This window comes from Cupriavidus sp. H39 (assembly GCF_050271075.1).
Lineage (GTDB): Bacteria > Pseudomonadota > Gammaproteobacteria > Burkholderiales > Burkholderiaceae > Cupriavidus > Cupriavidus necator_B.
On sequence record NZ_CP189846.1, the window covers coordinates 2,088,308 to 2,202,201 of the forward strand.

Here is a 113,894-nt window from a genome sequence, read left to right on the forward strand (position 1 = left end):
CCGCCAGCAAGGAACTGCAGAGCAAGGACTGGGTGCTCAATGTCGCCGCGCGCGATGACCTGACCCTGGAAGGCAGCCCCGAGCAGATCCAGAAGACGCTGGTCACGATGTACAAGACCGAATACGCGCGCGAATGGCAGCGCTTCATGCAGGGAGTGACCATCCAGGACTTCGGCAGCTTCGAGCAGGCCGTGGCCAGCATGAACCTGCTGGGTGACCCGGCCAACTCGCCGATCCGCAAGGTGCTGGACACCGCGTATGAGCAAACCTCATGGGACAACCCCTCGCTGCTCAATGCGGGGCTGAAGCAGGCCAAGTCCGGCATGCTCGACTGGTTCAAGCGCCTGATCTCGCGCGGCACGCCCTCGCAGGTCAGCGTCAATGTCGATGTCAGCGGCGCCAACAGCGCGGCCGGCGCGATCCCGATGGGCCCGGTCGGCAAGGAGTTCTCGGGCCTGGCGCGCATTGTCGTCATGCATGACAACAACTCGATGCTGCGCGGCTATATGGAGTCGCTGTCCAAGGTACGCACGCGCTTCAACCAGCTCAAGAACCAGGGTGACCCGGGTCCCGGCGCACGCCAGCTGATGCAGCAGACGCTGGACGGCAATGGTTCGGAGCTGGCCGATGCGCTCAAGTATGTCGACGAGCAGATGATGACCGGCCTCACCGACAGCCAGCGCCAGGCACTGCGGCCGCTGCTGGTGCGGCCGCTGCTGCAGTCGTATGCCGTGGTGATCCGCCCCGCCAGCGTCGAGATCAACAAGGTCTGGAACGCACAGGTGTACCAGCCGTTCAGCCAGACCCTGGCCACCAAGTATCCGTTCGCCTCGGATGCCAAGATCGAAGCCAGCGCGGCCGAGATCGGCCAGATCTTCGGGCCGGAGGGCGCCATCGCCAAGTTCACCACTGCCACCGTCGGCCCGCTGTCGGTGCGCCGCGGCGACATGCTGGCCGCGCGCACCTGGGGTGACCTGGGCCTGACGCTGGCGCCGGAGTTCACCACCAACTTCACGCGCTGGGTCGCGCCGCTGACAGGGGGTGCCGCGGGCGGCAGTGGCGGCGCCACGGCCGCGGCGGCCCAGCAGACCGTGTTCCAGATCCTGCCGACGCCTGCGACCGGCACCACCGAGTACACCGTCGAGATCGACGGCCAGCAGCTGCGCTATCGCAATACGCCGGCGCAATGGGCCAACTTTGTCTGGCCTAACCCGCAGGGTTCGCCCGGCGCCAGGATCACGGCGACGACTTTCGACGGCCGCTCCGTCGAACTGCTCAACGAACCGGGCCGCTTCGGCCTGGAACGCCTGATCGCAACCGCTGCGCGCAAGCGCCGGCCGGATGGCGCCTTCGACCTGACCTGGAGCCGCGACAACATCGCGGTCAGCGTGGCACTGCGCATCATCAGCAGCCCGCAGACGGCAGGCAATGCCAGCGCTTCGGATTCGCCGCAGAGTCAGGGCCTGCGCGGCCTGCGCCTGCCGACCGCGATCGCCGACGCCAATGCGCCGCTCAATACCGCGACGCCGCCGGCCGCTTCGCCGTCGACTTCCCCCGCGGTGCCTACGTCAGCCCCCCCTGCCCCGAACCCGCAGGCCAGCGCGCAGGCCTCGGCCCAAGTCAACCAAGGAGGTACGGCGCAATGAGCCAGCCGACCCAACTGCAGCTGTCCTATTTCGGCAAGATTCCCTCCCGGGGCGACTTCGTCAAAAGTGCCAACAACACCCAGCTGCTCGATACGCTGGACCGCTGGCTCGCGCAGGGCATGGAACTGCTGGCCGAGGATCCGGCCTGGAAGGCTTGCTATGACGCCTGGAAGCCCATGCACTTCGCGTTCCTCGGCTCGCAAAGCAAGCTCGCCATTGCGGGTGCGCTGATGGCCAGCAGCGACTTGTCTTCGCGCCGTTTTCCGTTCCTGACGGCAGCGGCGATGGAGGTCGAACGCCCCCTGCAGTTCATCGCCCGCAGCCCGCTGGCCCTGGCCCGCCTGTGGACACGCGCCGGGCAACAGATGCATGCCTTGGCTCAGGCGTCCGATGCGACCGAAGGCCTGCAGCAGCTGAGCCAGGCCCAACTGGGCGTGGAAACCGGCGCCGGCGCCCAGACGCACGACGCAAGCTTTGCCGACTTCATCGACTTCCAGACCGTGGCCGGCCTGGAGCACATGTTGGCCGGCCAGGGCCAGCACGTACGCTTGCGCCGCACGCTGCTGGCGCTCGGCATCCTGCTGCAGCCGCTGATGTCGTCTGGTTCCTCGCACCTGGAAAAAGGGCTGACCCTGCCGCTGCCCGCCGACCCGCTCTACCGCAGCCTGGTGGCGAGCTTCTGGCTGGAGCTGGTGTCGCGCTTCCTGCACCGGGCCGATTTCGAACTATCGATTTTCCTCGGGCAGATCGGCGGCAACGAACGGCTGGTGATCGGCTTCAACGGCGCCTCGTCACGTACGCTGCACGGCGTGATTTCGCCGCTGGCCTATGCCGAGCAGAACATCAATATCGATGACCCGGAATGGGTCGAGCAGCACGTCAACGGAGACTACGGCATGGCCAAGTTCGTCAGCTACATGGACCAGCCGCAGCTGTCGCTGCGCCTGGCGCTCGACACCTTCCGTGAAGTCTTTGCCGGGGAATGAGCATGGGTTTCAATGCAGTACGTAACCGGGCAGCCCATCTCAAGGCTGCCTCCGCTACCGTTGGAGCGCGCACGCCGGCGCTGGCCGCGGGATTCTTGGCCGCGCTGGCGATGCTGCCCGCCCATGCCGCGCCGGGCGACACCGTCGCGACCACCGCCACCACGCCGGCCGCGCCTGCGGCGGCCGCTTCAGGCCGAGTCGTTGCCGGCGGCGCCGTCCCTGACGAGGCCACCAAGGCCAGCGTGCTGGCACGCCTGCGCGAGTTGTACGGCAGCGCCAACGTGGTCGACCAGATCGAAGTGGGCAACGTAGTATCTCCCCCGAACTGGTCGGCCAATGTGCAGAAGATCCTCTCGCCGCAAATCAAGCAGGTCAGCCGCGGCCAGTTGAGCATCGACGGCACCCAGGTATCCGTGCATGGCGACGTGCGCAATGAAGCCCAGCGCCAGCAGATCGCCAGCGACATGGCCACCGGCCTGGGCCAGGCCTACACAGTGAAGAACGGCCTGCGCGTGCCTGCTTCCGAACAGAACCTGCTGGACCAGACCTTGGCCAACCGGATCATCGAATTCGAGACCGGCGCCGCCACGCTGACGCCCAAGGGCCGCGCCATCCTTGATGAAATGGCAGCGGTGCTGCCGCGCCTGAGCGGCCGCAAGATCGAGATCGTCGGCCACACCGACAACTCCGGCAGCCGCGCGCTGAACCTGACGCTGAGCCAGGCACGCGCGGAAACAGTGAAGAACTACCTGATCGGGAAAGGCGGCGAGCCCGGCATGCTGACGGCGGTAGGCGTGGGTCCGGACCAGCCCGTGGCGCCGAATGACAAGGAGGAAGGACGGGCAAAGAACCGGAGAATTGAGTTCCGGGCGGGTCAGTAATCCGGCATTGCTGCGATTCACGCCGGCACATCGACACTGCCGGCGCGGCCTGGAATTACGCGTCGTGATCAGCCGAAGGATCCGCGGTAACGCCGAGCAACTCCTCGATCTGCGACAGCGTGGCATCGTCCTTGACCACCGTACGCAGCCACGCGTGCAGCGGCATGTCGCCCCACTTGGCAGCGCGTGCTGCCAGGTAAGCCACCGGGCTGTGCGGTTCCGTGCGTCGGAAAAAATCCGCGACCTCGCGCAATTGGGCCAGCGCCTGCGCACGCGTGCGGAGGGAGCCGGACTGAACGGCGTCGGCAGCGCCCGCCGACACGCCTGCATGTCCGTTCTGGGTATGCGCGGACGGAGCCTGATTCACCTCTGCGCCGGCGGGCCGTTCCACCGGCTTGCCGACAAAGCGCTCCACCAGCATACGCACCGCCTCCAGCGCCTCGCGCGCTTGGCGGAAGCTCGGAGCATGCTCGCCGGCCCGCTCGTCCAGTACATCGCCGAGCCGCTTCAACGCTGCTTCGCAGGACACCAGGTCCGCATGCAGCGTCGTATAGAACGCCGCCGGCGTCTTCTTCCGCGCCGCCTCGAACTGCTCCTGGCTGACCTTGCCCTGTGCCAGTTCGTCCGCCTGCTCCGGATCGCGACGAATCGCTTCCGCGAGGTGCGTCGCGACCTCCCAATCGACGTATGTATAGCCACCCGCCGATTCATCGACCAGCGGAATCTCGCGAATCAGCTGGCTCGACCGACCCGCCAGCCACGTGACGCTGCCGGTACGGTAATCGACATCGTCAGCTTCCATCACGGGGTGCAGGTGTTCCCAGTATCGGCCGCAAAGCTCGGCTGTCAGCTGATATCCGTCGCGCAGCCCGGCAAAACCCCTCTCCTTGGAAAGTGCCTCGGTCAACCAGACCGCGAGTCGCAGATCCTTGGTGCGATCCTGCAACAGCGAGGTGGCGATGCCGATCACCTCGCGCCAGTCCGCCTCCTTGATATCCGTTACCCAGTCGCCCTGGTCCAGAGACGGATCGTCAGCGCGGCGCGCCTCCTGGATGCGGTCGAATTCAGCGGAAAAGAGCAGGTCTTCGCCGCAGGGCTGGTCGCCAGGAAGCGGAGCAAGCAGGCGGTCGAACTGGAGAGATGCCATGGTGGTCAGTCAGCCTTGGAAACAAGGGGTAAGTGTACCGTTGGAGGTGCGGTAAGGCCATGGGCGTGGAGCCAGAGCGGAGATTTGCGACGTACCCACTGCTATATGTTGCACCCAGTCCAGGTTTCGAAATGTGGACCTGTTGGCGTTCGGCGGCGCCCTGACCTATCCCGCGTACATTAGACTGTGGATCCGAAAGCTGCGAAGTGACCGGGCCAGGTTCATTCTCTATCATCTGCGGCTGGTCCTGGTGACCGCATTCCTCGCGCTGATCGCCGGCGGAAATCAGCCTTCACTGACCAGGATGGTGATTCCCGCGCTCGTAGGTGCCGCCGCACTGCCCGTTGCAGCGATTGCCGCGCTGCGTGGCAACCGGCGGCTCGCTGTTACGAGCCTGGGCAGCGCCGCCATATCGCTGCCTGTCGGCGCCGCCCTGTCGTGGGTCATATTTGTTGGTGCGGCGCTTTCGGGTATGCGCGGGGGTATGTAGCTGCTGTGCCACTGAGTGCGGGTGCCGGTCGGATCAAGCGGCAGTCCCGTCTGGACCAAGCCGCTTCCTGCGCTCGGCATCGTATTCAAGGGCCATCTTCACAGCCTGTTCGCGGTATGCCAGCAACCGCTCGTCTCCTTCAGGCCCGCCGGTCTTCGCGTTGCCGGCATAACTGGGCTCCTCCAGAATGAAGGGATCCTGCGGGTCGATTGCGCATGCATTCTCCACATCCTCAGGCCATATAGGACGCTTGCATGTCTTCATGGCAAGGTAGCGAAACAGCGCCCATGGCAAAGTGATGGGCAGCATCAGGATGCTAAGAAGGCCCGAAAACTGACCACCGACCTGCGTGATCACCATATTGCGCAGCGTTGTTTCTGTCGAAACGGTGAGCGCTAGCGGTGGGAACGGCAGGCTCTGCGGGCCTTCTTCCATATAGCGACGCACCATCTCCCAATGTTCCAGTACCGCACCGCGGCTGCTGCTGCCATCCATGCCGACAGCGAAGGTACCGCACACCATGCGTTGATCGTCCAGGACGTTGCAACGCAGGTCGAAGGTGTAGTGGCCCTGGTCCCCAGCGGCCGGACTGGAGCGGCCGATGTAGAAGTACGCCGTGTCCCAAGGTACGGTCAGCACACCGCCCGGACCGTTGTGCCGGAAGACGTAGACCATCCTGTTCTTGCGGTTGAAGCGGATTGGGTAGTGGGTGTAGCAGAAGAAGTCTTTGAGCCAGATGAACTTGATTACGCAGAACGTAAACACCAACCACGCGGTGAGAAATATCCGATCGGCAGTGATGAAGGCTGCGTCCCGCGCGGTGCCGTCGTCCCGAAGTCTGTACATCGTTGACGCGATATGGCCAGAAAATGCCAGACCCATGCCAACGAATGGTGTTGCGCCCATGGCCGCCCAACCACGCTGCAGGAAGTGTCTGTCCACGTACTCAACGAAAGTCGAATTCATGGCCAACACGCCGTGGTCGTTGGGTGGAAGTGTTGAAGCGGGCCTGTCAGGGTTTTTGTGTTCAGGGCAGTTAAAGGCTCACCGTCGACTTGACCGGTGAGCCAGCATTATCTCAGCGATGCGGGTGGGTGAAGCGCTCCTCATAGAGAATCGCAAACTGGTTCATGGCAGCCTTCCAGTCATGCGTTGAACTGCCCCACTTGCCGGTGATGTTGCGCAAGGCTAGCCATAGCAGCTTCGTTGCCGCTTCATCACTGGGGAAGTGTCCCCGGGTCTTGATGATCTTGCGCAATTGCGCATTGATGCTCTCAATGGCGTTGGTCGTGTAGATGATCTTGCGGATTGCCGGCGGGAACGTAAAGAACGGGATCACCTGATCCCAGGCGCGACGCCAGGATGCGGCAATGGGGGGATACTTCTTAGCCCATTCTCCCTGCTCGAAGGCCGCCAACTCGGCCAGCGCCGCCTCAACAGTGGGCGCGGTGTACACGGGCTTAAGCGCCGCCGCCACGACCCGGCGCTCTTTCCAACCGGCGTAGCCTAAGCTGTTTCGGATCAGATGCACGATGCAGGTCTGTAGCGTCGTGTGTGGGAACACCGCGTTCAGGGCCTGCTCCATGCCCTTGAGGCCATCGGTGACCGCGATCAGGATGTCCTGCGTGCCACGAGTCTTCAGGTCGTTGAACACCTTCATCCAGAACTTGGCGCCTTCGGTGCTCTCGATCCACAGGCCCAGGATGTCGCGCGTGCCGTCGGGCAGCACGCCCAAGGCAAGGTAGACGGCCTTGTTGCGCACCACCCCGTCCTCGCGCATCTTGACCCGCAGCGCGTCGAAGAACACCACCGGGTACATCGCCTCCAGCGGGCGGGCCTGCCAGGTGGTGACCTCGTCCATGACCGCATCGGTCACCGAGCTGATGAACTCGGGCGATACCTCGGTGCCGTACTGCTCGGCCAGGAACGCCTGGATCTCGCGCACGGTCATGCCGCGGGCGTACATGGCGATGATCTTGTCGTCGAACCCAGTGAAGCGCCGCTCGTGCTTGGGGATCAGAATTGGATCGAAACTGCCGTCGCGGTCGCGCGGAATGTCTATCCGCAGCGGGCCGTCGTCGGTCAGAAGGGTCTTGGCGCTCTTGCCATTGCGCTGGTTGACCGTGCCGGCCGGGCGCTCGGCGCCAGCCGCGTAGCCTAGGTGATGGCCGAGCTCAGTGCCCAGGGCGCGTTCGATCAGGGCCTTCTTGAACGCCATCGAAGCGTCTTGGACCGCCTCGGCAGTCATCGGGCCCTTGACGAAATGGGCAATCAACTCCTCAGGGATGGTCGGCAACTCACGGTCGGCGGCCTGGCTCGTCTTGGTTCTGCGTGGCATACATGCTCCTTGGCGACATGTTATGCCCTAAACACAAAATCTCTGACAGGTCCGTTGAAGCTGGCTGCTTGGTATCCAGATATTCAGCTACTTCGTACTCACGTAACGGCCGGCTCACCGTATAGCGAGTGAGCCAACCCGCGTATTCACCCTCTTCCATGCTTTCCCTATCAACAAGTTCGAAGGCCACCTCAGGCAAGCGAAGTAAAGCCTACCACCAACGTCAGCCATCCCCCGCCCCATAGGAGCGTCGATACGATGCCTACGATTGCCCATCGGAACCTAAGCCGAGGTAGCCTTCCCTCGAACGCGGCCTTTTCCAACCCTGTCAATGGCTCTCTGCGGTAAGGGTTTTCGCGAGCCCCTCCCATGCAAAGAACCAACTCCTGTGGATACTCAGGACGCACGGCATTTTGCTCCAGCCATGCCGCAGCACGGAGCCGACAGCGGCGTTCATCCTAGTGGGAGCCCCATATCGTCGCCATAGGGCTTGCCATAATTAGCCACAGACCGCCCCACAACAACGTTGATAAAATACCAACAATTGCCCACCTGATTCGCAGGTGGGTCAGCCTTCCTTCAAAGGCGGCTTGCTCAATGGCAGACAGCGGCTCTCTGCGATACGCATTAGGCTCATCAAATGTCATCGCACTTCCCATTTCTGCAGAATATTCTGGATATTTTCCACGGCACTGCAACCATGCAGCTGCTCGCAACCACCAGTAACTGACAATCCCATGAAAGCAGAAATAGCACAACGCGAACAAGCTCTTCTTCAATCGAAAATCTCGATTCACTAGGCCGCTGGAACCGATCCGATCCATCCTTGCTAAAGTTGCTCGCATGTCATTAATTGGAGGCTGGGCAAGCACAGGCGGCACTTCATCCGGCGCCGCATCCATGTATCGACGAATGAACTCCCATTGTCGTCCGCATTCATCTGGTATCCGCGAAAACGGTCCAAGGACAGCAGACTCAACAATGGCTCGGTTTGCATCGATTTGAGCGAGCTGCAATGTGTATATGGTAGTCACACCTGCCGTGGAAACAAGTTTCGAACGAAATATAAATGGGTACGACGAATCGAGGTTCAGTGTACGCCAACCGATCTTCTTACCTCGCCACACATACACCCTACGAGCCTTACGACTAATAACCACTGGTGGCTTTATAGGGTTAGTCACAACTTTATACACTAGAACAGCAGGTCCGACTATAGCTGACAGAAAAACACCTATAACAACCGCCAGCACACCAAAAGGTGTGCCGCGCGCAAGAAGAGGAGGCAGAAAAGTTACCGCCCCAAGAAGCATATAACTGGATATGAAAATACCAATTGTCAGCCACATTCCCTGATCAACGTTCATCTCACTATCAACGAAAGTCAGGTAAGCAGGGTTGATATCCTGTACTTGCTCATGAGCGTCAGGCTCATGTGTGGCTTGCTCTTTCCCTCGGGGCAACAGAAAGCCCCACGCACCACTTTCATGCGGAAGGCATTTCAATCCAAGCAACTGTGCTTTTATATATATATCTGTCCCTTTCATACATCTACCTTCATTTTTCGGGACGCGCAATCACTAGACTAGTTTGCAGCATCTTCATATAATTCCGATCCGGCCAATAATCGACCGTCATTTCAAATCGCTCGGCGTATATCACGTCCGATCGACCAGAAAATTTGTTGATTACCTTGGTAATAAAGCCTTCCTGCATGGTAGCAAACATCCCAGATAGCCTCATTACACTACTCTTCGGCTCGATCTTCAAGATCGGACCCTCTTGCATACCTGTCAACTTTGCACTAATTGTGGAACGGGTCGCATTTGGTTTACCATCCTCACAAAGAATTTCACCAACGGACTTGCGCTTTCCCTCTGCATCAACTGCAGTGAATGCGATCGCCAGACGACTACCGTCAGCATAACGCGGAAGTGCTACTTCGTATGTAGCGACGATACCAATCCCTTTGGAATCCGACGCAACATTCAGCTTTGCGCTGGCGACAAGCATCATCCGATTCAGTACGAGAATTTCTTCATCCAACCTGGCGAACGGGAATACCCCCTTTCTTTTCGGATCGTAACAGGCGTTCTTATCACCTAGCGCTCGCAACTCGCCTTTGCCGAACACTCCGTTATCCAACCAATATTCTACGGGGAGGAAATTTTCATCATCGGTTACAAATGCCTGCCAGGCGAAATACAGTGACACGCCGATCAATGCGATGGTAAGCAAAGCCCAGCCGACGGGTCCAAGACTCAAACCAAGAATCGCAACACTTCCTCCAGTTGCAGCTGCGGTAGCAGCGCCAACTCCCGAAACGCCGGCGGCCGCTACAAAGATACCTGTGCCAATCGTCCACAGGCCCGAATCATAGTCCTTCTTATAGATCTTGTTGATTCCTTTAATTATAAGGTAAGCACCCTCGACGAAACCCGCTACCGCACCAAACCGGGACGCCACGATCATCCTTGGCATGACGCTTTCCTTGGCCACTCCGCGGAGAATGGAAATTGCACCTGCAATCTCCAACCCCGCACCCACCGATGATAAAACCGCTGTCGCCATGCCGACTCCCGCTTCCGCTTTTCCCCATCCGTCCTGTGCTTTGCCCAAATCCACCAAAGCGTTATTGAACGCGTTAATTTGGAAAAAGACTACGCCGGCCGAAAGCACAGCATCTACACCTGTACTACGAAGAGTAAGGGCATTGTCCAGCCACGGATTCGGTGCTCCAATCCGCGAACCCGCTGCGCGTGCTGCAGCTAACTCCAATTCTCTCAAGCCAAACTGACGCATCATGTCCGCGCTCAGTTTTCCATCCCCAGCTTGAACCCGCTGCACGATCCACGCAGCGGTCACGCCCGTCGCGTTTCTTCCCGGCGCCTCAAAGAGCACAGCTCCCTCTACCGCTTCAGACAATGCCCACCCTCGCTGCCCAAGGCTGCCTTGGGTAGACAAGTAGGGGCCTCGACCATTTTTAGGCGCCATTTGAAGCGGAGCTTTTGCAGAAAGCCTTGCCTCGCCGCTTCCTACAGCCATAATCAGTTGCGCCATCCGCTCAAATGGCCCCCTCACCACCACTGGCTGAGGAACGACATCTGCGCGTACAACGAGCGTCATCGCCACCCGACGCATTAGTTTTTGATAAGCCTCCGGGTCTCGGCTCAGCAGTCTCCCCATTCGACCAGCTACCGTTTCGATTAGCGCGGCGGTCGCGTCATTCGCTGCACGCTTTGCACGGATAGCAGCCCGGAATTCATTTACCTTCTTTATCCCCTCAACTGACCAATCTTTGGCCAATGCAGTTGCGCCTTTGACGGAATCATAAACCTTATCTTCCTTCTTTTGTTCCGTCAGATACTGCTGAAAGTCCGTATGCAGGGCAGAGAGACCTCGCTCAAACCAATTGTCTTCCTTCGCCTTAACGCCCCTTAGGACGGGCTCCCATACCTTTTCATGCTCGATTTTTGTCAACCCGGATCCGCACACGCAAATCGACACCATACGTTCTAAATCGAGCGCACTTACTGCACTGGTCTCTGAGAAATCCTCGCGCTGAATCTGAGCCCACTGCTGCGACTCTTTCCATCTCACAAAATCATCGCTAGCGCGCTCAATCCGAGCATTGAGAGCCTTAATCGCATCTGCCTCACGCTTTGCTGCTTCCCACGCCGGCTGGTTAATATGCTTCAGATATCGATCCGGGCCATAGCTGTTGAACCAGCCCGGATCCTCTTTGGCACTCTGCACAATTCCGGCAATAACCTCCGCGATAATTCGCTTTCTCGCGATATCTTCGTTGCCTACGCCATTCATGGCAGCCAACTCAGCTGTTAAGCGGTTTCTGTACCAGTTGAGCTGGCTCGTGACACCCACTGGATCCGGCAGCGCTAGAATTACACCGGTCTTGCCGGGCGTCTTCTGCGACATAGTTGCCATCTGCCGTGCAAGTTCGGAGCCCTTGTTGCCAGAGTTGGCTAGCGAGGTCAACAGTGGCGAGATCGGCTTGGCATTTGGAAGATACCAAGGAGCTCCCACTGATGCAGTCTGTTGCGCATCCGCGCTACGTGAATGAAGCGGTTCCAACAGAGCTTCGTTGAGCTTGCTAATGGCCGCAGGAGAGGCGTAGTCCGCAACGTAATTCCCGAGGTCGGGCCGCATATTCAGCGCGCTTGGAACGGTCCTCCCCTTGCCGACATCGCCGGCGGCCATCGCTACCACGTCAATTTCCATCATTCGACGGTCACGACATCCACCCTTATTTTCAGCGTAATTCTTCAGTACATCATCGGCCCAACGGTAGCGGCTATATGCAATCCATACCTTCGGCGTTGTTTGGGGATTCAAGACCAATACCTGCAGAGCAACTGGGTTATGCTCATCGCGCTTGCAAGCGGTTGGTGCATCCAACGGCTCTCGCTCACAAGGATTTCCCGGTAACGCCGCAGCAGGCATCGATCGCAACAGGCCAGACGAATCGATGAGATATGCGTCCCATGTCTTGTCTGGCTTCAGCACATAAAGGTAGCCTGCCAGGACCGCTCGCAGGTAGCTCCAGCTTTCGGCGAGCTCGCCAGCACTAACAGCTTTCGCTAGCATGTCAATCTCAGTGCCTGCCTGGGTTCTGAGCACGGGGAACGGATCAGACTTGACGGCCTTAGGCAGCACACCAATCAATGTGGGCAGCACGGCGAGGCCTTCCTTTACGCAATCCGGACACCTACCTCGTCCGCCCGCACGGCTATTTGTCGACGCCTTTTGTACTGCGACTGCAATTCCTGTTTCCGACATGCTTATACTCCATCCCGCACCAACTGCGCGCCTTGCAATTCGACCTTTAAGGAACTCCACCAATCATCAGTAAAGGCGTCAAGACCACTCAAAGGCGACCTGCGCTCCTCCTTGGCCTTCAACATAGCCCCGCGTACCAGTGGATGCGCATCAAATTCCGGCCCAATCAAGACAGCAAACAGCGCATAGCGTATTTGCTCTTCCTGCGTATCAAGTTCCCACGTTTCGACAGCCTTCCTCATGGCCTTGGCGACACGTTGCTGCAGTTCCGACGTAAACGACGCGTGATCCATGTCCTGCAATACATCGAGGGTACGATTGGTGGATTCGGCAAGCATCAGGACCTGCAATTGTTCGTTGCCCAAGACAACTTGACTTGAACACCAAGAATCCGACTCGAGAGCAATCACCTTCCTTAAGCTGGCATCTCGCCCCAACCACCACCATCCTGACGCGCAAGAGAAGAAATTCTCGCGCTGTTTCGACGTTAGGGCCCAAGACAGCAGATCAAGGACACGCGGATCCCAATAGCGGAAAAGCCTACGTTGGTAGTTGACACCCATTACCGAACACTCCGCCAATCGCTTAGCCAGTATCTCGGTGGTGGCATGACTTGCGACCCACCCGCAAACGGATCTACCAAATTCACGGTGGTCCTCTTCGCGAAGGGCTTGCTCGATGGCAACACTAAGGCTGTCGTCTAACGAAAAGTCACGGCCTATATCGCCAAGCGGTGCTAAGTAGGGACGACGGTCAGAAGGAATTCCCGCGTACGAGATAGGCAAAGACACCGCTTTTTCACGGGCAGGCACTCGTGCCAGAGGATCATGCAGAACCGTGTCGACAAGAACATAGAGTTTTGCCCCTTCCATCTGATCGATGTCACTGAACAACGTATCTCGGAGCCGCGATTGAAGCGCATCTTTATCCATTACCGCCTCACGCAAAGGCCGCACCGCCCTGGGTGGCACCAGCCAACGCCGCAGCGCAGCCCTTGTAGTTTCCTGTTGGCAGCTCTATCCCTGCTCCACCACCCCGCGGCCCCACAAACAAATGCTGTGCCCCCTTAAATGTAGTCATCCCCGGCGCATGCACCTCAATCGTATTCCCCAGCACCCGGATCTGCGCCCCGGCAGCATTCAACAACACATGCTCCTTCGCTTGCACATTGACCGCCCCCTGAGACGAGGACACCGTTACCAGCTTTTCAGCGGCAATGCGTCCCTGGCCCTGCAAGCTGGCAACACCGACCTTCCCGCTCGCCGCGTGCATGGCAATCCCCGCACCGGACTCTCCCCCGGCCTTGCCATGGGTGAACAAACTCAACCCGTCAGCCACCGCCACCGACAAATTCCCGGCCGCCGCCACATTGGCATCCTTCTGCGCCGCCAGCGTCAGCTGCGTACCCGCGACCAGCACCGCATCGGCGGGCGTGGTAGCGGCGATGCCATTGGGCGCTGATACCTGCAGGTGGGGCTCGTTGTAGGCAGTGGCAGTGGCATTGGCCTTGCCATCCGCCGCCGCTTCCGTATGACGCAAGACCTCAGTGGTGTGCTTCAACTGAGCGATGGCCGGAAGTTCGGCCGGAGCGGGCTCGTCCGGCAAATCCGCCTTTTGCTTGCGCGCGACATCGGCCAGCGAGGTCAGCAGTTCAGTGCTGGCTTCTATCTGCGTTGCAGCGCCCTCGCTGTCGAGCAAGGGCACGCTGGTGTCCGCACCGTGCGCGGTCAGCAGCATGCCCGAACCGCCTCGCAAGACGCCGCTGTCCGCCGTTTCCAACGCGGCTCCGTGGCCGAGTGCTGCCTGGCGGGCGTTGTCGCGCTGTTCCAGGTGATGGCCCAGCGTCAGCGCCGAGGTCGCTTGCGTGGTGGATAGCAGGGTGCGGCTTTGTCCCGAGGTATCGTCGAAGACGAGCTGGTTATAGCCGCCGGTCCCGTCCTGGCTGTTCCCGAGTGCCTGGGTCTTGATACCGGACAGCACCGCATTGTGGGCGTGGCCTTGCTGCCCGTTGGGCTGGGCGCCGCCGTCCTGCTTGCCATCGGCAGCCTCACTGCTGCCAGCAAACCACGCCGGGGCATTGCCGGTTGCATTGCCGGCACCGGTCTGGTTTTGGTTGTACTGGGCGCTGGCCTGGCCGCGGCCGTTGTAGGCGGCGCCGATCACCACCGGCCGATCGATGTCGCCATGCTGGAATTCCACAACCACTTCCTGGCCGACGCGCGGCAGTGCCACGCCGCCCCAGTTGGCGCCGGCAACCGGGGTGGCTACGCGAACCCAGGTGCCCAATCCGGCTTCGGCGCGGGCGTTGTCGTCGCCGGCGGGATGAGACAGCCGGCTGGCCGAGCGGCCACCGCGCTGCCAGTGGAACTGGACTTTTACCCGATGGTCGCGGTCGGTATGCACGGGACCGTCCGTGCCGATGACGATGGCAGTCTGGGCGCCGGTGACGGTAGGCCGAGGGTGCAGTTGCCGGCCATGTCCGTCAAGCTGCTGCGGGCGGTATGGGATCTTTGCCGGCACTACCGTAAATTGGTTGCGGTAGAACGGCACGTCCGCGGCGGCCGTGGTCCCTTTGGCAGGCGCAGCGGTAGTCTGGCCGGTCCCGAGCAATTGATCGATGACCCCCCGGAAGCGCTCGTTCAGGTTGTTGCGGGCCGCGTGCGTCACCGCCAGAACGACAAAGCGGCGTTCGTCGTCTCCCTGCACGCGCTCGTAGTCAAAGTGGCCGGTCAGCATGAAGCGGCTGGCGGGCGCCAGCGTCCGTACGCTGCCCTCGCCAGAGAACGACAGGCGCCGCACTTCCAGCGCCTCCACCAGTTGCCGCGCATGGCGCTGCGCCTGCTCGCCGTCCTCGAACCAGTATTGGCCGGGGTAGTCGGTGTCTTGCAAGGCCGGCGCGGCTGAATTGCCTTCGGTCGGTGCACCGGCCTCGGCACTGCGCACCGCCTTGGCACGATAGTCCCAGCTGGCCACGGCCACCGCATTGGTCTGCAGCCTGCGCGCGCCTTGCCAGCGGTCGATCACGTCTTCGGCGGCGGTGGCATCGGCGCGGCCGAAGCGGATGCTGGCCTGTTCGTTGTCCTGGAAGACATCGTTGGCATCGGCGATGACCATGCGGTGCGTGCCAAGTGCCTCACCGTCGGCGGCTTCGTGTTCGAAGTAGTAAAACAAGCCCTCTTCGGCGAGCAGGCGCGTTATGAAATCGAAGTCACTTTCTTCGTACTGCGTGACGATGCTGCGGCGTGGATAAGCCGCAGCATCGCGCAGCGCCCAGCGCCACGCCGGCACCAGCTTGCCCTGGCCGTTGTAATCGCCAAACACGCTGTCCACCACCTCGATCACCGACATGTCCTGGAACAGGAAGCTGTCGCGGCGGTGGCGCAGGAAGGCCAGCCATGGCTCGACCACGATCCGGTAGCGCGCCAGCCCGCCGTTGGCGCCCACGCGCTCAAAGCGCGTGACGTGGCCATGGAAGGGCCGCAACGCGGTGCGGCTGCGCTGCGTCAGCAGGTCCACGCGCACGGCCTGGCCGAGCAGGCTTTGCGCTTCGATGCCGGCGTTGTCCGATACCGCCGTCAGTTCGATGCGAAACCCGCAGCCATCCAGCTGCTCTGACACCTGCAGCTGTTCGGGCATCAGCGCGTCTTGCCCCAGGGGCGTCTGCAGGCGCAGCAAGCGGTTGGCCTGCGTAAATGCGGCGCCAAGCAGTTTGGCCAGGTCGGTCGCTGAAACCATGAATTACTCCTGCGATGTCACGAGTCTGCGCATGCCGATATCAGCTGATGCGGTACTTGAACTCACCGTTCTTGCCGGTGGTGACCTTGATCTTGTCGACGCCACCACCCTCGGCCATGCGCACCAGCACGGTCTGCGCGATTTCCGGAAGCAGCGTGCCGTTCAGGATATGGTCCACGGCGCGCGCGCCGGCATCCACTTCGGTGCAGCGCGCCAGCACCGCCTCGATGAGCGCGTTGTCCCACTGGAATTCGGCCTTGTGGTTGGCCGCCACACGGTCGCGGATGCGGCCCAGCTTGAGCGTGATGATCTCCACCAGCACGTCGTCCGGGATCGGGTAGTACGGCACTACCTTGGTACGCCCGAGGAATGCAGGCTTGAACGCCTTGTACAGCGTCGGCCGCAGCATCTCGGCCAGCGCGTCCGCATCAGGCAGCTCCTCCGGGGGCTTGTTCAGGCAGGCCTGCATGATCGCCGACGAGCCGACATTCGACGTCAGGATGATGATGGTGTTGCGGAAATCGATGGGCCGCCCTTCGGCGTCGTCCATCTCGCCCTTGTCAAACACCTGGAAGAACATCTCCAACACATCCGGGTGGGCTTTCTCGATCTCGTCCAGCAACACCACGCTGTAGGGGTTGCGGCGCACGGCCTCGGTCAGCACGCCGCCCTCGCCGTAACCGACATAGCCCGGCGGGGATCCCTTCAATCCCGACACGCTGTGCGCTTCCTGGTACTCGCTCATGTTGATGGTGATGAGCTTGCGCTCGCCACCGTAGAGGATGTCGGCCAGCGCCAGCGCCGTCTCGGTCTTGCCCACGCCGGACGGGCCGGCGAACAGGAACACGCCGCGCGGCTTGTTGGGATCTTCCAGGTTGGCGGTGGCGGTGCGTACGCGCTGCGCAATCGCGTCCAATGCGTGGTCCTGTCCGATCACGCGTGCGGCCAGCAACGGCTTCAGGTTCAGCACGGTGCGCAGCTCATCCTTGACCATGCGGCCAAGCGGAATCCCGGTCCATGCCGACACGATCTCGGAAACCACGTGCCCGTCCACCTGCAACGGCACCATCGGGGCTTCACCCTGGAGGGTGCGCAACTCGGCCAGCAGCCGGTCGAGTTCATCCGGCTCCGCAGCCGCTGCAGCTCCCTTGCGAGTGCCCTTGCGAGGGATTGCCACGACATCGCTGTTTGCGGCCATTGCCGGTTCAGAAGCCTCCGCATCGGCCTCGCTGCCCTGCTCCCGCGCGGTGCGCAGCGCCTGGATGCGCGCTACCAGTTCGCGCTCCTGCGCCAGGCGCGCATCGGCAGCGGTGACGCGCTGCTCCAGCTCGGTCCGCTGCGCTTCCAGCGCTTCCAGCCGCTCCGTGTGCCCGGCGCCGGCGCGTTGTTCGCGCTGCAGCGCGGCCAACTCCACGCCCAGGCGCTCCAGCGCCTTGCGGTCATCTTCGATCGCGCCTGGCGTGGCGTTTTGCCCGAGCGCCACTTTGGCGCAAGCGGTATCAAGCACGCTGACCGCCTTGTCCGGCAGCTGTCGGCCGCTGATGTAGCGATGCGACAGGCGCACTGCCTCAGTGATGGCTTCGTCCAGCACGCGCACGCCGAAATGGCGCTCCATCAGCGGCACCATGCCGCGCAGCATCGCCGCCGCCAGGGTCTCGCTGGGCTCGTCGACCTTGACTACTTGGAAGCGCCGCGCCAGTGCGGCGTCCTTCTCGAAGTACTTCTTGTACTCGCTCCAGGTGGTCGCGGCGATGGTCCGCAGCTCGCCGCGCGCCAGCGCCGGCTTGAGCAGGTTGGCGGCATCGTTCTGGCCGGCCTGCCCGCCCGCGCCGATGATGGTATGGGCTTCATCGATAAACAGGATGATCGGCTGCGGGCTCTTGCGGACCTCCTCGATCACGTTCTTCAGGCGATTCTCGAACTCGCCCTTGACGCTGGCGCCGGCCTGCAGCAGGCCCATGTCGAGCGTGCGCACGGTCACGCCCTGCAGCGGCGGCGGCACGTCACCCACGGCGATGCGCTGGGCAAGGCCTTCGACCACCGCGGTCTTGCCGACACCGGCCTCGCCAGTCAGGATGGGGTTGTTCTGCCGGCGCCGCATCAGGATGTCGATGACCTGGCGGATCTCTGCGTCGCGTCCGATCACCGGGTCGATGCGGCCATCGCGGGCCGATTGGGTCAGGTCGACGGTGAACTGGTCAAGTGCCGGCGTAGCGGTCAGCGCGGGAGCCGCAGTGCCACCGTTGGCGCTTGCCTGGGCCGCAGTGCCATCGGCAATGTCCACCGCCTGCTCCCGCTCTTCGGAACCGGCGGTCAGCTTGTCGAAATCGTGCTTGAGGCGATCCGCGTCGAACTCTGCAAAGCGATGCGAGCCCCGCACCGCCAGCGGCGCCAGCGCAGGCTCTGTCAGCAGTGCCAGCAGCAGATGGCCGGAGCGGATGCGGGTGGTCTGCGAGTCGAGCGAGGCAATCAGCCATGCGTGCTCGAACAGCTTGGGCAGGTAGGGAGAAAATGCCGGCGTGCGCGTGTTGCCGTTCTTGAAGCGCGCGATCTCCGCTTCCAGGTCGCGCTGCAGCGCCGAGGGGTCGATCCCGCTGGCGCGCACCGCCACCGAGAAATCGCTGCGCGCGTTTTCCAGCAACGCCAGGAACAGGTGCTCCAGGTCGACCTCATAGTTGCCGCGCGCCATGCACAGCGACGCGGCGCGTTCGGCGGCCTGCCGGCAGCTGGCGTTCAGTTTGGCGATCAACGTCTTGAGGGGAATGGCCATGGCGGCTAGGGCTCCGGTAAGTCTGAATTGCGTTGGGGGTGCGCGTGGTTGAGAAAAGCGGATCCGCGCTCAGTGCACAGGCGCAAGCGTATAGCGGGCATCGCTGCGGTCCTGGCCAGCCGGCCTCGTGCTGAGGAAGGTATCCCAGCCCAGCCTGCCGCTGCCCTCCGCGCCCAGTTCACAGCCGGAAACGTCCTTTGCGCGCAGGATCAGGCCGACTTCGTATTCCAGCGTGGCGCCGCACAGCACCGTGACCATCTTGCGCAGGGCCAGGGCCCCTTCGGCGCCGGGCAGGAAGTTGCGATACTGCTCGCGCCCCAGCGGCCCCATCCAGATGCGCACGCGCAGGTCACGCTGCCAGACACGCGTCCCGGCCAGTGCGGTGGCGCCCAGCAGATTGTTGGTGCCGCCCAGCCGCGAATACTGCGACGGCGGCACTTGATACCAGCCGCCGACAAACTGCTCCACGCGCACGTCAGCCCGGAAATAATCGGACAGCACCTGCTGCAGGTAGGCGGCCGAGACCGGCCGGTGGCGCGCGGCGGTGGCATATCCGGCCAGCGCCTCGTCATGCACGACCCCTGCCGTGGCCGACAAGCCGCGCCGCATGGACTTGTCCCCCATGCCGGCCAGCGACAGCAACAGTGGCAGGTAATGCCGGTTGCGATCGACTTCGTGCTGGAACGGCAGCCGGTACTTCTTCCACGCCTGGTAGAACAGCGCGGTGGCGCGGTTGGAGAAGATATCGAAGAAGGCGCGTGCGGCGCGGTCGCGGCGCAGGGTTTCGCGTTCCGACACGATCTCGGTGTAGTGCAGCGGCAGCGCGCCCTGGGCCCCGAGCATGCCGAAGAAGGTTGGCGTGATCGAAACCTTGTCCAGCGCGCCGTCTGCCAGAGCCCGCGCGAAGGCATCTTCGCTCTCCAGCGCCCCGTTCAGCGCAGAGGCAGGCTCGATGGATTGCAGCTCACTCGGCGGGAACGACAGCGACAACGTATTGCGAAAGGCAACGCGCGTGGCCAGCACCTGCTCCGGAACGCCCGCACCTTCGCGCGCATAGTGCAGCTCGAGCAACCGCACCGCCTGGAAGAACTCGAAGCGGTAAGGTTGCCGCAGCAGCGTGCGGATTACACCAGGATCGATTCGCCGCTGCGGGGTGCGCATCTTGCCAGTTCCTTGCCGCCGCGGCGCGATACCGCGACCAGCTGCACAAAGCTGTTCAGGTGGACATACAGGCCAAAGAAGTGGTCCATGACCCGGATAAAGCGATGCAGCCCGGTGCCGACGAAGGCGTCTTCATCCAACGTCAGCTGGATCTCGAGCCCGCGTACGAAGGTGGCGAAGGGCTTGCCGGCGAGCCACTGCGTTGTCGGCTTGTAGTCAAGGCCGACAATGCCTTCGATCTGCCGCGCCGAGATTGCGCTGCGCGGCAGGTCATGCAGGCGCAGCATTTCCTTGAGCGTGGCCAGCCCGTTCTGCACCAGGGACAGGTGATTCAGCGCCAGCAGAGAAACCAGCCGCCATTGCGACGAGCGCCCGCTGCTCAGCCGCATCGACGGAGTCGGCTTGCGCAGGAAACCGATGCGGCGGGCAATCGAGCTGCCTTCCATGGTCAGGTCGCCATCCGGCTGGCCAAACGCCAGCAGCGCGGGCAGGTCGCGGTTGGTGCAGGTCACGCTCAGGCTCAGCGTTTCCGTGCGCGGGCTGGCGGGATCGAAGTCCGAATCGACGATGGAGATCTCGGTCTCGAAGCCCGGGCTGCGCTCCGCGACCAGGGCATTGCGGCGAGCTATCCAGTAGTGCCCGGCCCGGCCCGGATCTTCGCCATGGTGCAATGAATAGAACGGCCGGAACTCCACCACGTCGTGGCTGGCGGCGGTTTCACGCACCAGTTGCACCTGGTCGATCGAATAGATCTCGAAGCCATGCGCGCGGCGGCTGTCTGCAACCACCGGATAAGCGGTGGCGGTATGCTCGATGCGGATCGGGTCGGCCTTTTGCCGGAACAGGTTGACCACCGGTGTGCAGTGCAGGCGCAGGTGGGCAGCTCCAAGCCCTTCTAGCAGGCGCGCGGTGTTGCTGTCGCTGCGGACATCGGTCAACACCAGGTGCAGGGTCACGCGGCGGGCGGCGGCCCCGGGCAACAGCGCGCGCTGCACCGGATCCAGGTCGATATCGACGAAGTTGAACTTCTCGGCAAAGCCGAAATGTTCGCTCAGCAGGCGGTATGCCGGATGCGAGCGCGCCGGGGTGTCGATCAGCGCCTCTTCCGCGCCAAAGCCGACCTCGCGCAGCGGCACGCGCTGCAGTCGCTTCCACACACCGGCGCGCTCTTCCACATACGCCGCGGCCACGTGCAGGAACAGTGCGTCGCCCAGCGCCGCCACGAAGGACGGCTCGCCGTCCAGGTACACGCGCACCGCCTTGTGGCCCAGCGCATCGAAGCCACCCTGCTCGCCGAGGTATTCCAGCTCGATCGAGATGGCGCCCGTGGCGCCCTTGGGCAGGTTGACCGTCGACGGCGCGGACACCGCCCGCTCGAAGCCGGCAGCAGCGACGCGCAACGGCAGGAAGGTCACGTCATAGGCGGTACGGAACCGGCACTCCACCTTGCGCACCGGGCGCGTGGTCAGCAACGTGCCGCGTGGCACCGTGACCGGCGCGCTCAGCTGCGCGGCCATGCCGGCTACGTCGAAATGCGCAATCGAGCATGACGGGAACGGGCTGAGGTAGTGCGGATACAGTACCTCCAGCAGCGCTTCAGTAAACTCGGGGTATTCGTCATCGAGCTTCTTGCTGATGCGGGCGGACAGGAAGGCGAACGATTCGATCATCCGCTCGACGTGGGGATCGTCGCAGCCATCGGCCGACATTGCCAGGCGCGCCGCAATCTTCGGATAGCGCTCGGCAAAGTCGCGCGAATACCGGCGCAGAAAGGCCAGTTCGCGTTCGTAATATGGCAGCAAGTCTTCCATTCTGTCTGGCCGGTGGGTGACGCTAATGGCGTGGTTGGCGCTGTCTTGGTGGTCGTCGGCTTCCGATGGCTGGCAACGGCTTCATTGCCCAAAGCACGCCTGCGCAACGCCGCGCTTCAGCCCCGCCCTCGCGTGACCGAATACTGCAGCGTCGATGGCTGCAGCATGGCATCGAAGCTGACCGGCTCGCGCGCAGGGCCCACCAGCAGTACCGCGCTGATGCCAAAGCACAGCACGCTGGTGGCCCGCTCGCTGACCGACAGCGCAACGTTGACGTTCTGCAACCGCGGCTCATGGCGCTCGATCGCATTGCGCAACGACTGGCAGATGTACTGGCGGTCATCGAAGCTGGCCAGGCTCAGCCCCGCGAAATCATTCAGCCCATAGGTCAGCAGCGACCGCCGGCACTCGGGCAAGCCGTTGAAATCGGCATCTTCATGGACGATGCGCGTATTCAGCAGCGACTCGATATCGCGGGCGACCGTCGCTTTCAGCTCTTCCAGCGACAATTGCCGCAGCGCGCTGGGCAGCGGCGCGTGCGGCTCGTCATCGAAGAGCTTGTCGAGCAGGCTGGGCTCAAAGCCTTTCATGGGAGCGAACAGGCAAATGCCGCGGCAACGCTGCCGCGGCAAGGCTTGACTGCAGGAACGTCAGACCGAGTAGGTCTTGTCGTTCTTGGTCAGGCTCCAGGCGCCTTGCGAGTTACCGCCCTGGTTACCGCCGATCTTCTGCTGCGTGTACTTCCACTGCACGGCAGCGTACTTGAGCGTGAAGCTGTCGCTAGGGATGCCCTCGGCAACGACATTAGCCGACACCGCGCCCAGGATGGCGTTCTTCAGCTTGATTTCCAGGTACTTGACCCGCTTGCCTTCACCGTCGGCGCGCAGGAAGTCGATGGTGACCTCGTCGAACGTAGTGCCGCCCGACACGTGCTGGTACAGCAGCGGGCTGACCACGTCCAGATCCTTGGTGAACACCATCTCGCCGTGCTCGCAGCGCTCGGCGGTATGGCCGCCGGCGGTGGACGCGGTGGCCGAACGCGGCTGGGTGATGCTGTGCTTCCAGGTATTGACCTCGATCCAGTCCTTGTGATCCTTGTCTTGCGATTCGCCCTTGATTGCCGGGCTGCCGAACTTGACGTAGATATCCTTCATGGAAAGACCCTCGATGAAAATCGCTATTTAGGCTTCTTGCCAGTTTCCTGGCATTGCTAGGTACTGCGCCCGCTTTCCCCCGCAGGGATCGCGGTCAGGAGTTTGCCGCTTTCGGCAAATCCGCAACCAGCCGCAGCGAGATTGACAGTTCATCAAGCTGGAAGTGCGGGCGCAGGAAGGCGACGGAGCGGTAGGTGCCCGGCTTGCCGGGTACCTCCGACACCTGGATCGAGGCTTCCCGCAACGGGAATTGCGCCTTCTGCTCCTGGCTGGCGTTATCGTCGAGCAGAACGTATTGGGAGATCCAGCGGTTCAGGAAGCTCTCCACGTTCTGCGCTGAAGCAAAGCTGCCGATCTTGTCGCGCATCATGGCCTTCAGGTAATGCGCGACGCGCGACACCGAGAAGATGTATTGCAGCTGTGCCGACAGCACGGCGTTGGCGTTGGCGCTGTCGGTGTTGTACTTCTTGGGCTTCTGCACCGACTGGGCGGCGAAGAACGCGGCATAGTCCGAGTTCTTGCAGTGCACCAGCGGGATGAAGCCGAGGTCGCTCAACTCCTTCTCGCGGCGGTCGGTGATCGCGATTTCAGTCGGGCACTTGAGCGCGATCTCGCCGTCGTCGGTCTTGAAGGTATGGGTCGGCAGGTCTTCGACCAGGCCGCCGCCTTCGACGCCACGAATGGCCGCGCACCAGCCAAAATCCTCAAAGGCTGCGGTCAAGCGCGCACCGAAGGCCCAGGCTGCGTTGCACCACAGGTACTTGCCATGGTCGGTGCCATCCACGTCCTCGACGAAATTGAAGCCCTCGACCGTGGTGCCGTCCTTCGGGTTGTACGGCAGGCGCCCCAGGAAGCGCGGCATGGTCAGGCCGACGTAGCGCGAATCCTCGGATTCGCGGAATGACTTCCACTTGGCATACTCGACGGTATCGAACACCTTGGCCAGATCACGCGGCTTGCCGAGATCGGCGAAGGTCTCCAGGCCCAGCAGCTCCGGCGACGCCGACGCGATGAACGGCGCGTGCGAGGCCGAAGCCACGTGCGACATCTGCTCGATGAAATAGACGTCTTCGGGCTGGCGCGTGATTTCGTAGTCGCCGATCAGCGCCCCGAACGGTGCGCCGCCAAAGGTGCCGAACTCTTCTTCGTAGACCTTCTTGAACAGCGCGCTCTGGTCGAAGTCGATCGCGGTCTTGAAGTCACGCACCAGGTCACGCTTGGTCGCGTTCAACGCCTTGATCTTGATCATCGTGCCGGTCTGCGTTTCCTTCACCAGGTACGACAGGCCGCGCCACGTGCTTTCCAGCTTCTGGAATTCCGGCGCATGCATTACGGCGCTGAGCTGGGCCGAGATCAGGCGATCCAGCTCGGCCACGCGCGCATCCAGGGTCGCCGACAGGTTGTCGGACACCACCACGGTCCCGTCCAGCACCTGGCTGACCAGCTCGCCGATGATGTCCTTGGCACGGGCATGTTCGGAATCCGACTTTGCAACCTTGCTCTGCTCGACGATCGTGTCGAGCAGGTTCAACGTGCCGACAGCCGCGCCGGGCTGGGCCACTGCAGCGGACTGGTTATCAAGCATCGTCGCCACCGTTCCTGGCATTGGCACCGAGCTTTTGCAGCGACTCGGTATTGGTCAGCACTTCCGAGAGCAGGTCTTCCAGCTTGTCGTTGCCTGCCAGCTTGTTGCGCAGGTCGGCCAGCTTGGAGCGGGCCTCGAGCAGCTTGCGCAGCGGCTCGATCTGCTCGACCACGGCTTCCGGATTGAAGTCTTCGAGGGAATGGAACTTCAGGTCCACGCCAAACTTGCCGCCTTCTTCCGAGAGCGTGTTGGGCACCTGGAACGCCGCGCGCGGCTCGATGCCGGCCATCACGTCGTCAAAGTTGTCGCGGTCGATATTGACGAACTTGCGGTCGCGCAGCTTGGGCTGGGCCACTTCGGACTGACCCGACAGGTCAGCCACCACGCCCACGACAAAGGGCAGTTCCTTCTGCTCGATGGCGTCGCCCTTCTCGACGTCGTACGTCAGTTGCACGCGCGGGGGACGCACCTTCTGCAGGCGCTTCTGGACACTTTCTTTCTTGGCCATCACTACTCTCCGATCTGGCGGAATCCGGTCTGAGGATCAGCGCAGGGCGCCGAACGGGTCTGCGCTGCCGCCGCCCGCAGCCGCGGGCTGCGCCGGTTGCGCCGACGCGGACGCTGGCTTTCCGGTGACGGCACGGCGGCGCGGCACGGGCTTGGCCGCCGGCGCGGCGTTCTTGTCGCGGGGGAACAGCACTTGCTCACCCAGCGTGTCGCGCAGCATCTGGGCCAGCAACTGGGCGTCGGAGCGCACGTCGCCAGCCAGGGCGCTGTCGGCGCGCAGTTCCTGCAGCGAGCGGCGTGCCACGCGCAGGCCGCTGACCGCCAGCACGCTCTTGGCCTTGCGGTCAGTGGCGTCACGCTGCAGCGCTTCTTCGGCCGCGACGATTGCTTGCGGGTAGTGCTCGGCGCCGAACTGGATCTGCGCCATGCGCGACCACGGCTCTTCGCGCGTGGGGTTGTTCTTGGCGATCTGCTCGAACAGGCTGATGGCCTGGTCGCGCTGGCCGCTGGTCAGTGCCGCCTCGGCCTCGGACATGCTCTGCTTGAACGACTCATCGCTCTGCGGTCCCGGATTGGAGGTTGCGCAGCCGGCTAGCAGCACGGCGGAGCTGGCCAGCATCACCAGGGTGCGTTGGATTCCTGACTTGGGCTTGTAGTCGTTCACGGCGAGTCTCTTGTGAAAGTTCAAGATTGCGGCGGGGCGATTCGGGCTGGCTTGGCGAGATTCGCGCTCGGAAAAAATGCCAAATGCCAAGAATGCTAGAACTGTGTTGAACCCGAATTGGCCGGAATAGTACACTCTGCCGCTTACGGCTGACAACAGATGGACAGATATTGTCAGCATTAGTACTTTTTGGTAGTTCTCTACCGTTTTGTCGTATCGGTCCACAACTGCTGAATTAGATGTTTCTAAATTCTGTCATGCGCCAAATTGAATTCAGCCAGCCGCCGAGCATTGAACCAGCACCGCAACGCCGGCGTCGCAGCGCCCTGGCGGTGCCAACCAGGCTGGCTGCAGGTCTGGCGGCGGCAGCCTGCGCCGCGGTGCTGACAGGGTGCTCGGTGGGCGGCACGCTGCTGGCGGGCGCGGCCAGCGGCGCGCTGGAGGCGGTAGGACTCAAGCCCTCTAACGTGCCGGAATCACAGAAGCCGCCGCGGGAAGTCCCGCTCAAGCTGTATGCCGGCAACAACCTCAATGCGGCGGCCGATAACCGGCCCGCGGCCATCGTGGTCCGGCTCTACAAGCTGAAAGATCCCACCAGCTTTCTGCAGGCGCCCTTCGATACCTTCATCGACCCGCAACGCGAGCAGAAGACTCTGGGCGCTGACCTGGTGCAAGTTAGAGAGATGACTCTAATTCCCGGCCAGCGCTATGAAATCGTGGAAAAGGTTACCCGCGAGGCCGGAACGTTCGGCGTGGTGGCGCTGTTTCGCAGCCCTGCCCCGCAGCGCTGGAAGTTCGCCTTCGATACTGCCAAGAGCGAGAAGTCCGGGTTGACCATCGGCCTGCACGCCTGCGCCATGACGCTGACCGTCGGCGATGCCATCACGCCGGCGGGCGCCGCGGCCAGCAGCAACCTCAACCTCGTATCTGCCGCGGGCTGCCGTACCTGACGCGGCACCGGGCACCAACAACGACAACCAAGGCAAACGTGAGTTATTCCGCCAAGATCCTGTGGGGCGAAGGCCTGTTCCTGCGGCCCCAGCATTTCCAGCGGCAGGACGCATACCATGAGTCGCGTCTGCACGCCACCGCGCAAGTGATCCAACCCTATGGCTGGGGCGTGCGCAATGCCAGTTTCGACACGGATGCGCTCGCCAGCGGGGTGCTGCGCGTGACCGAGCTGTCGCTGTTCTTCCCCGACGGCGAGCTGTATTCCGCGCCCCAGGCTGACGAACTGCCCCCACCCGTGGTGCTGGACGCCATGCCGGCAGGCACCTCGGAACTGACCTTCTACCTGGCCCTGCAGCCGCTGCACGATGCCGGCGGCAACTACCGCGACGACGTAGAAGGCTCACTCTCATCCCGCTATGTCGGCCTGCAGACCGAAACGTCGGACCTGTTCACCGAAGCGGAACCGGCAGCCATCACCTACCTGAAGAAGGCCGTGCGGCTGGTGGCCGAGACCGAGCCGCGCGACCAGTTCATCTCGCTGCCGGTCGTGCGCATCCGGCGTACCGCGACCGGCGGCTTTGAACTGGACGAGACCTTTGTCGCCCCCAGCTTGTCGATCAACGCGTCGGCGGTGTTGTACCTGCGCCTGCGGCGGCTGATCGACGCGCTTCAGGCCAAGGTCAACGCGCTGTACGGTTTCCATCGCGAACCCACCAAGAACATCATCGAGTTCCGTTCTGGCGATATCGCGTCCTTTTGGCTGCTGCACACCGCCAATGCGTCCTTCGCCGCGCTGGCGCACCTGTTCCACCATCCCGAACTGCATCCCGAGCGCCTGTTCCAGGAAATGCTGCGCCTGGCCGGCGCGCTGATGACATTCTCGAAGAGCCACACGCTGGCCGATCTTCCGGTCTATGACCACGACAGTCCGGGCCCCGTCTTTGCGCGGCTGGACAGCATCATCCGCGACCTGCTCGATACCGTCATCTCCACGCGCTACTTTTCGATCGCGCTGGACGAGACCCGTCCCTCGTTCCATCTGGGGCGGCTGGATTCCGGCAAGATCGACGACAAGACCAGCTTCTACTTGTCGGTCAGCGCTGACATGCCAGTCGCCGAGTTGGTCGACGCCATCCCCAGCCGCTTCAAGGTCGGGGCCCCCGATGACGTGGACAAGCTAGTGCTGTCCTCGATGCCGGGCGTGCCGTTGACATACACGCCGCAGGTGCCGCCCGCCATCCCGGTGCGTCCGGGCGCGTGCTATTTCGCCATCGAGGCGCGCGGCGCACTCTACGACCGCATGCTGCAGGCCCAGACCATCACCATCTACACCCCGGCCGGCATCCGGGAACTCAAACTTGAACTGATTGCGGTGACCTCATGAGCGCTACCTCCACGCCTTCGCTGTTCGGCGCCTCGCCGGCCGGCCAGCCCTCCCCCGTCGCCGCAGGCTCCGCCGACGGCGCCATGCACGCGCGTACCCTGCTCGACCTGCTCTACGACGGCTTCTTCATGCTCTTCCTGCTGCGCAATGGCCAGCAACCGGGCAGCGCCGAGGAATTCCTGCAGAAGGTGCGCGACTTTCTCGATGACTTCGAGCGGGGCGCCAAGCGGCTCAACGTCTCGGCTGAAGACATCTTCGATGCCAAGTACGCGTTCTGCGCCGCCATCGACGAAACTATCCTGGCCTCAAACTTCGGCATCCGCAGCACGTGGGAGCGGCGGCCGCTGCAACTGGTGCTGTTCGGCGAGCAACTGGCGGGCGAAGGCTTCTTCACCAAGCTGGAAGAACTGCGCGCGCAAGGCGCCCCGCGCCTGCAGGCGCTGGAAGTGTTCCACATGTGCCTGCTGCTGGGGTTCCGCGGCAAGTACATCCTGGAGGGACCCGAAAAGCTGGCCTACCTGACCGCGCGGCTTGGCGACGAGATCTCAGCGATCAAGGGCAAGCGCGCCGCCTTTGCCCCGCAATGGCCGATCCCGGACAAGATCTCGCACGCGCTCAAGCGCGAAACCCCGCTGTGGATCTTCGGCGCGGTCTTCGCGCTGATTGCCCTGCTGGCGTTCCTGGGGCTGTCGACCACGCTGCGCTCACAGACCAGCGACACGCTGCAGGGCTACTCGCAGGTGATCAAGCTGGGGCCGCGCTATTCGCATCTGACCATCTCGCTGCCCTGATGCCGCGTTGATGCCATCGAAGGCGGTCCTCCCGCATCCAGGCCCGCATGCCGAACCCTCTAGCGCGACCTTGCTCCGATGAAGCCCTTGTCCTCTTATCCGTCATCCGCGATGGCCGCCCTGTCCGGGCTGCTGGGCCAGCGCACGCGCCAGATCACGCTGGAGACGGCACTTACCGCCGACGACCTGGTAGTGGAGCGCTTCGTCGCGCACGAGGGTGTCTGCGCACCCTTCCGGTTGCAGATCGATTGTCTTAGCCCGTCGGCACACCTGGACACCGCACGCCTGGCCGCCGAGGAAATCACGCTGCGGCTAATGCTAGCCGACGGCACCCGCCGCGCCTGGCACGGCTATGTCCAAAGCTGCACGGCCATCGGCGGCGACGGTGGCCTGGCCCGCTACCGGCTGATGGTCGGCACCTGGTTTGATCGCCTGTGCGCACGCACCGATTGCTATGTCTACCAGGACAAGACCGCGCTGGAGATCATCGAAGATGTGCTGGCTGACTACCCGCTTGCCCAATTCCGCACGGCCGTGAGCCAGCCGCTGCGCAAGCGCTCGGTCTGCTGCCAGTACCGCGAGACCGATCTTGCGTTTGTCACGCGGCTGCTGGCGGAAGAAGGCCTCTCCTATCGCTTCGAGCATCAACAGGACGACGCCGAGGCATCCGGCCAGGAGGACCAGGCCCAGTCCCGCCATTGCCTGGTGATCTTCGACAACCAGGCCGAACGCCCCGCCTGCGCGCAGCCCAGCATCCGCTTCCACCGCAGCGACGCCACCGAGCGCGAAGACGCCATCGACCATTGGACGTTGCAAGCGGCCGCGGGCACCAACGCCGTCACCGTCGCCTCATGGGACTACAAGTCGCTGGCCGCCACCGCCGCCGACGCCGGCAGTGAAAGCCTGGGCGAATGGCCGACGCTGGAGTCCTTCGAAACCCGCGGCACCTATCGCTTCCCCGACGCCGATGCCGCACGCCGCGCCGCGCAGTTGCGCGCGCAAGCGCATGAAAGCCGCTACCTGCGCTACGAGGGCGAAGGCAGCGTCCGCGCCCTGGGCGCCGGCGAACACTTCACGCTGACCGGGCACTTCGACACCGCCGCGAACGAGTTCGTCACGCTGGCCGTGCGCCATGAAGCGGCCAACAACCTGGGGGCCGAGGTAGCGCTGCTGCTGGGCCTGTCCGATATCGAGGCCGGCAGCTACCGCAACCGCTTCGAAGCCATGCGCGCCGACGCCCCGCTAGTGCCGGCGTACACGCCCAAGCCCACCGCACCCGAAGGACAGCCCGCTATCGTCATCGCCGAGGGCGGCGCCCCGCTGACTACCGACCGTGATCACCGCGTACGCGTGCGCCTACCCTGGCTGCGCGCGCCGATGGCCGACCCCAGGGCCGACACCGCCGCCGACCCGGCCCAGGACGACCTGACCCAGGTCACCGCATGGGTGCGCGTCGCCACCGCCGCGGCCGGCCCCAACTGGGGCGCGCATCACCTGCCCCGCGCCGGCACCGAGGTCATGCTGACCTACCTCGATGGCGACATCGATCGCCCGATGGTGGTGGCGCAACTGCACAACGAACAGGACGCCCTGCCCTGGCCCGCCGCCGAGGCCCCGCTGAACACTGCCCTGTCCGGCTGGCATTCGCACAACCTCGGCGACGGCGGCTACAACCAGTGGGTGGTCGACGACAACACCGGCCAGTTGCGCATGCGCCTGGCCAGTTCCGCGGCAGACACCCAGCTCAATCTTGGCTACGTGATTGCCCAGGCCCCAGCCAGCGGTGAACGCGGCGCCTGGCGCGGCACCGGCGCCGAACTGCGCACCGACGCGTGGGCCATCGTGCGCGCCGGCAACGGCTTGCTGCTGTCGACCACGGTCCAGGCCAGGGCCGCCGGCACCATGCTCGACATCCGCGAGGCGCGCGGGCAGATGACTGCCGCTGAGCGTACCGCCCAGCGCCTCTCCGACGCCGCCACCTCGCAACAGGCGCTGCCGCTGGGCGCCGTCGCCGCCTTCGAACCGCTGACCAAGGCCATCGACCCGCAGCAAGACGGCAGTTATCCGGACCGGGTCAACGACCAGGACGCCAAGCGCCCGGATACGGGCACCGCCGCCGAGCGCTTCGGGCAACCGTGGCTCATCGCGGAATCGCCCAGCTCGATTGCACTGGCTACGCAGGCCACCACCAGCATTTTTGCCGGACGGCACCTGCTGGGCCTGGCACAGGCTGACTGGCATGTCGGCGCAGGCAACACCGTCGCCGCGGCCGCGGCCAAGGGCGTGAGCCTGTTTAGCCAGAACAATGGGATTCGCGCCATTGCGGCCGGCGGACCGGTTTCCATCCAGGCCCATACCGATGCACTCGCAGTGATGGCGGACAAGGCCGTGACGGTGACTTCATCGACCGACGGCATTGAGGTGCTGGCGCAGAAGAAGGTCGTGTTGCACGGCGGCTCGTCGCGGATCGTGCTGGAGGGGAGTGCGATTACGTTTGAGACGCCGGGGGTGTTGTCGGTGAAGGGGGCTGGGCATCCGTTGGTGGGGGCTGGGGGGAGCGCCGCAGCGTTGCCGGCGTTGCCAATTGCAGCAAGCCAGCCCAACTGGATCGAGATGAGCCTGCTGGGCTATGAAGGTCAGCCTATGCGCAACCTCGAATACGAACTCACCTTTGCCGACGGCACCAAGCGTACGGGCAAGCTGAATGGCGTTGCCGAGCAGCGGGAAGAAGCCGTGCCATGGGGTCAAGCCACGCTCACGTACAAGAACAACCCGGCCGCCAAGGACGTGCCCCGGCCCTCTCTGGATGACCTGCTGGCGGCCACTGAACCGCTCATCCGTGAAGAGGAAGCACGGCTAAACCAGAACCACACGAATACGACCGCATGAGCACCCAACAACAGACAGAAGAGGCATGGGGCCTTGTCCACGGCCAAGCCAAGCCTGAAGACAAAGGGGTCGGCCTTTGGCTATGGGAAGCGATTCAGGGCGACTTCAATGAAGACCGTTCCGCCGGTCAGATTGCGGCCGACATGGTCATCTCCCTGATTCCGATCGTCGATACGATCTGCGACATCCGCGACCTGTGTGCCAATATTCGTGCGTATCGGAAGGACCCCGGCAACAAGCTGATCCTCTTCTTCATCGCCCTCACCATTATCGGCTTCTTCCCGGAGGTTGGCTCCGTTATCAAGGGCGTCATCAAGATCGCCTTTGTCTACATTCGAAAGTACTTGCGCCGTGTAGATGAAATCTTCGACGCAACCAAGCTTGGTCGCGCCACCAACCAGGCATTGGATGCCGCCCTTCCCAAGATTACCGAGTTTCTCAGCAGTTCTCGGGTCGTGAAATGGGCTACCAAGGAAGGCGTGGCCGACATCTACCGTTTCTGCTCGAAAAAAATCACCGAGCTTGCCGGCTTGGTTAATGGTGCCAAATTGAAGGCACAGTTCCTGGCCGCAGCTGACAAGACCGAGAAGCTTCTCGGACGCCTGAAGTATATTGTTCCGGGATCGACACGGGAGAAACTGAACGATTTTCTGGAATTCCTTGGCAAGAATAAGCAGAAGATGGCAAATGGGCTCGAGCAGTTTACCGGGCCGATTCGCGCGATCCTGAAGGTCACAGCCAAGCGGTTGGATGATCATGCCTGGATAGCCTATACACAGACGCGCAATAAGGGTTGGATTGCACCGGTAAGTCAGCAGGGCGCAGCACAATTGATGAATAAGCGTCCGCCTAAATGGGTTCGTTTGGGTAAGCACTTGCCCCATCCGCCTCCTACAGCGATTCAGGCTGGCGCCAAGGAAGCACAACTAAATGCGATCATTGCCAAGCGTACCGCCAAGGGGCTGGCAGCGCCTCCGCAAATCGATGCGGGTCTTATTTCCACATTCGAGCATAATAAGATCCGAGCGGCGTCCATTGCCGGGCCTGCTAAGTTGTATCGAGTCGTGGATCCCACCAATGCTGCCGGCGGGGTATTCTGGGTAGAAGAGGCCACGTTCAAAAGCCTTAAAAGCCGAGCCGACTGGCGCGAAAAACTTGCGGTAAAGCCAGAATGGAATCAGAACGGGGAGTATGTGGTGTATGACGTCCCAGCAGGCACGTCCTTGCAGGTGTGGAAGGGGCCCGCTGCGTCACAACGCCTTGACGGCACCCCGTATCACTTGACTGGAGGCGCAGAGCAAATCGTATTCTTCCCCTCCCAGGACAAGTTTGTAGCCGGCAAAGCGCGCATCGATAGCGCGACCGGTCAGGAAATAGCAGGAAGAGGTGGGAAACCGGACACACGAATCGAGTGGCAAGACGTGACCGGCCGGAAGGTTCCGGCTCCATTACGCCAGAAGGCAACCGACCGACGCGTAACGGGTCCGTTCAAGACCGGTTGGGGCTTCGCTGACTGGAGCACCCAAGAGGCGAAAGGCATCATAGTCTCACTTCCTGACGATATTCAATGACTTCCACTAACCTGAAGCCCTATCAAATCGCGCAGCGCAATCTGCACCAGGATGCTTGGTTCCTGTATCAGACCAGTTCGCTCGCCTACTATGAATGTTGCGCGCGTCTGTGTGAGGACTTCGCCAACCTGTATAACACTCTGATCACGGATAACGGAGTGCATGGTGCTGCGGCGCTAGACTACTGGGTAGCACGCTATCGATCTCATGCAAGCAGTATCAGGCTGGGCATGCGGTTCGTTGAACTCGGCGGCGATTACATGTCGCTCCTCGACCTGATCGAAGCACCGTCAACAGATTTTCGCGGCATGGTCGAGCAGCCGCTTGGTTGGATGTCGGACGAAGATCGATCTCGCTGGGACCTTGCCATCCAAAAGGTAATCTATGCCTGCGGCACCGCAGCTACCACGCTTAGCAATAACCGAGGCAAGGGCAACCTTTGGCTGCAACGGATGACTATCGGTGCAGACAAAGTGTACTTGGACCGTGACGACAGCCATGCCGGAGACACCACGGAGGCAATCGAGCTTCTAAACAAACAAGGGATCCTTCCTAAACTCCCCGCTTATCCTCTCCACGCCGTCGACCGCACATTGACCACTGCCCCAGGACATGCCTGCCCGCGAAGCGGCGTATGGGTGCCCAAGCAATGGCTTGATGGAGCGACAGATTTCAGTTTAGCCTTCGGCGTACACGGCCAGCCTATGCAGCCGGCCTATCGGATCATCGGGCTGGAAACTGACAATCCCTTCGCCGGTTACGACGAAGAAATGGCGGAGGAGTATGAAGCGATTGCGGAGGGATCACCGGTTACCGAGGCACATGACACCACTTGGTTCTTCATCGAAGCGGCGCCATCATCGCAGCAAAGCGCCGAGGACAACCACATGCGTTGTGAAGCCGGCACACCATGCCCGAAGTCCGGATATTGGATGACTCCAGCAAAAGCAGCGTCCCGACGGTACTTCCAACGGGGCGGCGTCATGCCCGAAGTAGCCTCCGATTACGGCACCACCATCTGGCAATGGGATACTGACCAATCGGACCCAAAGCTCTGAATATTCGCTTAGCATCCCCGTGCGGAGAAAGCGCGGTTGGTGGAAGGTAGGCCGTTGCCAGCGCAAACAGCGCGAGGTGGCTTGAAGCAAATGCGATACGTGACTTGCTGCGTGCGTACAGCGAATAGTGGCGTTCAACTATCGCGGCCGGCCATTTCCCAAGCCATTCACCGCCCCGTCTCCATTTTCTCAATCACCCCCACCCGCTGCCCACAATCTCCCGGCACCGCCTTGCACAAGGTCTTGTCATCCACTCCAAGCTTGCGCTGCAAAGCACGAAATTCCCGCAGATAAACCTGCGCCGCCGCCTCGGCCCCAGGCAACGACAAACGCGCCGAACTATTGGCCCCGACCCACGCATAGTAGTAATGCCCGAGCAACCGCGCCGCCGTATCCTTGCGTCCCCGCGGAATCTCACGCGCGACGGCGTCGATGCAGGACCGGTATTCGTCCGCATCGTCATGCATGAATTCCTGGCAAGCCGCCATGGCATGCCGGCTTGCCTGCGTCACGGCTGGTGGCAGTTCCGCGGTGGCGGCCTGGGCAATTCCCGCGCAACCGGCGAGCGCGCAGGCGATCAGGTAGGGATGCATTGGCATTCGGTGCATGGCGTTGATGGCGTTTCAGGTTAGCGCCATGGCGTGACATCCCTGCGTCATGAAGCAGTCACGATGGGCTCATAGAGTGGGCGCCTGCCGCGGCTTCCCAAAGGATGGGCTACATGACACGCAAACGGTATGTCGTCGCGAGCCTGGGTGCGCTCGCTGTTGCAGGCATCGTTGCCGCCTGCGGTTCCGGCAGTGACGAGGGTGCTCCGGCGCCGGTCGGCCCGACACCGGCTGCGGACGCCCCGGTATCGGTCAAGATCATCGGGCTCAATGATTTCCACGGCAACCTGGAAGCGCCCGGCGGCAGCGTGGTGGTGCAGGATGCCGCCAACCCGGCCGGCACCCGCGTTTCCGCGGGCGGTGCCGCGTACCTGGCCTCGCTGATCCAGAGCCTGAAGGCGAAGAATCCGAATAACGTGGTGGTGGCGGCCGGCGACATGGTTGGCGCTTCGCCGCTGGTTTCCGGGGCATTCCATGAGGAGCCGGCCATCGATGTGCTGGGCCAGATGGGCCTGGAGATTTCCTCGGTCGGCAATCATGAGTTCGACAAGGGCCGCGATGAACTGCTGCGGCTGCAGAACGGTGGCTGCTTCCCTAAGTCGGCGGACGGCCGGCGCGGCATTGTCGGCGTGGACACCTGCATGACCGATGGCGCGTACGCCGGGGCGAAATTCCAATATTTGGCGGCCAATGTCATTGACCAGGCGACCGGCAAGCCGCTGTTGCCGGCCTACCGGATCAAGACCTTCGACTGGGCCAAGGTGGCCTTTATCGGCATGACGCTGAAGGACACGCCGTCGGTAGTCACGCCCGCGGGTACCGCGGGCCTGACCTTCGAGGCCGAAGCGGACACGGTCAACCGGCTGATTCCTGAACTGCGGCAGCAGAACGTCAATGCGATTGTCGTGTTGCTCCATGAAGGCGGTTCGACCACGGCGGGCACGGTGAACGACAAGAGCTGCCCCGGACTGAACGGTGCCATCGTGTCGATCGTCGACAAGCTGGATCCCGCCGTCGATATCGTGATCAGCGGCCACACCCACCAGGAATATGTCTGCACCCGGCCTGACGGCAAGCTGCTGACGCAGACGGGTTTCTACGGCCGGCTGGCCTCGGAAATCGATATCACGATCGATCCGGCGACACGCAAGGTCTCCACCAAGGTGGCCAACAACCGTGTCGCGGTCAATGATCTGGTGATCAAGGATAACAACGGCAATCCGATTGCGCTGCCTGCGGGCTATACAGCGCTTGCCAGGGACAGTGCCGTCGATGCGATGGTCAAGCGCTATGTGGAACTAACCGCGCCGGTCAAGAACGCGGTGGTGGGCGCCATCACCGCCACCATCGATCGCGCCCAGACTGCGGCGGGCGAGTCGGCACTGGGCGACCTGGTGGCAGATGCTTACCTGGCCGGCACTTCCGATGCCTCGTTCGGGCCGGCCGTGATTGCGTTCACCAATCCCGGCGGGCTGCGCCAGAACCTGGCGTACGACGCCGCCACCAGTGGCCAGACCACGTTCGGGCAGCTCTATGCCGTGATGCCTTTCGGCAACAGCATGGTGACGATGAACCTGACCGGTGCGCAGATCCTGCGCCTGCTGGAACAGCAGTGGGAAGCGCCGCAGCCGGCAGGCGGCCGGGTGCTGCAGGTTTCCAGCGGCTTCACTTATACCTGGGACGCCAGCAAGCCTGCGGGCGCTGCCGCGGGCCAGGGCAATCGCGTCGATCCGGCTTCGCTCAGGCTTAACGGCGTCGCCATCGACCCGGCCAAGACCTACCGCGTCACGGTGAATAACTTCATGGCGTCGGGCGGCGACAACTTCACGGTGCTGAAGCAGGGCACGAACCAGCAGGCCGGGCCGGTCGACATCGATGTCTTCGAAGCCTACTTCAAGGCGAATTCGCCGGTCAGCCCGCCTCCGGCGAACCGGATCACCCGCCTGAACTGATCCGCGTGCGGGGACGTTCCCCGCCTACGCCTTCGGGTCGGCTGCCGCCAGCCGCATCCAGCTGGCCACGGCGCCGGCGCCGGCAAACGCCGCGCCCAACGCCAGCGCCAGGCCGGGGCCGTGGTCGCCGGCGAGGCCAAAGCACAGCGCCACCAGCGCCGCGCCGGTGGCCTGCCCGATCAGCCGCGCCGTGGCCACCACGCCGCTGGCGCCGCCGCTGCGCTCACGCGGGGCGCTGGTCATCAGGGCCTTGAGGTTGGGCGACTGGAAGAAGCCGAAGCCGGCGCCGCAAATGCACATGCGGATGCCGATATCGAGCGCGCTGGGGTCGGCCGGCAGCAGGGCCAGCGACAGCATGCCGGCACTGAGCACCGCCAGCCCCACGCCGCCGAGCACGGCCGGTGGGTAACGGTCAGACAAGCGCCCGGCCAGAGGCCCGATCAGTGCCACCACCACCGACCATGGCGTCAGCAGGAAGCCGGTTTCCACCTGCCCTCGCCCCAGCACGTGCTGGAAATAGAACGGCAGCGAGACAAAGGCCAGGCCCTGCGCGGCAAAGGAACACACCGCGGTCAGCGTCGACAGCGCAAACATCGGGCGCCGGAACAGGTCCACCGGCAGCATGGGCGCCGGATGGCCGCGCTCGCGCCACAGCAGCAGCGCGAATGCCACCACGAAGATGCCGGCCGCGGCCAGCGACAAATGCAACGGTGCGCGCTGTGCACCCTCTCCCAGCGCAAGGATCAGCGCGGCGAAGGCAATCACGCTGAGCACCGCCGCAACGCGATCGAAGCCATGCGTGCTGCGCGCGGTCTGCGGCAAGGCGCCGCGCCCGATCGCCAGCGCCAGCAGGCCGATCGGCAGGTTCACGGCGAACAGCCACGGCCACGTGCCGAACGACAGGATCACCGACGCCACCGTCGGCCCCACCGCGAATGAAACGCCGACCACCAGCGCATTCAGCCCCAACCCGCGCCCAAGCCGGTGTGTAGGAAAGATGGCGCTGATCAGCGCCGTGTTGACGCTCATGATGGCCGCCGCGCCGATGCCCTGCAGCACCCGCGCCGCCGCCAATGTCGGCAGCGACCACGCCAGCGCGCATACCACCGAAGCCGCAGTGAACAGCAGCACACCGCCCAGGTAGATGCGCCGGTGGCCCAGCACGCCGCCCAGCGCCGCGAACGGCAGCAGCGTCGCCACCATGGCCAGTTGATAGGCATTGATGACCCATACCGAGGCGGCCGGCGTCGCCCGGAGGTCGGCCGCAATCGACGGCAACGCCGTGTTGGCGATGGCGGTATCGAGCGTGGCAAGGGCGACGGCGATGAGGATGGCGGCCATGCCGCGTCGCTCGCGCGAAGTCATGGCGTCGGCCGTGGAGGCGGTCTGGAGGGGGGCTGTACTGGACACTGTCTTTACCGGTTGCCGCCGGGCCGGGTCGGCGGCGCAAGGGCGTCGCGATGGCCGGGCGATCATCAGGCAACACGATACGGGAAAGCCCTTCAACTCGCTGAAGACGCTTTCATATGTATGCACATTACCCCGTGTGAATCACATAGATGATGCCTAACATCTATTGAATAAATGATCATCATCATCTAAGCTTCGGAAAAGCCTGATCCCCAGCGAGGTCTACAAATGGCACGCGCATCCCGTGAGCAAACCGACAAGAACCGCGAGGCGATTGAACAAGTGTCGTCGCGGCTGTTCCGCGAGCGCGGCCTCAACGGCGTTAGCGTGGCAGAGTTGATGGCCGGTGCCGGCCTGACCCACGGCGGCTTCTACGGCCACTTTGCTTCGAAGGATGCACTCGCGGCACAGGCCTGCAAGCGCGCGTTCGAGGAATCGACCGCACGCTGGCAGCGCCGTCTTGCTCGGGCGAACGGCGACCGCAAGGCCATGCTCGCCAATCTCGTTGAGCCCTACCTGACCCCCGCGCATTGCGCCAACCCGGGCGTCGGCTGCGCGGCGGCCGCGCTGGCTGTCGATGTCGCCCGCGAGCCCGCCGGCAAGCCCGTGCGCCAGGCCTATGCGGAGGGGCTGCGCACCATGGTCGATGACCTGGCGCAGACCGTGGCGTCAGACGATCCGCCGCAACGCCACGACGAAGCACTGGTGCGCATGGCCTTGCTGGTCGGCGCGGTCACGCTGGCGCGCGCCACGGAAGGCGACCCGCTTTCCGACGAGATGCTGCACGCGGTGCGGGCCCGCCTGCTCGGCAGCAGCAGCTAGTTCAAAGCTTTCCCCGGAAACAAGACCACACCCGGCCGCCCTGCGCAGCGGGGATGCCCTTCCCTTGCCCTTTTCCATCCCACCCTAAAATCCGGATCACGAGAGCCCCATGTTCGCGCAAGCCCTTTCCCGCCGGCTCGACCGGCGCGGCATCCACTACGCGTGGCTGATTGCCGCACTCACCTTCCTGGTGATGCTTACCACCTCGGCCGCGCTGGGGCTGCCTGGCGCCTTCCTGAAGCCGCTGACCAGGGAGATGGGCTGGAACACCGACCAGATCTCGTCGATCCTGGCGTTCCGCTTCGCGCTGTTCGGGCTGATGGCGCCGTTCTCGGCGCTGCTGATGGATCGCTTCGGCGTGCGCCACGTGGTCTGCGCCGCGCTGGCGCTGATTGCCGGCGGCATGGCGCTGGCCACCGTGTCGACCGAGCTGTGGCAGCTGTTTGTGGCGTGGGGGCTGATGCTGGGCGTCGGCTCCGGGCTGACCGCGCTGGTGCTGGCGGCGGTGGTGGCCAACCGCTGGTTCAGCGCGCGGCGCGGCCTGGTGATCGGCATCCTGACGGCCAGCGCCGCCACCGGGCAGCTGGCGTTCCTGCCGGTGGCTGCCTGGCTGATCGAGCATATGGGCTGGCGCGTGGCCGTGCTGCCGGTGCTGGCGGCCTGTGCCGCATTGGCGCTGCTGGTGTTCGGGCTGATGCGCAACCGGCCGGCCGATGTCGGCCTGGCGGCGTTCGGCGAAGTGCCATCCCATCCCGCCACGCCGCCCGCCGCACCGCCGGCCCCGCCGTTCACGCTGAGCGGGCCTTTCCGCGTGCTGCGCGACGCGGCGCGTACCCAAACCTTCTGGGTGCTGGCGGGCACCTTCTTCATCTGCGGCCTGAGCACCAACGGCCTGATCCAGACGCACTTCATCGCGCTGTGCGGCGACTTCGGCATGGGCCCGGTGCCCGCCGCCTCGGCGCTGGCAATGATGGGCGCATTCGACTTTGTCGGCACCATCCTGTCGGGCTGGCTGTCCGACCGCTACGACAGCCGCAAGCTGCTGTTCTGGTACTACGCCCTGCGCGGCCTGTCGCTGTTCTGGCTGCCGCATTCCACCTTCACGCTGTACGGGCTGTCGATCTTTGCGATGTTCTACGGCCTCGACTGGATCGCCACGGTGCCGCCCACCGTCAAGCTGGCGGCCACCGCTTTCGGACGCGAGCGCGCGCCGATGGTGTTCGGCTGGATCTTCGCGGCGCACCAGATCGGCGCGGCCGTGGCAGCGTTCGGTGCGGGGCTGAGCCGCACGCTGCTACTGACCTATACGCCGGCCCTCTACGCGGCGGGGGCCGCATGCCTGGTGGCGGCGCTGATGGCGTTGATGGTCAGCCGGCCCCGCACGGCCGAGCGGACGGAGCCTGCACCCGCATGATGGCGGGCGCCTTCAGAACTTCGGGATGCGCAGGGTCTTGCTGACCATCAGCGTGCCCGACAGCGCAAACAGCAGCACCAGCGGATGCAGCACCGTGGGCCCAAGCACCCATGCGCCGCCGGGCAGTTCGCCGCCGAGCTGGCCCTGCCATGCGCACCATGTCAGCACGGCGGTCAGCAGCACGCTGGTGGGAATGGGTGTGCCTTCGAAGTAGGCCACCTTGCCGCTGCCGCTACCCGCCGCCAGCGATTCGGCGGTGACGTTGAAGCGCGCCAGCCGGCTGACGCCGCAGCAGACAAAGTAGATCAGTATGGCCAGGTCCCAGCCGCCGCGCATGCCGGCGGCGAAGGCCAGCGTGGCGGGGCCGACGCCGAACGAGATCACGTCGGCCAGCGAGTCCAGCTCGCGCCCCAGCGCGGAATGCGCGTGGCGCCAGCGCGCGATGCGCCCGTCGAGCACGTCGAAGATAAAGGCCAGCGGGGCCAGCGCCGCCGCCGTGTAGAAATGCGAAAGCTGCTGGTCCGCGACGTAAAACATCGCGAAGAACACCGACCCCATGCCGCAGGCCGCGTTGCCGAGCGTGAAGACATCAGCCAGCTGCAGTTCACGCAGCATCGAGAAATGGCGAGGGCGTTCGGGCCGGGTGTTCATGGGGCGCTTACAGGACCTTGGACACGTGGTGCACGTTGGGCGGCGCGGCAAAGGTCTCCGCAACCAGGCCGCGCCATTGCTGGAACTCGGGCGATTCGCGGAACAGGACCATATGGTCGTCGACGGTTTCCCAGTCCACCACCAGCGTGTACTGGTCCGGCTGCTCGATCGAGCGGAACAGTTGCACGCCGTGGCAGCCGTGCGAGCGCAGGAACAGCGGCGTGGCCTGGCTCACGCCTTGCTCGAACTGCTGGTCCATGCCGGGCTTGATGGTGATTTGCGCGATTTCCTTGATCATGACGTGGTAGGCGATGAAGTGGATGCCAGCGCCGGTCGGGTACCGGCGGGTCTTTACTACCTTAGCACGATCGCGGCGTCACATGCCTGCGGCAAGCATTCCGTTACACGCGGGGGTTAGCATCGTTCGACTTGCCACGACCTGCCGAAACCGCCATGCGCCTGACCCTGCCTGATCCCTGGAACGTCCTGAATGCGATGCGTGCCCTGCCTCTGGCTTGCCTGCTGGCCCTGCCGTCCGGCGCGGATGCTGCAACGCAGCCATGCGGCAGCCCAGCAACCGCGCTGGCCGACATCCGCGCCCCCGGGAAGGCCTCGCCGCTTGCGGGACGCATGGTCGAAGTGCAGGCCATCGTCACGGCAGACTTCAGCGGCGACGGCGGCCTGCGCGGGTTCATCCTGCAGACGCCGGACGCGCAACGCGTGCAGCGGCCGGGGGTTTCAGAGGGGCTTTTTGTCTATGCGCCGCGCGCCACGGCAAAAGTCGGCGACATGGTGCGCGTGTCCGGAAAGATCGAGGAAAAATTCGGACAAACGCAGTTGGTGCTGTCTGGCTGGCCGGTGGTGTGCGCGCAGGGCCTGCCCGTCACGCCACAGACGCTGTCGCTGCCTCTCGCCAGTGAAGCGGCGCTGGCTGCGCTGGAAGGCATGATGGTGCGCCTGCCACAGACGCTGACCGTCAGCGATGCGCATGACCTCGGCCGTTACGGCACCCTGGTGCTGAACCACGGGCGCCCCATCGCGCCCACGCAGCAGGCGCTGCCGGGCCAGGCAGCACGGCAGGCCGCGGCGGACAATGCCCGCAACCGGTTATTGATCGACGACGGCTCGTCGCGCCAGTTTCCCGCTGTGGTGCCCTACCCGCCCCCGCGCCTGTCAACGGACCATCCGCTACGCGCCGGCGATACCGTTACCGGGGTGCAGGGCGTGCTGGAGCAGCGCCACGGCCAGTGGCGGCTGCAGCCGTTGCGCGGCGCCGGGGCACCGATCTACCAGCGCGCCAATCCGCGTCCCGCAGCGCCACCGCGGCATCCCGCCACCGAGTTGCGGGTTGCGGCCTTCAACCTGCAGAACTATTTCAATGGCGACGGCCAGGGCGGCGGCCTCGATGCGCCCGGCAACCGCGGCGCGCAGGACGCGGCAGCGCTGGCACGGCAGCAGGCCAAGCTGGTGGCCGCGCTGCGCGGCCTGGACGCCGACGTGATCGGCGTGATGGAAGTCCAGAACAACGGTTACGGCCCGTCCGGCGCCATCCGCCAGCTTGCGGCGATGCTGGGGCCGGACTGGCGCGTGGCGGATGCCGGGACGCCTGCGCTCGGCACCGATGCCATCGCGGTCGGGCTGCTGTATAACGCGCGCACCGCGCTGCCCGCCGGGCGCGTGGCCACAACCTGGCTGGGCGAGCGCAGCCGCCAGCCGCTCGCGGCCACCTTCCGTGCCGCGGCGGGCGGCACGCCGGTGACAGTGGCGGTGAACCATTTCAAGTCCAAGAACTGCGTCGAGGCCACTGGCGCACAGGCCGACCAGCGCGATGGCCAGGGCTGCTGGAACCCGGCGCGGGTGCAGGCCGCCGACACCCTGGCCCGCTGGCTGGGCACCGCGCCGACCGGTGTTTCGGACGCGGGCGTGCTGGTGATCGGCGACCTGAACAGCTACGCGATGGAAGACCCGCTACGCCTGCTGGCGCGGCGCGGCTATGCCGACATGGTCGCGCGGTTTGCCGGGCCGCAGGCCTACAGCTACGTCTACGAGGCCCAGGCGGGATACCTGGACCATGTGCTGGCCGATGCCGCGGCCGCGGCGCATGTCGTGGCCGTCCACGCCTGGCATATCAATGCCGACGAGCCGGCGGCCTTCTCTTATGCCCCGGTCCCTGGCGTCAATGGCACGCCCGCCCTCTATGCGCCCGGCCCCTACCGCTCGTCCGATCATGACCCCCTTGTGGTCGACTTTGCCAGCAGCCCGCGCGCGAGGTAGAGCACCACCAGCAGGTTGGCGGCGGCCAGCCCGCCATGCAGCCAGCTGGGGTGAACAAAGGCCTCGTACAGTTCCAGCGGAATGTAGATGCCGCCGGACCACACGCCGATCCAGTTGCCCCAGGCCAGCCCGCGCCACAGCCCGTAGGCCTCGGCAAAGCGCATCAGCGCATAGATTGCCGCCGACCCGCCAATGGCCCACAGGCGGGCATTGTCGGGATGCTGCAGCAGCGACAGGAAGATAGTGGGATAGCGGCTGGCCGGATTGACATGCCAGCGCTGGATGATGGCCTCGGCCAGCGCCTGGGCATCGCGATGCAGCAGCGCGGCCAGCCCCAGGCCGGCCACGATCACCAGCAGCCCCTTGGCGGCCTCGAACAACGCAATGCCCCTGAGGCCCAGTGCGCCCTGCTTTGCCATGCGGTATCTCCGGTCGATGCAAGAATTGCAAAGCCGGTATTGTGCAACAGCGGCAAAGGCCAGGGCCGGGGCCTGCGCACCGCCAAGCTATCGCTGCAGCTTCTGGTAAGTGCCGATCAGCTCCGCCTTGGCCAGCACGTGACCTTGCATTGCCCGCTCCAGTGCCGCCTTGTCTGGCGTGCCGAGGTCCGGCAACGCCACGTCCAGCGCATAGAGCTTGAAGACGTAGCGGTGCCGGCCGATCGGCGGGCACGGGCCACCGTAGCCGTTGCGGTGCCAGTCATTCAAGCCTTCGCAGGTGCCGGCTGGCAGCCCGGACTTGGCGATATCCGCTGGCAGTGCACCGGCATGGGCCGGCAGGTTGTAGAGCAGCCAGTGGACCCAGGTCATTTTCGGCGCGGCGGGGTCCGGCGCATCGGGGTCGTCGACGATCAGCGCCAGGCTGGCCGTGCCGGGCGGCAGGCCGGTCCAGGCAAGCGGTGGGGAGATATCGGCGCCTTCGCAGGTGTGCTCTGCCGGGATCTCGCTCCCGGGAGCGAATGCGGTGGATTGCAGCTGGAACGGCATACGGGGCCTCGCTGGACGCACGGAGGGATGGCTCCAACTTAGGCCGGATCGGTGCCTGGCGCAAGGCGTCGCGCTATGACGGCGGCTGGGTCTCCAGCAATGCCTTGAGCCGGCGCACGGCTTCGGTGGACTCGGCCTGGACCTGCTCGCGCAGCGTCAGGCGGTTGATCAGCGCAAACAGCAGCGTCGGCGAGCGGTAGCGGAACTCGCGCTCGAAGCGCGTGCGTTCGGCCGATGGTGTCATCCGGTAGATGATGGTGCCGACGCGGTGGCCCGCGGCAACACCCTCGATCACCCACGTGCGCGGCGGCTGGCTTTCGATCACGGTCCAGATCACTACGCCGCCGCGCCGGGCCAGCATGAAGGTCTCGGCCACGCGCTCGCCGCGCCCGAGCGGATGGTCGGTCGCGCCCGCCACCGCCAGCGATGCCGGATGCCACGCGGGCCAGTGGCGCGGCGTTGCAACAAAGTCGAAGACCTGCGCCGCTGGGCGCGCGATCACCACCTCGTCATGGATGGCGGTGCGGTCCAGCCATGGCAGCGGCGCCAGCAGCGCGCCCACGGTGAGCGCGGCGAAGATGAACCCCGAGAGCAGTTTCCTGTGTCGGACAAGCATGGCGGCGGGACAGGACGCAACCGGGGCGCACCCGGGCATCCTGTACGCATGGCGCGATGCTTACAGTGTAGTGACTGCCAGGCCTCGCGCCAGTCCCTTGCGTGGCTCAGCGCGCTACCGGGGCGGCAGCGCCCTGCGGCGCAGGCGCAGGCACCGCAGCGACGGTGGCCGGCAGCGGGCCCCAGCCCCCGCCAAGCCGCCGCACCAGCGACACCGTGGCGGCGGCGCGCAGGCCTGCAACCTGGTTCGCCTCGCGCTGCGACTGCAGCACGGTGCGGTCGGCATCGATCACCGTCAGGTAGTCGACCGCGCCCGCGTCATAGCGGCTGCGCGAGATGCGCGCCGCGCGCTTCGCGCCACCGAGCGCGCTGTCAAGCGCACCGGCCTGCTGGCTGAGCCAGCGCACGTCTGCCAGGCTGTCTTCCACCTCGCGGAAGGCCACCAGCACGGTCTGCCGGTAGCTTGCCACCGTTTCCTCGTGCGCGGCGCGGGCGCCGGCGAGGTTGGCGCTGTTGCGGCCACCGTCGAACACGGTCTGCGCGATGCTGGATCCGATCAGCGGCCCCAGCATCCAGGTGCGCGAAGACCACTTGAACAGGTTCGACAGATCGGCCGATTCAAAGCCGAACAGCCCGGTCAGCGTAATGCGCGGGAAGAACGCCGCCTTGGCCACGCCGATGCGTGCATTGGCCGCGGCCATCTGGCGTTCCGCCGCGGCGATGTCAGGGCGCCGCTCCAGCAGCTCGGACGGCAGCCCGGCGGGAATCGCGATCGGCGCCGCATCGAACGGCCTTGCCGGCAGCGAGAACGCCGCCGGCGGCACGCCGGTCAGCACCGCCAGCGCATGCTCCTGGTTGGCGCGGCGGCGCTCGATGCCGGCCAGGTCGGCGCGCGCGGTGCCAAGTTCGGCTTCGGCGCGGGCCGGATCGAGGTCGGTGGTTTCGCCGGCGTCATAGCGCTTCTTCAGCAGTGATAGCGCATCCTCGCGCAGCTTGATGGTCGCGTTGAGCAGGTCGCGCTCGCTGTCCAGCGTGCGCAGCGCGAAATACGCCTGCGCCACGTCGGCCTGCAGCGCCAGCTGCACCGAGCGGTACAGGTCTTCCGCGGCCTCGCCCTCGGCGCGGGCGGCGTTGACGCTCGACGCCACCCGGCCGAACAGGTCCAGCTCATAGCTGGCGAAGGCGCGGGCCTTCAGCACGGTCTGCGGCGGTACGCGCGTGCCGTCCGGCAAGCCCTGCGAGGCGGCCGACGGCTGCGAGCGGGTCGGGTCCAGCCCCACGCTCAGTTGCGGGTAGAGGTCGGCCTCGGTCGCGCCGGTGAAGGCGCGCGCCTGCTTCAGACGCGCCGCGGCGATGGCAAGATCCTGGTTCGATTCGCCGGCGGCGGCGATCAGGCGATCCAGTTCGGCGTCGCCGAAGATCTTCCACCATTCGCCGCGATGCTGGCCCTCGGCCGGCGTCGCGGTCTTCCATTGCGCGCCTTCGGCCTGGGCGGCCTCGGCTTCCTTAAAGGCCGGCACGGTGGCCGTTTCCGGCACCTTGTAGGTCGGGGCCAGCGAGCAGCCCGCGAGGACTAGCGCGGCGGCCAGCGTCGCCAGCCTGGGCAGCCATTGGCCAGTCGAAAATACGTTCGAAATTGCAGGGGCATTCATGTTGATCACCATTATTCAGCCGATGCAGTCAAGTGCGCGCCTTGTTCTTGCGCGGCCGCGCGGCGCTGGCCGCGCGTGGCAAACAACCGCAGCGCCACATAGAACACCGGCGTCAGGAACAGCCCGAAGAAGGTCACGCCCAGCATGCCCGCGAACACCGCCACGCCCATCGCATGGCGCATCTCGGCGCCGGCGCCGGTGGAGACCACCAGCGGCACCACGCCCATGATGAACGCGAACGAGGTCATCAGGATCGGGCGCAGGCGCAGGCGGCTGGCTTCGATCGCGGCCTGCACCACGGTGCGGCCGTGATGCTCGAGCTCGCGCGCGAACTCGACGATCAGGATCGCGTTCTTCGCGGACAAGCCCACCAGCACGATAAAGCCGATCTGCGTGAAGATGTTGTTGTCGCCACGCGTGAGCCACACCCCGGTCATGGCCGCCAGCAGGCTCATCGGCACGATCAGGATCACCGCCAGCGGCAGCGTCAGGCTCTCGTACTGGGCCGCCAGCACCAGGAACACCAGCAGCACGCACAGCGGGAAGATCCACACCCCCGCATTGCCGGCCAGGATGTCTTGGTAGGTCAGCTCGGTCCATTCAAACTTCATGCCCTTGGGCAGCGTCTCGGCGGCAATGCGCTCGGCCGCGGCCTGCGCCTGGCCCGACGAAAAGCCGGGCGCGGGCCCGCCGTTCATGTCGGCGGCGGTGAAGCCGTTGTAGCGCACCACGCTGTCCGGGCCGAAGCCCTGCTTGACCTGCACCAGCGACGACAGCGGCACCATGTCGCCGGCGGCGTTGCGCGTCTTCAGCTGCAGGATGTCCTCGGCATGGGCGCGGAACGGCGCGTCGGCCTGCACCTTGACCTGGTAAGTCCGGCCAAACTTGTTGAAGTCGTTGACGTACGCCGAGCCCAGGTAGGTCTGCAGCGTGTCGAACACCTCCGTCACCGGCACGCCCAGCTGCTTGGCCTTGACGCGGTCCAGCTTGACGTCGAGCTGCGGCACGTTGACCTGGTAGTTGCTGAAGATGCCGGTCAGCTCGGGCGTAGCGCGCGCCTTGTTAGCGAACGCGTTGGTGGCCTCGAACAGCGCGTCATACCCCAGCGCGGCACGGTCCTCGATCATCAGCTTGAAGCCGCCGATGGTGCCCAGGCCCTGCACGGGCGGCGGCGGGAACACCGCGATAAACGCATCCTGGATCGCGGCGTACTTCTGGTTCAGATCGGCGGCAATGGCTGCGCCCCCGAGTTCTGCGCTCTTGCGGTCCTCGAACGGCTTGAGCGTGGCGAACACGATGCCGGCGCTCGGGCTGTTGGTGAAACCATTGATCGACAGGCCCGGGAAGGCGACGGCCGACTCCACGCCCGGATGCTTGAGCGCGATGTCGCTCATCTTGCGGATCACGTCTTCGGTGCGGTCCAGCGTGGCACCGTCAGGCAGCTTGGCAAAGCTCACCAGATACTGCTTGTCCTGCGCCGGCACGAAACCCTTGGGCACCAGCTGGAACACGCCCCAGGTCAGCACCAGCATCACGGCATAGACGCCGAACACCGAGCCCTTGCGGCGAATCACGCCCTTCACGCCGCGGCCATAGCTCTCGGCGCTGCGGCCGAAGAACCGGTTGAAGCGCTTGAAGAAGCCGCCGAAGACGCGGTCCATCCAGCGCGACAGCCAGTCCTTGGGCGCATCGTGGCTCCTGAGCAGCAGCGCCGACAGCGCCGGCGACAGCGTCAGCGAGTTGAACGCCGAGATGATGGTCGAGATCGAGATGGTCAGCGCAAACTGCTTGTAGAACTGCCCGGTCAGGCCGGTCATGAAGGCGAGCGGCACGAACACGGCAATCAGCGTCAGCGCGATCGCGATGATGGGGCCGCTGACTTCGCGCATGGCCTTGTAGGTGGCCTCCTTCGGCGTCAGCCCTTCTTCGATGTTGCGCTCTACGTTCTCGACCACCACGATCGCGTCGTCGACCACGATGCCGATCGCCAGCACCAGCCCGAACAGCGACAGCGCATTGATCGAGAAGCCGAACGCATGCATCAGCCCAAACGTACCCACGATCGACACCGGCACCGCCAACAGCGGAATGATCGACGCGCGCCAGGTCTGCAGGAACAGGATCACCACCAGCACCACCAGCGCAATCGCCTCGAACAGCGTGTGCGTGACCGCCTCGATCGAGTGGCGCACGAACTGCGTGGGGTCATAGACGATGCTGTAGTCGATGCCGTCCGGGAAGTTCTGCTTGAGCTCTTCCATGGTCTTGCGCACGTCATCCGAAATCTGGATGGCGTTGGAGCCCGGCGCCTGGAAAATGGGGATGGCCACCGCGGGCTTGTTGTCCAGCAGCGAGCGCAGCGCGTATTCCGAGGCGCCCAGCTCGATGCGGGCCACGTCCTTCAGGTACGTGACGGCACCGTCGGCGGAGGTGCGCACGACGATATCGCCGAATTCTTCCACCGTGCTCAGGCGGCCCTGCGCATTGACCGACAACTGCAGGTCAGCGCCCGGCAGCGACGGCGACTGGCCGATCACACCGGCCGCCACCTGCACGTTCTGTTCGCGGATGGCCTTGATCACATCGCTGGTGGCGAGCTGGCGTTCGGCCATCTTCTCGGGGTTGAGCCACACGCGCATGGCGTAGTCGCCCGAGCCGAACAGCTGCACCTGGCCGACGCCCTGCAGGCGCGCCAGGCGGTCCTTGACGTTGATCACCGCGTAGTTGCGCAGGTAGGTCATGTCATAGCGGTCGTTGGGCGAGACCAGGTGGACCACCATGGTCAGGTCCGGCGAGCTCTTGACCGTGGTGATGCCCAGGCGGCGCACGTCCTCAGGCAGGCGCGGTTCGGCCTGCGAGACGCGGTTCTGCACCAGTTGCTGGGCCTTGTCCGGGTCGGTGCCCAGCTTGAAGGTCACGGTCAGCGTGAGCAGGCCGTCGCTGTTGGACTGCGACGACATGTACAGCATGTCCTCGACGCCGTTGATCTGCTCTTCCAGCGGCGACGCCACGGTCTCGGCGATCACCTTCGGGTTGGCGCCCGGATACTGCGCGCGCACCACCACCGACGGCGGCACCACTTCCGGGTACTCCGAGATCGGGAGCTTGAACATCGAGATGGCGCCGATCAGGAAGATCAGCACCGACAGCACCCCCGCGAAGATGGGGCGGTCGATAAAGAATTTTGAGAGATTCATCTTGGTCTCTGCTAAAAGCGCTCCCCTGGCGGCCCGCTTGTGGCGGGCACCATCAACAGCTGGGAGCGATACAAACTAGGGCGCTGGCAAGGCACCACATCAAGCAAGCCAACGGTTTTGGATGCGCCAAAGCCGCCCGAGCTTGTCTGGGCCTTGTACTCCCTCTCCCCTCATGGGGAGAGGGCCGGGGTGAGGGGTGGTTCAGCAAGGAGCCAGGACCAGCGAAGCCAACGGTTTAAACCCACTGGCCTCAGCGTTGGACGCTCCTGCCCTCACCCCTGCCCCTCTCCCGCAAGCGGGAGAGGGAAGCAAACCCTCGGCAAGCTTTCACGGCATTCAACTCACCGGCTTAGCGTCCACCTCACCCTTCTCGCTCGCGGCCTGCTTGCGATCGGGCGCGGTGCCGCGCGGTTCCAGTTCGCTGCGGTACGCCATGGCTACCACCTTGGGCTGCACCGCGTCGCCCGGCCGCACGCGCTGCAGGCCATTGACCACGATGTTCTCGCCCGGCTTCAGCCCCTTGCGGATCACGCGCAGGCCCTCATAGTTGGGCCCGAGTTCGACTTCGCGGTAGACCAGCTTGTTGGCCTTGTCGACCACCAGCACGAACTTCTTGCCCTGGTCGGTGCCGACCGCCCGGTCGTTGACCAGCACCGCCGCATGCGGCGCGCCGCCGCCCATCTTGACCTTGGCATACAGGCCCGGCAGCAGGCGGCCGTCGTCGTTGTCGAACACCGCTCGCACGCGGATGGTGCCGCTGCGGGTATCGAGCCGGTTGTCGACCGACTGGATCTTGCCCTGGTGCGGATGGCCGTCTTCATTGGCCAGGCCCAGGAAGACCGGCAGGTTGGCCTGCCCGCCGCCGGCGCCGGGCGCGTTGTAGCGCAGGTAGCTCTGCTCGTCGATCTCGAAGCTCGCGTAGATCGGCGACACCGACACCACTGTGGTCAGCGGCGGCGTCGCCACGCCGGGCGCCACCAGGTTGCCCACCGTGATCTCGGCGCGCGAGACGCGGCCGGACACCGGCGCAGTAATGCGGGTGTAGGCCAGGTTCAGGCGCGCGGTTTCCAGCTGCGCCTGGGCGGCGCGCACGTTGGCGCTGGTCTCACGCGCGGCGTGGATGCGTTCGTCGAACTCGCGCCGCGAGATGGCGTTGTCATCCAGCAGGCGCTGCGCGCGTTCGCCTTCGCTCTTGGCGTGCCCCGCACGCACTTGCGCCGCCGCAAGCGCGGCTTCGGCGCGGGCCACTTCCGCGGCATAAGGCCGCGGGTCGATGGTGAAGAGCGGATCGCCCTTCTTCACCAGCGCGCCCTCGCGGAAGTGCACGGCATCGATGGTGCCGCCGACGCGCGGGCGGATTTCAACCCGGTCCACCGCTTCCAGGCGGCCGGAGAATTCATCCCACTCGGTAATGGTCTGCCCCACCACCGCGGCCACTTCGATGGCGGGCGCGGGCGGCGGCGTGTTGGCGTGGGCTTCGCCGCTGTGCCACGGGCGCAGGATCGAACCGGCCACGCCGGCACCTAGCACCACGACGATGGCGAGGGCAATCAGGGTACGTCGTTTCTGCTGCTGCATTTCTCAAACTCCTGGATCGGGTTTTCTTCAACCGGAAAAGCAAATGGCCGAACGCCGCCTGCCGGTCCGCGCGGGCGGATCGGAACCATGGTCAAACTGATGGTCGGACTTGGGACCGCATGCGCATGACGGCGCGCGTTGCGATCCTGGCTCTGGCCGAAACAGAGCCGGCTGGCGGTGGTCTGGAGCGGCTCAGCCGGCGGGCTTGGCTCCAGGCCGGCCGGCGTTGGCGCCAGCGCGGCGTTCAGTCAGGATGAGGTAGCGTCGGCCACGGCCAGACATCGCCGCAGGAACCGCGCCCCTTCGTCGACCCATGCCTGACAGCCGTCATGGGTCTCTTCCACGCCGTCGCCGCAGGCGCCGGGCATGATCATGGCCTGGGCCGGCACGCCGGCCTTGCTCAGGCGCCCGGCGAAGGCTTCGCCTTCGGCACGCAGCGCGTCGTATTCCGCCACCTGCACCAGCGTGGGCGGCAGCCCGGCCAGGCGCGAGGCCAGTGCCGGGGCGGCATACGGATGTACCGTATCGGCCGGCGTCGGCAGGTAGTCGCGATAGTTGTCGGCCAGCCGGCGCAGCGTTTCCATTGGCACCGTGCCGCCGTCAAAGCCCGCGCAGGAGGCATGCTGCAGGCACGGGTCGGTCACCGGGCGGATCAGCCACTGGCCGCGCGGCTGGGCGGTGCCGCGGTCGCGCAGCATCTGCGCCAGCGCAATCGCCAGGTTGCCGCCGGCTTCCTCGCCCACCAGCGCAAAGCGGGTCTTGTCCAGCTTCAGGCGCCGGGCATTGCGCAGCACCCATTGCACCGTGCTGTGCGCATCCTCGGGCGCTGCCGGGAACGGGTGGTCCGGCGCCAGCGAGTAGGCCGGCGTCACCACCACCGCGGGCACCGTGGTGGCCAGCCCCTGCACCAACTGGCAGGCGTGCTCCAGGTTGCCTTCGACGAAGCCGCCGGCATGCAGGTACACCAGCCAGGGCAGCAGCGCGGCGCTGTCGGCACCCGGCGCCACGTGGCTGGCCGGGTAACCGGGCGGATAGCACACCCGCACCAGGATTTCGCGGCCATCGCTGGTCACCGTGTGCTCGGCCACGCGCGCCTGTCCCGGGCCGGCTGCCGCGGGGGCAGTGGCGGCGCTGGCGGCTGCGGAGCGTTGGCCTGGCTTCTGTGACATGGCATCGGCGCACGGCAAAGACAATGCGCTTGAGTGTTGCGATGCAACGGATTATGGTGATTGACGAGGATGGGATAAAGCGAGAGATCGCCAATGCACTGTTCCGGGATTGGAATAATCGCAAAGCGCCCTGTCATGTGTCGGTAAACCGAAATCCCCACGCATGACAAGGTCTTGGATTTTGTGATTCACTCCCGCTCTCGGCACGCGCGGCGGTTTGGCCAGGCCGTTGCGCGCCCGGCCCGTCGGCACAACGCCCGCGGCGCCGGACGCCTGACTGAAACCCATGCCGGCATCGCGCCCAGCCAGCGCGCATCTCGTGCCAGCAGCCGGCAGACTCCCATCACCACAACAAGACAGGCCGCGTGCGCCACGAGCGCAGGCGGCACGCCGTTCGGATCTATCGTCGGAACTCATCATGGACCGTCTCGTATCAATGCAGGCATTCACCCGGGTCGTCGACGTCGGCAGCTTTGCGCGTGCCGCCGAGTCGATGGACTTGCCCAAGGCCACGCTGACCCGCCTGATCCAGAACCTGGAAACCCACCTCGGCGTGAAGCTGCTGCACCGGACCACGCGCCGCATCAGCGTGACCAACGACGGCGCCGCCTACTACGAGCGTTGCGTGCGCATCCTGGCCGATGTCGAGGAAGCCGAGCAGTCTCTGACGCGCCAGAACAATTCGCCGCGCGGCACGCTGTCGGTCGATACCACCGCCGGGCTGGCGCAACTGGTACTGGTGCCCCACCTGCATGAGTTCTTCCAGGCCTATCCGGACCTGAAGCTGGAGCTAACCATCAACGGCAAGCCGATCGACCTGCTGCAGGAAGGCGTCGACGTGGTGCTGCGCGTCGGCATACCGCTGGACGAAGCCATGGTGGCCCGCCGCATCGGCCACGTGCAGCTGGCGTTCTACGCGTCGCCCATCTATCTGAACCGCAACGGCACGCCGCGTGACCTGGCCGAGCTGGCGCAGCACAAGGCGGTCAATTTCCTGTCCAACCGCAACGGCCGCGAAATGCCCTGGCCGCTGGCCCGCGGCATGGAGCGCAGCGAGGTGCTGCTGCCCTCCGCCATTTCCACCAACGACGCCGATGTCTACCTGGGCTGCGCGCTGGAAGGCCACGGCATCGCCCGCATCTCGCGCGCCATGGCCGAGCCTTACGTGGCCAGTGGCCGGCTGGTGGAAATCCTGGCCGACTGGCAGACCGACGAACTGCCGATCTCGGCGATGTATCCGCAGAACCGGCACCTGTCGGCCAAGGTGCGGGTATTCGTCAACTGGGCCGCGGAACTGTTTTCGCGCCATCCGCATTTTGGTGCGGCACGGCAGCCGCTGGCGGCAGCGGCCTGAACCGTGCCGCGCGCTGGCGCGATCCGCCAGCGGCGCGTATCCCCGGCCGCATGTAGGACAAAACCGGAAATCGGTTCGGCGGGCGCCGACCTATACTGTTTCATCCGAAATCACGACAAGAAGAGGATTCCGATGAAACAAGTGCTTCCCCCCCTGGCGGCCTGCATTGCCGCAACCGTTGCACTGGCCGGCTGCGCCGGCTCCGGCATGCCCTCGTCGTCGACAGCCCAGCCGTCCGCCACCGGTGCCAGCAGCGGCGCCCGTGCCTCGGCCACGCTGCAGCCCAAGAGCGGCGCCAACACCGCCGGCACCGTGACCTTCCAGCAGCAGCCGGGCGGCGTGATGATGACCGCCGCGATTACCGGGCTGCCGCCCAATTCGGTTCACGGCTTCCACGTCCATGAAAAGGGCGACTGTTCCGCGCCCGACGCGATGAGCGCCGGCGGCCATTTCAACCCGACCGGCCAGCCGCATGGGCAGATGACCATGCCCGACCACCATGCCGGCGACATGAACAACGTGACCGCCGATGCCAACGGCAACGTGCGCATCAGCATGCTGCTGCCGTCGCTGTCGGTGGGCACCGGCGCCAACAGCGTGATCGGCCGGGCAGTGGTGGTGCACAAGGATCCGGACGACTACAAGACGCAGCCCACCGGCAATGCCGGCGGCCGCATTGCGTGCGGAGTCGTGGCGGCTTCCTGATCGCCGCGCGGTGCTTATGTGTTCGCCCGGCGCGGGGTTGCGCACGCGGTGGCAGTCCGGCGCCCGGCCGAAAACGCGACGCGCCCGGCGCGGCATGGCAACATGGCGGCATTGCCGCCACCACGTGGCCCGGCCACCGGGCCGCCATGACCTCCAATGCCATTGCCGACAGACGCCGCGTTCGTTTCCCACCGTCGCCTGCGCGCCAATTCGCTGCTGCTGTGCTGCGCTGCCCTGCTCGGGGGTTGCGCCTTGCCGCCGCTGGACCACCGCACCGAATCCTTCGCGCTGACGAGCGCCGAATCCCAGGCCACGCCGCTGGGCCAGGCGGTGGCCGGCGAAGTGGCGCGCCACCCGGGGCTGAGCGGCATCCATCCGCTGGAAAACGCCTACGCCGCCTTTGCCGCGCGCGTGCAGCTGGCGCGCACCGCGCAGCGCACGCTCGACGTGCAGTACTACATCTGGCGCGATGACCTGACCGGCACGCTGCTGCTGGAAGCGTTGCATGAAGCCGCCGAGCGCGGCGTGCGCGTGCGCCTGCTGCTCGACGACAACGGCATTGCCGGCATGGACGAACGGCTGGCCGCAATGGACGCGCACCCGCATGTCGAAGTGCGGATCTTCAATCCGTTCGTGATCCGGCACCCCAAGGCGCTCAATTTCCTGACGGATTTCCGCCGCCTGAACCGGCGCATGCACAACAAGTCGTTCACCGCCGACGGCGTTGCCACCATCATCGGCGGGCGCAATGTCGGCGACGAATACTTCGGCGCCACCGACGGCGTGCTGTTTGCTGACCTCGACGTGATTGCGGTTGGCCCCGCGGCCGGCGACGTGGCGCAGGATTTCGACCGCTACTGGTCCAGCGCCTCGGCCTACCCGGTCGACCGGCTGGTGCCACCGGTGAGCGCGGAACGCCTGCAGGCGCTGGTGGGCCATGCCCGCGCGGTTGAGCGCAACCCGGCCGCGGCGGCCTACCTGGCGGCGGTGCGCGAACTGCCGGACGTGCAGCGAATGCTGGACGGTACGCTGCAGTTCCAGTGGGCCGCCACGCGCATGGTCAGCGACAATCCCGGCAAGGCGCTGGGCGAAGCCTCGCGCAGCACGCTGGTGGCGCACCAGTTGCGCGAAATCCTGGGCGAGCCGCAGCGAGAGCTCGACCTGGTCTCGCCCTACTTTGTACCGTCGACCGGCGGCACCTCCTATTTCGCCGACATGGCCAGGCGCGGTGTCGCGGTACGCGTGCTGACCAATGCGCTGGAGGCCACCGACGTGGCCGCCGTGCATTCGGGCTATGCCAAGCGGCGCAAGGCCTTGCTCGAGGCTGGCGTGGACCTGTACGAACTGCGGCGCTCGGCCACGCCCCGCAAGAAGGAAGAGCGCGCCGGACCGTTCGGCAGTTCGGGCTCAAGCCTGCACGCCAAGACCTTCGCGGTCGACGGCAACCGGGTCTTCGTGGGGTCGTTCAACTTCGATCCGCGCTCGGCCAAGCTCAACACTGAGCTGGGCTTCATCATCGACAGCCCGGCGCTGGCGGGCCGGATCGAATCCACCTTTGCCAGCGTGATCCCGCTCGCGGCTTACCAGGTCAGGCTGGACGAAACCGGGCAGATGTACTGGCTGGAACGGCGCGGCGACGAAATCATCCGCCATGACACCGAGCCGAATACCAGCTGGTGGCGCCGGCTTGGCATCTGGTTCCTGTCGATCCTGCCGATCGAATCGATGCTGTAGGCGCGCGGCCGCTCAGATCTGGTCGATTAGGCTGCGCACCACGTCGGCCAGCCGGCCGGCGCGCTGGCGCCCCTTCGCGTCGAGCGCCATGCCGCTGCCGCCGGCCAGTGCCTTCAGGCCGAACAGCGCATCGCCCACGTCGCGCCAGGCCGGGAAATCGGCATGGATCTTCTCCAGGGCGGCTGCGCCTGCCGCCACCTGCGCGGGCGCCGGCGTGTTGCCCGCCGCCAGGTCTTCCAGCGCCGTGGCGGCATCGACCAGGCCTTTGCGATTCATCTGCTGTCTCCCCAGAATCTCTTTTGTCATGGCCGCCTGCGGTGGCGGCCATGACACTGTAGCAGGGCCGCAGAGGGCCTTTGGCGGATATGGGGAAAGCCCGGATGCGGACGCTCAGTCGCGACCGCTCAATTCCGGCCGATATCCTGCAGCATCCGCGTCATCAGGTACAGGCGCGGCACGATCGAGTCCAGTTCGACATACTCGTCGCGCGCGTGATAGCCGAAGCCCGCCAGGCCGAAGCTCTCGACCACCGCGGGCTTGCCCGAGCGGGCGGCATAGCCGGCGTCGGTGGCGCCGCCGGTACCTTCGGCCAGCGCCAGCGTGCGGCCGTCCAGTTCGGCATAGATTTCCTGCGCGCGCTTGGCGAGGGCGCGGCCGCGCGCGTCGGCCGCGAACGGCGGGCGGCCCTCTTCCATCGTCACCGTGGTCTGCGTGTCCGGCACCAGCTGGCTGGACTTGACCTTGTCCTGCAGCGCCACCTTCAGTTTCTCGGCGGCACCGGCTGCCGTGGTGCGCACGTCGCCGTAGGCGACCGCGCTTTCCGGGATCTGGTTGCGCACCGTGCCGGCCTGTGCCTGGGTCCAGTTCAGTTGCGAGCCTGGCACCTGGCTGGCCGTGTCGCGCGTCTGCTGCAACTGGTGGGCGAGTTCGAGCAGCGCATTGCGGCCGCGTTCCGGCGCGGCGCCGGCGTGGGCGGCGCGGCCCTTGACCTGCATGGTGGCGGTGGCGGTGCCGGAGGCGCCCAGCAGCAGCGCCTCGGCCTTGACCACATCCTTGGCCGCGGTGGGCTCGCACGACAGCACCACGTCATGCTGCGCGGCCAGTGTGGCGATGGTTTCGCCGGAACCGACGGAGCCGACTTCCTCGTCCGGATTGAACAGCACCGTGATCTGCGCGTAGTCGCGCCAGCCCTGCTGCTTCAGGATCTCCAGCGAATGCAGGATCACGGCGATGCCGCCCTTGTCATCGGCGATGCCCGGGCCATAGAGCCGGTTGCCTTCCTCGCGGATCGGCTGCGTCGCCAGCGTGTTGTCGGGGTACACAGTGTCGAGGTGGGCAATCAGCATGACGCGGCGCTTGCCGGTGCCGGTGAAGGTGGCCTTGACCATGGTGCCCGGGCCCTTGGTCACGGGCAGGCGCTCGACCTTTGCGCCCAGCGCCTGCAGGCGCTTCTCGGTATAGCTGGCCATCTGCGCCAGCCCCTTGGCATTAGCGCTGCCGGATTCGATCGACACCATCTCCTTGAGCGACTGCACTAGCTTGGGCTGGGCGGCCTGCGCGGCGGACAGCAGCGCGGCGTCTGGCTGCGCGGCGCTGGCCAGGGTGCCGGCCCCGGCAAGCGTCAGGGCAGCAGCAACGGCAACGTGGCGAACGGAAAACGGCATGGAATCTCCTCGGTATGGTCTTGTTGGCAGTGCCGCGGGTCTAGCCGTTCGCCGCGGCACAACGGCAAGATGCTAGTCCTTGCCAGCAACTATGGGGAGGTTCAATATCGCCAATCCGGATGCCGATCCCGCCACGGCGCGCCGCGGCCCCGGCCACCTCCAACCATCCAAACCGCCTCAAGGCATGCCAGCCCCCACCGCTTCCATCGCGCCATCGTCACAGAACGTCCCGCTGCACGTGCGCCTGCTGTGGCTACCGCAAGCCATGCCCGGCAGCCTGTTCACCACGCTCGACGTGCTGCGCACGGTGGCCGGCGTGGCCAGCCTGCAGCGCCCCGACGCCGCCCCGACACTGAGTTGGCAACTGTGCCGCGCCAACGGCCGCACGCTGGCCACGGAACTGCCCGGGCTGGTGTCGTCGACGCGGCGTGCGCGTGCTCCGGGCATCCGCACGCTGCTGGTGATTCCCGCGCTGCTGGCCAGCAATGCGCCGCAACTGGGCGAGCTGGCGTTGCGCGATGCCGCGGCACTGCGCCTGGTGGAGCGCCACGCGCGCGCGGGCGGCTGGATCGCCGCGTGTGCGTCGGGGATGGTGCTGCCGCTGCAGCTGGGCCTGCTGGATGGCGCCAGCGTGGGGGCGCCATGGATGTTCCAGAGCTGGATGGCGCGCCAGTACCCGCATTGCGACCTCGGCAGCGACGCGGCCATGAGCGTGCACGGGCAAGTGTTTTCCTGCGTGGCGCCCGCGCTGCAGGTGGAATTCATGCTGCGCGTGCTGGGCCATCTGCACGACCCCGACCTGGCGCAGGCGGCGTCGCGGCTGATGCTGTTCCAGCCCGAACGCCAGCGCAGCGTGCCGGCGCTGGTATCGCAACGCTGGCTCGACCGCACCGCCGACAGCCCGGTCTACCGCGCCATCCAATGGCTGCGCGACCATGTGTCCGAACCCTACCGGCTGGCCGCTGTGGCGCAGGCGGCGGCGGTCAGCGAACGCACGCTGCTGCGGCATTTCCGCCAGGTCACCGGCATGACGCCGCTGGACTACCTGCACACGCTGCGCGTGGAGCGCGCCCGCATGCTGCTGGAAGTGACGCTGCACGGTACCCATGCCATTGCCGAGGCGTGCGGCTACAGCGACGCCGCCGCGTTCCGCCGGCTGTTCCAGCGCACCACGGGCATGTCAATGTCGGACTACCGCGCCCGCTTTGCGCTGCGGGCGCGGCGGCGCTACTGGCGCATGGAAGACACCCCGCGCAGCGCGGCGCGCAACGATAGCCCGCCGCGGGCCCGCGCTCAGGGGCGCAGCGTGATGTGGTTGACCACGTCCTCCACGCCCTGCACGTACCACGCATCGCGCTCGGCCTGACGGCGCGTGCCCTCGCTGCTGACGCAGCCCTCCAGCGTTACCACGCGGTCCTGGGTATGCGCGCTGACCTGGCTGGCATCGACGAAGGGATCGGTTTCCAGCACCAGCATCAGCGCCTCGGTGATTTCATCGTCGCGGTCAGCCTCGGCGGGTGCCACCACCAGTTCATTGACCACGCAGCGGCAGCCGCCCGACCACCACGCCAGCACACCGGCCAGGCGCATGTGCGACAGGCTGATCACCTGCCCCCACAGCGTCACCACGCCGTCCTGCACCGCGACTTCGATCCAGCCGTTGCGATCGCTCACCGGTTCCCGCATGGCCTCTGGCTTGCCCTTGACGCGCGCGCAGATCTTGCAATTGTGGAATTCGACCGCATTGAGGAGCCGCTCGCACACGGCGTCGCGCAGTTCGCCGTCGCCCACCGGCGCGCCGCCGTCGGCCACGCGCAGGTGGTCGATCACGCTGGTGACGCCGTCCACGCGCCGCAGCGTGGCCGCGGCCCGGGTCTTGTCGACGATATCGGCCACCTCGCCTTCCAGGATCAGCGCCCCGTCCGAGAGCCGCAACTGGATGGTGGGATGGAGGACATGGCCCTGATAGGGCACATGGGCCAGGGCTGCGCGCGCCTGCGTCAGCACCGCTTCGCTACTCTGCATGTTGTCGCCTCGCCGGTTGGTCTGGAGATGGAGGATGCGCGCCCCTGCCTGCAGGCGCGCGGGAGCGGCGCCGCGGCCTCCTTCACCCCCGGGACCCGGCAACCGCTTCCTCATTATAGGAAGCGCTCCGCCGCGGGCCCGGCGAGCACCAGCCGGTGCGCAGGGCTCAGGCGCCGGCCGCTTCGCGCGCCCGGGCCACTTCCTGATTGCGCAGGATAAAGCGCTGGACCTTGCCACTGGGGGTCTTGGGCAGTTCGGCGACGAACTCGATTTCGCGCGGATAGGCGTGGGCGGCCAGGCGCTGGCGCACGTGCAGGCGCAGCGTCTCGGCCAGTTCGGGCGAGCCCTGGTGGTGCGGGTCCAGCACCACGAAGGCCTTGATGAGTTCGGTGCGCTCGGGGTCAGGCTTGCCGATCACCGCTGCCTCGACCACCGCGGGATGCTCGATCAGCGCGCTTTCCACGTCGAACGGCCCTACGCGGTAGCCGGAAGTGGTGATGACGTCGTCGGCCCGACCGATAAAGCTGATGCTGCCGTCCTCGTTCAGCTCGGCGGAATCGCCGGTCAGGTAGTAGTCACCGGCAAAGGCGCTGGTGGGCGTGCCGTGATAGCCGCCGAACCAGCACATCGGCGAGCGCTTCAGGTCCAGTGCCAGCGTGCCCGGCTGGCCGGCCGGCAGTTCGCGCAGCGCATCGTCGACCACCACCACGCGGTGCCCCGGGCTGGCAAAGCCGGCCGCACCCATGCGCACCGGATGGGACAGGGCGTGGTGGTTGCACAGCACCATGCCCAGCTCGGTCTGGCCATAGTGGTCGTGGATGGTGACACCCAGCTCGCTGGCGAACCAGCGGATCACTTCCGGGTTGAGCGGCTCGCCGGCGCTGCTGACGGCGCGCAGTTGCCCGCGCAGCTGGCCAGACACGGCCGCGCCCGCGGCGATCAGCAGCCGGTAGGCGGTAGGCGAGCCGGCGAGGTTGGTAATGCCGTACTTGCGGATCACGCGGCAGGTGCTGTCGACGTTGAAAGGGCCGTCGTAGAAGGTGGTGGCATGGCCCAGCGACAGCGGGCCGGTGACGGCGTAGTACAGGCCATAGGCCCAGCCCGGATCGGCCAGGTTCCAGAACGCGTCGTCGTCGCGCAGGTCGACCGCATCGCGCATATAGCCCGCAAACGCGGCAATCGCCTTGAGCGGCACCAGCAGCGGCTTGGCCGGACCGGTGGTGCCGGAGGTGAACATCATCAGGAAGGGGTCGTCGCCGCGCCGCATCACCGGCGCGAACGACGCCGGCTGGCGCGCCAGCTCGGCCCAGAAGCTGAAGTCGCCGGGGTTCGCGGCGGGTGGCTCCGTGTCGCCCTGGGGGCCGGTCACGGTGACGATGGCCGGGCAGCCGGCCACCTCGTCCAGCTTGGGCCGGTTGGCGGTATCGGTCACCACCACCTTCGCGCCCGACGCATTGAGCCGGTGTTCGATGGCCTTGGGGCCGAACGCGGTAAACAGCGGCTGGTACACGGCACCGGCGCGCCAGGTGCCGAGGATCGTCACCAGCAGTTCGGCGTTGCGCGGCAACAGGCCGGCGACGCGGTCGCCCGGCTGTACGCCCTGCGCCTTCAGGAAACCTGCGAACTGGGCCGACAGCGCCTGCAGCTCGGCAAAGGTCCAGCTGCGCGCGTCGCCATTGCGCCCTTCCCAGTTCAGCGCAATCCGGCCGGGCTGCGCGTGCCGGTCGCAGCATTCGACGCAGGCGTTGAGCGCCGCCAAGCTGCCGTGCAGTTGCCGTGCCACGGCGTCGTCATAGGAAAATCCGTCGAAAGCTTGGGCGTAGTCGCGCATGGTGTCTCCTGAATCCGGCTGGTGCCTTGTAGTCGGTGGCCGGTGCGCGGTGGCGCGCATCGGCTGCCGCAAGAGTGTGCGCCACGGCGCCGCCATCCGGCAATAACCGTTTCCGCCACCGCGGCTGACGGTTTTTGCCATCCCTGCCATGCGGCTTGAAGGGGCCGAAGCGGCCTTGACGCGGCGCCGCCGGCCCCACACGATATGGGCATCACCTTCGGGAGACAGCGCATGTGCACCAACTATGCCCCGGTCCAGCGCCGCATCCTGCGTGAAATCTTCGGCGTCGAGCCGCCAGCGGGCGTGTACAAGGCCGAGACCTACCCCGACTACGCCGCACCGATCGTGCGCGCCGGCGACGACGGTGCACGCAGCGCGGAGCTGGCCTCGTTCGGCATGGTGCCGCGCCAGCGCATTCCACCAGGCACACGGCGCTATGACACCACCAACGCCCGCAGCGAAACCGTGGGCGAGCGCGCCGCGTTTGCGCGCTACTGGCGCCAGGGCCAGTTCTGCCTGATCCCGGCAACGGCGTTCTATGAATTTGCGTACTCTGACAGTGCGGCGGACGGTGCGGCGCCAGGCGGCTCGCCGGGCAAGCCGGTGCGCTGGCGCATCTGGCTGCCCGGCGAGCCGGCCTTCGGCATTGCCGGCCTGTGGCGCGGCTGGCCGGACCAGGCGTTGTCTTTCACCATGCTGACCGTCAGTTCGGCACAGCACCCGGTGATGCAGCGCTTCCACAAGCCGGGGGACGAGAAGCGCTCCGTGGTGATCGTGCCGCGCGCGCAGTGGGACGACTGGCTGACGTGCCGGGATGCCGAGGTCGCGCGCACCTTCCTGAGGCTGTTGCCGCCAGACGCCATGCAGACCGAGCCGGCGCCCAAAGTGCAGGGAGCGCCCATTCCCGACGCGGATTAGCGCGGCGTGCGCGACGGCCGGCAGGGCCTCCGCGATCCTTGCCATGCCGATGTTGCTCAGAAGCGATACGTGACGCTGCCCACCACCGTGCGGCGCGCGCCGAAGTAGCAGTCGCCACGCGCGAGGCAGGTGGTCAGGAACTGCTTGTCGAACAGGTTGTTGGCATTCAGCGCGACCCGCAGCGGGCCGTGGTCATAGGCGATCATCGCGTCGTACAGCGTCACGCCGCCCACCCGGTTCTGGTCGGCGCCGTCATAGCTGGGGCCGATATAGCGCAGCCCGCCGCCCGCCACGAAGCCCGGCATCCCGAACAGCTTGAAGCGATAGTTGGCCCACAGCGACGCCATGTTCGACGGCGTGCTCGCCAGCTTCTTGCCGACCTCGGCGGCGGTGCCGTCGGTCACGCGCGCATCCAGGTAGGTGTAGGTCGCGATCAGGTCCAGCCGGTTCGTCAGCGACGCCAAGGCCTCGACCTCGATGCCACGCGTGCGCGCTTCGCCCACCTGCACCGAGTCGGGGATGCCGTTGACCACGCCAGCGGTCTTGCGGTTCTTCTCGCGCATGTCGAACGCCGCGATGGTCAGCGTGGCATTCTTGCCCGGCGGCTGGTACTTGATGCCCGCCTCCCACTGCGAGCCCCGCAGCGGCTTGAAGGCCTGGTTGGCCTTGTTGAACCCGGCCAGACCCTGGAACGACTCGGAGTAGCTGACATACGGATTCAGGCCGATGTCGGAACGGTACATCAGGCCGGCGCGCTTGGTCAGCTCGCTGTCGTCGCGGCCGGCCGACGGCGTGTTGTCCTGCGCGGCGCGCGACCAGTCATAGCGCAGCCCCAGCATCAGCAGCCACTGGTTCCAGGCCAGCTGGTCCTGCACATACAGGCCGGTTTGCGCCTGCGTGGCGGGATTCAGTGCGCGCGTGCCGGGCGCCGTGAAATTGCCGTAGACCGGGTTGAACACATCGAGCGGCGCGGCGGAGCCGCCCACGCCGGTGTTCCCCGTGATTTCCGCGTGCTGGTAGTCCACGCCGGTCAGCAGCGTGTGCTGGAGCGGGCCGGTGCGGAAGTTGGCCTGCGCCTGGGTGTCGACGGCAATTGAGTTCAAGGTCGGCTGGTTCACGTAGACCGTGCGGTTCATCAACGTGTTGCTGCCCGGCACCCAGCCTCGGTTGGCATCGTTGAATCTCGCATAGATGCTGCGGTAGTCCACCGAACTGTGCGAGTAGCGCAGGTTTTGCCGCACCGTCACGGTGTCGTTGAACTTGTGCTGGAACTCATAGCCCACCGACTGCTGCTCCGCGGTATAGCGGTCAAAGCCCGGTTCGCTGATGAACAGGTGGTCGGGAATCTGCCCGCCCGGGTTCGGGTACAGCGTGCCGCGCCACGGGAAGAAGCCGACCGAGGTCCCGCTCACGTCGCGCTGGAAGTTGGCCAGCAGCGTCAGCGAGGTGTCCTGGCTCGGCCGCCATGTCAGCGAAGGCGCGAGCAGGTAGCGGTTGTCCTGCACGTAATCCACCTGCGTGTCGCTGTCGCGCGCCAGCGCAACCAGGCGGTACAGCCATTTGCCCTCCGCATCGAGCGGGCCCGTCAGGTCTGCCTGCACCTGCTTGCGGTGGTAGTTGCCGAACTGCACGCCGATCTCGCGCGCCGCCTCGGCCTGCGGGCGCTTGCTGACCAGGTTCAGGATGCCGCCGACCGCGCCCTGCCCGAACAGCATCGACGACGGCCCGCGCAGCACATCGATGCGCTCGAGGGCGTACACGTCGGGACGCACGTTGTTGTAGAAGCCGACCTGGTCCAGCAAGCCATCGCGATACTGCGTGAAGTCAGTGCCCCGGAACTTGCCCCAGTCCCCGCGCGCGTCATTGCCGTAGGGGCCGGCGTAGACCCCGGCGCTATAGCCGATGGCCTGCTGCACGGTCTGCGCGCCCTGCGCTTCCATGCGGTCGCGCGTGATCACGGTGATCGACTGCGGCGTCTCCATCACCGGCGTGTCGGTCTTGGTGGCGGTGGCACTGCGCTTCGCCACAAAGCCATGGACGGGGCCGTTGGCGGATTCATCGTCGCTGGTCGCGCGCACGGTCACCGCCGGCAACTCCGCTGCGGCTGCGGCTGTGAGGGCGGCGGGCACAGGGCTCTCGCCAGACTGCGCGGACACGCCGCCGGCCTGCAGGCTCAGCACAAGGGTGGTCAGGGAAAGACGGCACGGGGTGACAAGCGCGGAGCAGGCAAAGCGTCGCTTCGCCCGCGGGTTCGGGTGCAGAGGCATCACTCAGGGTCGGAAGATGGCGATGCCGCAAAGGGCATCACAAGTGGAAAATTCTGATTACGAATAAGAATGATTCGTGATTACATCAGAATTGTAGCCTCAATGTGTCAGAACCGATACATTTAGCTGAGAATTTAAGGCGGTCGTTGGGCCTGGTAACCGGTTTTCCGCTTAATACGATGTGAGGCTCTCTTTTACCGCTGTAGCATAAAAATGTTGCCCACCCTATTTCATGCTGCTACAGTAAATCCGAATGGAAATCGAGTTCGACCTGGCCAAGGACGCCCTCAACCAACATCATCACGGGTTGTCACTGGCTGCCGCCGGCTTATTCGACTTTGATCGCGCCCTCCTGAAGATCGATCACCGCAAGCCGTACGGCGAAACTCGCTACGTCGCCTACGGGCCGATCGGTCCGCGTCTGTATTGCCTGGTCTTCACACTACGAGGCGACACGCTCAGGGCAATCAGCCTGCGAAAAGCAAACGCAAGAGAGGTACGAGACTATGAACAGGAAATCTGACCTGATCCGGCCCACATCCGCAGAGGACGCCGCCATTGCGCGCGGCATTGCGGACGATGTCGACGCGGTCTCATTGCCGACCGCGGAGATCAAGGAGATGCGCCCTGCGCGAGAGGCCCTCGAGCAGGTACTCGGCAAAGACAAGGCGGAGGCCCTGGCAAAACGCCGTGGCAGGCCGGCCAAGCCTGCCAGTGAGCGCAAAGTCAATCAGACGCTACGCATCGATCCTGACGTCCTGGCAGCCTACAAGGCAACCGGCAGCGGCTGGCAAACGCTGATGAACGAGGCGCTGCGCGATTATGCGACCGTGCGCCGGATGCTGCCCCGGCGCTAGGCCGGCCGAGCCGACCCGTTGTCCTGAAGCCGGCCAAGCAGGCGCCGGCCTGCCTCGATCACCGCGCTATCCGGCTGCATCTGGTAGCGCACGATCATGCCCTCGATGCACAGCATCGCCTCCGCTGCCACCGCCTGCGGCTGGTCCAGGTCCAGGCGGGCGGCAATATCGGCGACGAAGGCTTGCAGTTCGGCCTTGTGGGCCGCCGCCTGCTGCTGCGCCTCGGCGTCGCCGCCCGCCTCGGCTACCACGTTGATGAAGGCGCAACCGCGGAAGTCGCGTCCAAACCAGTCGGCCAGGGTGTCGGCGATCACGTCCAGGCGGGGCCGTTCGGCGAGACGGGCTTCCACATCCTGGCGGAACCACGCCATCCACTCTTCATGCCGGCGCGCGAGGAACGCCGCGATCAGCGCGTTCTTGGAGGCGAAATGCCGATAGAGCGACATCTTGGCCACCCCAGATTCGGCAATGATCCGGTCGATGCCGGTGGCGCGGTAGCCCTCCTGGTAGAACAGGCGGGCGGCAGTATCGAGGATGCGGTCGCGGGCGGAAGGCGTGGCCATGTGACAGGTGTTGGTGATAACGAGTGCGGCCGGGAAACGCATCGCGCCACCCGGCCCAGTGCTTCGATACTATGACAGACAGACCTGTCTAGCAAACCGCGCGCATTCAGCCTTCAAGCCTCGCGGCCGCATCGCGCAGGGCGGTGCGCAGGCCTTCCTCCACCACCGGGTGGTAGAACGGCATGGTCAGCATCTGCGCGATGGTCAGGCCCTGCTGGTACGACCAGGCCAGCAAGTGGGCAATATTCTCGGCACGCGGGCCGGTCCATTCGGCGCCCAGGAAGCGGCCCGTGGCCCGGTCGGCATACACGTGCATCAGGCCCCGGTTCTTCAGCATCACGCGGCTGCGGCCCTGGTCTTCAAAGCTGACCGCGCCGGTCACGAAGGTGTCTTCGCCGCGCGCGACCAGGTCGGCATGGCGCTGGCCGACCATCGCGATCTGCGGATCCGTGAACACCACCGCGATCGGCGCGCGGCGCGCCAGCGGCTGCACCTGCGGATAGCTGGCGGCGTTCTCGCCGGCGGCCTTGCCTTCGTCGGCGGCCTCGTGCAGCAGTGGCAGGATGTTGTTGGCATCGCCCGCGATAAACACCGGCGCATTGCCGCACTGCAGGGTCTGTGCGTCGAACAACGGCACGCCGCGCGCATCCAGCGCCAGGCCGGTGTTCTCCAGGCCCAGGCCGCGCACATTGGGCGCGCGGCCGGTGGCGGCCAGCGCGTAGTCAAAGCGCTCGGTCACGCTGCGGCCTTCGCGGTCGAGGTAGGTCACCACCACCTGCTCGCCATCGCGGCCCATGTCGGTCACCTTGGCGTCCGGATCGAGATAGAACTCCTGATTGAAGGTGCTGGCGGCATGGGCGCGGATCACCGGGTCGGTCAGCGGCCCGAGCGAGCCGCTGACGCCGAACACGCGCACCCTCACGCCCAGCCGCGACAGCGCCTGGCCCAGCTCCAGCCCGATCACGCCGGGGCCGAACACCACCACGCTGCCGGGCAGGTCCTGCCACGAGAACACATCGTCATTGACGATCAGGCGGTCGCCGAACACCTGGAACGGCGCCGGCAGCACCGGCGTGGAACCGGTGGCGATGACCACGCGGCTGGCGCGCACCGTGGTGTGCCCGTCCACTTCCAGCGTGGTGGTATCGATAAAGCGGGCATAGCCGCGAATGCGGTCCGCCTGCGCAATGTTCTCCACGCCGCGCACCACGAAGCCGACAAAGCGATCACGCTCGCTGCGCACGCGCGCCATCACCTCGCGGCCGTCGATGCGGATCTGGCCGTCGACATGCACGCCGAACGGTGCGGTGTGGCGCAGTTCGTGCGCAGCCTCGGCGGCGGCGATCAGCAGCTTGGAAGGCATGCAGCCCACGCGGGCACAGGTGGTGCCATAGGGGCCGCCTTCGATGATCACGGCGCGCTTGCCGGCGGCAATCGCGGCACGGTAGGCGGCAAGGCCGGCGGTGCCTGCGCCGATCACGGCGACGTCGGTCTGGATGGTGGTCATGGCGGTCGGTTCCTTGGTTTTCTGAAGTGTCGGACTGAGGTCAATCAGCGGGCTGGATGGCGCCGCCCTGCGCGTCATCGCGGGCAAGGCGGCGCCATCGGGTCCGGCGACTGCCGGCCCCGGGGGTTGGGGGCAAAAGCGGAAAACGGCTTACTTGGCCAGGTACTGCTGCAGCGCCTCGGCGCCGCCGATCAACTTGCCGTTGATAAAGACCTGCGGTGCGGTCATCTCGCCTGACACGGCGCCCAGCACCTTGCCGCGCACCTTGTTGTCGAGCGGCACGTCGATATAGTCGAAGCCGTTGTCGTCAAGCAGCTGCTTGGCCTTGGCGCAGAACGAGCAACCGACCTTGGAGAACACCACCACCTGGTCAGGCTTGCGCGCGTCCGGAGCGATGTGGGCCAGCATGGTGTCGGCATCGGACACCTTGAACGGGTCGCCCGGCTCTTCCGGCTCGATGAACATCTTCTGCACCACGCCGTCCTTGACCAGCATGGCATAGCGCCAGCTGCGCTTGCCGAAGCCCAGGTCGGCCTTGTCCACCAGCATGCCCATGCCTGCGGTGAATTCCCCGTTGCCATCGGGGATCATGGTGATGTTTTCGGCTTCCTGGTCCTTGGCCCATTCGTTCATCACGAAGGTGTCGTTCACCGACACGCACAGGATCTCGTCGACGCCGTGCCTGGCGAAGACGGGCGCCAGTTCGTTGTAGCGCGGCAGGTGGGTCGAGGAACAGGTCGGCGTGAACGCGCCCGGCAGCGAGAACACGACCACGGTCTTGCCGTCGAACAGCTCGCCGGTGGTGACGGTCTTCCACTCGTTGTCTTCACGCACACGGAAAGCGACATTGGGAACGCGTTGGCCTTCGCGGGATTGCAGCATCAGTTCACTCCTGGTTCTGGATCGGGTGGGTTCGGCTGCGGGTTGCAGCGAAGGCCCCATTCTGTCGACCGGGATGTGATTTGTACAATTCATCGTTTCAACTGCGGTGATTGGGTAAAACTATGAACCACGCATAGACACTGCCCTCGGCCCGCATGCGGCCCCTCCGCGAGGACGGAAAAGCATATTTTTTCGGGAAAACCCCGGTTAGTGCCCTATCATGCGGCATCTCCCTGACTTCCCTTTTGTCCGCAATGACCCGACCTCGCCGCCTGCCGTACTGCCATCGGTGGGCACCACTGCTTGCGCTATCGCTTGCGCTGGCCCTTCCTGCGCAGGCCGAGACGCTGAAGAAGCCGGCGCTGGAAACCCTGGCCGGCCATAGCCCGGCCGCGGCCAAGGCGGCCCAGTCCGACCTGCCGGCCTTCATGGCGGCGGCGGCCAAGGCCGAGCCCATGGTCGCGCCAGCGGTAGCGGCATGGCAGTCCAAGGCGCCGCTGTCAGGCGACAACCTGGTCAATATCGCCCGGCTGCTCGGGGTCTACAACCGCCTGCGCAACGAGGCCGCTGCCATCGATGTGCTCGGCAAGATGGTGGCACTGCGCACCGTGCGCGACGAAAAGATCCCCCAGCACGAGAACCCCGCCATCGTCGAGTTCGGCAAGATGGTCGAAGGCATGGCGCGCGAGTTCGGGTTGGCCTATCGCAATGTCGACAACCGGGTCTTTGAAGTGACGCTGCCCGGCGGCGGCAAGGACACCTTCGGCATCCTGACCCACGCCGACGTGGTGCCGGCCGTGGCGGAGGAATGGGTGCTGGACGATGGCACCCGGCTCGACCCGTTCCGCATGGCGCGCGTGGGCGACCTGCTGTACGGGCGCGGCACCATCGACGACAAGGGTTCCATCGCCGCCGTCATGTACGCCATGAAGACCGTCAAGGAAAGCGGCGTGCCGCTCGAGCGCAGCATCCGGCTGATGATCGAGACCACCGAGGAAACCGGCGGCGACGGCATGAAGTACTACCGCCAGCACACCACGCTGCCCGAGTACAACGTGGTGCTCGACAGCAAGTATCCGGCGGTGGTGGCAGAGAAAGGCGCGGGCACGCTGACCGTCTCGTTCGGCATCAAGGCCGCCGACGACAAGCGCGCACCCGCCCAGGCCGACAGCAAGGGCCCGGCCATTGTCGGGATGCGCGGCGCGGCCTCGGCCAACGCCATCCCCGAGACCGCCACCGCGCGCATCGCCGGCGGCGATGCCGCGGCGGTGGCTGCCGCGCTGGAGCAGGCGCGCGCGGAATTCCTGCGCCGCTACACGCCGCGCGGCAAGTTCTCGATCGACATCAAGCGCGCCGGCAACGATATAGAGGTCAAGGTCACCGGCGCCTCGGCGCACGGCTCGCGGCCGGAAGAAGGCGTGAACCCGCTGCCGCGGCTGGCGCTGTTTCTGCAGGCCAGCGGCGTGCGCTTTGCCGAAAACCACTACCTGAACGCGGTCCGCTACCTGAACGACCTGTACGGCCTGGACTACCTCGGCAATCGCATGGACGTGGCCTACCGCGATCCGTTCATGGGTCCGCTGACGATGTCGCCCACGCTGGTGCGCGAGCGCGGCGAATACGTCGACGTGGTCACCAACGTGCGCATGCCGCGCGGGCGCACGCCGGACGAGCTGGGCGGCAAGATCACCAAGCGCATTTTCGGCTGGGCCGCCACCCACGGGCCGGTCGAGATCAAGTACGACCAGGGCAACTGGATGGCGCGCGACCCGAAGGGCGCGTGGCTGTCGACGCTGCTGAACATCTTTGGCGACACCACCGGGCTGGAAGCCAAGCCGGTCTCCACCGCCGGCAGCACCACCGCCAAGCTGATGCCCAACGCCATCAACTTCGGGCCGGCCATGCCGGGCAAGAAGTACACCGCGCACAACGCGCGCGAGTACAAGGAAGTGGCCGACCTCAATCTCGATATGCAGATGTTCACCGAGATGCTGGTGCGGATCGGGAACCTCGACAAGATGCAGTAGGCGAAGCGCCCGGGCGACGCTTGTCTGCCCTCCCCTCCCGACCGCAGGAGAGGGGCCGCGGGAGAGGGTAGGCACTGGCCGACCGACACGCATGCTTCGTCGATACTCCCGCCCTCTCCCCCAGCGTCACAACCCCAGCTCGCTCAAGCCCGGATGCCCGTCCGGCCGGCGGCCCAGCGGCCAGTGGAACTTGCGCTCCGCCGGCCGGATGGGCGCGTCGTTGATGCAGGCAAAGCGCTTGCGCATCAGTCCCGCCTCATCGAACTCCCAGTTCTCGTTGCCGTACGACCGGTACCAGTGGCCGGAATCGTCGTGCCATTCATAGGCAAAGCGCACGGCGATGCGGTTCTCCTCGTGTACCCATAGCTCCTTGATCAGCCTGTAATCCAGTTCCTTGTGCCATTTGCGCTGCAGGAAGGCGACGATATCGGCGCGGCCGTTGACGAACTCCGCGCGGTTGCGCCACGCGCTGTCGACGGTATAGGCCAGCGCCACGCGCTCCGGGTCGCGGCTGTTCCAGCCGTCCTCGGCGGCGCGGACTTTGGCGATGGCGGTGTCGCGCGTGAAAGGGGGCAGCGGCGGACGGGTTTCGGTGGCTGCGGACATGCGTGCTCCTTTTACGGGGAAGCTGGACGACGAAGGGTGGAGAAACAAGCTTGCGGCAAATGATACAGAGTTGTCTCATTATTAGTAGACAGATCTGTCTTGTCAAGCCACGATAGCGGCCAGAATTCAAAAGCAAGACGCGGAGTGTGTGAGCCACGCCAGCCGTCTAAAGTTGGCACCATGCAAGCGAAACAGGAGATTTGCAGTGAGCATCGAGCAAGCTATTGCCACCCGCGTCGACGGCACCGACTGGTCCGCCATCGCACGCGCTCTCGATGGCTACGGCTGCGCCGCCATCCCTGGCGTGCTGTCAGCCGGCGAATGCGATGCGCTGGCGGCGGGCTATGACAACGACGCGCTGTACCGCGCGCGCATCGAGATGCGCCGGCACGGCTTCGGCCAGGGCGAATACAAGTATTTCCGCTATCCCCTGCCCGGCCTGGTCGCCGAGCTGCGCACGGCGCTCTACCCGCACCTGGTGCCGGTAGCCAACCGCTGGAATGCCGCCATGGGCCTCGACGTCCGTTACCCTGCCGCGCACGGGGACTTCATTGCGCGCTGCCACGACGCCGGCCAGTCGCGGCCGACGCCCTTGCTGCTGCGCTACGGCCCGGGCGATTACAACTGCCTGCACCAGGACCTGTACGGCGAGCATGTGTTCCCGCTGCAGGTCGCGATCCTGCTCTCGGAGCCCGGCCGCGACTTCACCGGCGGCGAGTTCGTGCTGACCGAGCAGCGCCCGCGCATGCAGTCGCGGGCCGAGGTGGTGACGCTGCGCCAGGGCGACGCCGTGGTGTTTGCGGTCAGCCAGCGGCCGGTGCCGGGCAGCCGCGGCAGCTATCGCGTCAACCTGCGGCATGGCGTCAGCCGGCTGCATGCCGGACAGCGCTACACGCTCGGCATCATCTTCCACGACGCTACGTGAGGCCTGCCATGACCCGATCCATCCGCCGTCCCGCGCAACTTGCCGCAGCCAGCCCCGTCGAACAGGACCCGCGCTGGGCACGCGTCCTGGCGCGCGACCCGGGTGCCGACCGCGACTTCGTCTATGCGGTCAGGACCACCGGCGTGTATTGCCTGCCGAGCAGCCCGTCGCGGCTGCCGCATCCGGCCAATGTCGAGTTCTTCGACAACGCCGCCGCGGCCGAAGCCGCCGGCTACCGGCCCAGCCGCCGCGCGGCCGCGCCTGCGCTGGTGGCACGACACGCGGCCATCGTCGCCGAGGCCTGCCGCCGCATCGAGGCCGCCGACGCCGTGCCCACGCTCCCCGAACTGGCCAGCGCGGCGGGCGTCAGCCCGTATCACTTCCACCGCCTCTTCAAGGCGGCCACCGGACTGACGCCGCGCGCCTACGCCGCCGCGCATCGCGCCAGGAAGCTGCGCGAGCAACTCGGCACCAGCGACTCGGTGACCGAGGCGATCTACGATGCCGGCTTCGGCTCCAACAGCCGCTTCTATGAGACCGCGGACGCCGTGCTGGGCATGACCCCGTCGCGCTACCGCGCGGGGGGCGTCGACACCGATATCCGCTTTGCTCTCGGCCAGTGCTCGCTGGGCGCGATCCTGGTGGCGCAAAGCGAGCGCGGCGTCTGCGCGATCCTGCTGGGCGACGACCCGCAAGCGCTGCTGCAGGCGTTGCAGGACCAGTTCCCGCGCGCCAACCTGATCGGCGCCGATGCACAGTTCGAGCAGTTGGTGGCGCAGGTGGTGGGCTTTATCGAAGCGCCCTCGATCGGCCTGGCGCTGCCGCTGGACGTGCGCGGCACCGCGTTCCAGCAGCGCGTATGGCAAGCGCTGCAGCAGATTCCCGCCGGCAGCACCGCCAGCTACGCCGAGATCGCGGCCCGCATCGGCGCGCCGCGCGCGGTGCGCGCGGTGGCGCAGGCGTGCGCGGCCAACCACCTGGCCGTGGCGATTCCCTGCCACCGCGTGGTGCGCAGCGACGGCGACCTGTCGGGCTATCGCTGGGGCGTGGCGCGCAAGCGCGAGCTGCTGGCGCGCGAGGCGCAGGGCTCGCCCGCCGCTGCTTAGCGGGAAGCAGCCGCCGGGATGCGCACCAGGTAATCGTGGATCTGCGCGACCACCGCCGCGCCTTCGCCGACCGCGGCGGCAACGCGCTTGGTCGATCCCGCCCGCACGTCGCCGATGGCAAACACGCCCGGCACGCTGGTCTGCAGCGGATACGGCACCGCCGACGCGCAGCCCAGCGCGCCGCCACCGGTGCGCACGAAGCCCTTGTCATCGACCTCGACCTGGCAGGTGCGCAGCCACGCCGCATTGGGATCGGCGCCGATGAACAGGAACAGGTGCCGCACGGCCATGGTGACCGGCACCGGCCGTTCGGCGCGGCAATCGTAGTGGACCGCGCTGAGCCATCCGTCCCCCTCCAGTGCGCTGATCTGTGCATGGGTATGCAGCGTGATATTGGGCAGCGCGGCGATGCGGTCGATCAGGTAGCGCGACATGGTGGCGGCCAGGCCCGGGCCGCGCACCAGCATATGCACGTGCGCCGCATGCGAAGCGAGGAAGACTGCCGCCTGCCCGGCCGAATTGCCGCCGCCCACCAGCATCGCCGGCTCGTTCTTGCACAGCTTGGCTTCCACCGGCGAGGCCCAGTAGTAGACCCCGCGGCCTTCAAAATGCTCGAGCGCGGCAATGCCGGGGCGGCGGTACTGCGCGCCGGTGGCGATCACCACGGTGTGGGCGGGGATCATGCGGCCATCGGTCAGCTCCAGCCGGATCGGGTCGGCGCCGCAATGCAGCGCCTTGACCTCCAGCGGGATCGCGATATGCGCGCCGAACTTCAGCGCCTGCACGAACGCGCGCCCGGCGAGCGCCTGCCCGGAGATGCCGGTGGGAAAGCCGAGATAGTTCTCGATCCGGGCACTCGCGCCCGCCTGCCCGCCGGGCGAGCGGCAATCGATCACCGCCACCGACAAGCCTTCGGACGCGGCATACACTGCCGTGGCCAGCCCTGCCGGCCCGGCACCCACCACCACCACGTCATAGACGTGGTGCGGATCGAACTCAGGCAACAGCCCCAGGCACGAAGCCAGCTGCCCTTCGTCCGGCGCGCGCAGCACGCGGCCGTCGGCGCAGATCACCAGCGGGAAATCGCTGGCGGGCGCGCTGGCGTAGTCGAGCAGCAATGAGCAGTCACGTTCCGCGTCGATGTCGATGACCGTATGGGGGTAGCCGTTGCGCCGCAGGAACGCCTGCAGGGCCACCAGCTGCGGCTCGGTGCCGTGGCCAACCAGCACCGGGCCGCTGCCGAACTCGATCAGCCCCACGCGGCGCAGGATCAGCGCGCGCATGATGCGCTCGCCCAGTTCGGCTTCGGCCACCAGCAGCGCGCGCAGCCGGTCCGGCAGGATCACGTAGCCGTGGGTCTCGGTGACGGCGATGCCGTCGACCAGCGCGGGCCGGCCGGACAGGGTGCCGACTTCGGCCAGGAAGTGCCCGGCCCCTTGCTCGGTGATCTGGTGTTCGCGCCCGAGCCCGTCGCGCCGCATCAGTCGCACGCGGCCGCTGGTGATCAGGTACATGCCGCGCCCGGCCTGGCCGATGGAAAACAGCTTCTCGCCCGCGCGCCAGCTCTGCGGCGTGCCGAAGCGCCGCACGCGCGCCATGTCGTCGGCGTTCAGTTGCGGAAACATCTGGTGCCAGCGTGATTCCAGCGTGGAGTATGGTGCCTCCAGCCCGCCGCCGGCGTCCGGACCCGGCTCCGCTTCGGCGGCCGCTGCATCCGCCTGCAAGTTCGCCATGCTGCCTCCCCGATTGCATCAGTCACCGCCGGATTGCCTGGATCCCGGCTGCCGCGGCGCGGCCTATCGATAGTAGACGGCGCGACGCGGAATGCGAGGCCGCCGACGCCAACAGTTGCGTATTGCGCCGGCATGGGATTGAATGATCGCCTCGGCGGTACGGCAAAGCGCTCGGTCACCGCCGCCACCCGTCAGAATATACAAGCCTTGATGCAATCCACCCCTGAGTCCGATTCGCCCGCGCCCGCCGAACGTCCCGCCCGCCCGCCATTGCGCCCACTCACGCCAGTAGAAGGCCGTGTGCTCGGCGTGCTGGTCGAAAAGCAGCACACCGTACCCGATACCTATCCCCTGTCGCTGAACGCGCTGGCCTCGGGCTGCAACCAGAAAACCGCCCGCGCGCCGGTGATGAACGTCAGCGAGGCCGAGATCCTGGAGGCCATCGACGGCCTCAAGGGCCTGAGCCTGGTCTTTGAAGGCAGCAGCAGCCGCGTGCCGCGCTTCGAGCACAATATGCAGCGCGTGTTGGCGGTGCCCAGCCAGTCGGTTGCGCTGCTGGCGATGCTGCTGCTGCGTGGCCCGCAGACCGCGGCGGAGTTGCGCCTGAACACCGCGCGCCTGCACGGCTTTGCCGATATCTCCTCGGTCGAGGGCTTTCTGGACGAACTGGCCGACCGTGCGCCGCCCTTCGTCGTCCGCTTGCCGCGCGCCCCCGGCGCTCGCGAAAATCGCTGGATGCACCTGCTCAGCGGCGAAGTCAGCGCCGCGGCGGCCGCCGAAGCCACGGTGCGTGCCACCGACGGCGCCACCGCAGCGCTGGGAGAGCTGGAACAGCTGCGCGCCGAACAGCAGGCCCTGACCGAAAAGGTGGCAAAGCTGCAAGGCCTGGTCGAACACATGGCCGCGCAACTCGGCATCCCTGCGGACGAATTTCTCGACTAAACCGCAACGCCCCAGCCCAACCACGCCGTTGCTGGCCATGATTGGTGGTTGGGGCAAACTCATGGCGGTTAATTGCGCTATTGGCAACGAAAAACATCCTGCCGCTAGCTCGCCAGGTATGCCTCGACCTGGGCCGCGCGCTGGGGGTCAGACGACGCGCCCGCCGCCGCCGAGCGCAAATGTCCGGCAAATCGCTGCAATGCCGCTTCCATCGCGCGCAACTCCGCGGTGACCGGACGATCCGCGGCCTGCCGGCGCGCCAGTGCGCCGGCCAGGTTGTGGCGAATCAACGTCAGTTGGGCTTCCGCAAAATCCAGGCAGCGCTCCCGGCTGCGCGGCGAGGCTCCCGCCAGCAAGGCCAGCGCCGGAACCAGCGACAGCGTGCGGGTATCCGCCGTGGGCACGGCCGCGATGCCGCCCGGCGCCGCCAGCAACTCAGGCAGCAGCCAGCGGAACAACTGCGTGCCCCACACCGCCTTTTCTTGCGCTTCGTTGCCACGGCGGCGGTTCAGGGCGTCGGCATAGGCCGGATCGGTCACGCGGCCGCCGCGCACCAGTTCGCGATAGCCCTCGCGCGGACCGGCTGCGATGCAGTCGGCGCCGATATAGCCATGACCGGCCCGCCGCTTCTCCAGCAGCACCGATTGCAGCGCATCGGGAGTCCATGCATCGAGCGGCACCAGGGCGCAGGTCGACGGCCGGCTGGTATGAATGGTGCATCCATTGTCATCGCCCAAAGCGGGGCAGCGGTTCAGCGACGGATAGTCCAGCCCCTGCACCGCCAGCATCAGGTAATCGCCGCCGGGCAGCGCATGGCCCAGCCTGCTGGCAAGCGCAGCGGCGTCGGCTGCGTGGGCATTGCCGGCGGGCTGCATGCGGCGCATGCCGAGCGCGCCGACAAAGCGGTCCTGGTGCCGGAACAGTTCGGCCAGGGTCAGCTGCGGCGGCGAATTGCAGCACTTGCCGCAGGCGCTGCAGTGAAACGACACCACTGATGACGCCACGGCACGGATGTCTTGCTGTGTCACCATGGCCGTCGCACCGAATCGTTGAAGCGGGTCAGGATGACCCGCTTTACCGGATCGGAGTGCAGGCTGCGTACGGTGGCGGCCACCCAAGGTGCCTGGCGGTCCTGCGCGCGCACCGCCAGCACATTGGCGAACGGCACGCGCGCGTCCTCCATGCCGATGGCGTCGCGCGCGGGCGACAGCCCTGCTGCCGCGGCAGCATCGAACGGCAGCGCCACCAGCGTGGTGCCGGCAAGCGCCCCGGCCAGCCGCGCCTGCACCAGGCGCTGGAACTTCAGGTGGCGCGGGTTGGCCCGGATGTCGGCCAGGCGCGGCTGCAGTCCTGCCGCAGTATCCAGCCGGATCAGCCCGTAGTGATGCATCAGCAGCAAGGCGCGGCCCTGCCCTTCAGCCTCCGCAGGCAATGCCACGGTCGATCCTGCGGGCAACTCCGCCAGCCGCGCCGCGGTGCGCGAATAGAGACCCGTTGGGTAGGTCACGGTATGGACCACCGCAATCAGTGCGCTGCCTTGCGTGCGCGCCAGCGCCGGTGCGTGCTGCGCGATGCTGGCGTCGACGCGCCCGGCGGCCAGCGCGGCCCCGGCCTGCGTGCCATTGGCGAAGCGCACCGGCTCGATACGCACGCCGTCCTGCAGTGCGGTGGCCTGTGCCGCGGCCAGCAGTTCGGCATCGGCATCGCGCGCCACGCCGATCCGCACGCGGCGCTCTGCTCGCGCATCGGCGGCTTTTGCCAGCGCCATCAGCGCCAGGCCGGCCAGCAATACCTGTCGTCGTTCAACCATCGCGCAGCACCGTCCTGAAGCCGATATGCGATGTGGGCAGGTCGCTTTCGGCCGGCTCGCGCGCCGACGCGCGGTAGCGCACGCAAAAGTCCGGCGCGCACAGGAACGAGCCTCCCTTGATGACCGCACTGCGTGCCGCCCGGTGCCGGCCGGCAACCGCCGCGGTATCGCCATTGGCATGCGACTGCCGCGGCCCGGTGTAGGGGTCGGCGGTCCATTCCCAGGCATTGGCGATCATGTCGTACAACGCCAGGCCATTCGGCGCATAGCATCCCACCGGCGCCAGCCCGGCAAAGCCGTCGCGCGAGCTGTTGAGCACCGGGAACACCCCTTGCCAGTAGTTTGCCGTGGGCGTGCCTGCGGCCGTTTGCGGCGCGGTTTCCAGCGCGGCATCGCTGCGGCCGGCCTTGGCCGCGAACTCCCATTCGTCCTCGGTTGGCAGCTCGCGCCCCAGCCAGCGCGCGTAGGCCAGCGCATCGGCCTGGGTCACCAGCGTGACTGGCTCGCCGGCGCGTGCTTGCCAGCCGTCGCTGCCCGCTTCCTGCCCGGCCGCGCGGCCTAGCGGATGACGCCAGTCGGCGCCACGCACCATCGACCACCACGCATACGGGCGCGCGCGCAGCTCGGCATCGGTGGGCGGGTGGAACACCACGGCTGCGCCCTGGCGCTCGGCATCGGTGACATAGCCGGTGGCCTGGACGAAGGCGGCGAACTGCGCCACCGTGACCTCGGTCTGGTCGATCCAGAACGGGCGCACGCGGACCTTGCCCGCCGGGCGCTCGTCCGGGTAGCCCAGCGTCGTGCCCGGCACGAACTCGCCACCGGCGACGCGCACCATGCCGGCAGTGCGCGACCTGCCCCAGCCTTGCGGTAGCCCGGCATACGCCTTGCACTGCTGCGGCGTGCCTAGTTGCGCGCCAGGCACCGTGCCGACGGCAGGCACGGCCAGGGTCGCCGCCAGCCCGCCGGCGAAGGCCAGCGCCGCGACCGCCGCCAGCGCCGGCACGCGACAGGGTTTTGCCTTGTGCGTCATGCCTGCCCCGGTCAGTAGATCATGCCCGGGACCTTGGGCAGCACCGCGCCGACCCTGGTCGCGTAGTCGTTCCACTTGGCCTTCAGGTCCGCCAGCACGTCAGGCCGCTGTGCCGCCAGGTCGTTGGTCTCGCCGCGGTCCCCGCGAATGTCGTACAACGTCCATTCGCCATGCGCCGGCCCGAACGGCGGCTCGATCCACACCGCCTTCCAGTTGTCGCTGTAGACATGGGGGCGGCCGTACAGCTCATCGGCAAAGGTGGTACGGCCAGTGGTCTCGCTCTTGCCCTGCAGCGTCGGCAATAGCGACACGCCGGTGATCGGGTAGACATTGCGGCCGTCATACACGACCTTGCCAGCATTGCGGTCCACGCCCTTGCTGTCATACAGCGGCGCTGCAGGCGTCGACGGCGCGCTGATGCCCGCCAGGTCCAGGAAGGTCGGCGCCAGGTCAACCACGTGGGTGAAGGCCGCCACCTTGGGCTGTGCCGTAGCCGGTGCCGCGCCCGGCAGCTTGACGATGGTCGGCACCGAATGGCCGCCCTCCGACGGGAACGACTTCCACAGCTTGAACGGCGTGCTGCTGACTTCAGCCCAGCGCTGGCCGTAGTCCAGGTTGGCGCGGCCCTTGTAGGCGGGCGTGCCCAGGGTCGGGAACACCGCGGGATCGGCATTGCGCAGGTTGTACGACTGGTCGTAGTTGCCGCCGAACTCGTAGTAGCTGGCCTCGGCGCCATTGTCGGACTGGAACACGATCAGCGTGTTGTCGTATTCGCCGATGTCCTTGAGGTGCTGCAGCACCCGGCCGACGTTGTCGTCCAGGTTCTCGACCATGGCCGCATAGATTTCCATGTAGCGCGCCTGCGCCTTCTTCTCGTCCGCGCTCAGGCTGTCCCACTTCTTGTTGGCGTTCATCACGCGCGTATCCACGCCGCCCTGCGCCACGCTGCGCGTGGCCGACACATAGCTGGCCTGCGCCGTGCCCCAGTTGGGCGTGGCCGGCGTGACTGCCAGGGTCTCGTCGCGGCCAGGGTTGGGCGTGAAGTCAGCCGGGATCAGGCCCAGCGCCTTCTGGCGCGCCAGCCGCGCGGCGCGGATGGGCTCGTAGCCAGCGTCGTACACGCCCTTGTAGCGGTCGAGGTAGGCGGCCGGCGCCTGCAGCGGCGAATGCGGGGCCTGGTAGGTCAGGTAGGCGAAGAACGGCTTGCCGTCGGCATTCTTGCCGGTGCGGGAATCGATGTAGCGCAGGATCGTGCTGGTATAGAAGTCGGTCGAATAAAAATTGGTGGTGTTGGGCGTGACGTAGTGGTCGTCTTCCACATAGGCGGTCGAACCATTGCGGCCGAAATGATCGCCGCCGCCGCCCAGCAGCGCATAGCTCTTCTCGAAGCCCCACGACACCGGGGTCTGGCCCGGTGCCGTGGTGCCGACTGCCGTGCCCTGGTTCGTGGCATTGGGCAGGCCGCTGCCCAGGTGCCACTTGCCGGCCATGTAGGTATGGTACCCGCCGTCCCGGAGCAGCTGCGCGATCGACAGCGCGCGGTCGTTCAGGTAGCCCTCGTAGCCGGGAACGGGCTTGCCGTTCTCGTCGATGTAGTTGGCGTCGGTATTGGCCATGGTGCCCTGGCCGACCAGGTGGTGGTCGGTGCCCGAGATGATCATCGAACGCGTGACCGCGCACACCGACGCGGTGTGGTGGTTGGCCAGCAGCCGGCCATCGCGCACCAGCTGGTCCAGGTTGGGCGTGCGGATCTCGCTGCCGAAAGCGCCCAGGTCCGAGTAGCCGAGGTCGTCAGCCATGATGAACAGGATATTGGGGCGCCGTGCCGCCCGCGGCTCGGTGGTGGACGGCGTGCCGGCGTCGGCCGCCGGCGGGTTGTCATCGCTGCCGCAGCCAGTGGCCAGCGTCAGCACGCCCAGGCACACGGCGGCCAGCAGGCGGCGCCTTGGGGCGCGGCGGGAGATTCGAAGGGACGCTGCTCTGGTTGTTGTCATACGCCTGTCTCGCTTCAGTAGGATGGCTCGGGAAGAAGCCATGCTAAGAATGCGACACGGGTCACAGAACGAATGGTTTCGCATATGCTTTTGCGCGGGACAACCAGGACAGGGCTGGCAAGGGCCGGCGGGATCTATCACGCCAGCGTGATAACCAGGATGCACACCCGCACGCCGGGCGTCGGCGCCCTCCGGCCCTGCCCGGCGGCCCGCATGCCGCCTATGCTTTGCTCAGGACAACGGACAGAAAAGGGAGACCAGCGCAGCCATGGACAAGACAGCCTTCGTATTTGCCGGCGGCGGCAGCCTGGGCGCAATCCAGGTCGGCATGCTGCGCGAGCTGGCGGCGTGGGGCGTGATGCCCGATATCGTGATCGGCGCCTCGGCCGGCGCCATCAACGGCGCCTACTTTGCCTGCAATCCGGGCGTGGCCGGCGCGCAGCGCCTTGACGCGCTGTGGCGCGGCATCCGGCGCACGGACATCATGCCGTGGGGCTGGCGCAGCGTCTGGAACATGTTCGGCGGCAGCCGCGGCCACCTGGTGGAAGCTACCGGATTGCGCACCCTGCTGGCGCGCCATTTCGGGCCGCGCCACCTGGAGGCGGCGGAACTGCCGCTGCACGTGGTGGCCACCGACATGCAGAGCGGCGACGAGGTGGTGTTGTCCAGCGGCAGCATCGTCGAGGCGGTGCTGGCCAGCGCCGCCATCCCCGGCGTGTTCCCGCCGGTGCAGGTGGCGGGCCGCACCCTGATCGACGGCGGCGTGGCCAACAACACGCCGGTGTCCACCGCGGTCGGCCTGGGCGCCACGCGCGTGATCGTACTGCCGGCGGGCTTTACCTGCGCCGAGCGCCGCCCACCGCGCGGCGCGCTGGAGCACGCCTTCAACGCGCTTTCGCTACTGGTGGCGCGCCAGTTGGTGCATGACCTGCAGCACTTCGCCAACCAGGCTCAGATCAGCGTGGTGCCGCCGCTATGCCCGCTCGATATCTCCCCCTACGACTACTCCCGCTGCGGCGAGCTGATGGACCGCGCCGCCGCCACCACGGCTGAGTGGCTGCGCGGCAAGGGCCTGGATAGCCCGCGCATACCCAGTGCCCTCACCCCGCATTCGCACGACGAAACGGCGCCGAGCTGCAGTACCGACATGCCGGCGGCAGCGCCCCACTGACGCGGCTGGATCACGGCCGCCAGTCCACCGCAGGGACACAGCCGTTGGCCCGGATCGAGGCGCCGCCGTCCCCCGGGACGGCGAGCCCGCCCCCGCGCCATTGCTACAATCCGGCCCATGCCCAGCCAAGCCGAACGCAGCGCCAGTACTCGCCAGTCCCTGATCGACGCCGCCGCGACCCTGCTCATCGAGCAAGGCTACGCAGCCTTTTCCGAAGCGCGCGTGTGCGAGCTTGCGGGCACCAGCCGCGGCTCGCTGCGCCACCACTTTCCGGAAGGGCGCTACGACCTGCTGCCGGCGATGCTGCACTCCCTGCTGGAGCGCGAAGCGGCCCGCCTGGCCGCGCTCGGGCCGCTGAGCCCGTCACTGCGCCTGCACCTGATGCTGCATGTGCTGGCCAACCGGCCGCAGCGGCATGCCTCGCTTGCGATCCTGGAGGTGTGGATGGCAACGCGCGGCGACATTCGCCTCGCCCGCGCCGTGCATGGGCCGCTGGCGGCGGTGCCACAGGGGCTGTTCGGGCAGCCGCCGGACGCGCCACCCCAGCCGGAATGGCTGGCGCTGCGTTGCTTCCTGCATGGCGCCACCTTGCACAGCTTCGCGCCGGACTACGACGCGCAGCAGCTGTCCGAGGCCGTGCGCTGGCTGATTGCGCAACTGCCGCGGCCCGACGGCCTGGACGCAGTGCTGGCCCGCATGCAGGCCCAGCCGCGCTAGCCCACGCGCTCAAGGCAGGCGCGCCAGCAGCCGGTCATGCAGGGCAGGCGGCAACGCCAGGCGCCCCTTGCGGCCCGGCGCAGCCGGGTCGAACACCACGGCCTGCCCGTCCCAGGTGAGCCGCACCGGCCCGGCACTGGTGAAGGTGCGATGGGCCAGCACCTGGTTGCGTTCCACGCCGTAGATCCGCAGCAAGATGCGCTCGCCGCCCAGGTAGCAGTATTCGGCGGCATAACGGGCCGCGGCGTCCACCGCGGGCAGCCGGCGGCAATTGTGCGCGCCGGCCCGCTCGCTGGCGCCGTGCCCGTAGACGATCGCGGTCCAGATACCGCCCACCGCCAGCACCCGCCCGGTGCTGACCAGCATCATCTGCCGCGCACGCGCCCTGCGCCCGTGCGGCGACGCCATGACATAGGCCACCGCGCGGAACGCGGCCAGCCCCAGCAGCAGCAGGGCTACCGCAGCCAGGTGGAAATAGAACGCCGATTCCGGCATCGATGCCATGACCTGGGCCATTACCGCCCTCCTTCCCCGGAAATCCGGCTGCCGCTGAAACCAGGCAGCCGCCCGCATGCGCCATTCAATCAGTCCCGAATAAAATCAATCGGCACGATTTATTCTCGACAAATATAATGCCCGCCTTTATTTACACAGGATAATCAAGCGCCGCGCTGGCGCCAATTCGGTATATTCCCGCTCCGCTATTTTTTAGGGGGTTTGGCCGCGCTATTATTATGCCGCAGCCAGGCGGGTCAGCAGGCTGAGCAGCCGTGCCACCGTCGACGCCACGATCGTCGCCAGCGCAGCGGCCATGGCCGCATCGCCATCGCGGGCGGCATGCTCCAGCCGTTGCGCCATCAGCCGCAGTCCATGGCAATCGACATAGTGCGCGGAAGCCTTGAGCCGGTGGGCGACGCCCCGCACCGTATCCAGGTCGCCCCCCGCCGCGCGCAGTTGCGCGAGGTCGTCCCGGGTCGAGGTCACCAGGGCCTGCAACAGTTCGTCGGCAAACACCGGATTGCCAAAGGTCTGCCTGGCAATGGCCGGGGCAATGCCCGCGGCCTCGCGCGCGGACAGCGCCACGTAGTGCTGGCTGGCCAGCATGGCCAGCAGCGCCGCTTCGGTCAACGGCGCGCGCAGGCTGGCCAGCGCGGCCCTTGCGCCGGTGACCGTCGGCGCCGCGTCGGCCGGCAGCACCACGGCGCACACCGCGCCACGGGCGCACCATGCCTGCATCGTTGGGGAAGGCATCGCGGCGGCAGCATCCGCGATGAGCAGGTCGCAATCGGCGTCGATGCCGGCCACGGGCGCGCGCAAGCCTGTCTGTACCGCAAAGCCGAGACCGCGCAGGATCCGGGCGGCATCCGCGACCCAGTCCGAATTGCCGGGCGGCGCCAGCAACAGCGCGCCGGGGCGGGACTGCGCTTCGGCGGCGTCCACGCTATCCCACCGCAATATGGTGGCGCCGCGCAAAATCGATGAGATCGACGATCGATCTTGCGCCCAGCTTTTCCATGACCCGGGTCTTGTGCGTGCTTACCGTCTTGTTGGAAATAAACAGGACCTGACCGATTTCCTTGTTCGACATGCCCTTGGCAAGCATCTGCATGACCACCAGTTCCTTGTCCGAAAGCGTGGCGAGGCGCTCGGCTTCGTCAGCCAGCCCGGACTTGCCGTGGTCGATCTCCGGCATGACCGTATAGCCCGCCAGCACGGACTCCGTGCAACGCACGATTTCGGCCAGTTCCTGCGTCTTGCTGACAAAGCCATGCGCACCGGCCTGGCGCGCACGGGGCGCAAAAGCGTTCTGGTCCTGGCCCGAGATGACCAGGATGCGCACCGCGGGATGACTGGCCTTGAGGCGCGGAATCACGTCCAGCCCGTTGATCTTCGGGATGTCGAGATCCAGGATGACCACGTCGGGCAGGTATTGCCGCACGATCTCGATGGCTGCCTGGCCGTTGTCGGCCTCGAGCACGTGGGTCACGCCCAGCACCTGGGAAAAGTGCGTCTTCAGTACGGCGCGCACGGGCGGGTGGTCATCGACGATCAGGATGGTGGTCAAGCTTGTACTCCATTGCAAACATCGCGTTTTCGGCGCGACCAGGCACATCATTTTGCTCAGCCTTTGCGCCATTCGAAACCCGAAATTTCCGAGGCCCCGGTGGTTTCTTCCGAAAACGTCGGGCGTTTCGCTGCGCTGCCCCCGTCCATGTGATGCCCGGCCGGCGTGCCGGAAAATGGGCGCTGCGGTCATGCTTGCGGAGCCCGGCAAAGCGCGGCCCAGATTGTGTTCGATATGGGACGCCACGGGCGGCGCGGCGCCTGTGATTTCGAAATTTCCCTATCAATTTCAGATTCGTCCTAATGAGAAGGCCGGCCCGCCCTCCTAGAGTGAAGGCACTTCACTGACCTTGCCAACCCGCTTGCCGTTCCGCCCGCCTTCCTTCGCCGCCTCGCCCCGCACTGCCAAGCGCTTGCTACGTGCCGTTGGCATTCTCCTGCCACCCGCCGCGCGCGCGCGCCGTTTCGTGACCCAGGGGCGCCGCCTCGCCTGTGCCGCGGCGTTGTTTGCCGGTCTTTCGCTGTGCGGCGCCGCCGCGCTGCCGGTGGCCGCCGTGCCAGCCTCCGACACCACCGGCGCCATCTCCGCGCCGTCGATCGCGCCGCCGCGGCAGTGGCTCCCGGACTGGTCCACTGCGCTGTTGTGCGTGGTCACGCCGTGCCTGCTGCTCTGGATCGCGGCGCTGTACCGCGAGGTGCGCCGGCGCCGGGCCGCCGAACTTGCGCTGCAAGACAACGTCGCCATCCAGTCGGCGCTGCTCGACGGCATTCCCCAGCCGGTCTACTTGCGCGACGCCGCGCTGCGGCTCATCGCCTGCAACCGCAGTTATGAAGAACTGTTGGGCGCCTCGCGCGACACGCTGCGCGGGCAACCGCTGGAAGCCGCCTTGCAGGCACATCCGCTTGCGGTTGACATGGCGGAACTCGCGCGCGACTACCTCACCGTCATCGAATCCGGCCAGCCGCTGCTCAAGGACCGGTGCCTGCGCCTGGGCGATGGCACCCGGCATGTGCTGAACTGGCTTACGCCACTGCGGGGCGCCGACGGCACCATCAAGGGCCTGGCCGGCGGCTGCGTGGACCTGACCGAGCGCCACGAGATGCTGGCCGAACTGGCCCAGGCCAAGACCGCGGCCGAGGCTGCCAACCACGCCAAGTCCACCTTCCTCGCGTCGGTGAGCCACGAGATCCGCACGCCGATGAACGCCATCACCGGCATGCTCGAGTTGACCCTGGCAAGCGGCCAGCTGCCTGATGACCAGCGGCTGCAACTGGTTACCGCGCACAAGTCGGCGCTGGGCCTGCTGGCGCTGATCGACGACATCCTCGACCTGTCCAAGCTGGAGGCGGGCAAGTTCAGCATCCACCAGGCACCGGCGTCGCTGCCCGGGCTGGTCGAAGACACCCTGCTGATCTTCCGAGCGGTGGCCGCGCAAAAAGCCTTGCCCTTGACCAGCGGGACCAGTGCGGCACTGGCGCCGGTGCACCAGGTCGATCCGCTGCGGTTCCGGCAAATCCTGGCCAACCTGGTGTCAAATGCGGTGCGCTTTACCGACCGCGGCACGGTGCATGTGCGGCTGGATGCACAGCCGCCCTGCGACGGCGTACAACAGATCATGCTGAGCGTCACCGACACCGGCGTCGGCATTCCCGCCGAGGCCCAGGCCCGCCTGTTCGAGCCGTTCGAGCAAGTCCACGACCGCCATCGCCTCCACGTGGGCGGCACCGGGCTGGGCCTCGCCATCTGCCGGCGCCTGGCCGGTGCCATGGGCGGGCGCATCACGCTGACCAGCCAGCCGGGCCGGGGCACGCGCGTGGTGGTATCGCTGCCGCTGGCCGTCGCCAGCGCGGCGCCGCCGGCCGATCCGGCGCCACCGTTGCCGATGGCAGGTTGCGCGCGGCGCGAGGCCAGCATCCTGGTCATCGATGACCACGCGCCCAACCGCCTGCTGCTGCAGCGCCAGCTTGAACACCTGGGCCACCGCGTGAGCACCGCATGCGACGGCCGCGAAGCACTGGCCACGCTGGACCGTGCCAGCTTCGACCTGATCGTCTGCGACTGCGCCATGCCGGTCATGGACGGCCTCGCCTTCACGCGCGCGGTGCGGGCCCGCCATGATGCCCATCGCCGCGTGCCCATCGTCGGCTGCACCGCCAGTGCCGTTGCCGGCGACCACGCCGTGGCCCTGGCGGCGGGCATGAACGCCGTGGTGGTCAAGCCGGTGGGCCTGCAGGCACTGGATGCCGCAGTGTCGCAAGCCTGCAGCGGCAGGCCACGGCCCTCCACGGCATCGACTCCGGAACCCGAGGCGCCCCGTCAGGACGTCGCCGCGTCGACCGCCAAAGTCAGTGGGGACAGTTCCCGCTGCCAGGCCGGACCCGGCGCGCGGGCCTCGTGGTGCGCGGTCTGCCGCGCAATGAACGTGCAGTGCGACCGCATTGACCTGCCCGACGACTGACCAGCCGCTTCAAGGCTCCATCGGGACCGCGCTGGTGCACTTGATCTCGTCTAGGCACACACTCGACTTCACGCCGCTGACGCCGGGGATGCGCATCAGCGTATCCAGCAGGAAGTCGGACAGCGATTTCAGGTCACGGGCAACCACCTTCAGCACGTAATCGATATCGCCGGTCACCGAGAAGCACTCCTGGATCTGCGCGAGTTCCGCCACCAGGCGCTTGAAGTTGGACAGGTCGCGGATATGCCCGCGCTCCATCGTCACATGGATAAAGGCGACCACACCGAAGCCCAGCGCCGCGGCGTCCAGGCGCGCCTCATAGCGCTTGACCAGCCCGGCTTCCTCCAGCCGGCGGTGGCGCCGCAAGGTCTGCGCCGGCGACAGCGCGATGGCCTCGGCCAGTTCCAGGTTGGATGCCCGCCCGTTTTCCTGCAGCACCCCGAGCAAGCGGCGATCGGTGCGGTCCAGCTCGATTGATTGCACTTCGGTTTCCTCATTTCAGGGTTTCAAGCAATCAAATTTCATAATCTAGGGTTTCCCTGCCTGTTTTACGAAATCCAATTTTGCCGTCCCGAATATACACTGCATCCCAAGCAAGCGCACCGGAAGCCCATGCTGTCATGGCTCTGGCGCCGAGCCGGCTGGCCCCGGCGCGACTGCGCAAGCAAGTGCTGAAGCCACAATATTATTTCCCGCCCCTACGTTCTTACCGAGAAAGCCATGGCCGACCTGTTTGACAACCCGATGCAGCTGATGGGCTTCGAATTCGTGGAATTCGCCTCGCCCACCCCCAATGTGCTCGAGCCGCTGTTCGAGCAGATGGGCTTCACGCTGGTGGCAAAGCACCGTTCCAAGGACGTGGTGCTGTACCGCCAGGGCGAAGTGAACTTCATCGTCAACCGCGAGCCGCACAGCCACGCCGCCTACTTTGCCGCCGAGCACGGCCCCAGCGCCTGCGGCATGGCTTTCCGCGTCAAGGACTCGCACAAGGCCTATGCCCGCGCGCTGGAACTGGGCGCGCAGCCGGTCGAGATCCCGACCGGCCCGATGGAACTGCGCCTGCCCGCGATCAAGGGCATCGGCGGCGCGCCGCTGTACCTGATCGACCGCTTCGAGGAAGGCAAGTCGATCTATGACATCGACTTCGAGTTCATCGAGGGCGTCGACCGCCATCCGGTCGGCCACGGCCTCAAGCTGATCGACCACCTGACCCACAACGTCTACCGTGGCCGCATGGCTTATTGGGCCAATTTCTACGAAAAGCTGTTCAATTTCCGCGAAATCCGCTACTTCGACATCCAGGGCGAGTACACCGGCCTGGCCTCCAAGGCCATGACGGCGCCGGATGGTAAAATCCGCATTCCGCTGAACGAGGAATCGTCCAAGGGCGCCGGCCAGATCGAAGAGTTCCTGATGGCCTTCAACGGCGAGGGCATCCAGCACATCGCCTTCCTGACCGACAACCTGATCGAAGTCATCGACCGCCTGCAACTGGCCGGTGTGCCGCTGATGACCGCGCCGAACGACTACTACTACGAGGCGCTCGACACCCGCCTGCCCGGCCACGGCCAGCCGGTCGAGCAACTGAAGTCGCGCGGCATCCTGCTTGACGGCACCACCGAAGGCGGCAAGCCCCGCCTGCTGCTGCAGATCTTCTCCAAGACCGCGCTTGGCCCGGTGTTCTTCGAGTTTATCCAGCGCCAGGGCGACGAAGGCTTCGGCGAAGGCAACTTCAAGGCACTGTTCGAGTCGCTGGAACGCGACCAGATCGAACGCGGCACGCTCAAGGTCGAGGCCTGACCGGCAGCGGCCTTTCCGGACCGGCCGCCTTTGACGGCGCGCCGGCCCCGGAAAACGCGCACACCCCGGCGCGGCAGTGACCCTGCCGCGCGGGCGGTGACGACCCCCAGGCCCAAGCGTCCGACTCAGACAACAGCCAGAGACGCGGGCCCGCATTCCATGAGAATGGGTAGAGGAAACACTGCATGCATTCCAGCAACAATGACGGCACGCTCAAGCGTGGCCTGAAGAACCGGCATATCCAGCTGATCGCCCTTGGTGGCGCCATCGGCACCGGACTTTTCCTGGGCATCGCCCAGACCATCAAGATGGCGGGGCCTTCGGTCCTGCTGGGCTATGCGATCGCCGGCATCGTGGCGTTCTTCATCATGCGCCAGCTGGGCGAGATGGTGGTGGACGAGCCCGTCGCCGGCTCGTTCAGCTACTTTGCCGACAAGTACTGCGGCCACTTCGCTGGCTTCCTGTCGGGGTGGAACTACTGGGTGCTGTACATCCTGGTGAGCATGGCCGAGCTGTCGGCCGTCGGCATCTACGTGCAGTACTGGTGGCCGGAAATCCCCACCTGGATTTCCGCGCTGGCGTTCTTCGTCATCATCAATGCGATCAACCTGGCGAGCGTGAAGTCCTTCGGCGAGATGGAATTCTGGTTCTCGATCATCAAGGTCGCGGCGATCGTCGGCATGATCGGTTTCGGCGGCTACCTGCTTGTGTCCGGCAACGCCGGGCCGCAGGCCAGCGTGGCCAACCTGTGGCAGCACGGCGGCTTCTTCCCCAACGGCATGGGGGGCCTAGTGATGGCCATGGCGGTGATCATGTTCTCGTTCGGCGGCCTGGAGCTGGTGGGCATTACCGCCGCGGAAGCGGACGCGCCCGGCAAGACCATCCCCAAGGCCACCAACCAGGTGATCTACCGCATCCTGATCTTCTACGTGGGCGCGCTGGCGGTGCTGCTGTCGCTGTACCCGTGGGAAAACGTGGTCACCGGCGGCAGCCCGTTCGTGCTGATCTTCCACGCACTGAACAGCAACTGGGTGGCCAACGTGCTGAACGTGGTGGTGCTGACCGCGGCGCTGTCGGTCTACAACAGCGGCGTGTACTGCAACAGCCGCATGCTGTATGGCCTGGCCAAGCAGGGCAACGCGCCCAAGGCGCTGCTCAAGGTCAACCAGCGCGGCATCCCGCTGACGGCACTGGCGTTCTCGGCGGTGGCCACCGCGGCCTGCGTGGTGATCAACTACTTCATGCCGGGCAAGGCCTTCGAGCTGCTGATGGGGCTGGTGGTGTCGGCGCTGATCATCAACTGGGCCATGATCAGCCTGATCCACCTGAAGTTCCGCGCCGACAAGCGCAAGGCCGGCGAGGCCACGGCGTTCCAGAGCTGGGGCTATCCGCTGACCAACTACCTGTGCCTGGTGTTCCTGGCCGGCATCCTGGTGGTGATGTACCTGACCGAAGGCCTGCGCATCTCGGTCTACCTGATCCCGGTGTGGCTGCTGGTGCTCGGCGTGAGCTACCTGGTGCGCCAGAAGAAAGCCGGCGCCGCGCTGCAAGCCGGCGCGGCCGCGCAGCCGCTGCGCTGACCCGGCCCGGCGGCGCCTGCAGGCTGCGGGCGCCGCCGGTTAGAATCGAGGCTGCGCGACGCCCTGCGCCGCGGCAGCCGCCCCCGACCCCACTCCATCGCATCCCATGTTTGCACACATCGAGGCCTTTCCCGGCGATCCGATCCTCTCGCTCAACGAGGACTTCCAGCGCGACCCGCGTACCGACAAGGTCAACCTGAGCATCGGCATCTACTTTGACGACGATGGCCGCCTGCCGGTGATGCAGGCCGTGGCGCAGGCCGAGGCCGCGCTGCTGGCCGACATGGGCCCGCGCCCCTACCTGCCGATGTCGGGCCTGGCGGCCTACCGCAACGCGGTGCAGGCGCTGGTGTTCGGCGAAGATTCGCCGGCGCGCGCCGCCGGGCGCATCGCCACGCTGCAGACGCTGGGCGGCTCGGGCGCGCTGCGCGTGGGCGCCGATTTCCTCAAGCGCTACTACCCGCAGGCGCAGGTCTGGATCAGCGACCCCAGCTGGGAAAACCACCGCGTGGTGTTCGAGCGCGCCGGCTTCACCGTCAATACCTACCCGTACTATGACGACGCCACCGGCGGGCTGAAGTTCGACGCCATGATGGACGCCCTGCGCGCCATCCCGGCCGGCAGCATCGTGCTGCTGCACGCGTGCTGCCACAACCCGACCGGCGTCGACCTGAACCAGGACCAGTGGCGCCAGCTGATTGCGCTGCTCAAGGCCAACCAGCTGCTGCCGTTCGTCGACATGGCCTACCAGGGCTTCGGCGCCGGCCTGGAAGACGATGCCTTCGCCATCCGCGAACTGGTGGCCCAGGACGTTCCCTGCCTGGTGGCCAACTCGTTCTCGAAGAACTTCTCGCTGTACGGTGAGCGCTGCGGCGGCCTGAGCGTGTTCTGCAACACTGCCGCCGAGGCCTCCAACGTGCTGGGCCAGCTGACCGGCGCGGTGCGCGCCAACTACAGCAACCCGCCCACGCACGGCGCGCGCGTGGTGGCCAAGGTGCTGACCACGCCCGAGCTGCGCCAGCTGTGGGAACAGGAACTGGCCCAGATGTGCGGCCGCATCGCGCGCATGCGCGAGGCCATCCACCACAACCTGCGCGACCATGTCAGTGGCGAGGCGCTGTCGCGCTACCTGACCCAGCGCGGCATGTTCACCTACACCGGCCTCACCGCCGACCAGGCCGAGCGCCTGCGCGAGCAGCATGGCGTGTACCTGCTGCGCTCGGGCCGCATGTGCGTGGCGGGGCTGAACGAGCGCAATGTCGGCGTGGTAGCCAAGGCCATCGGCAGCGTGCTGAAGGGCTGACGGTCCCGCACCAGCGTGCCGGGTTTTCAAGCAATCTGACGGCGCCTTCGGGCGCCGTTCTTGTTTTTGCGCCAGCGTAATTTCTACAAGCACCACGTGGCGTTTTGGCGCTTGCCAGCCCGCCAGGCCGTGCCGCGCGCGGGGCCATGGCCCGTGCGAGGCCCCGGCACTGAACTTGCAGCCTTCCGGTATTCCAGGCACCACCTGAAGATGTGCCGGTACTCCCACAAGAAGGCTCGCCCATGTCCGAAGACAACGTTCCGGCCCATTGCAGCGCCACTGCGCCGCCGGGCGCAGCTGCCCGGGCGGTGACGCTCCACGTCAACGGCAAGCCGTGCACGCTGCAACTGGAAGCGCGCTGCACGCTGCTCGACGCGCTGCGCGAAATCCTGCAGCTGACCGGTGCCAAGAAAGGCTGCGACCGCGGCCAGTGCGGCGCGTGCACGGTGCTGGTCGACGGGCGCCGCATCAACGCGTGCCTGACGCTTGCGGTGATGCAGGAAGGCCGCCAGATCACCACCATCGAAGGCCTGGCCAGCGGCCACACGCTGCACCCGATGCAGCAGGCCTTCATCACCCACGACGCGCTGCAGTGCGGCTTCTGCACCCCTGGCCAGATCTGCTCGGCGGTGGGCATGCTGGCCGAAGCGCGGGCGGGCGAGGCCAGCGCGGTACAGCCGCTGGGCCCCGCGGCACTGCCCCTCGGCGACGACGAGATCCGCGAGCGCATGAGCGGCAACCTGTGCCGCTGCGGCGCTTACCCCAACATCGTTGCCGCGGTCCGCGCCGTCTGCGGCGAGGGCGGCGACAGCTAAGGCCGGCCATGAATCCCTTCTCTTATGAACGGCCCGGCTCGGTCGACGACGCCCTGCGCCTGGGGAACCAGCCCGGCGCGCGCTATGTGGCCGGGGGCACCAATCTGCTTGACCTGGTCAAGGCCGGCGTCGAAGCGCCGCGCCTGCTGGTCGATGTCAGCCGGCTGCCGCTGGCCCAGGTGACCGCGCAGCCCGATGGCGGCCTGCGCATCGGCTCGATGGTCAGCAACACCGATGCGGCCAACCATGCGCTGGTGCGCGAGCGCTATCCGCTGCTGGCGCAGGCACTGCTGTCGGGCGCCTCCGGGCAACTGCGTAATATGGCGACGGTGGGCGGCAACCTGCTGCAGCGCACCCGCTGCCATTATTTCTACGACCCGGGTTTCCCGGCCTGCAACAAGCGCAAGCCCGGCTCGGGCTGCGGCGCGCGCGACGGCATCAATCGCATCCACGCCATCCTGGGCGCCAGCGAGCATTGCATCGCCGTGCATCCGTCCGACATGTGCGTGGCGCTGGCCGCGCTCGAGGCCCTGATCGTGGTGCGTGCCACCACCGGCGAGCGCCGCATTCCGATCGGCGACTTCCACCGCCTGCCGGGCGAGACCCCGCAATGCGACACCATGCTCGCGCCCGGCGAGCTGATCGTCGCCATCGAGCTGCCGCCCTCGCCGTATGCGCCCCACGCCCACTACCTGAAGGTGCGCGACCGCTCCAGCTTTGCCTTTGCCCTGGTCTCGGTCGCCGCCGCGCTCGACCTCGATGGCAACAGCGTGCGCAGCGCCCGGCTGGCGCTGGGCGGCGTGGCGCACAAGCCTTGGCGCGTACCGGCCGCGGAGCGGGCCCTGGCGGGCCGGCCGCTGAGCGCGCACAGCGCCGCCGAAGCTGCGCGGCTGCTGCTCGACGGCGCGCACCCGTATGCCCACAACGCCTTCAAGATCGGCCTGGCGCAGCGTGCCGTGCTGCGCGCGCTGCAGGTTGCCAGCCGTCCACCAGGAGCCCAGTGATGAGCGTGACCGGCACCCCGCTCGACCGCGTCGACGGCATCCCCAAGGTCACCGGCCGCGCCCGCTACACCGCTGACCACATGCTGCCCGGCCTGGCCCACGCAGTGATGGTGACCAGTGCCATTCCCCGCGGCGAGATCATCGCCATCGACACGGCCGCGTGCGAACGCATGCCGGGCGTGCGGCTGGTGCTGACGCCCTTCAACGCGCCACACCTGCCCAAGGGTGGCAAGGCGGCCGCGGACATCCCCACGGCCGGCCACGTCATGAGCCTGCTGCAGGACACTGCAGTCCACTACAACCACCAGCCCATCGCCGTGGTGGTGGCCGACACGCTGGAGCAAGCCCGTGACGCCGCCCACTGCCTGCCCGTGCAATACCGGCAGGCCGAGGCCGTGCTGGACTTTGCCCAGGCCCGCACGCGGGCCCGCAAGCCGGATGAAGAGGATGCCGCCGACAGCCGGCGCGGCGATCCCGATGCTGGCCTGCACGGCGCCGCCGCCGTGGTCGACGCCGTCTACACCACGCCGATGGAACACCACAATCCGATGGAGCCGCATGCCACCATCGCCGCATGGGACGGCGACCAGCTGACGCTGTACGACGCGACGCAATACGTCAGCGGCGTGCGCAAGACCGTCGCGGCGGCGTTGGGCATCGCCGCGGACAAGGTCCGCGTGATCTGCCCGTACGTGGGCGGCGGCTTTGGCTGCAAGGGTTCGGTGTGGTCGCATGTGGTGCTGGCCGCGATGGCGGCGCGGCAGGCCAGCCGGCCGGTCAGGCTGGTGGTGGAACGGACCCAGATGTTCGGCCCGGTCGGCGCACGGCCAATGACCGAGCAGCACGTGGTGGCTGCCGCGGCGCAGGATGGCACGCTGCGCGCCATCCGCCATGACGTGATCACGTGCACTTCCACGGTGGAAGAATGGCTGGAATCCGCCGCGCTGATCACGCGCCGGCTCTACGCCTGCCCCAGCCTGCAGACCCGCCATCGGCTGGTCGAACTGAATATCGGCACGCCCACCTTCATGCGCGCGCCGGGCGAAGCCACCGGCAGCTTTGCGCTGGAATGCGCGCTCGACGAACTGGCCGAACGGCTTGGGCTCGATCCGGTCGCGCTGCGCCTGCGCAACCATGCCGACTCGGATCCGGAGAAGCAGTTGCCGTTCTCGAGCAAGTCGCTGCGCGAGTGCTATCGCGACGCCGCCGAGCGCTTCGGCTGGGCGCGGCGCGATCCCGCCCCACGCTCGATGCGCGCCGACGACAAGCTGGTGGGCCTGGGCATGGCCACCGCCACCTACCCGACCTACCGCTCCCCGGCCAGCGCGCTGGTGCGCCTGCTGGCCGACGGCACGGCGCTGGTGCGCTCAGGCTCGCAGGACCTGGGCACCGGCACGTATACCGTCATGACGCAGGTCGCCGCCGATGCGCTGGGCCTGCCACCAGCGCGCGTGCGCTTTGAGCTGGGCGACACGGCCTTTCCCGAGGCCCCGGTATCGGGCGGCTCGCAGTCGGTGGCCAGCGTCGCACCCGCCGTCCAGCAGGCCGCCGAAGCGGCACGGCAGCGCCTGATCCGCCAGGCCGTGACCGATACCGCCTCGCCGCTGTCCGGCGCGCCGCCGGAAGATGTGGAAATCGTCGATGGCTGGCTGCAACGCCGTTCGGATCCGGCGCAGCGCGAGCCCATGTCCGCGCCGATCCAGCGCGCCGGCGGCCGTGCCGTCGAAGCCCGTGCCAGCACCAAGCCGGGCAAGGAACGCCAGAGTTATTCCATGCACGCCTTCGGCGCCGTCTTTGCCGAAGTCCGGGTCGACCCCGAGCTGGGCGAGATCCGCGTCCACCGCGTGGTTGCCAGCTACGGCGCCGGCCGGCTGCTGAACCGCAAGACCGCGCACAGCCAGCTGATGGGCGGCATTGTCTGGGGCATCGGCATGGCGCTGCACGAGAAGACCGAACTGGACCTGGCCACCGGGCGCGTCGCCAACGCCAACCTGGCTGAGTACCACATCCCGGTCAATGCCGACGTCGGCGCGATTGAGGTCACGGTGGTGGACGAGGACGATCCGCATATCAACGCGCTGGGCACCAAGGGCATCGGCGAGATCGGCATCGTGGGCGTGGCCGCGGCGATTGCCAATGCCGTGTACCACGCCACCGGCCGGCGCGTGCGGGACTTGCCGATCACGCTGGACAAGCTGCTGGACTGAGGCCTTCCACCCGCGCGCTGCCCGCCGGGTGGTTGCGCTGGCCGCGATCCAGTGGAAAGATGTCGGCCACGGGCCCCGCGCCCGCAACCTGACTGCCCGCCAAGCGGGCATGGAGGCTGCCGTGACCGAGCGAAATCCGAAGCGTCTGTCCTCGCGCATCGCGCTGCTGCTAGCCGCGGGCGCCGTGCTGGCACCGCCGCTGGCCAGCGCCCAGACGCCGGCGCCGCTGGCCGAATGGCAGTTCTCCGCCGGCATTCCGCTGCAGAAGCTGTTTCAGGACGACATCCCCGTCTGGCAAGTGCGGCTCGGCGCCGCCGCCATGCTGCGGCCGCGCTACGATGGTTCGTCCGAATATATCGTGCTCGGCGGCCCCAGCATCGATATCCGCTACCGCGACCTGGCCTTCGCGTCGATCGGCGAAGGGCTGGGCGTGAACCTGCTGCGCGGCAAGAACTGGCGCGCCGGGATTGCGCTGACCTACAACCTGGGCCGGCGCGGCCACGAAGACTCGCCGCACCTGGACGGCATGGGCAATATCAACCCGGCGCCGGAAGGCAAGCTGTTCGCCGAATACGCGATCTCGAAGGAATTTCCGCTGGTGCTGCGCATCGACGCGCGCCGCAGCCTGGGCGGCAGCGACGGCTGGATCGGCGATATCGGCGCCTATATGCCGCTGCCCGGCAGCTCGGAGAAATTCTTCTGGTTCGCCGGACCCACCGTCACGCTGGCCGACTCGCGCTACATGAACGCCTGGTACGGCGTCAGCGCCGCGCAGGCGCGCGCCGGCCGGCCGCAGTACCACGCCAGCGGCGGCATCAAGTCGTACGGGTTCGGCGTAACCTCGGTGTGGTACTTCGCCAAACACTGGTTTGCCAGCTCGGACGTGGCGGTTTCACAGCTGGCGGGGGATGCCGCCGACAGCCCCATCACGCGCAAGCGGACCAACGCGGTGTTCGACCTGTCGGTCAACTACGAATTCTGAAGCTCGTCGCGGCCAGCCTGGTTCGGCTATCGCACATTGGATGGCCGGCGCCCGGGATTCAGCCGTGTTGGCGCGTTACCGTGCCGACTGCGTCCCGCATAATTTGGCCGGCCGGATCTCCGGCCGCAGGCCCCGCAAGGGGATTGCCAAGCATGCCAAAGAAGGAGACGTAGTTGAAGTCCAGCATCAAGCATCGCGTCGCGCGCAGCGCGCGTTCCATTGCCATCGCCGTCGCTGGCCTGGCCGCCGCCCACACCGCCCCCGCTGCCCATGCCGCCGACGCATGGCCGGCCAAGCCGATCAAGGTGATCGTGCCCTACACCCCGGGCGGTTCCACCGACACGGTCTCGCGGGTCGTGTTCGAGCAGGTCTCGCAACGGCTGGGCCAGCCCATCATCATCGAGAACAAGCCTGGTGCCAATAGCACCCTGGGTGTCGGCGTGGCCGCGCGCTCGGCGCCGGACGGCTACACTTTCGTCTCGGTGCTGGCCGCCTACAGCGCCAACATGTCGCTGTATTCGAAGCTCAGCTACAAGCCCGCAGACCTGGTACCAGTGGCGGAAATGGCCGAACTGCCGCTGTTCCTGTTCGCCAGCAAGAAGCTGCCGGTCCGGACCCTGGCCGAACTGGTCGACTACGGCAAGAAGCATCCCGACACGCTGACCTTCGGCTCCAGCGGCGTCGGCAGTTCCGCGCACCTGACCGGCGAGCGCCTGGCGATGGAAACCAAGCTCAAGCTGACCCACGTGCCCTACAACGGCAGTGCGCCGATCCTGCCCGCACTGGTGTCAGGCGAAGTCTCGGTGGCGTTCGACCCGCTGCTGGTGCCGATGCCGCACGTCAAGTCCGGCAAGATCAACGTGCTGGCCGTGGCTTCCGCCAAACGCTGGCCGGGCGAGCCCAATATCCCGACCATGGAAGAAGCCGGATTACCCGGCTTCGTCATGAGTTCATGGACTGGCCTGCTGGCACCGGCCGGCACGCCGCAACCGATCGTCGCGCGCATGGCAAAGGAAATCGCCGCGGCCACGCGCAGCCCGGAAGTCACGAAGAAGCTGACCGAGCTGGGCTTTGTACCGGTAGGCGGAACATCCGAAGAGTTCCGCAAGCTGATCGAGCGCGATACCAAGCGGTATGCGGAGATCGTCAAGGCGGGGAAGATTACGCTGGACTAAGGCAGCGGCTTGCCACCCCGGCGCCCGTGGCGGGGTGGGTCAGCAAGCACTGGTGCGACGTGGGCTATGCGGTAGATGGCACAGATTCGCGGCTTGCCGCGAGGCTCCACGCGCCGGTTCGCCACACTGGTCATCCGGGGCGAGCGGCACCCGGTTGAACATGCCCCGCGGTCATGGCAGGATACGTCGATGACCGCCGCCGCCCATGACACCATCCTCCGTGACCTGGCCCGCCTGCGCCGCGTGCGCGACCGCATTGACCGCGACTACGCCCAGCCACTGGACGTCGAGGCGCTCGCCCGGGGCGTCCATATGTCGGCGGGCCACCTCAGCCGGCAGTTCCGGCTGGCCTATGGCGAGTCGGTCTATTCGTACCTGATGACACGGCGCATCGAACGCGCCATGGCGCTACTGCGCCGCGGCGACCTGAGCGTCACCGAGGCTTGCTTCGAGGTCGGTTGTTCATCGCTGGGCACCTTCAGCACCCGGTTCACTGAGCTGGTCGGGGTCGCGCCAAGCGTTTACCGCCGCGATCATGCGCGCGCGGCCGAGGGCATGCCGTCCTGCATCGCAAAGCAGGTGACGCGACCGATCAGGAATCAAGAAGCACCGGAGAAAGCCTCAGCCTAGACTGCGTTCCATGGTTCGGGACCAGCGCGGCGACGGCCGCCACCGCTGCTTTTCCAATTTCGGAGACCGCTCATGGACATCACCATCCACTCGACTTTCCTTCCCCACACCGATCCGGAAGCCTCGCTCGCGTTCTACCGGGACGCGCTCGACTTCGAAGTCCGCAAGGACGTCGCCTTCGGCGGCAACCGTTGGGTCACCGTCGGCCCGAAGGGCAAGCCCGGGACCTCGCTGGTCCTGTACCCACCGAACGCCACGCCCGGCGTCACCGACGCAGAAAAGCGCACCATCGCCGAGATGATGGCCAAGGGCACCTTCGCCATGCTGCTGCTTGGCGCGAACGACCTCGACGCCGTCTTCCAGCGGCTGCAGCAGTGCGACGCCGAGATCGTCCAGGAGCCGACCGACCAGCCCTATGGCGTACGCGATTTCGGCGTGCGCGATCCGGCCGGCAATATGCTCCGGATCCAGCAGCTGTAATGCGTTGAAGCCAGACTCATGCCCCTACGGGCATCACGAATCCCTGACCATGCATCCCTGACCATGCAGATTCCGGCAATCGTCCCCGCGCAAACCGCCCTGGTGGTCATGCACTACCAGACCGACATCCTCGCCTTGTTTCCATCGGTCGCGCCCACCTTGCTGTCCAATACCCGCAAGCTCTGTGACGCCGCGCGGGCCGTGGGCGTCGGCGTCTATTTCGCCAAGATCCACTTCAGCCCGGGCTATCCGGAAGTGAGCCCGCTGAACCGGAACGGGCAAGGCATCAAGCAACTGGGCCTGTTCACCGACGACCAGGTCTCGCCCGAGCTTGGTCGGCGGGACACTGAACCACTGATCATCGCGCATCGCGCGAGTGTGTTCTTTGGTACCGACCTGCAGCTGCGGCTGTCCGCGCGGGGTATCGATACGCTGATCCTGGCGGGCATTGCGTCGACCGGCGTGGTGTTGTCATCGGTGGCGTATGCGAGTGATGCGGACTTCCGCTTGTTCACGGTCAGGGATTGCTGCTACGACCCAGACCAGGTTGTGCACGACCATCTGTTTTCAACGGCGTTCGAATCCCGCACGACGGTGCTGTCGCTCGCCGATGCCTTGTCACTACTCGCCTGACCGTTGCCGGGCTTTCCACAGCCGAGGGACAACGCAGGCATACCCCGCTTCGGGAGAACCCATGTTTGACCACGTCAAATTCGGCGTCAGCGACTATGCAGCGAGCAAGGCGTTCTTCCTCAAGGCGCTGGAACCGCTCGGCGTAGCCATCGTGGCGGAGGGACCGCCGGCCTACGGTGTCGAGCTGAGCGCGCAGGGCAAGGCATCGTTGTGCCTGTTCGAGACCGGAGAGAAGCCTGCGCATCTGCACCTGGCGTTTACCGCCGAGACCCGGCAGCAGGTAGACGCGTTCTATCGCGCAGCGCTGTCAGCGGGCGCCAGGGACCATGGTGGACCGGGTCTGCGGCCGCACTACCACGCGAACTACTATGCGGCGTTCGTCATTGGTCCTGACGGGCACAATATCGAGGTGGTCTGTCACGCACCGGGGTCGTGACCCTTCCTTTGAAAGCGGGACCAGAGTCTGGTTGCCATCACCCCGCTCCTGGTTGGAATCAAGGCGGCGCCTGCGCCGCGGCGTCGGATTGATGCACATCAAACGCGTACCCACGCGGGCATCTACCCTGAAGGCAGCGCATCGCCACGTGGATTCCACCCTTTCGCCAGGAGACTCATCATGTACCAGCGCATCCTGCTCGCCGTCGATGGCAGCCGTTCGTCGGACCTCGCCCTCAGCCAGGCCGTCATCATCGCCAAGGCAACCGGCGCCGAGGTCAAGGCCTTGTTCGTGGTGGACGACAGCGATGTCTTCTTCGAGGCCAGTTACTTCAACCCCAAGGAACTGGTGGACAGTCTCATCACGCATGGCAAAAAGGCGCTGGATGCGGCTTCTGCCAGGCTCAGCGAGGCGGGCGTGCGGAATCTGGTGCAACTGGACGAAAAGCCGGTGGGGCCGGGCAAGATCTCGTCAACCATTGTTGCTGACGCCGATGCCTGGAACGCGGACCTGATCGTGCTTGGCACGCACGGCCGCCGCGGCGTACGGCGCCTGCTGATGGGCAGCGTGTCGGAAGGCGTGCTCGCCAAAACGAACAAGCCCGTGCTGCTGGTCCGTAGCGAGATCGAAGGCTAGCCCGGCCCGGCCCGGCACAACACGCCATGCCCCACGCAACCATGCGAGCGATGGTCTTCGAGGGCGCAGGCTTGCCGCTGCGCCTTCGTGAGGTGCCCGTTCCAGACCCCGGCCCCGGCGAAGTCCGCATTGCCGTAACGGCCTGCGGCGTATGCCGGACCGACTTGCATATCGTCGACGGTGACCTGCGCCGGCCCAAGCCGGCACTCATACCGGGTCATGAGATCGTCGGCCGGGTGGACGCGTGCGGCACGGGGGTCACCGACCTCAGGCCCGGCGACCGCGTAGGCGTGCCATGGCTTGGACATGCCTGCGGCGCTTGCCGCTACTGCCTGAGGCATCGCGAGAATCTTTGCGGCGCGCCGCTGTTCACGGGCTATACCCGCGATGGCGGCTACGCCGAGTTTGCCGTTGCCGACGGCGCCTTCTGTTTCCGGCTCCCGTCCGGCTACGATGACGAGCACGCCGCGCCACTGCTTTGCGCCGGCCTGATCGGCTATCGCACGCTGCGGATGGCGGGCGCTGCCAGTCATGCACGCCGTATCGGCATATACGGGTTCGGCGCCGCCGCGCACCTGGTGACGCAGATCGCGGTGGCGCAAGGACGCGAAATCTACGCCTTCACCCGCACAGGCGATACTGGCGCCCAGCAACTCGCCTATCAGACCGGTGCTTGCTGGGCCGGTTCGAGCGACCTGGAGTCACCCGTTCCGCTGGACGCGGCGCTGATCTTTGCCCCGGTCGGGACACTGATTCCCAAAGCGCTGCGCGCCGTGGACAAGGGCGGCGTCGTGGTCTGCGGCGGGATTCACATGAGCGACGTGCCAAGCATGCCTTACCGGTTGCTCTGGGAAGAAAGGCGCCTGTGCTCGGTCGCCAACCTCACGCGCGAGGACGGCCGCGCGCTCATGGATATTGCCGCGCGAACCACACTGGTGACGCACACCACCGTCTATCCGCTGGAGCAAGCCAACGAGGCACTGGCCGACCTGCGCGAAGGCCGCCTTGCCGGTGCCGCCGTCCTGAGAATCCTTTCATAGATCGCCGCCAGGCATTGCGATGAGCCGATACCAGTCCCGCTTCCAGTCTCGAGAGCATGCCGGCGCGGAACTCGCCTCGGCGTTACGCGCCTATCAGGGCACGGGTGCGCTGGTCCTGGCGCTACCGTGCGGCGGCGTGCCGGTCGGGCGCGTGGTGGCCGACGCCTTGGGTGCTGACTTCGACCTGGTGATGGCACGCCGGATCGCTGCCGGCGTGGCGCTGGACGATACTGGCAAGACATGGCGCACGAACGAAACCGATGCCTGCAGCACCGGTGGCGGCCTGCGCGGTATCCATTTCGACCAGCTTTGCAGGCAGCGCGCAGTCTATACGCCGGTTCGCAAACCGGCGGACCCTGCCGGCCGCGTGGTGATCGTTGTCGATGACGGCCTGGTGAGCGGCGCGACGATGTATGCCGCGCTCGCCCGCCTTCGCAAGCAGCGCCCTGCCCGGCTCATTTGCGCCGTGCCGATCGCCACCCGGGCCGGGCTGGACCAGGTACGCGCGCTGGCCGATGAAGTCCTGTGCCTGGACACGCCGGATCACATCGCAAGCCTTGCGCACTACTATCACGAGTTCCAGCTGGTCAGCGATGACCGCGTCCGCGCGTTGACTGGGATGACGTCGGCGCAGGCTCCAGGCCCCGCCGGCCCGGGTGCGGCGGCGAGCGTGCCATCGCTGACCCAGGCAATGCTGATTCCCTACTGGGCGACGCCTCTGCGGGCCATGCTGGAATGCGGTCCCAATCCCGTCGGTGTCGCGGTCATGGTGCATGCCGGTGGCGCCCAACGACGCGCCGCCCGTAGCCATTACCTGGCACGCAAGCTGCGGACAAGAGGCTTCGCCACGATGCTGGTAGACCTCCAGCCCGACCGCCGTGTCGACGACGCGCCGGATTCAGAGGTCGATGAGCTCACGAAAAGATTGGCCCGGATCCTGAGCTTCCTGCGCGCCAGCACGCCGTTCGCAAGCCTGCCGGCTGGCTTGTTCAGTGCTGGCACCGCTGCCGCGGCTGCCTTGCGCGTGGCGGCGGACCACCCGGCACGACCGGGTGCGGTCGCCTGCGTGGCAGGGCGAATCGACCTGACCGGCAGCGCCTTTCTGCAGAGGCTGGACACACCCACCTTGCTGATGTGCGCAAGCGGCAACCCGGAAAGCGTCCGGCTTCACTATCAGGCCTTCGCGCCAATGCACTGTCCTCGGCAACTGTCGTTCGTGCACGCCAGCGGATGCGGATTTGATGACCGCAAGGCCCTGGAGGAAGTTGCGACACTCGCGGCGGCCTGGTTCGAACAGTACCTGGTGAAGCCATCGCGCCCCTACCCGGCTCACGAAGCGGCACGGTAACCCGCGGTTATCCCGGACGGCGTCGAGAGGCATCGCCAGCGCCTGGTATACCAATCGTCACAGAAACTTCACTTTACAGGTTTCCATGTTTCGAATATCTTCGAAACATGGAAACGAACCACGCCCTTGAAGCGCTTGCCGCGCTCGCCCATGCAATACGCCTCTCCGTCTTCCGGATGCTGGTGCAGGCCGGTCCCGCCGGAATGCCGGCCGGCCGGATTGCCGAACTGATGGAAATGCCGGCGTCATCGTTATCGTTCCATCTGAAAGAGCTGCACCGCGCTGGCTTGCTGTCCAGCCGCCAGGACGGTCGCTCGATCATCTACATGGCACGTTTCGAGACCATGAACGCCTTGCTCGGTTACCTCACGGACAACTGCTGCGGCGGCAATCCGTGCTCCCCTGTCTCCACCTGTTCCGTCGCCCTGGAGCCCAAATCATGAAGCGCTTCCACGTTCACGTCAGCGTCGCCGACCTGTCTGCCAGCATCCGTTACTACTCGGCGCTCTTCGCCGCCGAACCGTCGTTGGTGAAAGACGACTATGCGAAGTGGATGCTGGAGGATCCGCGCGTGAACTTCGCCATCTCGGCGCGGGGTGCGGAAACCGGCGTTGACCACCTCGGCTTTCAGACGGACGACGCCGAAGAACTGGCTGAGTTGAAGCAGCGCGCCGAAGCCGCTGACATGGAGCTGCAGGATGAGGGCGAAACCACCTGCTGCTATGCGCGTAGCGACAAGTACTGGCTGACGGACCCGCAGGGCATTGCGTGGGAGCACTTCCACACCCTGGGCGACGTGCCCGTGTACGGAGAATCCCGAAGGATCGAAGCAGAAGGCCAGCCATCGGCCTGTTGCGCGCCCCGTGCGCCGAAGGGCAAGCCGATCGGCGTCGCGGTCAATTCCACGCCGTCTTGCTGCTGAGGGCGCGCCATAAGCGGAAAGCCCTGCCACGTCCTCTTCCCTGCACCGGCAATTCGGCCCACTGGTCTGACTGGAACGCTCCAGAACTTGTTGTTGCCACGCCCATGACTACCAACGTACTGATCCTCTGTACCCACAACTCCGCCCGTAGCGTGCTGGGCGAGGGCATGCTCAATCATCTCGCCAGGCAACTCGGCCGGGATGTGCGCGCCTACAGCGCCGGAAGCGCCCCGAGTGGACGTATCAATCCGTTCGCAATCGAGGCCCTCGAGAACGCCGGCGTCGAGGTCGGTGACTTCCGCAGCAAAAGCTGGGACGCGTTCGTCGGCGAAGATGCGCCGCCCATGCGCGTCGTGATCACGGTGTGCGACAGCGCGGCCGAAGAAGCCTGCCCGTACTGGCCGGGTAGCCCTGTGAAGGTGCACTGGGGCTACCCTGACCCGTCCAACACGGAAGGCGGCGATGAAAGGAAGCGCCAGGCCTTCGAGCTGACGCGGCAGGCGATCGCCTATCGCATGCTGCAACTGCTGCTGCTGCCGATCGAGGACATGGGCAACGCCGAGTTGCAGGAGACGCTTCAGCGTCTGGCGGGGAACTGAACATGCAGACACAAGGCGTAGCCGCCACCAGCCAGCCCGCGGCCAAACCGGCCATCGGCTTCTTCGAGCGCTATCTGACCGTTTGGGTCGCGCTGTGCATTGTCGCCGGTATCGCGCTCGGGCAGTGGCTGCCTGGAGCGTTCCAGGCGATCGGACGGATGGCATACGCGCAGGTCAATCTGCCAGTGGGCATCCTGATCTGGGTGATGATCATCCCCATGCTGATCAAGATTGATTTCGGCGCACTGGGCCAGGTGAAATCGCACTGGCGGGGCATCGGCGTGACCCTGTTCATCAACTGGGCGGTCAAGCCGTTCTCCATGGCGCTGCTCGGCTGGCTTTTTGTGCGCCATCTCTTCGCGCCGCTGCTGCCGGTCGACCAGCTTGACAGCTATGTGGCCGGCCTCATCCTTCTGGCCGCAGCGCCATGCACCGCCATGGTCTTTGTCTGGAGCCAGCTGTGCAAGGGCGATCCGTACTTCACGCTGTCCCAGGTGGCACTGAACGACGCGATCATGGTGGTCGCCTTCGCGCCGGTGGTGGCGCTGCTGCTGGGCCTGTCGTCGATCACCGTGCCGTGGGATACGCTGCTCACGTCGGTGGCCCTGTACATCGTGGTGCCGGTCATCCTGTCGCAACTGCTGCGCAAGATGCTGCTGGGCCATGGCGTTGCCTGCTTCCAGCGTGTCGTGCAACGCCTGGGACCGTACTCCATCACTGCGCTGCTCCTTACGCTGATTCTCCTGTTTGCATTCCAGGGCAAGGCCATCATCGACCAGCCGCTCGTGATCGCGCTGCTGGCGGTGCCGATCCTGATCCAGGTCTTCTTCAACTCGGGACTGGCCTACCTGCTGAACCGAAAACTTGGCGTGGCCCATTGCGTGGCGGGCCCGTCCAGCCTGATCGGCGCCAGCAACTTCTTCGAGCTTGCAGTCGCCACCGCCATCAGCCTGTTTGGCTTCCAGTCGGGCGCGGCGCTGGCGACAGTGGTGGGGGTTCTGATCGAAGTTCCGATCATGCTGCTGGTTGTCCACCTCGTCAACCGCTCGCAGTCATGGTATGAGGCCAAGGCGCACTGAGAAAAAGGGTTGCGCGTCAAGCCGCGCGCCGGGACTGGCGAGCCGCCGAAGAGCCGCTTGCCAGCGCCGTGGCGCCGTCAGTTGCCGCCCACCTTGTTCCAGCGATGCTGGGCGAGGCCGTTGGCCTCACGTCTTTCGCATCCGCCCGATGAACCTGGCCGCGCGGCGTAGCCTGGCGCGCTAGCGCGCCAGGCTACATGGCTCAGTCGCGATACGCCCACAGGTCCACCACGCGGCCGCCATCGTCGGCAAGCAGGCGGAACGCGGCCGGCTGGTAGTCGGCATCGATGGCCAGCACCCCTGCGGCGCTGGCGGGCAACGTGCCGCAGGCCGACGTGGACAGCTGCAGGCGCAGCGTATTCGGCATGGCCTGCGCGGCGAGCGTTCCCGATAGCTGGCACGCCGAAGCACCGGGCGCGATCTTGCCCTCTGCCGTGACCGTGAAGCTGGCCCTGGCGCCCGAGGGCAGCACCGTGGTGTAAGTGCCAGCCACGCTGGCGGGATCGACGCTGGTTGCCGGCACCGACGCCTGGCTCAGCAGCCTGACGCTGGCGGACGGGTCCGCGCCCGGTGCGGCGACCCAGCTGCCGTGCTTGTCGCGGCGATAGATGGTGGTGGCCTTGTCGTCGGCATCGGCGAGCGCCAGGTAGCGGCTGCCATCCGTGCCGGCGTAGTACTTGCCGACGGTCGGGTTGTCGGCGTCGCCTACGCTGACGACGTAGGCGCCGGGATCCAAGTCGGTGACTGACAAGGTTGCGGCGGCTGGCGGCGCAGTGTTGTCGGGCGCGTCGTTGCCGCCGCAAGCGGCGAGCGCCAGCACGGTGGCCAGGGGAAACAGGGAAAAGAGGCGTTTCATCGGGACCTGCCTCACTGGCCGAACAGTTCACCCAGGCGCAGGCGCAGCCATTGCTGGCCTGCGGGGCGCTGGTCGAAGCCGATCTGCATGGCAGTGACGGCGGTCCTGGTCTTGTAGACGACGGACTCGTCCTCGGCCTGCGCGGCGGTCGGCGTACCAGTGCCGGCGCCGATGCCGAGCCCGTACGGCGCCGTGCCGTTGAACTTCAGCGCATAGGCGTCGAAAGTGCCATGCCGCGAGAACGCGAACGGCGTGGCGGCCGTTGGCGCGTTCGGGAAGTTGACGTTCAGCGCCAGCCCGGCCGGCAGCAGCGGGCCGCCATTGGCCTTGGCCTGCAGAGAACTGACCAGCTTGATGGTCAGCTGCGCCACCACGCCGGACACCGGGCTCGCCAGTCCGGCATTGTCGACCGAATCCGTACCCGCGCTCAGGGCGATCGACGGAATGCCGCGCGCGGCGCCGAACTGCGCATTGCTGACGGTGCCCGAGCTGTTGACGATGCGGCCGACGTTCTGCCCTTCGTTGGGGCCGGACAGCACCAGATCCGGGGCCTTGCCCCAGCGTGCCGGCGCCAGCACGTCCAGGCCGTACATGGTCGCCATCACCGGCGTGCCATGGGCGTAGTGGTAATCGCCGTTGGTGTAGCCCGCCTTGGTGAAGGGCCCCACCGCCGGCTCGCCGGTCTTCGCCGCGCCGTTGTGGCAACCGCCTTCGGCCTCGACCTGGGTCTTGTCGTTGTCCGGCACGATGACCGTGGTGCTGTACATCACGATGCCGGCGCCGCGGCCGCTCTGGCCGGTGCAGGGTACGCTGACGATGACGTTGTGACCGGCACCCTTGAGGGCGTCGTACAGCGCCTTCAGGTTGCTGGTCAGGCCGTCGTCATTGGTGAGCAGGATGTTCAGGGCGAAGGCAGGACTCGCCGTGGCGGCCAGCAAGGCCGCGGCGATCAGGCGGGATTTCATGTCGATGGTATGTCGAGGCGGTTCAGGAATGCGGGACGGGCGTGCCCCGCGCGGCAGGCAAGGTATTTCAGGCAGCCCGGTGAGGCTGGCGGACACTCGCGCCGGCAGCGCCGGTGTAGGAGGCGCGGGCCGGGCGCAGCGCCCTGTGTATCCGCTGGCGGACGGACGCTACCTTACCCGCGGCGCATGACAGTTGCGTGAACAACAGAAGGACCTGGCGATAGACCAGCCCTGCCCGCAAACCGCTTTACGCACCCCGCATGCGCTGGCTGGCGGCCATGCGGCTCAATGAAAATCCCGGCTCCCCACCAGCAGCCGCCCCAGCATCGGGCTCAGGTCCACCAGTTCCCGGGCCACCAGGTGGCGCACGTCGCCCTGGCGCTGCCAGGTGCCAACCACGCCCAGCAGCGTGGCACCCAGCACCTCCTTGCGCTGGCGCTCGACCAGGTCGGGCCACAGGATCAGGTTGATGCTGCCGGTCTCGTCCTCGATGGTGGCAAAGATGGTGCCGCTGGCGGTGGACGGGCGCTGGCGCACGGTGACGATGCCGCAGGCGCGCACGCGGCGGCCGTTGGCGCAGCGTTCAAGCTGGCTGGCGGTGGCAAAGCGCATGGCGGCCAGCTTGTGCCGCAGCAGCGCCAGCGGGTGCGACTTTAGCGACAGGCCCAGGCTGGCATAGTCCGCGGTCACGTCTTCGCCCAGGCGCGGCGGGGGCAGCGCCAAGGCGGCTTCCGCGGGCGGCGCTTCATACAGCAGGTCACGGTGCGCGGCATGCGCGGCCGCGGCGCGCGCCTGCCAGCGCGCCTGGCGGCGGTTGCCGGCCAGCGGTGCCAGCGCGTCGGCGGCGGCCAGCACGTCGATGTCGTGGCGGTCCAGGCCAGCGCGCAGCGCCAGGTCTTCGACGCTGTCGAACGGACGCTGCGCGCGCGCGGCCTCGATGCGCAGCGCGGCGGCTTCGCGCATGCCCTTGACCCGGCCCAGGCCCAGGCGCACGCGCGGATGCGGCGGGCGATGCGGCTGGCGTGATGGCGCCTGCGCGCCTGCCCCATCGTCCGGCTCCGCGGGCTCCAGCGTGCTGTCCCAGCGGCTGATGGTGACATCCACCGGCCGCACTTCCACGCCATGCCGGCGCGCATCCTGCACCAGTTGCGAGGGCGAATAGAAGCCCATCGGCTGGCTGTTCAGCAGCGCGCACAGGAAGGCCGCCGGGTGGTGGCACTTGAGCCAGGAACTCACGTACACCAGCTTGGCAAAGCTGGCCGCATGGCTTTCAGGGAAGCCGTACTCGCCAAACCCCTCGATCTGCTTGCAGATCGCCAGCGCGAAGGATTCCGGATAGCCGTTGCCGGTCAGCGCGCGCACCAGCGCGTCCTGGTGCCGGCGCAGGTCGCCGCGCCGCCGCCACGCCGCCATCGAGCGCCGCAGCTGGTCCGCCTGCCCCGGCGAAAAACCCGCCGCGTCGATCGCCAGCTGCATCACCTGTTCCTGGAAGATCGGCACGCCCAGCGTGCGGCCCAGCACTTTCTCGATGACCTGGTTAAAGTAGACCGGCAGCTTCTGCGTGCGGCGCAAGGCTTCGCGCCGCTTCAGGTAAGGATGGACCATGCCGCCCTGGATCGGGCCGGGCCGCACGATCGCCACTTCCACCACCAGGTCGTAGTACTGGCGCGGCTGCAGCCGCGGCAGCATCGACTGCTGCGCGCGCGACTCGATCTGGAACACGCCGATGGTGTCGGCCTTGCAGATCATGTCGTAGGTCTGCTTGTCTTCCTTCGGGATGTCTTCCATGCGCGCGGGCAGCCCCGCGCGCGCCGGGTCGTCGCTGGGATTGGGGATCATCTCCAGCGCGCGCCGGATCGCCGACAGCATGCCCAGCGCCAGCACGTCGACCTTGAGCAGGCCCAGCGATTCCAGGTCGTCCTTGTCCCACTGGATCACGCTGCGGTCGGCCATCGCCGCATTCTCGATCGGCACCAGCCGCGACAGCTTGTGCCGCGCGATCACGAAGCCGCCCACGTGCTGCGACAGGTGGCGCGGAAAACCGCGCAGCTGCGCGGTCAGGCTGGCCCACTGCTGCACCGCAGGCGATTCAGGATCGAGCCCGTAGCGGGCGATCTTATCGACAAAGCCCGGCCCGCCGTCCCACCACGCCTGGCCCTTGACCACCTGCTCGACCACGCTGGCATCGATGCCCAGCGCGCGGCCCACGTCGCGCAAGGCGCTGCGCGAACGGTAGGTGATCAGCGACGCCGCCAGCGCGGCGCGATGGCGGCCGTATTTGTCGTAGATGTACTGGATCACCTCTTCGCGCCGCTGGTGCTCGAAATCCACGTCGATATCGGGCGGCTCATCGCGCTCGCGCGACAGGAAGCGGCCGAACAGCAGGTTGGCCTGCTCGGGGCTGACCTCGGTCACATACAGGCAGAAGCACACCAGCGAATTGGCGGCCGAGCCGCGCCCCTGGCACAGGATGCCGCGCGAGCGCGCAAAGCGCACGATGTCGTGCACCGTGAGAAAGAACGGCTCGTAGTGCTTTTCCTCGATCAGTTCCAGTTCTTCTTCCAGCTGCTTGTCCCACTCCGGCTTGAGGCCATTGGGAAAGCGCTCGCGCTTGCCGCGCTCGACTTCCTTGCGCAGGTAGGAGATCGGCGTCTCGCCGGCCGGCACCAGTTCCTCGGGATACTCGTAACGCAGCATGCCCAGCGAGAAATCGCAGGACTCGGCAATCTTCAGCGTCTGCGCCAGCGCCTCGCGGGGGTACAGCCGCGACAGCACCTGACGCATGCGCAGGTGCTGCTCGGCATTGGGCGCCAGCGCCATGCCGCATTCGGCCAGCGGCTGGCCCAGCCGGATCGCGGCCAGCACGTCGGACAGCGGCTTGCGCGAGCGTACGTGCATGGTGACCGCGCCGGCGGCGGCCAGCGGCACGCCGGTCTGCGCTGAGACCGCTTCCAGGCGCGCGCGGTGCAGCGCATCGGCATGGCCCTGCAACTGTTCCAGTGCAATCCAGGCGCGTTCGCCGAAGACTGCGCGGCACCACTCGGCCTGCGCCAGCAGCCGTTCAGGCTCGGCGCAATAGTCGGGCAGCAGCAGCGCCACGCAGCCGGGCATGCCGCGCAGGTGCGCTTCGTCGGCGGCGGGCGCGGCCAGGTCTTCGGGATGGAGCCGGTAGCTGCCCTTCTGCGCGCGCCGGCGGCCCAGCGTGATCAGCTCGCTCAGGTTGCCGAAGCCTTCGCGGTGCTGCGCGATCAGCACCAGTCGCAGCGGCGCCTGCGCCGAACCATCGGCCGGGGTCAGGCTGAAGCGGCTGCCGATCAGCAGCGAGAACGCATCGGCGGCGCGGGCCAGCGCCTGCAGCCGCTGGTGGCGGCTGGCGTGGAAGTCGGGATCGTCATCGCCTGCGCCGAAGGCATCGCCGTCGTCCAGCAGCGGTTCATCGACGCCTGCCTCGCCGCCTTCCTCGTTACGTGCAGCGCTGCGCGCGACCGCGTCGTGCAGGCGCTTGCGCAGCGTCTCGATGGCATCGTGCGCGCGCGCGGTGCCGGCCACCGAGCATTCATCGGTCAGCGCCAGCCCGCTGTAGCCCAGGCCGAAGGCACGCTCGATCAGCTCGCCCGGGTGCGAGGCACCGGTCAGGAAGGTGAAGTTGGAGATGCAGTGCAGTTCCACGTAATCCGGCAGCGCCGGCAGCAAGCCCGGCAACGACGCGGACAGCGAGGCGGATAAGGGCGGCGCGCTCATGCGAACAACCCATGCAGGAACCAGCGGTACTCGCCGCCCTCGTCCTGCGCGGCATGGCCCGGACGTTCGCGGAAGATCCAGCAGCGCAAGCCGTCGGCGCGCTCGGCGATAAAGTAATCGCGCGTGGCCAGCGCGCCGTCCCACCAGCCGGATTCGATGCGCTCGGGCCGGCTCAGCAGCGCCAGCGGACCGCCGTGGCAGGGCCGGTGGCGCTGCACCGGTAGCGGCAACGGTTGCGGCAGCAGCCACAGCGGGCGCTCCGGCTGCGGGCCTGGCAGGCTGGCGGCCTTGTTGGCGCCGGGCTCGTCGACCGGGCACCAGCGGTTGGCGCGCTCGGGCCGGTGGTCGGCCAGCGGCCGCGGCTGCAGTACGTTGTCGCGGCCCAGCCGCGCCATCAGCGTATCGAGCAGGCGGCCCAGGTCTTCCGGGGTGCCGCCGGGCTCGGGGAACAGCGCATCGCTGTGCGGCACGCATGCGGCCATGGCTTCCACGCGCAGCGCCAGGCCGGTCACGGGGGCATGGAAGCTGAGCTTGTCGAGCTTTTCGCGCAGCAGCCGCGACAGGTGCGCGGGGTCGCGGCTGGGCTGGGCCAGGCCCAGTTGCACCGGCGTGCCTTCGGTAGCCACGCCGCGCCGGTAGCGCTCATGCTCCAGCACCAGCACGCAGCGCGTCACGCCGGCCTGCTGCACCGCCAGCCAGCCCGCCAGCGCCAGCAGCAGGCGCTGCGCGCCGGCCAGCACGCCTTCGGCCGATTCGATGCGGCCCGGCAGGTCCATGCGTTGGGCAAACGCGGGCGGCGCCACAAACCAGATGAAACGCGCCGGCGCCTCGCCATAGGCCTGGTCCAGCCGCGCCAGCAGCGCCGGGCCCAGCCGGCGCGTCAGGCCCGCGCGCGGCAGGCGCCGCACCTCGCCCAGCGTGCGGCAGCCGATGCCGTCAAGCCAGGCCGGATCGGCCAGCGTGTGCAGCGCCTCCACCGGCAAACGGTCCAGCAGCCGGTGCAGGCGCGCCATGCCCACTGCCCGGCGCGCGGGCCGCACCACGCCGCGCCGCGTGCGCCGCAGCGGCTGGCGCGCCAGCCACGCGGCGCCGTGCGCGGTGGGCCCGGAACCCACCTGGGCAATGGTGCCGAGCTGGCGCACGCAGGCACGCACCGCGCGGCACAGCGCGCGGTGGCCGCCAAACAGGCGCAGGCTGGCGCTGACATCGAGCATCAGCGTGGCCGACTCCGGCTCCTCGTCGACGCTCACGGCCGGCGTGAAACGCAGCAGGGCCAGCGCCACCGCTTCCATCAGCGCGGCTTCCGCCGCCAGGTCGCGCTCCAGCTGCACGATATCGGCCGACAGCGCCTGCACGCCGCCGCGGCGCATGCCGTAGCGCACGCCGAGTTGCATCGCCGGGCCGTTGGCCAGCACCACCTGCTCGCGCGCCATCACCGCCACCGGCAGCGCGTGGTGCAGGGTGGCGGCGGACAGGCTCTCGGCGGGCGCCAGCTCAGGCCAGTTGGGCTGCAGGGCGTCCAGGGGCAGGCGCGGCAGGTGCACCGCGATCCAGTACGGCATCGGAAGAAAGCTGAGAAGACTGAGCCAGCGGTTCAGGCAAGGCGGGCGCCCCCGCCGGAACCGGCCAGGCGGCCGTGCGCGTGGCCGCCGCCATGCCGTCCAGGCGCAGCAGCAGCGGCGTGTCCCGCACCGGGCCGCGGCGCTTGTGGAAGGTGATCGACAGCACGTTGCCGGGCAGCGGCGCCAGCAGCAGCCGCAGCACCGCGGGCGACGACTCGCGCAGCGCCGCGGCCGGTCGCAGCGCCCAGGCCACCGCGTCGCTGGCCTGCGCCAGCACCTGCAGCCGCCGCAGCGCCTCGGGACGCGCCGCAGGCAACCACACCAGCACGCCACCAAAGGCCTGGCTGCGCAGCACCTGTTCGGCCGCCCACAGCATGTCGGCCTGCTGCGCGGCCTTGGCCGATCCGGCCGGGGGCCGCACCCAGTAGCACTGCCGCGCCGGCAGCCCGGCCGCGGCCAGCCCCATCGCATTGGGCAGGTAAGGCGGCGCCACCAGCGCGATGCGTCGCCCCGCTTCGGCCAGCGTGCGCAGGGCCGGCAGCAGCAGGCGCATTTCCCCCGCG

Annotated in this window: 96 protein-coding genes (2 of these 96 running past the window's edge); 47 read left to right on the forward strand and 49 right to left on the reverse strand. The window is 66.4% G+C overall.

What is annotated here, in order from left to right; all coding sequences use genetic code 11:
* The 3 genes in view from tssM to ACOCMH_RS09885 are tightly spaced (each overlapping or abutting the next) and all read left to right on the forward strand, a layout consistent with a single transcriptional unit that may run on beyond the window.
* A protein-coding gene (gene tssM, locus ACOCMH_RS09875) for a type VI secretion system membrane subunit TssM (protein ID WP_427306806.1) crosses the window boundary here: on the forward strand, positions 1-1,646 show its 3' end. The gene continues 2,302 nt to the left of window position 1, outside the view; 1,646 of the gene's 3,948 nt are visible here — the last part of the coding sequence; the start codon falls outside the window, past its left edge; its stop codon occupies positions 1,644-1,646.
* Entirely contained in the window at positions 1,643-2,632 is a 990-nt protein-coding gene (gene tagF / locus ACOCMH_RS09880; RefSeq protein ID WP_427306807.1) for a type VI secretion system-associated protein TagF, read from the forward strand. The genes tssM and tagF overlap by 4 nt, the downstream gene beginning before the upstream one ends.
* The gene (locus ACOCMH_RS09885) at positions 2,629-3,513 is read left to right on the forward strand and encodes an OmpA family protein (protein WP_427306808.1); all 885 of its coding nucleotides are present in this window, start codon (positions 2,629-2,631) and stop codon (positions 3,511-3,513) included. Before tagF ends, ACOCMH_RS09885 begins: the two co-directional genes overlap by 4 nt.
* A gap of 55 nt (positions 3,514-3,568) precedes the next feature.
* Here ACOCMH_RS09885 and tssA read toward each other — a convergent pair whose 3' ends face one another.
* The gene (gene tssA / locus ACOCMH_RS09890; protein WP_427306809.1) at positions 3,569-4,660 is read right to left on the reverse strand and encodes a type VI secretion system protein TssA; all 1,092 of its coding nucleotides are present in this window, start codon (positions 4,658-4,660) and stop codon (positions 3,569-3,571) included.
* 133 nt (positions 4,661-4,793) lie between these two features.
* On the opposite strand from tssA, the gene ACOCMH_RS09895 reads away from it, so the two are divergent.
* Positions 4,794-5,150 (forward strand): hypothetical protein, encoded by a 357-nt coding sequence (locus tag ACOCMH_RS09895; protein ID WP_427306810.1) that lies wholly within the window; start codon positions 4,794-4,796, stop codon positions 5,148-5,150.
* Positions 5,151-5,183: 33 nt separating this feature from the next.
* On the opposite strand, the gene ACOCMH_RS09900 is transcribed toward ACOCMH_RS09895, so the two are convergent.
* The 14 genes from ACOCMH_RS09900 to ACOCMH_RS09965 all read right to left on the reverse strand — a co-directional run bounded on the left by ACOCMH_RS09900 (position 5,184) and on the right by ACOCMH_RS09965 (position 25,627).
* Complete coding sequence (locus tag ACOCMH_RS09900; RefSeq protein ID WP_427306811.1) at positions 5,184-6,116, reverse strand: DUF6708 domain-containing protein; 933 nt, start codon at positions 6,114-6,116, stop codon at positions 5,184-5,186.
* A 112-nt stretch (positions 6,117-6,228) separates the two neighbouring features.
* Positions 6,229-7,488 (reverse strand): IS256 family transposase, encoded by a 1,260-nt coding sequence (locus tag ACOCMH_RS09905; protein WP_427306812.1) that lies wholly within the window; start codon positions 7,486-7,488, stop codon positions 6,229-6,231.
* A gap of 458 nt (positions 7,489-7,946) precedes the next feature.
* A complete protein-coding gene (locus ACOCMH_RS09910; RefSeq protein ID WP_427306813.1) occupies positions 7,947-9,035 on the reverse strand; it encodes a hypothetical protein in 1,089 nt (362 codons plus the stop codon).
* A gap of 10 nt (positions 9,036-9,045) precedes the next feature.
* Complete coding sequence (locus ACOCMH_RS09915; protein WP_427306814.1) at positions 9,046-12,285, reverse strand: toxin VasX; 3,240 nt, start codon at positions 12,283-12,285, stop codon at positions 9,046-9,048.
* Between the two features lie 2 nt (positions 12,286-12,287).
* Positions 12,288-13,217, reverse strand: coding sequence for a DUF4123 domain-containing protein (locus tag ACOCMH_RS09920; protein ID WP_427306815.1), 930 nt, complete (start codon positions 13,215-13,217; stop codon positions 12,288-12,290).
* Between the two features lie 7 nt (positions 13,218-13,224).
* Complete coding sequence (locus tag ACOCMH_RS09925; RefSeq protein ID WP_427306816.1) at positions 13,225-16,020, reverse strand: type VI secretion system Vgr family protein; 2,796 nt, start codon at positions 16,018-16,020, stop codon at positions 13,225-13,227.
* 40 nt (positions 16,021-16,060) lie between these two features.
* A complete protein-coding gene (tssH, locus tag ACOCMH_RS09930; RefSeq protein WP_427306817.1) occupies positions 16,061-18,790 on the reverse strand; it encodes a type VI secretion system ATPase TssH in 2,730 nt (909 codons plus the stop codon).
* A gap of 69 nt (positions 18,791-18,859) precedes the next feature.
* Positions 18,860-19,951, reverse strand: a complete 1,092-nt coding sequence (gene tssG / locus ACOCMH_RS09935; RefSeq protein ID WP_427306818.1) for a type VI secretion system baseplate subunit TssG — start codon at positions 19,949-19,951, stop codon at positions 18,860-18,862.
* Positions 19,915-21,762 (reverse strand): type VI secretion system baseplate subunit TssF, encoded by a 1,848-nt coding sequence (gene tssF / locus ACOCMH_RS09940; RefSeq protein WP_427306819.1) that lies wholly within the window; start codon positions 21,760-21,762, stop codon positions 19,915-19,917. Before tssF ends, tssG begins: the two co-directional genes overlap by 37 nt.
* 116 nt (positions 21,763-21,878) lie before the next feature.
* Positions 21,879-22,352 (reverse strand): type VI secretion system baseplate subunit TssE, encoded by a 474-nt coding sequence (gene tssE / locus ACOCMH_RS09945; protein WP_116339950.1) that lies wholly within the window; start codon positions 22,350-22,352, stop codon positions 21,879-21,881.
* 60 nt (positions 22,353-22,412) lie between these two features.
* The gene (locus tag ACOCMH_RS09950) at positions 22,413-22,916 is read right to left on the reverse strand and encodes an Hcp family type VI secretion system effector (RefSeq protein WP_012355844.1); all 504 of its coding nucleotides are present in this window, start codon (positions 22,914-22,916) and stop codon (positions 22,413-22,415) included.
* 94 nt (positions 22,917-23,010) lie between these two features.
* Positions 23,011-24,501 carry a type VI secretion system contractile sheath large subunit gene (tssC, locus tag ACOCMH_RS09955; protein WP_427306820.1) on the reverse strand — a complete coding sequence of 497 codons (1,491 nt, stop codon included), beginning with the start codon at positions 24,499-24,501 and terminating at the stop codon, positions 23,011-23,013.
* Positions 24,494-25,009 carry a type VI secretion system contractile sheath small subunit gene (tssB, locus tag ACOCMH_RS09960; RefSeq protein ID WP_012355842.1) on the reverse strand — a complete coding sequence of 172 codons (516 nt, stop codon included), beginning with the start codon at positions 25,007-25,009 and terminating at the stop codon, positions 24,494-24,496. Before tssB ends, tssC begins: the two co-directional genes overlap by 8 nt.
* Positions 25,010-25,045: 36 nt before the next feature.
* Positions 25,046-25,627 carry a tetratricopeptide repeat protein gene (locus ACOCMH_RS09965; RefSeq protein WP_427308419.1) on the reverse strand — a complete coding sequence of 194 codons (582 nt, stop codon included), beginning with the start codon at positions 25,625-25,627 and terminating at the stop codon, positions 25,046-25,048.
* Between the two features lie 377 nt (positions 25,628-26,004).
* Between ACOCMH_RS09965 and tssJ the strand changes: the two genes are divergently transcribed.
* The 6 genes from tssJ to ACOCMH_RS09995 all read left to right on the forward strand — a co-directional run bounded on the left by tssJ (position 26,005) and on the right by ACOCMH_RS09995 (position 34,316).
* Complete coding sequence (gene tssJ / locus ACOCMH_RS09970) at positions 26,005-26,622, forward strand: type VI secretion system lipoprotein TssJ (protein ID WP_427306821.1); 618 nt, start codon at positions 26,005-26,007, stop codon at positions 26,620-26,622.
* Positions 26,623-26,660: 38 nt separating this feature from the next.
* Positions 26,661-28,007, forward strand: coding sequence for a type VI secretion system baseplate subunit TssK (gene tssK / locus ACOCMH_RS09975; protein WP_306847702.1), 1,347 nt, complete (start codon positions 26,661-26,663; stop codon positions 28,005-28,007).
* Complete coding sequence (gene icmH, locus ACOCMH_RS09980; protein ID WP_427306822.1) at positions 28,004-28,798, forward strand: type IVB secretion system protein IcmH/DotU; 795 nt, start codon at positions 28,004-28,006, stop codon at positions 28,796-28,798. Before tssK ends, icmH begins: the two co-directional genes overlap by 4 nt.
* Positions 28,799-28,876: 78 nt before the next feature.
* Complete coding sequence (locus ACOCMH_RS09985; RefSeq protein WP_427306823.1) at positions 28,877-31,687, forward strand: type VI secretion system Vgr family protein; 2,811 nt, start codon at positions 28,877-28,879, stop codon at positions 31,685-31,687.
* Complete coding sequence (locus ACOCMH_RS09990; RefSeq protein ID WP_427306824.1) at positions 31,684-33,258, forward strand: hypothetical protein; 1,575 nt, start codon at positions 31,684-31,686, stop codon at positions 33,256-33,258. Before ACOCMH_RS09985 ends, ACOCMH_RS09990 begins: the two co-directional genes overlap by 4 nt.
* Positions 33,255-34,316, forward strand: a complete 1,062-nt coding sequence (locus ACOCMH_RS09995; RefSeq protein ID WP_427306825.1) for a hypothetical protein — start codon at positions 33,255-33,257, stop codon at positions 34,314-34,316. The genes ACOCMH_RS09990 and ACOCMH_RS09995 overlap by 4 nt, the downstream gene beginning before the upstream one ends.
* A 167-nt stretch (positions 34,317-34,483) precedes the next feature.
* On the opposite strand, the gene ACOCMH_RS10000 is transcribed toward ACOCMH_RS09995, so the two are convergent.
* The gene (locus tag ACOCMH_RS10000) at positions 34,484-34,909 is read right to left on the reverse strand and encodes a hypothetical protein (protein WP_427306826.1); all 426 of its coding nucleotides are present in this window, start codon (positions 34,907-34,909) and stop codon (positions 34,484-34,486) included.
* 128 nt (positions 34,910-35,037) lie between these two features.
* Here ACOCMH_RS10000 and ACOCMH_RS10005 point away from each other — a divergent pair, with 128 nt between their 5' ends.
* The gene (locus ACOCMH_RS10005; protein ID WP_427306827.1) at positions 35,038-36,876 is read left to right on the forward strand and encodes a bifunctional metallophosphatase/5'-nucleotidase; all 1,839 of its coding nucleotides are present in this window, start codon (positions 35,038-35,040) and stop codon (positions 36,874-36,876) included.
* Between the two features lie 24 nt (positions 36,877-36,900).
* On the opposite strand, the gene ACOCMH_RS10010 is transcribed toward ACOCMH_RS10005, so the two are convergent.
* A complete protein-coding gene (locus ACOCMH_RS10010) occupies positions 36,901-38,241 on the reverse strand; it encodes an MFS transporter (RefSeq protein ID WP_427308421.1) in 1,341 nt (446 codons plus the stop codon).
* A 273-nt stretch (positions 38,242-38,514) separates the two neighbouring features.
* On the opposite strand from ACOCMH_RS10010, the gene ACOCMH_RS10015 reads away from it, so the two are divergent.
* Positions 38,515-39,108 (forward strand): TetR/AcrR family transcriptional regulator, encoded by a 594-nt coding sequence (locus ACOCMH_RS10015; protein ID WP_427306828.1) that lies wholly within the window; start codon positions 38,515-38,517, stop codon positions 39,106-39,108.
* Between the two features lie 109 nt (positions 39,109-39,217).
* Positions 39,218-40,522, forward strand: a complete 1,305-nt coding sequence (locus ACOCMH_RS10020) for an MFS transporter (RefSeq protein WP_427306829.1) — start codon at positions 39,218-39,220, stop codon at positions 40,520-40,522.
* 12 nt (positions 40,523-40,534) lie between these two features.
* On the opposite strand, the gene ACOCMH_RS10025 is transcribed toward ACOCMH_RS10020, so the two are convergent.
* Both ACOCMH_RS10025 and ACOCMH_RS10030 read right to left on the reverse strand, forming a co-directional pair.
* Complete coding sequence (locus ACOCMH_RS10025; RefSeq protein ID WP_427306830.1) at positions 40,535-41,173, reverse strand: CDP-alcohol phosphatidyltransferase family protein; 639 nt, start codon at positions 41,171-41,173, stop codon at positions 40,535-40,537.
* A 7-nt stretch (positions 41,174-41,180) separates the two neighbouring features.
* Positions 41,181-41,471 (reverse strand): antibiotic biosynthesis monooxygenase family protein, encoded by a 291-nt coding sequence (locus tag ACOCMH_RS10030; protein ID WP_306847721.1) that lies wholly within the window; start codon positions 41,469-41,471, stop codon positions 41,181-41,183.
* A 155-nt stretch (positions 41,472-41,626) separates the two neighbouring features.
* Here ACOCMH_RS10030 and ACOCMH_RS10035 point away from each other — a divergent pair, with 155 nt between their 5' ends.
* Complete coding sequence (locus ACOCMH_RS10035) at positions 41,627-43,447, forward strand: ExeM/NucH family extracellular endonuclease (RefSeq protein WP_427306831.1); 1,821 nt, start codon at positions 41,627-41,629, stop codon at positions 43,445-43,447.
* Here the strand turns inward: ACOCMH_RS10035 and ACOCMH_RS10040 are convergent.
* From ACOCMH_RS10040 to ACOCMH_RS10070, 7 genes are all read right to left on the reverse strand, one after another.
* Positions 43,399-43,866, reverse strand: a complete 468-nt coding sequence (locus ACOCMH_RS10040; protein ID WP_427306832.1) for a DUF2127 domain-containing protein — start codon at positions 43,864-43,866, stop codon at positions 43,399-43,401. The two genes, ACOCMH_RS10035 and ACOCMH_RS10040, sit on opposite strands and share 49 nt — an antisense overlap.
* An 87-nt stretch (positions 43,867-43,953) precedes the next feature.
* Entirely contained in the window at positions 43,954-44,433 is a 480-nt protein-coding gene (locus ACOCMH_RS10045; RefSeq protein ID WP_427306833.1) for a YbhB/YbcL family Raf kinase inhibitor-like protein, read from the reverse strand.
* Between the two features lie 73 nt (positions 44,434-44,506).
* Positions 44,507-45,049: an SRPBCC family protein gene (locus tag ACOCMH_RS10050; RefSeq protein WP_427306834.1), complete on the reverse strand. Its 543-nt coding sequence runs from the start codon at positions 45,047-45,049 to the stop codon at positions 44,507-44,509.
* A 106-nt stretch (positions 45,050-45,155) separates the two neighbouring features.
* Positions 45,156-46,700, reverse strand: a complete 1,545-nt coding sequence (locus tag ACOCMH_RS10055) for an efflux transporter outer membrane subunit (protein WP_427306835.1) — start codon at positions 46,698-46,700, stop codon at positions 45,156-45,158.
* An 11-nt stretch (positions 46,701-46,711) separates the two neighbouring features.
* Positions 46,712-49,897 carry an efflux RND transporter permease subunit gene (locus tag ACOCMH_RS10060; protein WP_427306836.1) on the reverse strand — a complete coding sequence of 1,062 codons (3,186 nt, stop codon included), beginning with the start codon at positions 49,895-49,897 and terminating at the stop codon, positions 46,712-46,714.
* Between the two features lie 336 nt (positions 49,898-50,233).
* Entirely contained in the window at positions 50,234-51,475 is a 1,242-nt protein-coding gene (locus tag ACOCMH_RS10065; RefSeq protein WP_427306837.1) for an efflux RND transporter periplasmic adaptor subunit, read from the reverse strand.
* A gap of 248 nt (positions 51,476-51,723) precedes the next feature.
* Positions 51,724-52,644, reverse strand: coding sequence for an alpha/beta hydrolase (locus ACOCMH_RS10070; RefSeq protein ID WP_427306838.1), 921 nt, complete (start codon positions 52,642-52,644; stop codon positions 51,724-51,726).
* Positions 52,645-53,062: 418 nt separating this feature from the next.
* Here ACOCMH_RS10070 and ACOCMH_RS10075 point away from each other — a divergent pair, with 418 nt between their 5' ends.
* From ACOCMH_RS10075 to ACOCMH_RS10085, 3 genes are all read left to right on the forward strand, one after another.
* The gene (locus tag ACOCMH_RS10075; protein WP_427306839.1) at positions 53,063-53,998 is read left to right on the forward strand and encodes a LysR family transcriptional regulator; all 936 of its coding nucleotides are present in this window, start codon (positions 53,063-53,065) and stop codon (positions 53,996-53,998) included.
* A 132-nt stretch (positions 53,999-54,130) separates the two neighbouring features.
* Positions 54,131-54,703, forward strand: a complete 573-nt coding sequence (locus tag ACOCMH_RS10080; RefSeq protein ID WP_427306840.1) for a superoxide dismutase family protein — start codon at positions 54,131-54,133, stop codon at positions 54,701-54,703.
* Between the two features lie 156 nt (positions 54,704-54,859).
* The gene (locus ACOCMH_RS10085) at positions 54,860-56,437 is read left to right on the forward strand and encodes a phospholipase D family protein (protein ID WP_427306841.1); all 1,578 of its coding nucleotides are present in this window, start codon (positions 54,860-54,862) and stop codon (positions 56,435-56,437) included.
* Between the two features lie 12 nt (positions 56,438-56,449).
* Here the strand turns inward: ACOCMH_RS10085 and ACOCMH_RS10090 are convergent, their stop codons facing one another.
* Entirely contained in the window at positions 56,450-56,713 is a 264-nt protein-coding gene (locus ACOCMH_RS10090) for a hypothetical protein (protein ID WP_171513279.1), read from the reverse strand.
* A gap of 128 nt (positions 56,714-56,841) precedes the next feature.
* Positions 56,842-58,101, reverse strand: a complete 1,260-nt coding sequence (locus ACOCMH_RS10095; protein WP_427306842.1) for a M20/M25/M40 family metallo-hydrolase — start codon at positions 58,099-58,101, stop codon at positions 56,842-56,844.
* A gap of 184 nt (positions 58,102-58,285) precedes the next feature.
* Between ACOCMH_RS10095 and ACOCMH_RS10100 the strand changes: the two genes are divergently transcribed.
* The gene (locus ACOCMH_RS10100) at positions 58,286-59,467 is read left to right on the forward strand and encodes a GlxA family transcriptional regulator (protein ID WP_427306843.1); all 1,182 of its coding nucleotides are present in this window, start codon (positions 58,286-58,288) and stop codon (positions 59,465-59,467) included.
* On the opposite strand, the gene ACOCMH_RS10105 is transcribed toward ACOCMH_RS10100, so the two are convergent.
* Both ACOCMH_RS10105 and ACOCMH_RS10110 read right to left on the reverse strand, forming a co-directional pair.
* Positions 59,395-60,126 (reverse strand): BON domain-containing protein, encoded by a 732-nt coding sequence (locus tag ACOCMH_RS10105; protein ID WP_427306844.1) that lies wholly within the window; start codon positions 60,124-60,126, stop codon positions 59,395-59,397. The two genes, ACOCMH_RS10100 and ACOCMH_RS10105, sit on opposite strands and share 73 nt — an antisense overlap.
* A gap of 166 nt (positions 60,127-60,292) precedes the next feature.
* Positions 60,293-61,957 (reverse strand): AMP-binding protein, encoded by a 1,665-nt coding sequence (locus tag ACOCMH_RS10110; RefSeq protein ID WP_427306845.1) that lies wholly within the window; start codon positions 61,955-61,957, stop codon positions 60,293-60,295.
* Between the two features lie 231 nt (positions 61,958-62,188).
* Here ACOCMH_RS10110 and ACOCMH_RS10115 point away from each other — a divergent pair, with 231 nt between their 5' ends.
* Positions 62,189-62,875 (forward strand): SOS response-associated peptidase, encoded by a 687-nt coding sequence (locus ACOCMH_RS10115; protein ID WP_427306846.1) that lies wholly within the window; start codon positions 62,189-62,191, stop codon positions 62,873-62,875.
* Positions 62,876-62,931: 56 nt separating this feature from the next.
* On the opposite strand, the gene ACOCMH_RS10120 is transcribed toward ACOCMH_RS10115, so the two are convergent.
* Positions 62,932-65,142, reverse strand: a complete 2,211-nt coding sequence (locus ACOCMH_RS10120) for a TonB-dependent siderophore receptor (protein ID WP_427306847.1) — start codon at positions 65,140-65,142, stop codon at positions 62,932-62,934.
* A 253-nt stretch (positions 65,143-65,395) separates the two neighbouring features.
* Between ACOCMH_RS10120 and ACOCMH_RS10125 the strand changes: the two genes are divergently transcribed.
* A complete protein-coding gene (locus ACOCMH_RS10125; protein WP_427306848.1) occupies positions 65,396-65,665 on the forward strand; it encodes a BrnT family toxin in 270 nt (89 codons plus the stop codon).
* Positions 65,649-65,999, forward strand: a complete 351-nt coding sequence (locus ACOCMH_RS10130; RefSeq protein WP_427306849.1) for a BrnA antitoxin family protein — start codon at positions 65,649-65,651, stop codon at positions 65,997-65,999. Before ACOCMH_RS10125 ends, ACOCMH_RS10130 begins: the two co-directional genes overlap by 17 nt.
* Here ACOCMH_RS10130 and ACOCMH_RS10135 read toward each other — a convergent pair.
* The 3 genes from ACOCMH_RS10135 to ACOCMH_RS10145 form a co-directional block, all read right to left on the reverse strand.
* Positions 65,996-66,562 carry a TetR/AcrR family transcriptional regulator gene (locus tag ACOCMH_RS10135; RefSeq protein WP_427306850.1) on the reverse strand — a complete coding sequence of 189 codons (567 nt, stop codon included), beginning with the start codon at positions 66,560-66,562 and terminating at the stop codon, positions 65,996-65,998. The two genes, ACOCMH_RS10130 and ACOCMH_RS10135, sit on opposite strands and share 4 nt — an antisense overlap.
* A 106-nt stretch (positions 66,563-66,668) precedes the next feature.
* Positions 66,669-68,069 (reverse strand): dihydrolipoyl dehydrogenase, encoded by a 1,401-nt coding sequence (locus ACOCMH_RS10140; protein WP_427306851.1) that lies wholly within the window; start codon positions 68,067-68,069, stop codon positions 66,669-66,671.
* 150 nt (positions 68,070-68,219) lie between these two features.
* Positions 68,220-68,951: a glutathione peroxidase gene (locus ACOCMH_RS10145; protein WP_427306852.1), complete on the reverse strand. Its 732-nt coding sequence runs from the start codon at positions 68,949-68,951 to the stop codon at positions 68,220-68,222.
* A 254-nt stretch (positions 68,952-69,205) separates the two neighbouring features.
* Here ACOCMH_RS10145 and ACOCMH_RS10150 point away from each other — a divergent pair, with 254 nt between their 5' ends.
* The gene (locus ACOCMH_RS10150) at positions 69,206-70,978 is read left to right on the forward strand and encodes a dipeptidase (RefSeq protein ID WP_427306853.1); all 1,773 of its coding nucleotides are present in this window, start codon (positions 69,206-69,208) and stop codon (positions 70,976-70,978) included.
* A 126-nt stretch (positions 70,979-71,104) separates the two neighbouring features.
* Here ACOCMH_RS10150 and ACOCMH_RS10155 read toward each other — a convergent pair whose 3' ends face one another.
* The gene (locus ACOCMH_RS10155) at positions 71,105-71,584 is read right to left on the reverse strand and encodes a DUF1348 family protein (RefSeq protein WP_427306854.1); all 480 of its coding nucleotides are present in this window, start codon (positions 71,582-71,584) and stop codon (positions 71,105-71,107) included.
* Positions 71,585-71,795: 211 nt separating this feature from the next.
* Between ACOCMH_RS10155 and ACOCMH_RS10160 the strand changes: the two genes are divergently transcribed.
* Positions 71,796-72,509 (forward strand): 2OG-Fe(II) oxygenase, encoded by a 714-nt coding sequence (locus ACOCMH_RS10160; RefSeq protein ID WP_427308423.1) that lies wholly within the window; start codon positions 71,796-71,798, stop codon positions 72,507-72,509.
* Between the two features lie 8 nt (positions 72,510-72,517).
* Positions 72,518-73,615 (forward strand): bifunctional DNA-binding transcriptional regulator/O6-methylguanine-DNA methyltransferase Ada, encoded by a 1,098-nt coding sequence (ada, locus tag ACOCMH_RS10165; protein WP_427306855.1) that lies wholly within the window; start codon positions 72,518-72,520, stop codon positions 73,613-73,615.
* Here ada and ACOCMH_RS10170 read toward each other — a convergent pair.
* Positions 73,612-75,348 carry an FAD-dependent oxidoreductase gene (locus ACOCMH_RS10170; protein WP_427306856.1) on the reverse strand — a complete coding sequence of 579 codons (1,737 nt, stop codon included), beginning with the start codon at positions 75,346-75,348 and terminating at the stop codon, positions 73,612-73,614. The two genes, ada and ACOCMH_RS10170, sit on opposite strands and share 4 nt — an antisense overlap.
* A gap of 210 nt (positions 75,349-75,558) precedes the next feature.
* Between ACOCMH_RS10170 and ACOCMH_RS10175 the strand changes: the two genes are divergently transcribed.
* Positions 75,559-76,290 carry a YceH family protein gene (locus tag ACOCMH_RS10175; protein WP_427308425.1) on the forward strand — a complete coding sequence of 244 codons (732 nt, stop codon included), beginning with the start codon at positions 75,559-75,561 and terminating at the stop codon, positions 76,288-76,290.
* A 104-nt stretch (positions 76,291-76,394) separates the two neighbouring features.
* Here the strand turns inward: ACOCMH_RS10175 and ACOCMH_RS10180 are convergent, their stop codons facing one another.
* From ACOCMH_RS10180 to ACOCMH_RS10195, 4 genes are read right to left on the reverse strand one after another with little or no spacing between them, the layout of a single operon-like run.
* Positions 76,395-77,321: a YkgJ family cysteine cluster protein gene (locus ACOCMH_RS10180; protein ID WP_427306857.1), complete on the reverse strand. Its 927-nt coding sequence runs from the start codon at positions 77,319-77,321 to the stop codon at positions 76,395-76,397.
* On the reverse strand, positions 77,315-78,100 hold the full coding sequence (locus tag ACOCMH_RS10185; RefSeq protein WP_427306858.1) for a MetQ/NlpA family lipoprotein: 786 nt from the start codon (positions 78,098-78,100) through the stop codon (positions 77,315-77,317). The genes ACOCMH_RS10180 and ACOCMH_RS10185 overlap by 7 nt, the downstream gene beginning before the upstream one ends.
* Positions 78,093-79,133, reverse strand: coding sequence for a formylglycine-generating enzyme family protein (locus ACOCMH_RS10190; protein ID WP_427306859.1), 1,041 nt, complete (start codon positions 79,131-79,133; stop codon positions 78,093-78,095). Before ACOCMH_RS10190 ends, ACOCMH_RS10185 begins: the two co-directional genes overlap by 8 nt.
* 11 nt (positions 79,134-79,144) lie before the next feature.
* Entirely contained in the window at positions 79,145-81,127 is a 1,983-nt protein-coding gene (locus ACOCMH_RS10195) for an arylsulfatase (RefSeq protein WP_427306860.1), read from the reverse strand.
* Positions 81,128-81,395: 268 nt separating this feature from the next.
* Here ACOCMH_RS10195 and ACOCMH_RS10200 point away from each other — a divergent pair, with 268 nt between their 5' ends.
* Together ACOCMH_RS10200 and ACOCMH_RS10205 are read left to right on the forward strand one after the other, a co-directional pair.
* Entirely contained in the window at positions 81,396-82,298 is a 903-nt protein-coding gene (locus tag ACOCMH_RS10200) for a patatin-like phospholipase family protein (RefSeq protein WP_427306861.1), read from the forward strand.
* 117 nt (positions 82,299-82,415) lie between these two features.
* Positions 82,416-83,015, forward strand: coding sequence for a TetR/AcrR family transcriptional regulator (locus ACOCMH_RS10205; protein WP_427306862.1), 600 nt, complete (start codon positions 82,416-82,418; stop codon positions 83,013-83,015).
* A 9-nt stretch (positions 83,016-83,024) separates the two neighbouring features.
* Here the strand turns inward: ACOCMH_RS10205 and ACOCMH_RS10210 are convergent, their stop codons facing one another.
* The 3 genes from ACOCMH_RS10210 to ACOCMH_RS10220 all read right to left on the reverse strand — a co-directional run bounded on the left by ACOCMH_RS10210 (position 83,025) and on the right by ACOCMH_RS10220 (position 85,080).
* Positions 83,025-83,531: a hypothetical protein gene (locus ACOCMH_RS10210; protein WP_427306863.1), complete on the reverse strand. Its 507-nt coding sequence runs from the start codon at positions 83,529-83,531 to the stop codon at positions 83,025-83,027.
* 216 nt (positions 83,532-83,747) lie between these two features.
* Complete coding sequence (locus ACOCMH_RS10215; protein ID WP_427306864.1) at positions 83,748-84,455, reverse strand: Hpt domain-containing protein; 708 nt, start codon at positions 84,453-84,455, stop codon at positions 83,748-83,750.
* 1 nt (position 84,456) lies between these two features.
* Complete coding sequence (locus tag ACOCMH_RS10220; RefSeq protein WP_427306865.1) at positions 84,457-85,080, reverse strand: response regulator; 624 nt, start codon at positions 85,078-85,080, stop codon at positions 84,457-84,459.
* 412 nt (positions 85,081-85,492) lie between these two features.
* Here ACOCMH_RS10220 and ACOCMH_RS10225 point away from each other — a divergent pair, with 412 nt between their 5' ends.
* Entirely contained in the window at positions 85,493-87,538 is a 2,046-nt protein-coding gene (locus ACOCMH_RS10225; protein WP_427306866.1) for an ATP-binding protein, read from the forward strand.
* Positions 87,539-87,547: 9 nt separating this feature from the next.
* Here the strand turns inward: ACOCMH_RS10225 and ACOCMH_RS10230 are convergent, their stop codons facing one another.
* Complete coding sequence (locus tag ACOCMH_RS10230; protein ID WP_025581629.1) at positions 87,548-88,021, reverse strand: Lrp/AsnC family transcriptional regulator; 474 nt, start codon at positions 88,019-88,021, stop codon at positions 87,548-87,550.
* A 237-nt stretch (positions 88,022-88,258) separates the two neighbouring features.
* On the opposite strand from ACOCMH_RS10230, the gene hppD reads away from it, so the two are divergent.
* From hppD to arsB, 19 genes are all read left to right on the forward strand, one after another.
* Positions 88,259-89,338 (forward strand): 4-hydroxyphenylpyruvate dioxygenase, encoded by a 1,080-nt coding sequence (gene hppD, locus ACOCMH_RS10235; RefSeq protein WP_427306867.1) that lies wholly within the window; start codon positions 88,259-88,261, stop codon positions 89,336-89,338.
* A 185-nt stretch (positions 89,339-89,523) separates the two neighbouring features.
* Positions 89,524-90,918 (forward strand): amino acid permease, encoded by a 1,395-nt coding sequence (locus ACOCMH_RS10240; RefSeq protein WP_427306868.1) that lies wholly within the window; start codon positions 89,524-89,526, stop codon positions 90,916-90,918.
* Between the two features lie 106 nt (positions 90,919-91,024).
* Positions 91,025-92,221: an amino acid aminotransferase gene (locus ACOCMH_RS10245; protein ID WP_427306869.1), complete on the forward strand. Its 1,197-nt coding sequence runs from the start codon at positions 91,025-91,027 to the stop codon at positions 92,219-92,221.
* 242 nt (positions 92,222-92,463) lie between these two features.
* The gene (locus ACOCMH_RS10250; RefSeq protein WP_427306870.1) at positions 92,464-93,036 is read left to right on the forward strand and encodes a 2Fe-2S iron-sulfur cluster-binding protein; all 573 of its coding nucleotides are present in this window, start codon (positions 92,464-92,466) and stop codon (positions 93,034-93,036) included.
* Positions 93,037-93,044: 8 nt separating this feature from the next.
* Positions 93,045-94,040 (forward strand): FAD binding domain-containing protein, encoded by a 996-nt coding sequence (locus tag ACOCMH_RS10255; RefSeq protein WP_427306871.1) that lies wholly within the window; start codon positions 93,045-93,047, stop codon positions 94,038-94,040.
* Positions 94,040-96,247, forward strand: coding sequence for a xanthine dehydrogenase family protein molybdopterin-binding subunit (locus ACOCMH_RS10260; protein ID WP_427306872.1), 2,208 nt, complete (start codon positions 94,040-94,042; stop codon positions 96,245-96,247). The genes ACOCMH_RS10255 and ACOCMH_RS10260 overlap by 1 nt, the downstream gene beginning before the upstream one ends.
* A gap of 28 nt (positions 96,248-96,275) precedes the next feature.
* Positions 96,276-97,229 carry a MipA/OmpV family protein gene (locus ACOCMH_RS10265; RefSeq protein WP_427306873.1) on the forward strand — a complete coding sequence of 318 codons (954 nt, stop codon included), beginning with the start codon at positions 96,276-96,278 and terminating at the stop codon, positions 97,227-97,229.
* Between the two features lie 173 nt (positions 97,230-97,402).
* The gene (locus tag ACOCMH_RS10270) at positions 97,403-98,404 is read left to right on the forward strand and encodes a Bug family tripartite tricarboxylate transporter substrate binding protein (protein ID WP_427306874.1); all 1,002 of its coding nucleotides are present in this window, start codon (positions 97,403-97,405) and stop codon (positions 98,402-98,404) included.
* A 189-nt stretch (positions 98,405-98,593) separates the two neighbouring features.
* Positions 98,594-99,034: a helix-turn-helix transcriptional regulator gene (locus ACOCMH_RS10275; RefSeq protein ID WP_427306875.1), complete on the forward strand. Its 441-nt coding sequence runs from the start codon at positions 98,594-98,596 to the stop codon at positions 99,032-99,034.
* A 72-nt stretch (positions 99,035-99,106) separates the two neighbouring features.
* Complete coding sequence (locus ACOCMH_RS10280) at positions 99,107-99,514, forward strand: VOC family protein (RefSeq protein ID WP_427306876.1); 408 nt, start codon at positions 99,107-99,109, stop codon at positions 99,512-99,514.
* An 18-nt stretch (positions 99,515-99,532) separates the two neighbouring features.
* Positions 99,533-100,147 (forward strand): isochorismatase family cysteine hydrolase, encoded by a 615-nt coding sequence (locus ACOCMH_RS10285; RefSeq protein ID WP_427306877.1) that lies wholly within the window; start codon positions 99,533-99,535, stop codon positions 100,145-100,147.
* A gap of 61 nt (positions 100,148-100,208) precedes the next feature.
* A complete protein-coding gene (locus ACOCMH_RS10290; protein WP_427306878.1) occupies positions 100,209-100,583 on the forward strand; it encodes a VOC family protein in 375 nt (124 codons plus the stop codon).
* 180 nt (positions 100,584-100,763) lie between these two features.
* Complete coding sequence (locus ACOCMH_RS10295) at positions 100,764-101,219, forward strand: universal stress protein (RefSeq protein ID WP_427306879.1); 456 nt, start codon at positions 100,764-100,766, stop codon at positions 101,217-101,219.
* A 26-nt stretch (positions 101,220-101,245) separates the two neighbouring features.
* Positions 101,246-102,259, forward strand: coding sequence for a zinc-dependent alcohol dehydrogenase family protein (locus tag ACOCMH_RS10300; protein ID WP_427306880.1), 1,014 nt, complete (start codon positions 101,246-101,248; stop codon positions 102,257-102,259).
* Between the two features lie 19 nt (positions 102,260-102,278).
* A complete protein-coding gene (locus ACOCMH_RS10305; protein ID WP_427306881.1) occupies positions 102,279-103,607 on the forward strand; it encodes a phosphoribosyltransferase in 1,329 nt (442 codons plus the stop codon).
* A gap of 107 nt (positions 103,608-103,714) precedes the next feature.
* Positions 103,715-104,050 (forward strand): ArsR/SmtB family transcription factor, encoded by a 336-nt coding sequence (locus ACOCMH_RS10310; RefSeq protein WP_427306882.1) that lies wholly within the window; start codon positions 103,715-103,717, stop codon positions 104,048-104,050.
* Positions 104,047-104,529 carry an ArsI/CadI family heavy metal resistance metalloenzyme gene (locus ACOCMH_RS10315; protein ID WP_427306883.1) on the forward strand — a complete coding sequence of 161 codons (483 nt, stop codon included), beginning with the start codon at positions 104,047-104,049 and terminating at the stop codon, positions 104,527-104,529. The genes ACOCMH_RS10310 and ACOCMH_RS10315 overlap by 4 nt, the downstream gene beginning before the upstream one ends.
* A 104-nt stretch (positions 104,530-104,633) precedes the next feature.
* Entirely contained in the window at positions 104,634-105,128 is a 495-nt protein-coding gene (locus ACOCMH_RS10320) for an arsenate reductase ArsC (protein ID WP_427306884.1), read from the forward strand.
* A gap of 2 nt (positions 105,129-105,130) precedes the next feature.
* Positions 105,131-106,207 (forward strand): ACR3 family arsenite efflux transporter, encoded by a 1,077-nt coding sequence (arsB, locus tag ACOCMH_RS10325; RefSeq protein ID WP_427306885.1) that lies wholly within the window; start codon positions 105,131-105,133, stop codon positions 106,205-106,207.
* 202 nt (positions 106,208-106,409) lie between these two features.
* On the opposite strand, the gene ACOCMH_RS10330 is transcribed toward arsB, so the two are convergent.
* The 5 genes from ACOCMH_RS10330 to imuA all read right to left on the reverse strand — a co-directional run.
* Positions 106,410-107,063: a hypothetical protein gene (locus ACOCMH_RS10330; protein ID WP_427306886.1), complete on the reverse strand. Its 654-nt coding sequence runs from the start codon at positions 107,061-107,063 to the stop codon at positions 106,410-106,412.
* Between the two features lie 11 nt (positions 107,064-107,074).
* Positions 107,075-108,028, reverse strand: coding sequence for a 5'/3'-nucleotidase SurE (locus ACOCMH_RS10335; protein ID WP_427306887.1), 954 nt, complete (start codon positions 108,026-108,028; stop codon positions 107,075-107,077).
* A 285-nt stretch (positions 108,029-108,313) separates the two neighbouring features.
* Positions 108,314-111,769, reverse strand: a complete 3,456-nt coding sequence (locus ACOCMH_RS10340; protein ID WP_427306888.1) for an error-prone DNA polymerase — start codon at positions 111,767-111,769, stop codon at positions 108,314-108,316.
* Complete coding sequence (locus ACOCMH_RS10345; protein ID WP_427306889.1) at positions 111,766-113,331, reverse strand: Y-family DNA polymerase; 1,566 nt, start codon at positions 113,329-113,331, stop codon at positions 111,766-111,768. The genes ACOCMH_RS10340 and ACOCMH_RS10345 overlap by 4 nt, the downstream gene beginning before the upstream one ends.
* On the reverse strand, positions 113,264-113,894 hold the 3' portion of the coding sequence (imuA, locus tag ACOCMH_RS10350; RefSeq protein WP_427306890.1) for a translesion DNA synthesis-associated protein ImuA. It continues 278 nt past the right edge of the window; the window shows 631 of its 909 coding nt (coding positions 279-909); its start codon lies off the right edge, out of view — the gene reads right to left on this strand; it ends in the stop codon at positions 113,264-113,266. The genes ACOCMH_RS10345 and imuA overlap by 68 nt, the downstream gene beginning before the upstream one ends.

What these genes read in the sequence shown, in the direction of transcription:
- tagF (WP_427306807.1), top strand. Translation starts at nt 1,643, where the DNA reads ATGAGCCAGCCGACCCAACTGCAGCTGTCCTATTTCGGCAAGATTCCC.
- ACOCMH_RS09885 (WP_427306808.1), top strand. Translation starts at nt 2,629, where the DNA reads ATGAGCATGGGTTTCAATGCAGTACGTAACCGGGCAGCCCATCTCAAG.
- tssA (WP_427306809.1), bottom strand. Translation starts at nt 4,660, where the DNA reads ATGGCATCTCTCCAGTTCGACCGCCTGCTTGCTCCGCTTCCTGGCGAC.
- ACOCMH_RS09900 (WP_427306811.1), bottom strand. Translation starts at nt 6,116, where the DNA reads ATGAATTCGACTTTCGTTGAGTACGTGGACAGACACTTCCTGCAGCGT.
- ACOCMH_RS09905 (WP_427306812.1), bottom strand. Translation starts at nt 7,488, where the DNA reads ATGCCACGCAGAACCAAGACGAGCCAGGCCGCCGACCGTGAGTTGCCG.
- ACOCMH_RS09910 (WP_427306813.1), bottom strand. Translation starts at nt 9,035, where the DNA reads ATGAAAGGGACAGATATATATATAAAAGCACAGTTGCTTGGATTGAAA.
- ACOCMH_RS09915 (WP_427306814.1), bottom strand. Translation starts at nt 12,285, where the DNA reads ATGTCGGAAACAGGAATTGCAGTCGCAGTACAAAAGGCGTCGACAAAT.
- ACOCMH_RS09920 (WP_427306815.1), bottom strand. Translation starts at nt 13,217, where the DNA reads ATGGATAAAGATGCGCTTCAATCGCGGCTCCGAGATACGTTGTTCAGT.
- ACOCMH_RS09925 (WP_427306816.1), bottom strand. Translation starts at nt 16,020, where the DNA reads ATGGTTTCAGCGACCGACCTGGCCAAACTGCTTGGCGCCGCATTTACG.
- tssH (WP_427306817.1), bottom strand. Translation starts at nt 18,790, where the DNA reads ATGGCCATTCCCCTCAAGACGTTGATCGCCAAACTGAACGCCAGCTGC.
- tssG (WP_427306818.1), bottom strand. Translation starts at nt 19,951, where the DNA reads ATGCGCACCCCGCAGCGGCGAATCGATCCTGGTGTAATCCGCACGCTG.
- tssF (WP_427306819.1), bottom strand. Translation starts at nt 21,762, where the DNA reads ATGGAAGACTTGCTGCCATATTACGAACGCGAACTGGCCTTTCTGCGC.
- tssE (WP_116339950.1), bottom strand. Translation starts at nt 22,352, where the DNA reads ATGAAAGGCTTTGAGCCCAGCCTGCTCGACAAGCTCTTCGATGACGAG.
- ACOCMH_RS09950 (WP_012355844.1), bottom strand. Translation starts at nt 22,916, where the DNA reads ATGAAGGATATCTACGTCAAGTTCGGCAGCCCGGCAATCAAGGGCGAA.
- tssC (WP_427306820.1), bottom strand. Translation starts at nt 24,501, where the DNA reads ATGCTTGATAACCAGTCCGCTGCAGTGGCCCAGCCCGGCGCGGCTGTC.
- tssB (WP_012355842.1), bottom strand. Translation starts at nt 25,009, where the DNA reads ATGGCCAAGAAAGAAAGTGTCCAGAAGCGCCTGCAGAAGGTGCGTCCC.
- ACOCMH_RS09965 (WP_427308419.1), bottom strand. Translation starts at nt 25,627, where the DNA reads ATGCTGGCCAGCTCCGCCGTGCTGCTAGCCGGCTGCGCAACCTCCAAT.
- icmH (WP_427306822.1), top strand. Translation starts at nt 28,004, where the DNA reads ATGAGCGCTACCTCCACGCCTTCGCTGTTCGGCGCCTCGCCGGCCGGC.
- ACOCMH_RS09985 (WP_427306823.1), top strand. Translation starts at nt 28,877, where the DNA reads ATGAAGCCCTTGTCCTCTTATCCGTCATCCGCGATGGCCGCCCTGTCC.
- ACOCMH_RS09990 (WP_427306824.1), top strand. Translation starts at nt 31,684, where the DNA reads ATGAGCACCCAACAACAGACAGAAGAGGCATGGGGCCTTGTCCACGGC.
- ACOCMH_RS09995 (WP_427306825.1), top strand. Translation starts at nt 33,255, where the DNA reads ATGACTTCCACTAACCTGAAGCCCTATCAAATCGCGCAGCGCAATCTG.
- ACOCMH_RS10000 (WP_427306826.1), bottom strand. Translation starts at nt 34,909, where the DNA reads ATGCATCCCTACCTGATCGCCTGCGCGCTCGCCGGTTGCGCGGGAATT.
- ACOCMH_RS10005 (WP_427306827.1), top strand. Translation starts at nt 35,038, where the DNA reads ATGACACGCAAACGGTATGTCGTCGCGAGCCTGGGTGCGCTCGCTGTT.
- ACOCMH_RS10010 (WP_427308421.1), bottom strand. Translation starts at nt 38,241, where the DNA reads ATGACTTCGCGCGAGCGACGCGGCATGGCCGCCATCCTCATCGCCGTC.
- ACOCMH_RS10015 (WP_427306828.1), top strand. Translation starts at nt 38,515, where the DNA reads ATGGCACGCGCATCCCGTGAGCAAACCGACAAGAACCGCGAGGCGATT.
- ACOCMH_RS10020 (WP_427306829.1), top strand. Translation starts at nt 39,218, where the DNA reads ATGTTCGCGCAAGCCCTTTCCCGCCGGCTCGACCGGCGCGGCATCCAC.
- ACOCMH_RS10025 (WP_427306830.1), bottom strand. Translation starts at nt 41,173, where the DNA reads ATGAACACCCGGCCCGAACGCCCTCGCCATTTCTCGATGCTGCGTGAA.
- ACOCMH_RS10030 (WP_306847721.1), bottom strand. Translation starts at nt 41,471, where the DNA reads ATGATCAAGGAAATCGCGCAAATCACCATCAAGCCCGGCATGGACCAG.
- ACOCMH_RS10035 (WP_427306831.1), top strand. Translation starts at nt 41,627, where the DNA reads ATGCGCCTGACCCTGCCTGATCCCTGGAACGTCCTGAATGCGATGCGT.
- ACOCMH_RS10040 (WP_427306832.1), bottom strand. Translation starts at nt 43,866, where the DNA reads ATGGCAAAGCAGGGCGCACTGGGCCTCAGGGGCATTGCGTTGTTCGAG.
- ACOCMH_RS10045 (WP_427306833.1), bottom strand. Translation starts at nt 44,433, where the DNA reads ATGCCGTTCCAGCTGCAATCCACCGCATTCGCTCCCGGGAGCGAGATC.
- ACOCMH_RS10050 (WP_427306834.1), bottom strand. Translation starts at nt 45,049, where the DNA reads ATGCTTGTCCGACACAGGAAACTGCTCTCGGGGTTCATCTTCGCCGCG.
- ACOCMH_RS10055 (WP_427306835.1), bottom strand. Translation starts at nt 46,700, where the DNA reads ATGAATGCCCCTGCAATTTCGAACGTATTTTCGACTGGCCAATGGCTG.
- ACOCMH_RS10060 (WP_427306836.1), bottom strand. Translation starts at nt 49,897, where the DNA reads ATGAATCTCTCAAAATTCTTTATCGACCGCCCCATCTTCGCGGGGGTG.
- ACOCMH_RS10065 (WP_427306837.1), bottom strand. Translation starts at nt 51,475, where the DNA reads ATGCAGCAGCAGAAACGACGTACCCTGATTGCCCTCGCCATCGTCGTG.
- ACOCMH_RS10070 (WP_427306838.1), bottom strand. Translation starts at nt 52,644, where the DNA reads ATGTCACAGAAGCCAGGCCAACGCTCCGCAGCCGCCAGCGCCGCCACT.
- ACOCMH_RS10075 (WP_427306839.1), top strand. Translation starts at nt 53,063, where the DNA reads ATGGACCGTCTCGTATCAATGCAGGCATTCACCCGGGTCGTCGACGTC.
- ACOCMH_RS10080 (WP_427306840.1), top strand. Translation starts at nt 54,131, where the DNA reads ATGAAACAAGTGCTTCCCCCCCTGGCGGCCTGCATTGCCGCAACCGTT.
- ACOCMH_RS10085 (WP_427306841.1), top strand. Translation starts at nt 54,860, where the DNA reads ATGCCATTGCCGACAGACGCCGCGTTCGTTTCCCACCGTCGCCTGCGC.
- ACOCMH_RS10090 (WP_171513279.1), bottom strand. Translation starts at nt 56,713, where the DNA reads ATGAATCGCAAAGGCCTGGTCGATGCCGCCACGGCGCTGGAAGACCTG.
- ACOCMH_RS10095 (WP_427306842.1), bottom strand. Translation starts at nt 58,101, where the DNA reads ATGCCGTTTTCCGTTCGCCACGTTGCCGTTGCTGCTGCCCTGACGCTT.
- ACOCMH_RS10100 (WP_427306843.1), top strand. Translation starts at nt 58,286, where the DNA reads ATGCCAGCCCCCACCGCTTCCATCGCGCCATCGTCACAGAACGTCCCG.
- ACOCMH_RS10105 (WP_427306844.1), bottom strand. Translation starts at nt 60,126, where the DNA reads ATGCAGAGTAGCGAAGCGGTGCTGACGCAGGCGCGCGCAGCCCTGGCC.
- ACOCMH_RS10110 (WP_427306845.1), bottom strand. Translation starts at nt 61,957, where the DNA reads ATGCGCGACTACGCCCAAGCTTTCGACGGATTTTCCTATGACGACGCC.
- ACOCMH_RS10115 (WP_427306846.1), top strand. Translation starts at nt 62,189, where the DNA reads ATGTGCACCAACTATGCCCCGGTCCAGCGCCGCATCCTGCGTGAAATC.
- ACOCMH_RS10120 (WP_427306847.1), bottom strand. Translation starts at nt 65,142, where the DNA reads ATGCCTCTGCACCCGAACCCGCGGGCGAAGCGACGCTTTGCCTGCTCC.
- ACOCMH_RS10125 (WP_427306848.1), top strand. Translation starts at nt 65,396, where the DNA reads ATGGAAATCGAGTTCGACCTGGCCAAGGACGCCCTCAACCAACATCAT.
- ACOCMH_RS10130 (WP_427306849.1), top strand. Translation starts at nt 65,649, where the DNA reads ATGAACAGGAAATCTGACCTGATCCGGCCCACATCCGCAGAGGACGCC.
- ACOCMH_RS10135 (WP_427306850.1), bottom strand. Translation starts at nt 66,562, where the DNA reads ATGGCCACGCCTTCCGCCCGCGACCGCATCCTCGATACTGCCGCCCGC.
- ACOCMH_RS10140 (WP_427306851.1), bottom strand. Translation starts at nt 68,069, where the DNA reads ATGACCACCATCCAGACCGACGTCGCCGTGATCGGCGCAGGCACCGCC.
- ACOCMH_RS10145 (WP_427306852.1), bottom strand. Translation starts at nt 68,951, where the DNA reads ATGCTGCAATCCCGCGAAGGCCAACGCGTTCCCAATGTCGCTTTCCGT.
- ACOCMH_RS10150 (WP_427306853.1), top strand. Translation starts at nt 69,206, where the DNA reads ATGACCCGACCTCGCCGCCTGCCGTACTGCCATCGGTGGGCACCACTG.
- ACOCMH_RS10155 (WP_427306854.1), bottom strand. Translation starts at nt 71,584, where the DNA reads ATGTCCGCAGCCACCGAAACCCGTCCGCCGCTGCCCCCTTTCACGCGC.
- ada (WP_427306855.1), top strand. Translation starts at nt 72,518, where the DNA reads ATGACCCGATCCATCCGCCGTCCCGCGCAACTTGCCGCAGCCAGCCCC.
- ACOCMH_RS10170 (WP_427306856.1), bottom strand. Translation starts at nt 75,348, where the DNA reads ATGGCGAACTTGCAGGCGGATGCAGCGGCCGCCGAAGCGGAGCCGGGT.
- ACOCMH_RS10175 (WP_427308425.1), top strand. Translation starts at nt 75,559, where the DNA reads ATGCAATCCACCCCTGAGTCCGATTCGCCCGCGCCCGCCGAACGTCCC.
- ACOCMH_RS10180 (WP_427306857.1), bottom strand. Translation starts at nt 77,321, where the DNA reads ATGGTGACACAGCAAGACATCCGTGCCGTGGCGTCATCAGTGGTGTCG.
- ACOCMH_RS10185 (WP_427306858.1), bottom strand. Translation starts at nt 78,100, where the DNA reads ATGGTTGAACGACGACAGGTATTGCTGGCCGGCCTGGCGCTGATGGCG.
- ACOCMH_RS10190 (WP_427306859.1), bottom strand. Translation starts at nt 79,133, where the DNA reads ATGACGCACAAGGCAAAACCCTGTCGCGTGCCGGCGCTGGCGGCGGTC.
- ACOCMH_RS10195 (WP_427306860.1), bottom strand. Translation starts at nt 81,127, where the DNA reads ATGACAACAACCAGAGCAGCGTCCCTTCGAATCTCCCGCCGCGCCCCA.
- ACOCMH_RS10200 (WP_427306861.1), top strand. Translation starts at nt 81,396, where the DNA reads ATGGACAAGACAGCCTTCGTATTTGCCGGCGGCGGCAGCCTGGGCGCA.
- ACOCMH_RS10205 (WP_427306862.1), top strand. Translation starts at nt 82,416, where the DNA reads ATGCCCAGCCAAGCCGAACGCAGCGCCAGTACTCGCCAGTCCCTGATC.
- ACOCMH_RS10210 (WP_427306863.1), bottom strand. Translation starts at nt 83,531, where the DNA reads ATGGCCCAGGTCATGGCATCGATGCCGGAATCGGCGTTCTATTTCCAC.
- hppD (WP_427306867.1), top strand. Translation starts at nt 88,259, where the DNA reads ATGGCCGACCTGTTTGACAACCCGATGCAGCTGATGGGCTTCGAATTC.
- ACOCMH_RS10240 (WP_427306868.1), top strand. Translation starts at nt 89,524, where the DNA reads ATGCATTCCAGCAACAATGACGGCACGCTCAAGCGTGGCCTGAAGAAC.
- ACOCMH_RS10245 (WP_427306869.1), top strand. Translation starts at nt 91,025, where the DNA reads ATGTTTGCACACATCGAGGCCTTTCCCGGCGATCCGATCCTCTCGCTC.
- ACOCMH_RS10250 (WP_427306870.1), top strand. Translation starts at nt 92,464, where the DNA reads ATGTCCGAAGACAACGTTCCGGCCCATTGCAGCGCCACTGCGCCGCCG.
- ACOCMH_RS10255 (WP_427306871.1), top strand. Translation starts at nt 93,045, where the DNA reads ATGAATCCCTTCTCTTATGAACGGCCCGGCTCGGTCGACGACGCCCTG.
- ACOCMH_RS10260 (WP_427306872.1), top strand. Translation starts at nt 94,040, where the DNA reads ATGAGCGTGACCGGCACCCCGCTCGACCGCGTCGACGGCATCCCCAAG.
- ACOCMH_RS10275 (WP_427306875.1), top strand. Translation starts at nt 98,594, where the DNA reads ATGACCGCCGCCGCCCATGACACCATCCTCCGTGACCTGGCCCGCCTG.
- ACOCMH_RS10280 (WP_427306876.1), top strand. Translation starts at nt 99,107, where the DNA reads ATGGACATCACCATCCACTCGACTTTCCTTCCCCACACCGATCCGGAA.
- ACOCMH_RS10285 (WP_427306877.1), top strand. Translation starts at nt 99,533, where the DNA reads ATGCCCCTACGGGCATCACGAATCCCTGACCATGCATCCCTGACCATG.
- ACOCMH_RS10290 (WP_427306878.1), top strand. Translation starts at nt 100,209, where the DNA reads ATGTTTGACCACGTCAAATTCGGCGTCAGCGACTATGCAGCGAGCAAG.
- ACOCMH_RS10295 (WP_427306879.1), top strand. Translation starts at nt 100,764, where the DNA reads ATGTACCAGCGCATCCTGCTCGCCGTCGATGGCAGCCGTTCGTCGGAC.
- ACOCMH_RS10300 (WP_427306880.1), top strand. Translation starts at nt 101,246, where the DNA reads ATGCCCCACGCAACCATGCGAGCGATGGTCTTCGAGGGCGCAGGCTTG.
- ACOCMH_RS10305 (WP_427306881.1), top strand. Translation starts at nt 102,279, where the DNA reads ATGAGCCGATACCAGTCCCGCTTCCAGTCTCGAGAGCATGCCGGCGCG.
- ACOCMH_RS10310 (WP_427306882.1), top strand. Translation starts at nt 103,715, where the DNA reads ATGGAAACGAACCACGCCCTTGAAGCGCTTGCCGCGCTCGCCCATGCA.
- ACOCMH_RS10315 (WP_427306883.1), top strand. Translation starts at nt 104,047, where the DNA reads ATGAAGCGCTTCCACGTTCACGTCAGCGTCGCCGACCTGTCTGCCAGC.
- ACOCMH_RS10320 (WP_427306884.1), top strand. Translation starts at nt 104,634, where the DNA reads ATGACTACCAACGTACTGATCCTCTGTACCCACAACTCCGCCCGTAGC.
- arsB (WP_427306885.1), top strand. Translation starts at nt 105,131, where the DNA reads ATGCAGACACAAGGCGTAGCCGCCACCAGCCAGCCCGCGGCCAAACCG.
- ACOCMH_RS10330 (WP_427306886.1), bottom strand. Translation starts at nt 107,063, where the DNA reads ATGAAACGCCTCTTTTCCCTGTTTCCCCTGGCCACCGTGCTGGCGCTC.
- ACOCMH_RS10335 (WP_427306887.1), bottom strand. Translation starts at nt 108,028, where the DNA reads ATGAAATCCCGCCTGATCGCCGCGGCCTTGCTGGCCGCCACGGCGAGT.
- ACOCMH_RS10340 (WP_427306888.1), bottom strand. Translation starts at nt 111,769, where the DNA reads ATGAGCGCGCCGCCCTTATCCGCCTCGCTGTCCGCGTCGTTGCCGGGC.
- ACOCMH_RS10345 (WP_427306889.1), bottom strand. Translation starts at nt 113,331, where the DNA reads ATGCCGTACTGGATCGCGGTGCACCTGCCGCGCCTGCCCCTGGACGCC.